Origin of the sequence: Lutimaribacter degradans (genome assembly GCF_023703375.1) — a bacterium.
Taxonomy (GTDB): Bacteria; Pseudomonadota; Alphaproteobacteria; order Rhodobacterales; family Rhodobacteraceae; genus Lutimaribacter; species Lutimaribacter degradans.
The window spans coordinates 1-110,149 of the sequence record NZ_JAMQGO010000010.1; the positions used below are offsets into that span (position 1 = coordinate 1).

A 110,149-nucleotide genomic window follows, 5' to 3' on the forward strand; every position below is an offset into this window, starting at 1 on the left:
CTGATCGCCCCGATCGCCATGGAAGACGGCCTGCGCTTCGCCATCCGCGAAGGCGGTCGCACCGTCGGCGCCGGCGTCGTCTCCAAGATCATCGAGTAAGAAAAACCTTCGGGTTCGACGAGGGCCGGCGGATGGTCTGCCGGTCCTCCTATCAACTCCAAAGCCGCGAAAGGCTAATCAAATGCAAAGCCAGAACATTCGCATTCGGCTAAAGGCGTTCGATTACCGCGTACTGGACTCCAGCACGCAGGAAATCGTGAACACCGCGAAACGGACCGGCGCACAAGTGCGCGGGCCGATTCCGCTGCCGAACAAGATCGAGAAATTCACGGTTCTCCGTGGCCCGCACGTGGACAAGAAATCCCGCGAACAGTTCGAGATCCGCACGCACAAGCGCCTTCTCGACATCGTTGATCCGACCCCGCAGACGGTGGACGCGCTGATGAAGCTCGACCTCGCCGCCGGCGTGGATGTCGAAATCAAGCTGCAGTCGTAAGGAGGGCAAGAAACATGTTGCGCTCTGGTATTATCGCAAAAAAGATCGGCATGACCCGTATCTTCCAGGAAGACGGCAAGCAGGTGCCGGTGACCGTTCTGCAGTTGGACAAGCTGCAGGTGGTGTCGCAGCGCACCGCGGACAAGGATGGCTACAGCGCCGTTCAGCTGGGTGCCGGCACGGCCAAGGCCAAGCGGACCAGCCAGCCGATGCGCGGCCATTTCGCGGCTGCCAAGGTGGAGCCCAAGCGGAAGCTGGCCGAGTTCCGCGTCGATCCGGCAAACCTGATCAACGTGGGCGAGGAAATCACCGCCGACCATTACTTCGAAGGTCAGTTCGTCGACGTGACGGGCACTTCCATCGGTAAGGGCTTTGCCGGTGCCATGAAACGCCACAATTTCGGTGGTTTGCGCGCCTCTCACGGCGTGTCGATCAGTCACCGTTCGCATGGTTCGACCGGCCAGTGCCAAGACCCCGGCAAGGTGTTCAAGGGCAAGAAGATGGCCGGCCACATGGGCGCAGCCCGCGTGACCACGCAGAATCTCCAGGTGGTGCGCACCGATGCCGACCGTGGCCTGATCATGGTCAAGGGCGCTGTGCCCGGCTCGAAAGGTGGTTGGGTGACGGTCAAGGACGCGGTGAAAAAACCGTTTCCTGAAAACGCCATCCTTCCCGCGGCGCTGAAATCGGCTGCCGAGGAAGCCGCGAAAGCGGCTGAAGAAGCCGCCGCACAGGCAGAAGCCGAAGCCAAGGCCGCCGAAGAGGCCGCACTGGCAGAGCAGGCAGCAGCCGAAGAGGCCGCCCTGAAGGATGCCGAGGCGGAAATCCAGGCCGAGAAGAAGGAAGGCGACGAATGAAACTCGACGTGATCAAACTGGACGGCGGCAAGGCCGGGTCCGTGGATCTGTCCGACGATCTGTTCGGGCTCGAGCCGCGCGCCGATATCTTGCACCGTGTCGTCCGCTGGCAGCGCAACAAGGCGCAGGCCGGCACTCACAAGGTGAAAACTCGGTCGGAAACCAGCTACTCGACCAAGAAGATCTACCGCCAGAAGGGTACCGGTGGCGCACGCCACGGCGACCGGAACGCGCCGATCTTCCGCAAGGGTGGTATCTACAAGGGCCCGACCCCGCGCAGCCATGGACATGAATTGCCCAAGAAGTTCCGCAAGCTTGGTTTGCGCCACGCGCTGTCGGCAAAAGCCAAGGCGGGCGAGCTGGTCGTGATCGACTCGGCCGAGGCGGACGGCAAGACCGCCGCGCTGGCCAAGCAGGTCAAGAACCTGGGCTGGAAGCGCGCCCTGATCATTGACGGTGCCGAGGTGAACGAAGGCTTCGCCAAGGCCGCGCGCAACATCGAGGGTCTCGATGTGCTTCCGTCGATGGGCGCAAACGTCTATGACATTCTCAAGCGTGACACGCTGGTGATCACGAAGGCGGGTGTCGAAGCACTGGAGGATCGTCTGAAATGAGCGCGAAGGCAGAACATTACGACGTGATCCGCAAGCCGATCATCACCGAGAAATCAACCATGGCGTCGGAGAACGGCGCGGTGGTGTTCGAAGTGTCGATCGACGCGGCCAAGCCGCAGATCAAGGAAGCGGTCGAGGCGTTGTTCGGGGTCAAGGTGAAGGCGGTCAACACCACCATCACCAAGGGCAAAGTAAAGCGTTTTCGCGGCCAGATGGGCAAGCGGAGAGACGTGAAAAAAGCCTATGTGACCCTGGAAGAGGGCAACACGATCGACGTGACCACTGGTCTTTGATCGGTTGGCGGGCTGAACCCCGCCTTACGAAACCTGCGAAGCCCCTGCCGACAGGCGGGGGCTTTTCCTTTGGGCGTAGGCCGGGAGGGACCGGGCGCCGATAGGCAGGCCTGGCGCCGCATCGCGTGACATTCGTGATTGCCAGGCACAGGGAATTGCCCGTGGGCCTTGACCCCGTGCCATCCTTCCCCTATCAGGCCCCATCGGCACAGCCCCGGATTCGTCCGGGGCTCTGTCTTTGTTCGAAAGAACACAACGAACCGGGCACCTACGGGGGCCTATATCAAAGGCCACCTACGGGGGGCTTACACCCTAGGCGGGGTTCGCCCTGCCGTTTGCTAACGGAAGACAGAAAGCATGGCACTCAAGTCGTACAAGCCGACGACGCCGGGCCAGCGCGGGCTGGTGCTGATCGACCGTTCGGAGCTGTGGAAAGGACGTCCTGTCAAATCCCTTACCGAGGGTTTGACAAAGTCGGGCGGCCGCAACAACACCGGGCGGATTACCTCGCGTCGTCGTGGGGGTGGGGCGAAACGCCTTTACCGGATCGTCGATTTCAAGCGCAACAAATACGATGTGGCGGCCACCGTCGAGCGGATCGAATATGACCCGAACCGGACCGCTTTCATTGCGCTTATCAAGTATGAAGATGGCGAGCAGGCCTATATCCTGGCACCTCAGCGTCTGGCTGTCGGTGACAAGGTTCTGGCCGGCAACAAGGTGGACATCAAGCCGGGCAACGCGATGCCTTTCAGCGGCATGCCCATCGGCACGATCGTTCACAATATCGAACTGAAGCCCGGCAAGGGTGGCCAGATCGCGCGCGCCGCGGGCACCTATGCCCAGTTCGTCGGCCGCGATGGCGGTTATGCCCAGATCCGCCTTTCCTCGGGCGAGCTGCGCATGGTGCGCCAGGAATGCATGGCCACCGTCGGTGCCGTGTCGAACCCCGACAACAGCAACCAGAACTACGGCAAGGCCGGCCGCATGCGCCACAAGGGCATTCGCCCCAGCGTTCGCGGTGTGGTCATGAACCCGATCGACCACCCCCACGGCGGTGGTGAGGGCCGGACCTCGGGTGGTCGTCACCCGGTTACGCCCTGGGGCAAGCCGACAAAGGGTGCTCGCACCCGCAACAAGAACAAAGCGTCGCAGAAGCTGATCATCCGCTCGCGTCACGCCAAGAAGAAAGGGCGCTAAGACATGTCTCGCTCTGTTTGGAAAGGCCCCTTTGTTGACGCTTACGTGCTTAAAAAAGCCGAAGCGGCACGGGAATCGGGCCGGAATGAAGTTATCAAGATCTGGTCGCGCCGCTCGACGATCCTGCCCCAGTTCGTGGGCTTGACGTTTGGCGTCTACAACGGCCGCAAGCACGTTCCAGTGAACGTAACCGAAGATATGATCGGCCAGAAGTTCGGTGAGTATTCGCCGACGCGTACCTACTACGGGCACGCGGCCGACAAGAAAGCGAAGCGGAAGTAAGTCATGGGCAAGGCAAAAAATCCCCGCCGCGTGGCAGACAACGAAGCTATGGCGAAAACACGCATGCTTCGCACCAGCCCGCAGAAACTTAACCTCGTTGCAGCGATGATCCGCGGCAAGAAGGTGGACAGGGCGTTGAACGACCTCACCTTCAGCAAGAAGCGGATTGCGGAGGACGTGAAGAAATGCCTTCAGTCCGCGATCGCCAACGCCGAGAACAACCACAACCTTGACGTCGACGAATTGGTCGTCGCCGAGGCCTATGTTGGCAAGAACCTGGTGATGAAGCGTGGCCGTCCGCGGGCACGTGGCCGTTTCGGCAAGATCGTCAAGCCGTTCTCGGAACTTACCATCACGGTGCGTCAAGTTGAGGAGCAAGCCTAATGGGTCAGAAAGTCAATCCGATCGGCATGCGCCTCCAGGTCAACCGCACCTGGGATAGCCGTTGGTATGCCGACACCAAGGATTTCGGCGATCTTCTTCTGGAAGACGTCAAGATTCGTGAGTTCATCAAGGAAGAGTGCAAGCAGGCCGGCGTGGCCCGCGTGATCATCGAACGCCCGCACAAGAAGTGCCGCGTTACGATCCACACGGCGCGTCCGGGCGTGATCATCGGTAAAAAGGGCGCCGATATCGAGGTTCTGCGCAAGAAACTGGCGGCTATGACCGACAGCGAACTGCACCTGAACATCGTCGAAGTACGCAAGCCCGAGCTGGACGCCGCGCTGGTGGCCGAAAACATCGCACAACAGCTGGAGCGCCGCGTTAGCTTCCGCCGTGCGATGAAACGGTCAGTGCAGAATGCCATGCGTATGGGTGCCGAAGGCATCCGGGTCAACGTTGCGGGCCGTCTTGGCGGCGCGGAAATCGCCCGGACCGAGTGGTACCGCGAAGGCCGTGTGCCCCTGCACACCCTGCGCGCCGACATCGACTATGCTCTGGCCGAGGCATCCACGCCCTATGGTATCATTGGTATCAAGGTCTGGATCTTCAAAGGCGAAATCATGGATCACGATCCCAGTGCCCGTGAACGTCGTCAGCAAGAGCTCCAGGATGGTCCCGCGCCCCGTGGCGCCGGCGGCCGTCGTTAAGGAGGTTTGAGAGATGCTTCAACCAAAGCGCACAAAATTCCGCAAGATGCACAAGGGCCGGATCAAGGGCGATGCCAAGGGCGGCTCTGATCTGAACTTTGGCACCTACGGCTTGAAGGCCGTCCAGCCCGAGCGCGTGACAGCGCGGCAGATCGAGGCGGCCCGCCGCGCGATGACCCGCCACATGAAACGCCAAGGCCGCGTCTGGATCCGTATCTTCCCCGATACGCCCGTGACGTCAAAACCCACCGAAGTTCGGATGGGTAAAGGTAAGGGTTCGGTCGATTTCTGGGCCTGCAAGGTCAAGCCTGGCCGCGTGATGTTCGAGATCGACGGCGTCAACGAAGACATCGCACGCGAGGCCCTGCGCCTGGCGGCGATGAAGCTGCCGATCAAGAGCCGTATCGTGGTTCGCGAAGACTGGTAAGCCGAGGGCAGATTTGCCTGGCTGACAAAACGAAGCCCCCGGCGCGAAAGCGGCGGGGGTTCTTCTATTTGCTTTGGGCACAAGGGGGGCGACAGCCTTGGGGGTGGCACCTACTTGCGTTTCGGTCGGTCCTGCCATCTCGGTCAATTCACCTGGTCTTGACGAGCCGATCCGACGCTTGCGCTAGTTAGAAATGTTTTAACCGGCGTTGGGCCAAATGCGCTGCATCTCTGTCTCGAAACGGGACCAGGTTAAAGTGGCGCGGTTGCCGGCATACCCGTGATAATAGCTTTTTCCGTTGGGCAAGGGCAGGCCGGCCCATATACGCGCCAGGTTTCTCATGAATTTATGCCGGTCGAGCGTGCCGGCCTTGAAGGCACGGAACCCTGCCTCTTCAAGCAGACTGACTGCCATGGCGTCCTGCACGGTCGGAGAGAAAACCGTGTCCGGGCCAAAACCGCGTTCGCGGGCCACACGCCTCAGGGTGGTGGGAATGAATTGGTATCGGCCGATTGCGTGGGGCTGCCCCGGCGTTGCCTGGATCCATTCATGGATCTGGCCCAATGTCATGCGCGTGGGAATCTGTGTGGGCTTGACCTGCGCACCGGCCTGTACCGCGTCATAACCGGCGCGCCCTGCCTCGGCCTTGGCGATCAGCGACAGCAGGTGGGCAACAGGCCCGGAGATGCCCACCCGGGGATGTGCCCGGGTGTTCGGCTCGGGCGAGGCAAACAGGCTGCCAGCGGCCCGACCGGCAAACAGGCTGGCGCTGGTGCCGTTGCTGGCTTGTGTGGAACCGCCCGCCACGAGTGCGGCCTGTTGAAACAACGATGGCACCTCTGCCCGGGCGACGCCCGCCCATAGCAACAGGATGAAGATGGCGTTTCTGCCCATTCGGCGCGATCCCGTTCCGGTTCACGCCGCCCCTTGTGGCAGACAGGGATGAATTCTTCGTTGCTGGCCCCGCTCAATCCCAGCGGTAATTGAAACTGACCGAGATCCGCTCATCCTCGGCCATGTTCATGGGCACCTCGTGGCGCAGCCAGCTTTCCCACAGCAGCACGTCGCCAACGGCTGGTTTGACATAGACAAAGGGTTGTAGCTCGCGCGGGGCATCCTTGCGGCGGGTGGGGGCGGCCATCATACGGGCTGAACGCGGATCTTCGAGTTTTAGCGCCGAGGCCCCATCGGGCATCTGCACATAGGTCGTGCCCGATATCACCGAATGAGGGTGGATATGGCTGGAATGGGTGCCGCCTTCAGGCAAGATGTTGATCCACAGGTCTTCAAGAATCAATTTTCCGTCGCCGAGGTCGAAAGCCAGATCTTCGGCAAAAACCGCGACATGGGCATCGAGCGCGGTGACGATGTCGGCGAAAATCGGAAATCGCCACGGCAGATCGGTCAGCGATGCGTAGGACGTGTAACCGGGATAGCCGTTTTCCTCGCACCAGCTCTGGCCGGCCTCGTCATCCTCGGCGATAGAATAGCAGGCGCCGACCAATTCGGCCGCATCGACCCCGGGGCCGTGATCATTGAGAGAGGCCTGGTAAAGGCGGGTGACGAAAAGCGAGTCGATCTGTGCCATGGGCGCTCCGACGGTGGTGAAATCTGGAAATCAGGCGCATCTTATGGCTATATGACGCAGGAAAGACCATAAAAAAAGCCGGATGCGCGGTGTTTATCCGCGCGCGGAATACCTACTTTGGGATTATTCCAAAACATGAGGTTGATATGCCCAATAATTCCGTACTCAAAGATCTGAACACCGCCCTGCAGATGGAACTTACGGCTGCACACCAGTACCAGTTGCATGCCCACGTTCTTGACGATTGGGGGCTCGATCGGCTGGCCGCGCAGATGCGCGAAGAGTTCGCTGAGGAAAACGAGCATTCCAACCGCTTCCTGGAGCGCATCTTTGACCTGGGTGGTGAGCCGGAGATGGGATTCGCCAACACGCCCAAGATTGCCAAATCCCTGTCTGACATGTTCGAGTCGGACCTGAAGGACGAGAAAGAGGCGGTCGCGTTCTATACCCGCGCCTCCAAGAACGCTTACGAAGCCGACGATCTGGCCAGCAAGGCACTGTTCGAGGAAATCGCCATTGATGAGGTCGGGCACGCCAATTGGCTGGATCAGCAGCTTGGCCTGATCGAAAGGCTGGGCGAAGAGCGTTACGCATCCAAGCAGATTTCGGGCGGCGCGGCTGACGAAGAAGGTTAACTGCCCGGCAGCGGATATCCCATCGCACATCAAAACAAGGCCGCGCCCGATGATCTTGGCGGCGCGACCTTGACGTTAGGCCCGGAAATCGACGGGCAAGGGGTTGCCAACGGCCGGATCGGCGTGTATTGCGCAGCCTTCACCAGAACTCCACCGGAATCGGGGTTACCAAAGGGCCCCCCGGTGATGTTGAGAAAGGACACGGGCGATGAACGCCACCGAATTGCGTGACAAAACGCCGGATCAGCTGCGTGACGAGCTGACCAACCTCAAGAAAGAATCGTTCAACCTGCGCTTTCAGCAGGCAACCGGCGCGATGGAGAACACCGCCCGGATGCGTCAGGTCCGCCGCGACATCGCGCGCGTCAAGACCATGTTGAACGAAAAAGCCCAAGCGGCAGCACAGTAAGGAGCCTGACAGATGCCCAAACGTATTCTCCAAGGCACCGTGACCTCGAACCAGAACAACCAGACAGTCACCGTCCTGGTCGAGCGCCGCTTTACTCACCCGGTTCTGAAAAAGACCATTCGCAAGTCGAAGAAGTATCGGGCCCACGACGAGAACAACCAGTTCAACGTCGGCGACAGCGTCCGCATTCAGGAATGTGCGCCGAAGTCGAAAACCAAACGCTGGGAGGTGGTGGCCCAATAAGGCCCCCGCAACCTGATTTAAGCGAAACCCTGGGGAAACGGCAATAACGCCCCCCAAAGGTCGGGAGTAACCCTATGATCCAGATGCAGACAAATCTGGATGTTGCTGACAACTCCGGCGCGCGCCGGGTGCAGTGCATCAAGGTTCTGGGCGGTTCGCACCGCCGCTATGCGTCGGTTGGTGACATCATCGTTGTTTCGGTGAAAGAAGCCATTCCGCGCGGCCGTGTGAAAAAGGGCGACGTGCGCAAGGCCGTCGTCGTTCGCACCGCCAAAGAGGTTCGTCGCGAAGACGGCACCTCGATCCGTTTTGACCGCAACGCCGCGGTGATCCTCAACAATAACGGCGAGCCGGTAGGCACCCGTATTTTTGGCCCGGTCGTTCGCGAACTGCGCGCCAAGAATTTCATGAAGATCATCTCGCTCGCCCCGGAGGTGCTGTAAGATGGCTGCGAAACTGAAATCCGGCGACAAGGTTGTCGTGCTGTCCGGCAAGGACAAGGGCAAGCAGGGCACCATCACCAGCGTCGACCCCAAGACCGGCAAGGCCGTGGTTGACGGCGTGAACATGGCCATTCGCCACACCCGCCAGAGCCAGGCAAGCCAAGGCGGCCGTCTGCCCAAGGCGATGCCGATCGACCTGTCAAACCTGGCGATCGTCGACAAGAACGGCAAACCCACACGGGTCGGCTTCAAACAGGAAGGCGACAAGAAGGTGCGTTACGCCAAGACCACGGGGGACGTGATCGATGCTTGATACGGCCAACTACACCCCGCGCCTGAAAGCGCAATATCGCGAAACCATCCGCCCGGCTCTGAAAGAAGAGTTCGGCTACAAGAACGACATGCAGATCCCGCGTCTGGACAAGATCGTTCTGAACATCGGCTGCGGTGCCGAAGCGGTGAAAGACAGCAAGAAAGCCAAGTCGGCACAGGAAGACCTGTCGTTGATCGCCGGCCAGAAGGCGCTTGTCACCACGGCCAAGAACTCGATCGCAGGTTTCCGTGTTCGCGAAGGCATGCCCATGGGCGCCAAGGTGACACTGCGCGGCGACCGCATGTACGAATTCCTGGATCGTCTGATCACCATCGCGATGCCGCGCATCCGTGACTTCCGCGGTGTTCCGGGCAAATCCTTTGATGGGCGTGGCAACTATGCCATGGGCCTCAAGGAACATATCGTTTTCCCCGAGATCAACTTCGACAAGGTCGACGAGGTTTGGGGCATGGACATCGTGATTGCCACCACTGCATCCACCGATGCCGAAGCCAAGGCGCTGTTGAAGCATTTCAACATGCCCTTCAACAGCTGATCGCGAGAGGATTGAGACATGGCTAAGAAAGCAATGATCGAACGCGAAAAGAAGCGCGAGCGCCTCGTCGCGAAATATGCCGCCAAGCGCGCGGCTCTGAAAGAAGTCATCCGGGACGAAAGCAAGCCGATGGAAGAACGTTTCCGCGCCTCGCTGAAGCTGGCCCAGCTGCCGCGTAACAGCTCGGCCACCCGTTTGCACAACCGCTGCCAGCTGACCGGGCGCCCCCACGCTTACTATCGTAAGCTGAAGGTCAGCCGGATCATGCTGCGGGATCTTGGCTCGAACGGCCAGATCCCCGGTATGGTGAAATCGAGCTGGTAAGGGAGAGAGTGATATGAACGATCCTATCGGCGATATGCTCACCCGTATCCGCAACTCGCAAATGCGGGGCAAGTCCACCGTGATCACGCCGGGCTCCAAGCTGCGTGCCTGGGTTCTGGACGTGCTTGCGGACGAAGGCTACATTCGCGGCTACGAGAAGGGCTCTGATGCCAACGGTCATCCGACCTTGGAAATCAGCCTGAAATACTTTGACGGCACCCCCGTCATTCGTGAGATCAAGCGTGTTTCCACGCCGGGTCGTCGCGTTTACATGGGTGTGAAGGACATTCCGCAGGTTCGTCAGGGCCTGGGCGTGTCGATTGTCAGCACGCCCAAGGGTGTGATGTCGGATGCAAATGCGCGCGCAGCCAATGTCGGCGGCGAAGTGCTTTGCACGGTGTTCTAAGGAGGAGCTAATGTCTCGTATTGGGAAACAACCGGTCGAGCTGCCCTCGGGTGTCACCGCTAACCTGTCCGGCCAGACCATCGAAGTGAAAGGCCCGAAGGCCACACACAGCTTCACGGCAACCGATGATGTCACCATTGCCATCGAGGAAAATCGCGTGACGGTTACGCCGCGCGGTAAATCCAAGCGTGCGCGCCAGCAGTGGGGCATGAGCCGCACGATGGTCGCCAACATGGTCAAGGGCGTCACCGACGGTTTCAAGAAAGAGCTTGAGATTAGCGGCGTCGGCTACCGTGCGCAGATGCAGGGCAACACCCTGAAACTGTCGCTGGGCCTTAGCCATGATGTCGATTTCGAAGTGCCACAGGGGGTCACCGTGACCTGCCCGAAGCAGACCGAGGTCGTGATCGAAGGCAATGATCCGCAGCTCGTCGGTCAGGTCGCGGCCAATATCCGCGAATGGCGTCGCCCCGAGCCCTACAAGGGCAAGGGCATCAAGTACAAGGACGAGTATATCTTCCGCAAGGAAGGCAAGAAGAAATAAGGACGCGACAGATGGCAAACAGCAAACGAATCCTGTTCCAGAAGCGCCGCCTGCGCGTCCGGAACAAATTGCGGAAGGCAAACGCGGGTCGCGTGCGCCTTTCCGTTCACCGCAGCAACAAGAACATCAGCGTGCAGCTGATCGACGACGTTCAGGGCCGTACCCTGGCCTCGGCCTCCTCTCTCGAGAAGGATCTAGGCCTCGCCGGCAAGAACAACGTCGAGGCAGCTGCCAAGGTGGGCACGGCTATTGCCGAGCGCGCCAAGAAGGCTGGTGTTAACGAGTGCTACTTCGATCGTGGCGGCTTTCTGTTTCATGGGAAGGTGAAGGCTCTGGCCGAAGCTGCCCGTGAAGGCGGCCTGAAGTTCTAAGGAGACGATAGACATGGCAAGACAAGACAACCGCCGCGACCGTCGCGACCGCGACGAAGCTCCGGAGTTCGCCGATCGTCTCGTAGCGATCAACCGCGTGTCCAAGACCGTCAAGGGTGGTAAGCGTTTCGGCTTTGCAGCCCTGGTGGTCGTGGGCGACCAGAAAGGCCGGGTCGGCTTTGGCAAGGGCAAGGCCAAGGAAGTGCCCGAAGCCATCCGCAAGGCAACCGAGCAGGCAAAGCGCAACATGATCCGCGTGGCCCTGCGTGAAGGGCGCACCCTGCATCACGACGTGAAAGGGCGCTGGGGGGCCGGCAAGGTCGTCATGCGCACCGCACCGCAGGGTACCGGTATCATCGCCGGCGGCCCGATGCGTGCCGTGTTCGAGATGTTGGGCGTGCAGGACGTGGTCGCAAAATCGATCGGGTCGCAGAACCCCTACAACATGATCCGCGCCACGCTGGACGGCCTTAAGGCCGAGCAGTCGCCGCGATCGGTCGCACAGCGCCGTGGCAAGAAGGTCGCCGACATTCTGCCCAAGCGCGAAGAAAGCCCGCAGGAAAGCGGCCAAGTGGCTGAGGAGGCGTAAACCATGGCCAAGACCATCGTTGTCAAGCAGATCGGGTCTCCGATCCGCCGCCCCGCCAAGCAGCGCCAGACGTTGATTGGCCTTGGGCTGAACAAGATGCACAAAACCCGTGAGCTTGAAGACACGCCCGCCGTGCGCGGCATGATCGCCAAGATCCCTCACATGGTCGAGATCATCGAAGAAAAGGGCTAAGCCCGCGCCGGGCTGAAGCCCGGCCTACCCAAATCGAGACGCCCCGGGCGGAAATGGCCGGGGCGTTTCTCGTTTTCGCCGAAATCTGTGCTCTTGAACGCAGGGCGCATCCCGTCTATACGCGCCCGGTGGCCGATTGCGCCACGACTCAGCAACCAAGAAATGCCGCGTCCGGCCCGTTCGCTTCGGGGTCGGTTCCGGCCTAGGAGAAGCGACATGAAACTTAATGAACTGCGCGACAACCAAGGCGCCACGAAAAAGCGGATGCGCGTCGGCCGCGGCCCCGGCTCGGGCAAGGGCAAGATGGGTGGCCGTGGTATCAAGGGCCAAAAAGCGCGTTCGGGCGTGGCCATCAAGGGCTACGAAGGCGGCCAGATGCCGCTTTACCAGCGTCTTCCCAAGCGTGGCTTCAACAAGCCGAACCGCAAGAAATTTGCCGTGGTGAACCTCGGGTTGATCCAGAAATTCGTCGACGAGAAGAAACTGGATGCCGCCAAGGTGACCGAAGACGCGCTGATCGAATGTGGCCTGGTGCGTCGCAAGCTTGATGGTGTTCGCGTTCTGGCGAAGGGCGATGTCAGCGCCAAATTGAACATCGAAGTGACCGGTGCATCGAAATCGGCCATCGCCGCCGTTGAAAAGGCGGGGGGCTCGCTGACGGTCACAACCGCGCAGGCGGCCGAATAACGGGTTGTGGGCGGCGCCCGCGCCGCTTACAAACGTCCCAGTTTTCCTGATAACGCCGCCTGACGCTGGAAAACGCGTCGGGCGGCGTTCGCGCTAGAGAGAGACCGCATGGTATCTGCAGCTGAACAAATGGCGGCGAACACGAGTTGGGCCGCTCTTGGCAAGGCAACCGACCTTCGCAACCGCATCCTTTTTACTCTCGGTCTGTTGATCGTCTATCGGCTGGGTACCTTCATCCCGGTGCCCGGGATCGACGGTGCAGCGCTGCGAGACTTCATGGAAGGTGCCGCGGCGGGTCTGGGGGGCATCTTGTCGATGTTCACCGGCGGCGCCCTGGGGCGCATGGGTATCTTTGCCTTGGGCATCATGCCCTACATCTCGGCCTCGATCATCGTGCAGCTTCTGGCATCCATGGTGCCGGCGCTGGAGCAGATGAAGAAAGAGGGCGAGCAGGGCCGCAAGAAGATGAACCAGTACACCCGCTACGGCACGGTGTTCCTGGCCACGCTTCAGGCTTACGGTCTGGCCGTCAGCCTGGAAACGGGCGACCTGGTGACAGATCCGGGACTGTTCTTCCGCGCATCCTGCGTGATCACGCTGGTTGGTGGCACCATGTTCCTAATGTGGTTGGGTGAACAGATCACCGCCCGCGGGATCGGCAACGGTATTTCGCTTATCATCTTTGTCGGAATCATCGCCGAGCTGCCGGCCGCGCTGGCGCAGTTCCTCAGCCAGGGCCGGTCGGGCGCGATCAGCCCCGCGGTCATCGTCGGCGTCATCGTTATGGTCATCGCCGTGATCGCCTTCGTGGTGTTCATGGAGCGGGCGCTTCGCAAGATCCATATCCAGTATCCGCGCCGGCAGGTGGGGATGAAGGTTTATGACGGCGGGTCCAGCCACTTGCCGGTCAAGGTCAATCCATCAGGCGTTATCCCGGCCATCTTCGCAAGCTCGCTGTTGCTGCTGCCCACCACGATCAGCACGTTCTCGGGCAATCAGACCAGCCCGATCATGTCCACGATCCTGGCGTATTTCGGGCCCGGCCAGCCGCTTTACCTGGCTTTCTTCACGCTCATGATCGTGTTCTTTGCCTATTTCTACACGTTCAACGTGGCCTTCAAACCCGATGACGTGGCCGACAACCTGAAGAACCAGAACGGGTTCGTACCAGGTGTGCGCCCGGGCAAGAAGACAGCCGATTACCTGGAATACGTGGTCAACCGTGTTCTCGTTCTGGGCTCGGGCTATCTTGCCGCCGTGTGCCTGCTGCCCGAGATCCTGCGTAGCCAGTTGTCGATCCCGTTCTATTTCGGGGGCACTTCGGTGCTTATTGTCGTGTCGGTGACGATGGACACGATTCAGCAGGTTCAAAGCCACTTGTTGGCACACCAGTATGAGGGCCTGATCGAGAAATCGCAGCTGCGCGGCAAGGGCGGCAAGAAGCGGAAGAAAGGACCAGCACGCCGATGAACATCATTCTTCTTGGCCCTCCGGGCGCGGGTAAAGGCACACAAGCGCGCATCCTGGTTGATGAGCATGACATGATCCAGCTAAGCACCGGCGACATGCTGCGCGAAGCCAAGGACAGTGGCACCGAGATGGGCAAGATCGTGGCCGACGTCATGGCCCGTGGCGACCTGGTGACCGATGACATCGTGATCGGGTTGATCCGTGAAAAGCTGCAGGGTGACAAGAAGGGCGGTTTCATCTTCGATGGCTTTCCGCGGACCTTGGCGCAAGCCGACGCCTTGACAGGATTGCTGGCCGAGACGGGCGAAAAGCTCGATGCCGTGATCGAGATGCAGGTGGATGACGAGGCGTTGGTAAGCCGTATCACCGCGCGGTCGACCTGCAGCAATTGCGGCGAGGTCTACAACGACCACACCAAGCCCATCCCGGCCGATGGCATTTGCACCAGCTGCGGCCAGAAGGCAGAGTTCAAGCGCCGTTCGGACGATAACGAGGAAAGCCTCAAGAATCGTTTGATGGAATATTACAAGAAGACTAGCCCATTGATCGGTTACTATTACGCCAAGGGCGCGTTGACGCGCGTCGACGGCCTGGGCGATATTGACGCGGTAAAGGCGGAAATCGCTGCTGCGCTGGATTGAACCCGGCCAACAGCACAGTAGGGGCTTGACGCCGGGGGCGTTAGCTCCTAGTCAGCGCTATCCCGGTCTTGCGGGTGATTCCCTGTGGAATCCTGAAATCTCGAACATCAGCTGTGGCCCGCAGGCAACGCCTCGGGCCTCCGTTGTGAAAAAAGGTTCTGGCGTTACGGAACCGCAACGAAAGGAAAGATAACGTGGCACGTATTGCCGGCGTAAACATCCCGACACATAAACGGGTGCCAATCGCACTCACCTACATCCACGGTATTGGCCCATCTGCGGCCAAGGCAATATGCGACGCCGTGAGCATCGACCATGCCCGTCGCGTCAACGAACTGAGCGATGCCGAAGTGCTTGCCGTTCGCGAGCATATCGATGGCAATTACACCGTCGAAGGCGATCTGCGCCGCGAAGTGCAGATGAACGTCAAGCGCCTGATGGACCTGGGGTCGTATCGTGGCCTGCGCCATCGTCGCAACCTCCCTGTGCGCGGTCAGCGCACCCACACCAACGCACGCACGCGCAAGGGCCCCGCAAAGCCCATCGCTGGCAAGAAGAAGTAAGGGAGGCACCGTTCAATGGCACGTGATACCCGTCGTGGGGGCAAGAAAAAGGTCTCCAAGAACATCGCAGCTGGCGTCGCACATGTGAATTCCAGCTTCAACAACACCAAGATCCTGATCTCGGACGTGCAGGGCAACGCCATTTCGTGGTCGTCTGCCGGCACAATGGGCTTCAAGGGCTCGCGCAAGTCGACGCCCTACGCCGCACAGCTGGCCGCGGAAGACGCCGGCCGCAAGGCGCAGGAGCACGGCATGAAGACACTGGAAGTCGAAGTGCAGGGTCCAGGTTCGGGTCGTGAATCGGCGCTGCGTGCGCTGGCAGCCGTCGGCTTCAACATCACGTCGATCCGTGACGTGACGCCGATTGCACATAATGGCTGCCGCCCGCCCAAACGTCGCCGGGTCTGATCCAGCTGATTTTTGCCGGGGCCGTGCAAAATGCGCGGCCCCCGCACGTCAATTTAACCTCGGGCGTTCCGACCTTAAGGACATGGGGACGGAACTGGAATGGAGGGCTACATGATCCACAAGAACTGGCAAGAGCTGATCAAGCCGACGCAGCTGGAAGTCAAGCCGGGCAACGATCCGACCCGTCAGGCCACCGTGATCGCCGAGCCGCTGGAGCGTGGCTTTGGTCTGACGCTGGGCAACGCGCTGCGCCGCGTGCTGTTGTCTTCGCTGCAAGGCGCCGCGATCACCAGCGTTCAAATTGACAATGTCCTGCACGAGTTTTCGTCGGTCGCCGGCGTGCGTGAGGATGTCACCGACATCGTTCTGAACCTCAAGGGCATCAGCCTGCGCATGGAAGTCGAAGGCCCCAAGCGCCTGTCGATCAATGCCAAGGGTCCAGGTGTCGTCACTGCCGGCGATATCTCGGACAGCGCCGGCATCGAGGTTCTGAACAAGGAGCACGTGATCTGCCACCTCGACGAGGGTGCCGATCTGTACGTGGAATTGACGGTCAACACCGGCAAGGGCTATGTCGCCGCCGACAAGAACAAGCCCGAGGATGCCCCCATCGGCCTGATCCCGATCGATGCGATCTATTCGCCGGTCAAGCGGGTCAGCTATGACGTGCAGCCCACCCGTGAAGGGCAGGTTCTGGATTACGACAAGCTGACTCTGAAGGTGGAAACCGACGGTTCGGTTACGCCCGAAGATGCCGTGGCCTATGCCGCGCGCATCGTGCAGGATCAGCTTTCGATCTTCGTGAACTTCGAAGAACCCGAAAGCGCCTCGCGCCAGGATGACGATGACGGGCTGGAATTCAACCCGCTGTTGCTCAAGAAGGTGGACGAGCTGGAGCTTTCTGTACGCTCGGCCAACTGCCTGAAGAACGACAACATCGTCTATATTGGCGACCTGATCCAGAAAACCGAAGCCGAGATGCTGCGCACCCCGAACTTCGGCCGCAAGTCGCTGAACGAGATCAAAGAGGTTCTGTCGGGCATGGGCCTGCACCTTGGCATGGATGTCGAGGACTGGCCGCCGGAAAACATCGAAGACCTGGCCAAGAAGTTCGAAGACCAGTTCTGAGACCAGCGTAGGGCGGGGCTGGCCCCGCCTTCCGCCAAGCCAGGGCCATGGGCCCCAAGGAGAGCCGGTGACACGCATCGCCGGCCGGACAAAGCAAAACCGCCCGTAGAGGGCAACGATTAGGAGAGACACATGCGTCACGCAAAGGGCTATCGCCGCCTCAACCGCACCCATGAACACCGCAAGGCGCTGTTCGCGAACATGGCCGGCTCGTTGATCGAGCACGAGCAGATCAAGACGACCCTGCCCAAGGCCAAGGAACTGCGCCCGATCATCGAAAAGATGATCACGTTGGCAAAGCGCGGCGATCTGCACGCACGCCGCCAGGCTGCCTCGCGCCTCAAGCAAGAGGCCCATGTTGCCAAGCTTTTCGAAGTTCTGGGCCCCCGCTATGCCGAGCGTCAGGGCGGCTATGTCCGCATCCTGAAGGCGGGTTTCCGTTACGGCGACATGGCGCCGATGGCGATCATCGAATTCGTTGACCGCGATGTTGACGCCAAGGGCGCGGCCGACAAGGCGCGCTCCGCAGCCGACGAAATGGCGGAAGACGCGGAATAAGATTTCCGTCATCCAGACGTTCTGGCCCTGCCGCTGCCGCGGCGGGGCCTTTTCTTTTTGGCGGCACCCCACCGGCGCCGGGTTGCAATGCGGCGCGCCTGCGGACATATCCTGTGGCATCAAGACATGGGGCCGATATGCTGCGCAGCCTGCTGATCCTTCTTATACTTGCCATGCCCGTTCGGGCCGAAACACCGCGCGTGCCGCAAAGCCAGGCGGAAATCACGCTCAGTTTTGCGCCGCTTGTGAAACGCGCCACGCCCGCGGTCGTCAACATCTATGCCAAGCGGGTGGTCGAGGCGCGCGTCAGCCCGTTCCAGAACGATCCGTTCTTTCGCGAATTCTTTCGTGATTTCGGGCAGGCCCGACCGCAGGTGCAAAACAGCCTTGGTTCGGGCGTGATCCTGTCCGAAGACGGGTTGGTGGTGTCGAATTTCCACGTGGTCGGGCAAGCTACCGACATTCGGGTGGTTTTGGCCGACCGGCGCGAATACAGCGCGCAGGTGATCTTGGGCGATGAAGAGGCTGATCTCGCCATCCTGAAGCTCGAAGATGCGACCGAGCTGCCAATCGTGCCCCTGCGCGACAGCGACACGGTTGAAGTGGGCGAACTGGTTCTGGCCATCGGCAACCCCTTTGGCGTGGGCCAGACCGTAAGCAGCGGTATCGTGTCGGGGCTGGCGCGTTCGGGCGGGGCGCGTGGCAATGCGCGCGGCTATTTCATCCAGACTGATGCCGCGATCAACCCGGGCAATTCGGGCGGGGCCTTGATCGACACGGCCGGGCGGCTGATCGGGGTGAACACCTCGATCCTGACACGCTCGGGCGGGTCGAACGGTATCGGCTTCGCGATCCCCGCCAACCTGGTGGCGGAATTCGTGCGCCAGGCGCGGGGCGGTGCGGATCGGTTCGAAAAGCCCTGGGCCGGCATCAGCGGCCAGCCGGTCGATGCCGATATCGCGGCCTCGCTGGGGCTCGATGTGCCTGAAGGGATCGTGATTTCCGCCCTGCATCCGGCCAGCCCGTTCCGCGATGCGGGCTTTCAGCCCGGCGATATCCTGACGGCCGTGGATGGCAAGCCGGTGAACTCGGCCGCCGAAGCGGTGTTTCGCATGGCCGTGGCGGGGTTGGGTGGCGAAGCACAGGTCACGCGCCTGCGCGATGGAGCCGAGACCACAGTTACCGTGGCGATGATTTCGGCGCCCGATCAACCGCCCCGCGATCAGCGCGAGATGGGCCAGCGCAGTGTTCTGCCCGGGCTGGTGATCAGCAACTTGAACCCGGCAGTGATAGCCAAACATGGCCTGCCCTTGATGGTCGAGGGTGTGCTTGTCGACGATCCGGGCCGTTACGGCGCGCGCATGGGCTTGCGCGCGGGCGATATCATCCGTGGTATCAACAGCACGGAAATCACCAGCACGGAACAAGCCGACCGTGCGCTTTCCGCCGATATGCGGTCTATCGCGATCGAGGTTCAGCGCGGGTTGCAGCGCCTCGTCATGCGTGCGCGGCTGTGACGTGACCGATCTGTTCGATACCGTGCCCGAAACGGGCGGCGGCGCCAAGGGCCCGCGCCCCCTTGCCGACCGGCTGCGCCCGCAAGCGCTGTCTGACGTGATCGGCCAGGACCAGGTGCTGGGCGCGGATGCGCCGCTTGGGGTGATGCTCGCCTCGGGGGCGTTGTCGTCGATCGTATTCTGGGGGCCACCCGGTGTCGGCAAGACCACCATCGCCCGGTTGCTGGCGCGCGAAACCGACCTGCATTTCGTGCAGATCAGCGCCATTTTCACCGGTGTGGCCGAGTTGAAAAAGGTGTTCGAGGCCGCGCGCCACCGCCATGCCAACGGGCAGGGGACCTTGTTGTTCGTCGATGAAATCCATCGGTTCAACAAGGCACAGCAGGACGGATTCCTGCCGCATATGGAGGATGGCACGATCTTGCTGGTGGGCGCGACAACGGAAAACCCCAGCTTCGAATTGAACGCCGCACTTCTCAGCCGGGCGCAGGTTCTCGTGCTCAAGCGGCTGGAGCTTGCCGACCTGGAATTGCTGGCCCAACGCGCCGAGCGCGAGTTGGAAAAGGCGCTGCCGCTGGATGGACACGCGCGCGAGGCACTGTTGGAAATGGCCGACGGCGACGGGCGCGCGCTGCTGAACCTGGTCGAGCAGGTGGCGGCATGGAAGGTAGATGGAAAGCTGTCAGTAGATCAACTGACCACCCGCCTGATGCGCCGCGCGGCGCAGTACGACAAGTCTGGGGATGCGCATTACAACCTTATTTCGGCCCTGCACAAATCGGTGCGCGGCTCTGACCCGGACGCTGCGCTTTATTGGTATTCGCGTATGTTGGAAGGGGGGGAAGACCCCCGCTACCTGGCGCGCCGCATCACCCGTATGGCGGTTGAAGATATCGGCCTGGCCGATCCGCAGGCACAGACGATCTGCCTTCACGCCTGGGAAACCTATGAACGGCTGGGCAGCCCCGAGGGCGAATTGGCGCTAGCGCAGGCGGTCACCTATCTTGCCCTGGCGCCCAAGTCGAACGCGGGCTACGCCGCCTACAAGGCCGCGCGCCGGGCGGCCAAATCCACGGGCAGCGCACCACCGCCCAAGCACATCTTGAACGCGCCTACGAAGTTGATGAAAAACGAAGGCTACGGCGCGGGCTATGCCTATGACCACGACGCCGAAGATGGCTTTTCAGGCCAGAATTACTTTCCCGATGACATGAAGCGCCCGGTTTTCTACCAGCCGGTCGAACGTGGGTTCGAACGAGAACTTAAAAAGCGGGTCGACTGGTTCGCCAATCTGCGCGCCAAGCGCGGCGGATAGGGCGCGCGGGCTTGACTCTCGGCGACCCTGGGCACACAGAACCGCCCATGATCCAGACACTTTTCCAGGTTGCCCTTGGGGGCGCGATTGGCGCCTCGGCCCGGTATTTGACCGGCGTGGTCACCATGCGCATGATGGGGCCTGGCTTTCCTTGGGGGACGCTGGCGGTCAATGTCGTGGGCTCGTTCCTGATGGGGGTTCTGGTCGTGGTGCTGGCGCATAAGGACTCAACGCGGCTGGCGCCGTTCCTGATGACCGGTGTTCTGGGCGGGTTCACCACTTTTTCCGCCTTTTCGCTTGATACCGTCGCGATGCTGGAACGGGGTCAAACGATGTGGGCGGCGTTCTACGTGGGCGCCTCGGTGATCCTTTCACTGGGGGCAATCGGGCTGGCGATGGTGCTGGCGCGCGGGGTATTTCAATGAGCGGCGTGCAAACCTTGACGATCGGTGTGGACGACGCCGACCAGCGGCTGGACCGTTGGTTGAAGCGCCATTTTCCGCAGGTGACCCAGGGCATGGTAGAAAAGATGTGTCGCAAGGGCGAACTGCGCGTGGATGGCGGGCGGGTCAAGGCCAGTACCCGCGTTCAGCCGGGCCAGCAGGTGCGTGTTCCGCCGCTGCCCCACCCCGGCAGCAAGCCCGCCTCGCAGCCCAGGTCTCGGGTGTCCGAGGCTGACGCCCGCATGATCCGCGATTGCGTGATCTACATGGATGACGACATCATCGCGATCAACAAGCCGGCGGGCCTGCCAACCCAGGGCGGCAGCAAGCAGACGCGCCATGTCGATGGCATGGCCGAGGCGCTGCGCTTTGACGCCGAGGACAAGCCACGCCTGGTGCATAGGCTCGACAAGGACACATCGGGTGTGCTGCTGTTGGCGCGCAATCGCACGACTGCGCAGGCGCTGACGGCGGCGATGCGGCACAAGGAAACCCGCAAGATCTACTGGGCACTGGTGGCGGGCGTGCCCACGCCCTACCTCGGCGAAATACGCTTTGGGCTGGTCAAGGCCAAGGGCCACGGCAAGGCGGGCGAGGGTGAAAAGATGCTCTGCGTGCATCCGCGCGACATGAACAAGACACCCGGCGCCAAGCGTGCGCACACGCTTTATGCAACGTTGTATCGCGTGGCCAGCCGCGCCTCCTGGGTTGCGCTGGAACCGATAACCGGCCGTACGCACCAGTTGCGCGCCCACATGGCCGAAATCGGGCACCCGATCATTGGTGACGGCAAATACGGCGGATCGGGCCAGGAGAACCTGGGCGATGGATGGGGCGCGCAGTTGGGCGGGATCATCTCGAAGAAACTGCACCTTCATGCCCGCATGATGCGCCTTGAACACCCGGTGACGCGGCGGGAACTTACCATCACCGCGCCCTTGCCGGATCACATGAAAGACAGCTGGGACACGTTGGGCTGGGCCGAGGATATTGCCGCCGAAGACCCGTTCGAGGCCATCCGATGAGCGCAGCCCTGCGCCTGGTATTGTTCGACGTGGACGGAACACTGGTCGACAGCCAGGGCGATATCGTCGCGTCGATGACCGCGGCCTTCGGCGCGCTGGGGCATCCGGTGCCGCCGCGCGACGCGGTTTTGGGCATTGTCGGCTTGTCGCTGCCCGAAGCGATGGCGCGGCTGGCGCCCGGCCTTGGCCCCGACATCCACGCGCAAATGGTCGCGGCCTACAAGGACAGCTACGTGGCTCTGCGCGCGACCAAGGGAGTGGCGTCATCCCCGCTTTACCCGGGGGCGCTGGCGGCCTTGCAGGCGCTGGCGGGGCGCGACGATGTGCTGCTTGGGGTGGCCACGGGCAAATCGCGGCGCGGGCTGGATGCGCTTTTTGACAGTCACGGGCTGCGCGGCACCTTCGTGACTGAACAGGTGGCCGACCACCATCCGTCGAAACCGCACCCCTCGATGGTGTTGACGGCGATGGCCGAAACCGGGGTTGAACCGCGCGATACCGTGGTGATCGGCGACACGGTATTCGACATGGAAATGGCCCAGGCCGCGGGGGTGCATGGCATTGGGGTTGGCTGGGGCTATCACCCGCGCACGCAATTGCAGGCCCGTGCGGCCAGCGTGATCGACGGTTTCGACGCGCTGCCCGCGGCGCTGGATCGGATATGGGGAGCAGGCGCATGAGCGTTTGGAAAGCCAAGCGATTCTGGAAAGAGGCCCAGGTGGTCGAAGAGGGCGACGGGTTCACGGTGCGCCTTGATGGGCGGCCCGTGCGTACCCCCGCGAAGGCGCCGCTTATCGTGCCAGGGCATGATCTGGCCGCCGAAATCGCTGCGGAATGGGATGCGCAAGAGGGCGAGATCGACCCAAACACCATGCCCTTTACCCGCTCGGCCAACGCGGCAATCGACAAGGTGCGCCTGCAACGGGCCGCCGTGGCCGACATGCTGGCTGATTACGGCGACAGCGATCTGCTGTGCTATCGCGCGGCTAGCCCCGATAGCCTGGTGGCCCGCCAGGCGGAAAACTGGGATCCGCTGCTGGATTGGGCCGAATCCGAATTCGGCGGCCGGCTGAGCGTGGTAGAGGGCGTCATGTATGCCGCGCAACCAAGCAAGGTTATGGCCCGCTTGCGCAGCGAAGTGCACAAATTCGAGGCTTTCAGCCTGACCGCCTTTCATGACCTGGTCAGCATCTCGGGGTCTTTGATTTTGGGGTTTGCCGTTGCGCGCGACCGGCTGGAGCCCGGCACGGCATTCGATATTTCGGTGATCGACGAGACATGGCAGGCCGAGCAATGGGGCATTGACGACGAGGCCGCCGCGCAAACCGCGCATAAGCGCGCCGCGTTTCTGCACGCCAAGCGGTTTTTCGACCTCGCCGGTGCCGAAAAAATTTGCAAAGCGTCCGGCAATGCCCTTGGGTAAGCCGGAAAGCCAAGGCAATTAATACTACAGTTGACTTGACCTCGGGCGCTGAATCCTTCCAAACTTGCAGCACTGACGGGGGGATCCCCTCCCTTACAGTTTCGACTGCGTCCTGATTGAATGATCGGGAGGCATCAACCGCCTTGTTAAACGGGCGGATAATCAGGAAGAGGTAAAGATGAAAAAATCCGTATTTTTTGGCGCGCTGACGGTGGCTGGCCTGACGGCTGGTGCAGCCGCCGCCGCGACGCTGGATGACGTGAAGGCGCGTGGCCAGCTCAACTGCGGCGTGACGACCGGCCTGGTGGGCTTTGCCGCCCCCGATGCGAACGGCAACTGGGAAGGTTTCGACGTGGGCGTGTGCCGCGCAGTGGCTGCGGCCGTTCTGGGCGATGCCTCGGCCGTCGAATTCGTGCCGACCACCGGCAAGACGCGCTTTACCGCCCTGGCATCGGGCGAGGTCGATATGCTGGCGCGTAACACCACCTGGACCTTCTCGCGCGATGTCGACCTGAAGTTCGAGTTTACCGGTATCAACTATTACGATGGTCAGGGCTTCATGGTGCCCAAGGCGCTGGGCGTGTCCTCGGCCAAGGAGCTTGATGGTGCGACCGTCTGTATCCAGACCGGCACCACGACCGAGCTGAACCTGGCGGATTACTTCCGCTCCAACAACATCAGCTACGAGCCGGTTCCGATCGAAACCAACTCCGAGGCGCAGCCGCTTTACCTTGAAGGCGCCTGTGACGTGTACACCACCGACGCTTCGGGCCTGGCCGCAACGCGTGCCGCGTTCGAGAACCCCGGTGATCACGTGATCCTGCCCGAAATCATCTCGAAAGAGCCGCTGGGCCCGTTGGTGCGCCACGGTGACAACAACTGGGGCGACGTTGTCCGCTGGACGCTGAACGCGCTGGTCGCCGCCGAAGAACTGGGCGTGACCTCGGCCAATATCGACGAGTTGGCCAACGGTACCAACAATCCCGAAGTCAACCGCTTGCTGGGGACCGAAGGTACCCTGGGCGAGATGCTGGGGCTGGATTCGGACTGGGCCATGCGCGCCATCAAGGCGGGCGGCAACTATGGTGAGCTGTTCGAAAAGAACATCGGTGAGAATACACCGATCGGTCTGGCACGCGGGCTGAACGCCCAGTGGACCGATGGCGGCCTGCTGTATAGCCCGCCGTTCCGTTGATCTGATTGTGAAAGGGCGCGGTTCTGCCGCGCCCTTTCGATTTCACGTTCAATAAGTATAAGTTCCGTCCCTGCCGTTTCGACAAGACGCAGAAAACTGTGCACGCAGGAGCAAGGCGGACAGTCCAGGGAAAAAAACATGGCGACGTATTCAGACCCGCCAGCCGAGTCATTCCGGCTGTCGCAGTTGATCAGTGATACGCGATACCGCTCCTATACTTTTCAATTCGTTGCACTGATCGCTTTGTTTGCGCTGGTGGGCTACCTGCTCAGCAATCTGGCGCAGAATCTGGCCGAGGCCGGCCTGAACATATCGTACGCGTTTCTCAGGGAACCCGCAGGATATGACATCAACCAATCTTTGATCGACTATAACAGCCAATCCACGCATTTGCGCGCAGCCGTCGTGGGCGTTCTCAACACGCTGTTGGTGGCCGTTTTGGGCTGTGCGATGGCCACGGTGATCGGTGTCGTCGTGGGCGTGCTGCGCCTGTCGCCAAATTGGCTGATCCGCAAGCTGATGGCGGTGTATGTCGAAATCTTCCGCAACGTGCCCGTGTTGATCTGGATCCTGATCATCATGGCGATCTTTACCGCCGTGCTGCCCCAGCCCCGCGATTTCCGCGGAGACAATGCCGAGGCCAGCATGCTGTGGGACATGTTCGCCTTTACCGGCCGGGGGTTCTATTCTCCAAAACCGCTGTTCGGGCCCGGCTCGGCGGTGGTTGTTGCGGTGTTCTTTGCCTCGATTGCGGGCATTTTTGCCTATCGCAGGTACGTCAAGAAAAAGCTGTTCGACGAGGGCAAGTTGCTGCCGATGTTCTGGCCTTCTGTTGGGCTGCTTTTCATTCCGGCGATCGTGGCGTTCTTCGTCATGGGGCGCCCGATCACGATGGAATACCCTGAACTGGGCGGTTTCAACTTTCGCGGCGGTATCTTCGCGCGAAATTCGCTGATCTCTCTTTGGTTCGCGCTTTCGATCTATACGGCGGCATTCATCGCCGAGAACGTGCGCGCGGGTATCCTGGCCATTTCCAGGGGGCAGACCGAGGCGGCGGCGAGCCTGGGGCTGCGCCCCAACCGCATCATGAGCCTGGTAATCCTGCCGCAAGCGCTGCGCGTGGTGATCCCGCCTGTGATCTCGCAATACCTGAACCTGACCAAGAACAGCTCGTTGGCGATTGCCGTGGGCTACATGGATCTGACGGGCACCTTGGGCGGTATCACGTTGAACCAGACAGGCCGCGCGATCGAATGCGTGCTGCTTTTGATGCTGTTCTACCTGACGATCAGCCTGGCGATCTCGACCATCATGAATGCCTACAACAACGCCATGAAGCTGAAGGAGCGCTGAGATGTCGGACACGCATGCACAATCCGTTGCCTTCGTGCGCGACACGATGCTGCCCGAGCAGGCGCCGCCCGTCTCGGAGGCGGGCGTGGTCAAATGGATGCGGGAGAACCTGTTTCCCGGCCCCGTGAACGCGCTTCTGACGATCTTGGCAATCTACTTTGTTTACAAGATCGTTGCAGGGGCTTTGCCCTGGTTCTGGAACGGGGTCTGGACCACATCCAGCCTGGCGGAATGTCGCGAGGTATTGAACGGTGCGACGGGGGGCTGCTTTTCGGTTCTGACCGAGCGATGGAACCAGCTCTTGTTCGGGTTCAAGTACCCGTCCGAACAGTATTGGCGACCGCTGAGCGCATTCATCCTGCTTGTTGTGGCGGTGGCGCCTGTTCTGTTCTTCAGTCTGCCGCGCAAGATGCTGATCTTTACAGGGCTTTACCCGTTCCTGGCCTATTGGCTGATCTGGGGGGGCACGATCCTGGCACCGCTTTTCGGGTTGATCGGCCTAGTCGTTGCTTTCATGGTGTTCCGCCGGGTCGAAGGCCGTGGCTTTGCCACCGCCGCCCTTGCCGGGCTGGTAACGGCCGTGGTGGTCTGGTGGCTGGGCGGGCTTTTGGCCGCGGCTTTGCCGGGCGCCCTTGCGCTTGACCCCGTGCCCAGCCGCGACATGGGTGGGTTCATGTTGAACATGATCCTTGGCACGGTCTGCGTTTCGCTGTCACTGCCCATCGGAATCCTGTTGGCGCTTGGCCGGCAAAGCCACATGCCGATCATCAAGTGGATCTGCGTTGTTTTCATCGAGTTCATCCGCGGCGTGCCGCTGATTACGCTCCTTTTCGTGGCCAACGTCGTTCTGTCCTACTTCTTTCCGCCGGAAACCAATCTTGACCTGATCATCCGCGTAATCATCATGATCACAGCCTTCGCCAGCGCCTATATCGCCGAGGTGATCCGAGGCGGGCTGGCGGCGTTGCCACGCGGCCAGTACGAGGCGGCGGACAGCCTGGGCCTGGACTACGCCCAGTCCATGCGGCTGATCATCCTGCCGCAGGCGCTGAAGATCTCGATCCCCGGTATCGTGAACGTGGCAGTGGGCCTGTTCAAGGATACCACGCTGGTTTCGGTGATCTCGATGTTCGACCTTGTCGGCATGATCCGTGGCCCCATCCTGGCGTCGACCGAATGGAATGGCGTCTATTGGGAACTGTGGGGCTTTGCTGTCGTCACCTTCTTTGTCGTTTGCTACGGCATCTCGCAATATTCGCAATGGCTGGAGCGTCAGCTGCAGCGCGACCATCATTGAGGAAAGGTCTGTCCCATGGCTGAACAGGCACAAATGCAAGTCTCGGACGAAGTGGCGATTGCCATCGAGAACATGAACAAGTGGTTCGGGTCGTTTCACGTGCTGCGCGACATCAACCTGACGGTGAACCAGGGTGAACGGATCGTCATTGCCGGGCCGTCAGGGTCGGGGAAATCGACGCTGATCCGGTGCATCAATGCGCTGGAAGAACACCAGAAAGGCAGGATCGTGGTGGATGGCACGCTTTTGTCGAGCGATCTCAAGAATATCGACAAGATCCGCTCCGAGGTCGGGATGGTGTTCCAGCACTTCAACCTGTTTCCGCATCTGACAATTCTAGAGAACTGCACGCTGGCGCCGATCTGGGTTCGCAAGATTCCCAAGAAGGAAGCCGAGGAAACGGCGATGCACTTCCTTGAAAAGGTCAAGATTCCCGAACAGGCTGACAAGTATCCCGGGCAGTTGTCGGGCGGACAGCAGCAGCGTGTGGCGATTGCCCGTTCGCTATGCATGCGCCCGCGTATCATGCTGTTCGATGAACCGACGTCCGCCCTTGACCCCGAGATGATCAAGGAGGTTCTGGACACGATGGTCAGCCTTGCCGAAGAAGGGATGACCATGCTGTGCGTGACGCATGAAATGGGCTTTGCCCGCCAGGTGGCAAACCGGGTCATTTTCATGGACCAGGGCCAGATCGTTGAACAGAATGAACCCGAAGAGTTCTTCAACAACCCGCAAAGCGACCGGACCAAGTTGTTTCTCAGCCAGATCCTGGGCCACTGAGCGGCTACACCCAGACGCGCCGCCGGTCTTCCAAGAATTGCACCCGGCGGCGCAAATCGTCTGGTATCGGGCCGGGGCGGGGCGCGTCGCGCATGGTGTTGAGCAGGTGATCTGGTCGTTCACCGCGTCGGCGCGTCCAGCCAAGCCCCTCCAGCACCGCGCGGGCCGCTCCGGGCAGACGGTCGGGCATATCGGCTCCGTTCAACGTGGCCCAGACACCGGCCCATAACCGCCCAACCGTCCAGGGGTTGTAGCCGCCCCCGCCCAGAACCAGCAGCCGCGGCGCCATGCCCTTCAGTGCCGCAACGCAGGCCCAATGCGCGTTGTTCGACATCGCAAGGCGCGACAGGGGGTCTTCGGTCACGGCATCTGCACCGCATTGCAACACGATCGCTTCGGGGCGCTGCGCCTGAACTGCGGGCAGGATCACCCGTTCCAGCGCCATGGCAAAACCGCTGTCATTGGTGGCGCGCGGCAGGGGCAGGTTGATCGCGTTGCCTCCCGCGTCATCATCCAATGTGCCGGTGAACGGCCAGCGTTTTTCTTCATGCGTGGAAATCATCATTACCCGCGGCTCACCATGAAACGCGGCCGCCACCCCATCGCAATGATGCGCGTCGATATCGACATAGGCGATGCGCGACAGCCCCTGGCCCAGCAGCGCCTTGATCGCCAGCACCGGATCGTTCAGGTAGCAAAACCCGCCTGCGCGGTCTGCCATGCCGTGATGCGTGCCCCCACCCGGATTATAGACGACACCGCCCGGCGCGATCAGCTCGGCCGCCAGAAGCGAACCGCCGGCCGCAGTTGCCGGCCGGCGAAAGATCTCGGGGAAAACCGGGTTCGACAGGGTGCCGATCTGATGCCTTTTCCGGGTTTCGGCATCGACCGCGCCAGTGGCCTCGGCCCTTTGAAGGGCCTCGATATAGGTTGGCGCATGAAAGGCGTGCAGCGCCGCCGGTTTCGCGCGCGGGCTGGTGCGATATTGTTCCCGCGGCAACCACCCCATCGCGCGGCACAGGTCGATCACCGTCGGCACGCGCGGAATGGCCAGCGGGTGCTGGGGACCATAGCTTGATCCGCGATAGATCTCGGAGCCGATGAAAAGGGGCGTACTCATGCCCTTAGGGTAGGGCCCGCGCGCGGGTGGGAAAGGGGCCTCAATCGACGAGGTCGCGCGGCACGATGAAATCCACCACGCGCGCCATACCCGGTTGGACACCGCGCCAATCCGCACCGTCGAAATCGGCAACCAGCGTGGCGCAGGTCGGGTAGGCGGCAAAGCGCGGGTGGTTCGGGGCGGCCTCTACGATCTCGCTTGCGAATTCACCGATGCCGGGGTTGTGCCCGATCATCAGCACCGTTGGCGCAGCAGCCCCCCGCAGCGCGTCCAGCATATCCCACGGCTCAGCGTGGTAAAGCGCGGGCAAGTAGTCAACTGGGGCATCCAGCCCCAGGTTGGCCAACGTGTCGCGCGTGCGGGTTGCTGTCGAACACAGCACCTGCCCGGGCGCATATCCATGCAAGCGTAGCCAGTCGCCCATTGCCCGGGCCGCGCGGGTGCCGCGCGGGTTTAGCGGCCGATCATGATCGCGCGTCGTGCCGCTGGACCAGTCGGATTTGGCGTGACGCATCAGGATCAGGCGCATCGGCTTACCCTTTCAGAAAAGCAGTCATGTGAAAGCCCGATTGTGCCGTATCGCGGCCAAAACTTTGTGACACGGGGCAGGCCCTGCGCACAAGGCAGCCATTTTCCCGGCAGTCGCTGCCAGCGGGGCTGGCGATATGCGCCTTGCAGGCGGCAACATCGTAAGGCGCGTCGGTGCGCAAGGCGCCCACCGGGCAGGCCGATACGCAGGGGCGCGCACAGCCCGTGCAGGGCGAAGGCGCCGGGTCGGGAGGATTGGCGAGCCCCGGCAGGATAAGCCCACACCGGAACGAGATCATCATGCCGGCCACGTCATGCACCAGCATCCCCACCGGGCTTTGATGGCAACGGCCACTATCCAGCGCCCATTTCAGAAAGGGTTCGTAAGGCGGGCCGCCAAAGGGAAAGACCACCTCGGCCCCCAGCGCGGCGGCCAGGTCGCCCAAAACCCGGCCCGACCAACGGTCCAGCGGGTCGGGGTAGTCATCAAGATATTCCGGGCTGGCGGTGAAAACCGGCCAGAACCCGGGCCCCGCCCCGACAAGAAACAGGGTGCGGGCAGGGGCTTGAAACGGCACATGACCCATCTCGATCAGACCAAGAGGCGCTAGTGCCGCGTCAAGCTGGTCAGGCGGCATCACCGGCGCGGCGGCAGGTTGCGCGGCTTGATGAGCGACCCCGAGCCATGCTCGGTGAACAGCTCCAGCAGGCAGGCATTGCGCACGCGCCCGTCGATGATGACCACACCGCGCACACCGGCGGCAATCGCGCTGAGCGCGGTTTGCGTCTTGGGGATCATGCCGCCGGCAATCACGCCCTCGTCGGTCATTCGGGTGACTTCCTCGGGGGTTAGCTCGGTGACCACCTCGCCCTCGGTGTTCTTGACGCCGGGCACATCCGTCAGCAGCAACAAGCGGTCGGCCTTGAGCGCTCCGGCAATGGCGCCTGCGGCGGTATCGCCGTTGACGTTGAAGGTTTCGTTCTCGCCGAATCCGGCCCCCAGCGGCGCCACCACGGGAATTATGTCCGACGCGAACAGATCGTGCAGCACCTGCGGGTTCATCTGCACCGGCCGGCCGACAAAGCCCAGCTCGGGGTCATCGGGTTCGCACATCATAAGGTTGGCGTCCTTGCCGCTCAGCCCGACACCGCGCCCGCCCTGCTGGTTGATGGCCTGGACGATGCGCTTGTTTACCAGCCCGCTCAGAACCATTTCCACGACCTCGACCGTGGCCTTGTCGGTCACGCGCTTGCCGCGCACGAAGTCCGATTCTATGCCCAGCCGGCCCAGCATTTCGTTGATCATCGGGCCGCCGCCATGCACCACGACCGGGTTCAGCCCCACCTGTCGCATCAGCACGATGTCGCGTGCGAACTCGGCCATGGCATCATCATCGCCCATGGCATTTCCGCCAAATTTCACGACGACAACAGCCCCAGTGTAGCGTTGCAGGTAAGGTAGCGCCTCGGACAGGGTGCGGGCGGTGGCGATCCAGTCGCGGTTCATGCTTTGCTTTCTCATCAAGGGTGTCCCTTTTGGCAACGGGTGTTAGCGGTTGACGCGGCCAATGCCAAGTGCGCGTTGCAAGCGCCCGGCGCAGTGCTAGGGTATTGTTCATCTGCGAGGGAGCGCCAGCCATGACAGAACGGCAAAAAACACTTCTCTTGACTGGCGCAAGCCGGGGTATCGGCCACGCCACCGTGCGACGCTTCAACCGCGAGGGGTGGCGCGTCATAACCTGTTCGCGCCAACCCTTTCCGGAGGAATGTCCATGGGGCGGGGGCGAGGAAAACCATGTGCAGATCGACCTGGCCAACCCCAGCGACGTGATTGAAAAGGTCGAACACATCCGGGAAAAGCTCAACGGGCGGCTGGACGCGCTGGTGAACAATGCGGGCATTTCACCCAAGGGCCCCGAGGGCGAGCGGCTGAACACCATCGGCACCGACCTGAAAACTTGGGGGCATGTCTTTCACGTTAACTTCTTTGCCCCGGTCGTGCTGGCGCGCGGCCTGAAGGAAGAACTGGCCGCAGCCCAGGGCGCGGTGGTCAATGTCACCTCGATTGCGGGCAACGAGGTGCATCCATTTGCCGGGGCGGCCTATGCCACGTCGAAAGCTGCGCTCAAGGCGTTGACGCGGGAAATGGCGCATGATTTCGGGCCGATGGGGGTGCGCGTGAACGCCATTGCCCCGGGCGAGATCGAAACCGCGATCTTGTCACCCGGCACCGATGCGTTGGTGCAACGGCTGCCCTTGCGCCGCCTTGGCCAACCGGAAGAGGTGGCCGCCACGATCTTTTTTCTGTGTTCGCCGGAAAGCGGGTACATTTCCGGAACCGAGATCGAGATCAATGGCGGCCAGCATGTGTGATGCGCGTCAGGCCACCTGGGCCTGTGCCGCGGCGTCGGCGACCGGGCGGAAAACGCCCCCTTCGTAGCGATCGACGATCAGGCCGGCATCGTTCATCCTGAGCAGCGCAAGCCAGCCGTTGTCGAACAACGCGCGCAGATCGGCATGTCGTTCAAGCACGGCCATTATCGCCTGGCGCGGCGCGGCCAATACCACGCTTAGCCGCTCGGGCGCGTGGCGTGGCCCGTCACCGTCATGCACCGATTGCAGGGGCAGGCCGGCGCGCAACATGCCGCCATTGCCCTCGACCACGCCGATGCCGCCGGTGACATTGTGGATCAGCTTGTTGCCCGCGCCAAAGGCGTCATGCGCCACCGACGATCCGTAATATTGCAGCGAGATCCAGCTTGCCACGACCACCGGCGCGGTCATGATCAGCTCAAGCGTGGCAAAGTCGCGGTCATCCTGCCAGTCGTAGTCATGCAGGAAAACGCGCCCGCCCAGATCGCTGCCCGCGGTGGCGCGGCGCGGCGCGGCGATAAAGGCGTTGCAGCCCGCCAGCCCCCATTCCGGGCGCAGCTCGGACCAATCGCCGCCACGGCGGGCCAGTGTATCGGCGGTGCCACGCGGCAAGGTCCTGGCGCGTTCGGCCCGGGCGGTCTGCCCGGCAAGCGTCAGCGCGCTACGCAGGCGTGCCAGGTCGGCGGCATGATCTCCAGCCTCGGGAAGGTCGAACAGCGTCAGCCTGTCGGACACGGTATCATGCAGGCCCGCCACGAACAACGTGTCGGCCGGCACCTCGATACCCTGTTCGATCAGCCCGGCGCGTAGCTCGGTATCGTTCAGCAGCGCGGCCAGCAGGCGGGCGTTCACGTCGCCCGCGTGCCCGCCACAGGCGCCGCATTGCAGGGCGCTGGCATGTGGTGTGTTCGTCACCGTGGCGCCATGGCCGGCGATCAGCACCAGCCGTGCGAAACCATTGGTCAGCGACATGGCTCGTAACACCTGCGCCGCGGCGGCGACACGGTCGTCAAGCGGCAGATCGAGCTGCGGAGCAGGATCGACAGGCGCCGTCCTGGCCCGTGCCAGCGCATCCTTGACCAGTTTGCCGATGTAAAGCGGACCCGCCGCCTCGACAAAGGCAAAGGCCGATACGGCGGCCATCTTGAACCGTCCCCAGGCGCGGGTGCCGCGCCGGGTGATCCGCGTGGCGGTCTCCAGGACGCTGTCGCTGGCGTCGCTTTGCAAAGCGGGGTTCAGCAGCACGGGGGCGCGGGCCTCGGCCACGTCCGAGGCGTGGGCGCGATGCGTGACCGCCAGTCCGAAAAAGCCGGCAAAACCCTTTGTGCGGATGCCGCTATCGGCCTGCTCCAGCGCGCGGCGAAACACCTCCGAGCGCACATCGATGCAGAACGTCGCCTGGATGGCGGGCCGCGAGTCATCGACCGGGGCAGGGGCGATGGTCCCGATCAGCGCCTGTTCGGCGGCCCGGTCTGCGGCATCCTGCAAGGCCGCGTCCAGAAGATCGTCCGCCGAAGGAGCCAGCGGTTCGGCATACCGCGCCAACGCCTCGGTCCAGGTATCCGCGATCTCGGGGCCGAAATGTTCAAGCAGGGCGGCATCCCAGGCCAGGCGGATCGTCAACATCTGCACCAGCGTGTCATCCTGCCCGCCGTCGCGCTCGGCCAGCCAACCGAGGTGGCGGGCGTATTGCCCCCAGCCCTGCAGCGTCATCAACAGGCGGTGGAAATAAAGCGGTGCTGCCTCGGGCGTCACCCCCAATTGCGCGCAGGTGCGCAGAAAGGCCAGGCGCGGCTCGTCCGGCAGGGCGGCGACACGACCGGCGAACCCTGTCAAACCCGCGATGCCCGGGGTCAGGTCACGGCTGGCAAAAGCCTTCCACGCGGTATAGGCGCGCTGGTCGGGTGCGGGCCAGAACGCCTGGCCCTTGTCGAAATGCACTGCCGCCCAGGCGCCGATACGGTCGGCGAGGAATTCGGGCCAGCCGATCCCGGTGGCCTGTGCGGCAAGGTCGGTCACCGTGGGCAGCGCGTCGGGCATGGGCGCAGGATGCCGGGCTGCGTCGCGCAGGGCAGATACTGTCATGCCATTGGATGTTGCGGCGCTTTCAAGCGCCTCGACCGGTATCTCGCCGCGGGCTATCCGGTTGGCGATTTCATCGCGTGCCGGAAAGATCCGCAAACCGGCCACTTTTGCCATACGTGCCGCGGTCAGCCCGCGCGGCTCGCCGGTTTGACCCAGGAAAGGGTTGACCGCCACGGTGGCCTCAAGCGGAAAGGCCGGGGGGATCTGGCCTACGGCCTGGTTTGCGGCGGCGAAAAGCTCCAGCGCGGGGCCGGTGAAATGCAGGTTCGGTGCAGACATTGATCTTATCCTTTCGTTGCGCGCCAATGGCCGGTCAGCCGATCGGTCAAAGCGTTGAAATAAAGGCCGTTCATCAGGTGTACGCGCAGTCCGGCCGCGGCGGGATGCCGGGCCCAAAGCGGAAATGTCGCTTGTGCCACGGCCGCCAGGGCAAAGCTGCTGACTGCCAGAACGATCGCCGCCCAGATCAGCCCGTCGGGCTGCGGCGGGGCGGGCAGGGTGCCAGACGAAAGCGCCACCGCCCCGGTTTGCAGCGTGAAGTAGGCCAGCGTCGCGGCCAGAGACATTGCCGCCGTGCGCCATGTCAGCGGCCAGGGAGCCATGTCGGCCAGGCCTTGCGCGATCAGGTATGCGACGCCCAGGATAAGGATCGCCCCAAGTGCCACCATCTGCGGCGGTTTCGACCAGAACCCAAATCCAAGCCCGACCAGCACATAGATGCCGATGGCGATGGCAAAGGCCCGGCCTACCGCGCGCAAGTTTGGCACGGCAACGGGGCCGGGGCGGCGGATGGCGGCCACTTGCTCTACCGCGCCGCCCGACGCCAGGAAGGCGTGTGCCTTGTAAAGCGAATGTGCCACGATATGCAGCAACGCCAGCGGGAAAAGTGCCAGCCCGCATTGCAGCACCATGAACCCCATCTGCGCACAGGTCGACCAGGCAAGCGCGGTTTTCACCGCCGGTTGCGTCAGCGCGACGGCGGCGCCCACCAGTGCGCTGAACCCACCGATAAGCGCCAGCAAGGCCAGCACGCCCGGTGTGGCCAGCAGAACATCGGCAAAGCGGATCAACAGGAAACCGCCCGCGTTCACAACGCCGGCATGCAACAGGGCGGAAACGGGGGTGGGGGCCTCCATCACCTCGGTCAGCCAGCCATGGGTGGGGATCAGCGCTGATTTGAAGACTGCGGCCACGGCCAGCAGCAGCGCGGCGACCCACAGCAAGCCGGGCACCTGTCCCGCGCGCGCGGCCTCGGAGATGGTGGCGATGTCGGCGGTGCCATAGCCCGCGATCAGAAGGCCGGCCGCCCCCAACAACGCGCTGCTGCCGATGATGCCGCTGACGGTTTTCTTGCGTGCGGCGCGCTGGGCGCGTGGCCGATCGGGATAGAACAGCAGCAGTCGGTGCAGCCCCACGCCGACGGCGACCCAGGCCAAGACCAGTTGCACCAGGTTGCCGGCGCTGACGAGCAGCAAAACACAGGCCAGCGTGGCCGACATGGCGGCCATGAACCGGCCCTGGCCGGTCTCGCCATCCAGCGCGGTGCGGGAGAACCGCAAAACGACCCATCCCACGAAGGACACGGTCAGCAGCATCGCGACCGAAACAATGTCGATCCGCACCGAAAGGCCCAGCCCGCCCAAACCCAGCACCGGGCTTGTCACGGGGCCAGAGATGGCCATCAGCGCCGCACTGGCCAACGCGGCGATCACGGCCAGCAACGCGGCGATTTCAGGCAGGCGAAACCGCGTGCTGGCACGGGGAACGGCGCGCAGGCCCAGATCCAGCGCGATCACGAACAGCGCCAGCGGCGCGAGCAGGGAAAATAAACTCATGACGTCCCTCCGGATTGACGATTTCCCAAGGGCGTAGCTGCGCTGCGGCATAAATAAAATTACATTGTTTCTCAGTAATCGTTCTGTTTTATGGATGCATGAGCCAGATCAACTATAACCACCTGCGTTATTTCCGCGAGGTCGCGCACGAGGGCAACCTGACCCGCGCAGCCCGCCACCTGAACCTGTCGCAATCTGCCTTGTCCACCCAGATCAAGCAGTTGGAGGCACGGCTGGGCCATGACCTGTTCACCCGCACGGGCCGGACGCTGGAATTGACCGAGGCCGGCCGCATCGCGCTGGATCACGCTGACCGCATCTTTCGCGCCGGTGACGAGCTTCTGGCGACGCTCGAGCAAACCGGGGACAGCCTGCCGCCGTTGCGCGTGGGCGCCTTGTCGACCCTGTCACGCAATTTCCAGCTACAATTCCTGCGCCCCGTTCTGGCCGATGGCAGCGTTGACCTGCTTCTCAGCTCGGGCAGCGGCGCGGTCTTGCTTGAGGCGTTGCGGTCGCTCGCGCTTGACGTGGTGCTGACAACCGAACCGCCCCATCGCGACAGTTTTTCGGAACTCGTGGCCCACCGGCTTGATGAGCAACCCGTTGGCCTTTACGGCACCGCCGCTCACCTGGGCCATGCCACGTTGGCCGAGACGCTGGCCAATGCGCCGGTGATCCTGCCCACCGAAAGCTCGATTCGCACCGGGTTTGACGGGTTGGTCGCACGGTTGGGCGTGGCCCCGCGCATCGCCGCCGAAGTCGACGACATGGCGATGGTGCGCCTGCTGGCCCGCGAGGGCGTGGGCCTTGCCATTGCGCCGGCGGTGGTTCTGGATGACGAACTGGCGGCGGGCTTGTTGCAACCCGCGCCTTTCGATCTGACGATCGTGGAAAGTTTTTATGCCGTCACCCTTCCGCGCCGGTTTCCGCATCCCGCGCTGACGCAGCTTTTGCCCGGCTGAGCGTCAGGTCAGGTTGGCGATGATAGCCCGCAAAGTGGCGATTCCATCGCCCTTTTCCGACGAGGTCAGCACCAGTTCGGGGTAGGCAGCGGGATGGGCCGACAGCTTTTCACGCACCTGCGCCAGAACTTTCTCGCGCTCTTTTTCGGGCAGCTTGTCGGCCTTGGTCATGACCACCTGGAACGTTACCGCGGCGCTGTCGAGCAGGCTCATGATTTCTTCGTCCACGGATTTCACGCCATGGCGCGTGTCGATCAGCACGAAGGCGCGGCGCAGGGTCTGGCGGCCCGACAGGTATTGCTTCAGCAGACGCTGCCACTTTTCCACGACAGGCAGCGGCGCGTTGGCATAGCCATAGCCCGGCAGATCGACCAGGTAATGCTCGAGGCCAATCGTGAAAAAGTTGATTTCCTGCGTGCGGCCCGGCGTGTTCGAGGCCCGCGCCAACCCCTTGCGGCCGGTCAGCGCATTGATCAGCGTCGATTTCCCGACATTCGAACGCCCGGCGAAACAGACCTCGATCCGGTCGGCGGGGGGCAGGCCCGACATGGCGACCACGCCCTTGACGAACTCGGACTGGCCGGCAAACAGCTTGCGGCCTTTCTCGGCGGTGGCCATGTCGGGCGTTTCGGCCAGCGGAAAGGGCAGGGTCATGTCAAACCACCTTTGCCATGTCTCCGGCGCGGATCTCGCCGGGTTGCGTGATGCGGGCGTAAACCCCGAAATCGTGATGGCCCCATTCTTGGTCCAGCATTTTCAGGGTGGCCGCGTCGCGCAGGCCGGTTTCGGGGCTCGTTTCGGTTGCGCGACAGCGGGTGATGCGTTTTTCGATCTTCAGGCGGGCAGAGCCAACCGTGATCTCGTGGCCCACAAGGTCGAACTCGCCCCACGGGGCCAGGCCCTCCAGCCAGATATTCCCGCGAAAGCGGCGCGGGTCCAGGTCCTGGCCCAGCTTTTGCGACAAGGTATGCAGGCTGGCCATGTTCAGGATGGATACCGACGGGAACGGCACGTCCGACATGCCAGCGGCGGGCGCCGGCACAACGCGGGCGGGTGCGGGCCGGTTTTCCGGCCACAGCGGCACGACCCAATCCAGCAGGCTTTGCGGCACCTTGGCGGGATCAATCGTCAGCGGCGCCATGTCGGGATGGCGCAGGGTGATTGTGCCATCATTCCGGGTCTCGGCCATCACCTGCATGAGGTGCGGGCCGCTTGCGCCCCGCAGGAACTCGCGGCAGGGGCGCCAACCGTGCGTGGCCTCGGGCGCGGCCGCATGGTGCACGGCCCAGGCCCGGTCGCCGGGCAGGGGGCGGTCGGGCTGCACGGTGACCGCCCGCAATGGCTCGGCCCCGATCCCCTTGATCGGATAGCGCCAGAGCGCGGTCACCTGCACCGTCATTTCGCCTTGTCCGACCCGCTGCGGTTAAAGCTGGCGCGGATATTGCCGAAGACGTCCGGCTTGTAGCCGTGGCGCCGCATGATCAGGTATTGCTGGATGAAGGTGATCGTGTTGTTCGCGATCCAGTAGATCACGAGACCGGAGGCAAACCCGCCAAGCATGAACATGAACACCCAGGGCATCCAGGCAAAGATCATCTTTTGCGTGGGGTCTGTGGGCGCCGGGTTCAGCTTTTGTTGCAGCCACATCGTGACGCCCAGCAGGATCGGCAGCACCCCGATAAAGATCAGCGCGACGAAGGATTGCGGATCGGGCGCGTCCCAGGGCAGCAAGCCAAACAGGTTGTAGAGCGAGGACGGGTCAGGTGCGCTGAGGTCGCGAATCCAGCCGATGAAGGGCGCGTGGCGCAGTTCCAGCGTGACAAAGATCACCTTGTAGAGCGAAAAGAAGATCGGGATCTGCAGAAGGATCGGCAGGCAGCCCGAGGCGGGATTCACCTTTTCCTTCTTGTAAAGCGCCATCATCTCTTGTTGCAGCTTCTGGCGGTCGTCGCCGGCGCGCTCCTTCAGCTCTTCCATCTTGGGCTGAAGCTCTTTCATCTTGGCCATGCTGGCGTAGGACTTGTAGGCCAGCGGAAAGACGACTGCCTTGATGATCAGTGTCAGCGCGATGATCGCCCAGCCCATGTTGCCGATGACGATGTTCAACTCGTGCAGCAGGAAGAAAATCGGCTTGGTCAGGAAAAAGAACCAGCCCCAGTCGATCGAGTCGATGAACCCGTCGATGCCGCCGGGCAGTGCCGATTTCAGGCCCAGGCCATACATCAGCGAGTCACCAAAGTTGTCCAGTTCCTCGCCCGCTTCGTAGTTGCGGATGGTGTCCCATTCCTTGGGGCCCGCGAACATCTGCGAGGTGACCGCTACGCTGGCACCGGGAGCCAAGGTTTGCGTGGGCTGGCGCATCGTGGTCTGGTAGATATCGCGCTCGGTGTCGTGGAACGCGTTCAAGCGGACGGCCGTGCCCTCGGACGGGATCATGGTGGACATCCAGTAGTGATCGGTGAACCCGATCCACCCTGATTGCTCGACCGTGATATCCTTGTAGTTCGTGGCCGGGTCGAGATCGTCATAATCGGTCTCGGTCAACTCGCCATCGGCCATGGCGATCATGCCTTCGTGCAGGATGAAGAAATTCTTCAGATCCTGCGGCTCACCATGCCGGGCCAGGATGCCGTAGGGGGCCAGCGCCGCGGTGTCGCTGCCGGTGTTCTGCACCGTTTGCGTGACCGTGAACATGTAGTTGTTGTCCAGCGCGATCTGGCGGGTAAAGACCAGCCCCCGGCCGTTATCCCATGTCATGCTGACAGGGCTGCCGGGTGCAAGCGTCTGTCCCGGTTCGGCCTGCCACATCGTGTTGGGGCCGGGCACCATCTCGGGGCTCAGCCCGCTGCCCGGGGCCCAGCCGTAAAGCGCGTAATAGGCATTCGCACTGCCAACTGGCGCCAGCATCGTCACGATGTCGGAGTCTTGCGCCAGCTCTTCGCGGTAGTTTTTCAGCGAGAGTTGGTCGATCCGACCGCCCAGCAGCGAAATGGCGCCGGTGACCGTATCACTTTCGATCGACAGGCGCGGTGCGTCGGCGTTTTCCGGCGCCGGTGCGGGGGCGGCGTCGGCCGGATCGCCCGTGGCGGCCTGCGGCGTGCTGGCAATCGGTGCGCCGCTCGGGTCCGTCGTGGTCTCGGTGGGCGTCACGGCATTCGGATCTTCGACCGGTTCAGGCGGCGGAAACAGGAGAAACCAGACCAAAATAACCGCAAAGCTGAGTGCGGTGGCCAAAATGAGGTTCTTGTTCTGATCGTCCATGTGGGGCGCTACCTGTCCTGATCGTGTCACGGGGGTTCAACAGAGTAGCGCCCCAAAGGTCAAGGGGGATATGGGAAAACGGGCGTTTTCGGCGCGGCACGCGGGCGTCAGGCGGTGCCGCGCCCGATTCGGGGCGGTTCGGCCAGCTTGGCGTGGTGTGCGTGCAACCATTCGGCAGTCCGCTGTAGCGGCATCGGGCGGGCGATACCAAAGCCTTGCACATGGTTGCAGCCAAGCTGCGCCAGCATGGCGTGCTCGCCCGCGTTTTCCACCCCTTCGGCCAGGACATCCATGTTCAGCCGGTCCGCCATTGTCAGGATAGCGGCAACCATGCGTTGCTGTTCGGGGTCACGGTCAACCTTGCGCACGAATGAGCGGTCGATTTTCAGACGGCTGACGGCAAACCGGCGGATGGAGCTGATCGAGGCATGGCCGGTGCCGAAATCATCGAGGTCGATCGAGCAGCCCATTGCGGCCAACCCGTTGATGTTGCGTGCGACGATATCGTCGGGCGAGGCCGCCACCACGGTTTCCAAAACCTCGATACACAGTCGGCCCGGCGCCAGGTCGAAGCGGTCGAGCTCCCAGCGGATCTTGTCGACCAGTTTCGGGTTGCGCAGTTCGGCCCCGGAAAAATTGACCGCAACGCATGGCACGTCAAACCCTTGGTCATCCCAGTTCCGCAAGGCCCCGAGCGCGTGGTAAAGGATGATCTCGCTCAACCGTTCCAACTGGTCCGAGCGTTCCATGGCCGGCAGGAAATCCGCAGGCGCGACAAGGCCGCGTTCAGGATGCTGCCAGCGGGCCAATGCCTCGAACCCCGATACCTGGCCGGTATCGGTGGAAACCTGCGGTTGGAACCATGGGGTGATCTCGCCATTTTCCAATGCTTGCGCCACTTCGTCGGCCAGCGCATCGGGTGTGGCAGGCGTGCACGCCATATCGGGCCCATAGGCGCGGATGGCCGATGGCGCATGGGCGCGGGCCACCTCAAGCGCGGCAGCGGCTGCCTGCAGCATCCTGGGGGCGGTCGCGTCGCGCAACTGGGTGTCCAGCGCGAAGCCGACCGAGCAAGAGGCATAGATGGCCTGGGCATCGATCGAAACGGGCTCCTCCAGCCGTGTTTGCAAACGGCCCGCCAGTTGAATCGCGATTTCGAGATCCAGTTGCCGCTTTGGCGCAAGCACCACGGCGAAACGGCCGGGCTGCAGTTGCGCCACGTGGTCGCTGTCGCGCGTTGCGCCGTGCAGGCGATCGAGGCTGCGCGCGGCGATCAGGGCCGCGCCAGCGCTGCCCAATTGCGCGCGCAACCGGTCGAAATCGTCGATTTGCACGATAATGCAGGCCGTGTGCTGCCCGGTTGCGGCTGCCCGTTGCAAGGCGCGATCCATCGCGGTGGAGGTGTTGGGGCGCGCAAGATTGGGGGTTGCATCCGCCCGCTCGAACAGGCCAAGCGTGGCGAAAAGCACCGGCAGGCCAAGCGCCAGCGCCACCAACCAGCCTTCGCCGCCCAGCCAGAACGCCGCAAGGATGGCCGCCGGCATGAAGGCCAGCGCCGGTGGGCCGGCCACCACATGGCGCGCCCGGTTGCGCAGGCTGTGAAGATGCTGGGCGATGGGGGGCATGTCTGCGTCCTTCTGCAAGTCGTGTTGCAGGCTACGAACGCAGGTTGAACGGATCTTTAACGCAGCGCGGGAATCCCGTCGGAATCCGCATCATTTTTGGCAAGATCGATATTCAGCCCCGCGAAATCGAACAATGCCGGGTCCAGCATGTGCGAGGGCCGGATGTTCATGAGCGCGCGGAACATCTTTTGCCGCCGGCCCGGGTGGTTCTTTTCCCACTGGTCGATCAGCGCCTTGACCTGCTGGCGTTGCAACCCGTCCTGGCTGCCGCACAGGTCGCAGGGGATGATGGGGTATTTCATCGCGCGGGCGAATTTCTCGCAATCCTCTTCGGCCACGTGGGCGAGGGGGCGATAGACGAACAGGTCACCCTCTTCATTGACCAGCTTGGGTGGCATCGTCGCCAGGCGCGATCCATGAAAGAGGTTCATGAAAAACGTTTCAAGGATGTCATCGCGGTGATGGCCCAGCACCACGGCCGAACAGCCCTCTTCGCGGGCGATCCGGTACAGGTTGCCACGCCGCAACCGCGAACACAGCGCACAGAATGTCCGGCCCTGTGGCACCTTGTCGACGACGATGGAGTAGGTGTCCTGGTACTCGATGCGATGTGGCACGCCCATCCGCTCCAGGAATTCGGGCAGAACCGTCGCGGGAAAACCCGGTTGGCCCTGGTCAAGATTGCAAGCCAGCAGTTCGACCGGCAACAGCCCGCGCCATTTCAGCTCGTGCAGCACGGCAAGTAGCGTGTAGCTGTCCTTGCCGCCGGACAGGCAGACCAGCCACTTGGCGCCGGGTTGCACCATGCCGTATTGTTCGACCGCCTCGCGCGTGTTCTGCACGATGCGTTTGCGCAATTTCTTGAACTCGGTGCTTTTGGGGGCACCGTGAAACAGCGGGTGAATGTCGTCGTTGTCATCAAGCATGGCTGGCCTCGCGCGGTTCGGGGGGTTCTATCGCGGCTGGGGCGCAACGGAAAGGGCCGGTTGCACATCACGGCCCACCCGCGTGGCAGCCATGCGCTTCAGCGAAACCACCTGTCCCAACCATCAAGGTAATATCCAAGCAGTGCGTGCGACTGGATGTCATTTACCGCCACGTCGCGCCGGGCGGTCTCGGGGTCGAATACCTGCGCGGCGTGCCACGTGTCCTGCGTCAAAAACCGCAGGCCCGCGGGCAGGGTCAGGGGGCGGTCCATGCGCAGGCCCTGCGTGGCCATGGCAAAGCCCCAGTCACCGAAACTGGGCACATAGGCGTGATAGGGGGTCACGCGCAGGCCGTCGCCGGGCGCGGAGGGGTTGCGCGTCGATTCAAGCGTCTGCACAACCGACCAGAAGGCCTCGGGCGCGAACAGCGGCGAGCCGGCCTGCGTCACCAGAATGCCGCCCGTGCCCAACCGTTCCAGCAGCAGGGCATAGAACTGGCGGGAATAGAGCTTGGACAAGGCGATGGTCTTGGGGTCGGGCAAATCCAGCACGATGACGTCAAACGCTTGGTTGGCGGATTCGACAAAGCGCCAGGCATCTTCGTTGATCACCCGAACCCGCGCGTCGCGCAGCGCGAAATCGTTCAACGGGGCCAGTTGCGGGTGATCGCGAAACAGGCCTGTCACGCGCGGATCAAGGTCGACCAGCGTGATCTGTCGCACGTCTGGCCAGCGCAGCGCCTCGCGCGCGGCCATGCCATCGCCCCCGCCGAGTATCAGAACCTGCGCCCGGCGCGGGGCCAGCGCCATCGCCGGGTGAACCAGCGCCTCGTGATAGCGGTGCTCGTCCAGCGTGTCGAACTGTATCGAGTGATCGAGGAACAGCCGCGTGCGCTCGCGGAACCGGGTGACGGTGATCTTTTGATAGGGCGTGGCCTCGGACAGGATCACGTCGTCCTCGAACAGCTGCGCCTCGGTGACCGAGACCAGCCGCTCGGCCATCGCCAGCGCGGCCAGCGAGGCCGCCAGCGTCAGCGCCCAGGCGCCCCATTGCATGCGGCTGGCAAAATCGCGAAACAGCCATAGCGACAGGCCCGCCACCAGAAGGTTCAGACAACCGAACACCAGGCTGGCCGACATCAACCCGAGATGGGGAATGACCAGCAAAGGAAAGGCGACCGAGGCCGCCAAGGCGCCCACGTAATCGACCGTCAGCACGTTTTCAAAGCGAAACTCGGGGGCGCCGATCTGCTTCAGCACCCGTGCGATCAGGGGAATTTCCATTCCCGACAGCACGCCCACGGCCATCAGCAGCGCATATAACGGCACCGCTACCGCGCCCGTCCAGCCATAGGCGAAAAACAGCGCCGGCGCCATGAAGCCGCCCACCACGCCAAGCGCGATCTGTGCCCAGATAAAGCCGCGCATTGCCTGCCCCACGAAGCGCGACAGATACGCGCCCAGCCCCATCGACGACAGGAACACGCCGATCACCAGGCTGAACTGCCGCACGCTGTCGCCCAGAAGGTAACTTGAGACGGTGGCCGCGATCAGCTCGTAAATCAGCCCTGCAACGGCGATCAGGAAGGTCGCCGTCAGCAGCCAGACCTCGCGCGCCCGTGTGGCGGCGGGGGCTGTCACGACAGAATGACAGCGGCGATGATGATCGCAAGGGCGATGAAGACAGACCCGATCAGCACGGCAAGCGCGATGTTCTGGTCTTCTTCGATCTCGCGCACCACCGAGAAATGTGTGGCCCGGTTGATCACCCACCAGCACAGCGCCATCAAGGCGACGCCCAGAAAGGTGTAAAAGACAGTGCTGACAACCTCGGCTACCTGGATTGATATCAAGCTTTCCATGTCATTCCCCTTTGTTCATTTCACGCGTCCCCCGGACATGACTTTGTTCATTTCACGCGTCCCCCGGACATGACGTTGCCGCCGCTGCCCACCCGGACCGAGCGTTGGGTGTCGGTGCTTTCACGCCCCATGCCATAAAACGAGACATAGGTTGTGCCTGCAATGGCCGCGACGGCCAACACGACAAAGGCAACGCGCAGTATCATTCTTCACTCCAGTCGCCATGCGCCCATCGGCGTTTCTTGTGCACAAAGGCCCGCCCGTAATGCCACAGCGCGACAAGCCCGAAACCCAGTGCCAAACCCCACATCCAGAACCCCGAGGACAGGCCGCTGCGCGCCCAGAGCGTCACCTGCGACGGCAGCCGCGATTGCGTTCCCCAGGCGCCGGTTTCCGGTGGGTGAAGCGTGACCTGGTAGTCGCCTGCCACGGTTGGCCGGAAGAACAGGCTGTCGCGGCGATTCCCCTCGCGCCAGCTTTCGTTGTCTTCGCGGCCGAAATAATATTCCAGCGTGCGCCCGGTTTCGAACAGGTTGGTGCCATCCGGGGCCGTCACTTCCAGAGGGACATAGGCCCAGCTGTTGGACACATCGCTTTCCATGTACAGCCCCGCAAGACGCGCGGTATCGTCGATGGGTATGCTCACGCTTTGCGGCAATTCCGCGAATTGAAATTGCGTGGGTTCCAGCGCCGCTCGGCCCGGCATCAGGTGAAAGATCGCGCCGATCAGAAGGCAGACCATCGCCGCCAGAATCGCCGTTTTGCGCAGGAAGACACTGTGCGGTCCGGGAATATAGGGTTCAAGCGGGTGCACGCCGACCGGGCGCAGTGCGTCGTGTGGCAGGCCGAAGGCGGCCAGCGCGTCGGCGGCAAACACGTAGCTGCTGCGATAGATCTCGCGCTCGGTCCCGGTTTGCGAGAAATCCAGCATGTGAGCGCGCGACATGGCCGAGATGGTGGTGCTGGACTGTCCGATCTCGGGTGACCAGGTAAACTCGCCCTCGGCAAAGGTGATCTGGCTTTTGCTGGTTTGCAGATAGACATACCGCTCGCCCCGGCACATCACGGTGGGCGGATGCTCGGCGGTTTCGACCCAAGTTTCTCCCATCCAGGCAGGGCGCACCAACCCCCGGAACCGGCGCGAGAACGTGACATGCCCGTCTTCGACCGTCAGCCAGGCATAGCCATGCGTGGGCGAATAAAGCTGGTGATCGACCCATCGCCAGATCTTGCCGGCCCAGCGTTCTTCGTGGCCCAAGGTGCCGATCACCGTCCAGTCTACGCCGTAAAGCTGGCCGGTCATGCCGATGCGAAACGGGCTATCGGGTCGCTCGGCATTGGCGAATGTCTTGAGCACGGCGTAGTCGTGCTGCGCGTCCAGCTCGGACCCGCAATAGGGGCAGATATGTGTGGTCACGCGCCCGCCGCCCAGCACATCCAGCCCGGCACCGCAATTGGTGCAGTTGATCGCGGTCAGCCCGTCGGCACGCGTCATGACGGGTGCCCCGCGATATCGAACGGATCGAACCAGCTGCCAAGGAACCAGCTTTCGCCACCCGCCCAGAACTCGCCCGACAGCAGATCGCCGTCATCGGTTTGCACGTTGACGAAGCTGTATGTATCTCCAACGCTCAGGCGTTCGCCGAACGACCCGCGCAAGCCGATGCACTCGGCCCGGTCGGTCTCGATCACACGCGCGTCGTAGCCGCGATACTTGAACCGCAGGCCCACGGGCGGGTCGCGCTCGACCCGGGGCCAGTCATCGGCGGGAAGCGGGTATTGCAGCACCAAGTCGCCCTCGTCGATCGACAGCCAACAGCCGCGATCGCGGGCGTCGATACACCAGAACTCATCCCACCAGCCCCGGCCATAGGAAAACCGCGCATGTCCCAGCGCGGTGATCCGGGCGTGGCCCAGCGTCACGGTTTCGCCCAGGTGGATCAGGGCGGGGGCGTCGTGCATCTCGCCGCTTTGGCCCGCGGTCAGCAGCCGGTCATCTTGCAGATACAGCGTGGTGTCGCAAGATCCACAGGTCACCATGGTGATCTGTGCAATCTGGGGCGGCACCGAGGCACCGCAATTGGGGCAGGTCATCGCGGGCATGTGCCAAGATGTGCAAAGAGCCGGGGATGTTTGCAAGCATCAAGAAAACCGGCGCCACGATTTAGCTGTCGGCCGTGTCATCCTTGCCCGGTGGCACCGGGTCATAACCGTCGCTGCCCCAGGGGTGGCAGCGCCCGATCCGTCGGGCCGCCAGCCAGCTGCCTTTCAGCGCGCCGTGCTTTTCCAGCGCCTCAAGCGCATAGGCGCTACAGGTCGGTTGGTAACGGCAGTTATGGCCCACCCAGGGCGACCCGAGCAGGCGATAGGCCCGGACGGGCAGGGCGACGATGTGGGCAAGCGGGCTCATGTATCACCGTGCAGTTTGGACAGCCCGAAGACAAGGTCACGTTTGAGCAGCTCAAAGGGGCGCTGGGCGGTTTCCTGTGCACGCCCGATCAACACGTAATCCCACCCGGGCCGCCCGTGCAGGGGCAGCACGGCGCGGGCGGCGGCGCGCATGCGGCGCTTGGCGCGGTTGCGAGCCACGGCGTTGCCGACCTTTTTCGAACAGGTGAATCCCACGCGGATGGCCTGCGTGCCATCGCGCCGATCGCGGGCCTGCACCATCATCGACCCGACACCGCGCTTGCGCGCCTGCGCCGCGCGCAGGAAATCGGCACGCTTTTTCAACGTGACGAGCCCCGATTTGTCGACGGGTCCGTGGTCTGGGCAAACGGACGCCGCCGGAGGCGTGTTCCCTTGGGGCGGTTTCGCGTCCCTTGGGGCCTCCGGCGGTGTCATCGTTGCAGTCTGATCGCGGTTGATCAGGCGCTCAGGCTCTTGCGGCCCCGGGCACGGCGCGCGTTCAGGATCTTGCGGCCGGCCTTGGTGGCCATGCGCGCACGGAAACCGTGGCGGCGCTTGCGAACCAGGTTCGAGGGTTGAAAGGTGCGTTTCATCGCTGCCATCTCCGAATGATTTGGCCCCGCGACGCGGATTCGCACGAAGCCCTTGATCTGAAGCCCGGTCTATAGGCGCGGCGTTGCCGCATGTCAAACCCGTGTCGCGCGGATTGAAACAAAATATGCCGAAAGGTTCACCGCGATTGTTACAACCGCGCGATCCTGGGCGCAAATCGCACGGTTTCGCGTCACCTGTGATCAAGCGGGCGTGAGGGGGGTGTCAAATACCGCCCGGCCCCCGCATGTTGGGTCGCAGATATTGGATCGGACAAAAAACATGAGCGAACAGAGCAGCCACGACTCTTTGGAGAAATCCACCTTGCGGCGGAATGTGCCACTGATTGCAATCCTGACGGTCGCCGCCATCGGTGCCTTTACCCTCCGCGACGTGCTGAGTTTCGATACCCTGCGCGACAACCGCGAGGCGCTTTTGGCCTTTCGCGATGCCAATTATGTCATCACCGCGCTGGGTTTCATGGTCATCTACGTCCTGATCGTGGCCTTTTCTTTGCCCGGCGCCACGCTTGCCACGCTGACCGGCGGTTTCCTGTTCGGCACCTGGATCGGTGCGGCGCTCAACGTGACGTCGGCCACCATTGGCGCCATCGCCATTTTCCTGGCCGCGCGCATGGGGTTGGGGGAACGCCTGGCCGCGCGGATGGAAACCGGGACCGGAACGATCAAGCGCATCAAGGACGGGATCGACGAGAACCAATGGTCGATGCTTTTCCTGATCCGGCTGGTGCCGGCAGTGCCCTTCTTCGTGGCCAACATCCTGCCCGCGCTGGTGGGTGTCAGCCTGTTCCGGTTTGCCGTGACCACGTTTATCGGCATCATTCCAGGCGGGGTGGTATATACCTCGGTCGGTGCCGGGCTGAGTGACGTGTTCGCGCGCGGCGACTCGCCCGACCTGGGTATTCTGTTCGAACCCTATGTTCTGGGCCCGATCCTTGGGTTGTGCGCCCTGGCGGTGTTGCCCATCGTCATAAAGGCCGTGCGCGGCAAGAAAGGCATCTGAGACATGGAAAGTATCAAGACCGATCTGCTGGTCATCGGGGCCGGTTCGGGCGGGCTGAGCGTGGCGGCCGGCGCCGTTCAGATGGGCGCCAGCGTGGTGCTGCTGGAAGGGCACAAGATGGGGGGCGACTGCCTGAACTATGGCTGCGTGCCGTCCAAGGCCTTGCTGGCGGCCGGACAGGCGGCCCACGCGATGCAGGCGGGCGCCGCGATGGGGGTAACGCCCGTGGCCCCCGACGTGGATTTCGCCGCGGCCAAGGATCACGTGCAAGCCGTGATCGACACGATCAAGCCCGTCGACAGCCAGGAGCGGTTCGAGGAGCTGGGCGTGCGCGTGATCCGCGAATACGGTGCTTTCACCGGGCCGCAGACCGTGCAGGCGGGCGCTCACGAGATCACCGCGCGGCGCATCGTGATTGCCACCGGGTCGTCACCCTTCGTGCCGCCCGTTCCGGGGCTTGAAGATGTGCCCAGTTTCACCAACGAAACCATATTCGATCTGCGCGAGCGTCCCGAGCACCTGTTGATCATCGGTGGCGGACCTATTGGCATGGAAATGGCGCAGGCTCACCGGCGGCTTGGCTGCAAGGTGACGGTGATCGAGGGGCAAAAGGCGCTGGGCCGCGATGACCCGGAAATGGCGGCCATCGTTCTGGATCGACTGCGTGCCGGGGGGATCGTGATCGAAGAAAGCGCCACCGCGGAAAAGGTCAGCGGCAGCAACGGAAATATCGAGGTCGTCGCCACCGACGGTCGGGTGTTCAAGGGCTCGCACCTGCTGGTGGCGGTGGGGCGCAAGGCCAATACAGATCGCCTGAACCTGGACGCGGCCGGGATCGAGTCCTCGAAAGCCGGCATAAAGGTCGATGCCCGCCTGCGCAGCACCAACCCCAAGGTTTATGCCATCGGTGACGCGGCGGGGGGGATGCAATTCACCCATGTCGCGGGTTACCACGCCGGGCTGATCATCCGCGAGGTGTTGTTCGGGCTGCCGGCCAAGGCGAAAACCGTCCACATCCCGCGCGCCACCTATACCAGCCCGGAGCTGGCTCAGGTCGGCTTGACCGAGGTCGAGGCGCACAGGAAATACGGGGTAAAGCTGGAGGTCGCGCGGTTCGACTATCACCATAACGACCGAGCCATCGCCACCGGCCATGTGACGGGGGCGATCAAGGTCATGGTCGTGGGCGGCAAGCCCGTGGGCGCCACGATCGTTGGCCACCAGGCAGGCGAGTTGATCGCGCTGTGGTCACTTGCCATTGCCAACGGTCTGAAAATGTCGGCCGTCGCGAACATGGTTGCGCCCTATCCCACCTTTGCGGAAATCAACAAGCGCGCGGCGGGGGCCTATTTCTCGCCCCGGCTATTTGATAATGCTTGGGTGAAACGCGTGGTTCGGGCAGTACAACGCTGGCTGCCGTAACGCGAGTTCTAAAAGGTTACCGTATGCTGCGCACGCTGTCCGGGCGATTCCTGATCCTGACCATCATCTTCGTGATGCTGGCCGAGGTGTTGATCTTCGTGCCGTCCATCGCGCGCTTCCGCGAGGATTACATGCTCAGCCGGCTGGAGCGGGCGCAGATCGCGTCGCTTGCGCTGCTTGCCGATGACATGATCGACCCTGACTTGGAAGAAGAGCTGTTGCGCAACGCCGAGGTGTATAACGTGGTTCTGCGCCGCGACGAAGCCCGGCAACTTATCCTGCAATCGCCGGTGCCGCAGCCGATCAACGCCACTTACGACCTGCGAGACGCACCGGCATTGACCCTGATCCGCGACGCGATGGCGCGGTTGGCCGAGCCTGAGCCGCGCGTGATCCGCGTGATCGGCAACCCGGTGCGCGAGGCGGGTTTGTTGATCGAGGTGACAATGGATACCGCGGGCCTGCGCGCCGCGATGATCGACTATGGTTTACGTATCCTGGTTCTGTCGGCGGTGATCTCGATCTTTACCGCGACGCTGTTGTTCGTGTCGGTGCGGGCGTTGCTGGTCAAACCCATCAAGGGGGTCGTGTCCGCGATGCAGACCTATGCCGCCAACCCCGAAGACGCGCGGCGAATCCTGACGCCCACGGCCCGGGTGACCGAGCTGCGCGAGGCCGAAGAGGCGCTGGCGAAGATGGAAACAGAACTGACCAGCGCGCTGAAACAGAAAGAGCGACTGGCCCAGCTTGGCAGCGCCGTGGCCAAGATCAGCCATGATCTGCGCAACATACTGACCTCGGCTCAACTGTTTACCGACCGTATCGAGGCAAGCGAAGACCCCGGCGTGCGACGTATGGCACCCAAGCTGGTCAACTCGATCACACGCGCCATCAACCTGACCGAAGCCACCCTTGCTTTCGGCAAGGCCGAAGAGCCGCCGCCCCAGCTGGCGCGCGTCCCGCTGGGCGATATCGTCGAGGATGTGCTGGACAGCGAACGCCTGGCCATCGGCGACGATGTCGATATCTCGATGTCGCTGGACGTGCCGACCGACATGGTCGTGCGCGCTGATCCCGAACAGCTTCACCGGGTGGTATCGAACCTTGTGCGTAACGCGCGCCAGGCGCTGATGCATCTGGGCAAGGGCGGTGAAATCAGCGTTCACGCCTTCGAAGAAGAAGACGCCTGGGTCATCGAAGTCTCGGATACGGGTCCGGGGCTTCCGGAAAAGGCGCAGGCCAATCTGTTTACACCGTTCCAGGGTGGCGCTCGAAAGGGCGGGTCGGGGTTGGGGCTGGCCATAGCGGCCGAGCTGATCCGCGGTCATGGCGGTCGCCTGACATTGCAGCGCACCGGGCCCGACGGCACGGTGTTCCGCATCCTGCTGCCGATGGGGCATGCGGCCTAGGCGGGCAAGCCCTGCCCGGCGGCGGACCAACCGGGGCAGAGCGCAAAAGCCCCATACGCGCCATATTCGTGCCCTGCATCGGCCCCTGTTGCCTGGCATCAAGACAATGACATGTCGAAAAGGGAGGTCGCTGCCATGGTCCTGTTGAATGCCATCACCCGGGGTGCCGTCGCATTCGTGGTGATAATGTCCCTTGGCGCTGGTGGGCTGATGCTGCGTGACGGGGTCGACATGGGCAGCGTCAGCAGCCTTATGGACGACCTGCCCGAAAGCGGCGGCCTGGAACAAACGATCGACGGGTTCAAGGCCTCGTTGCAGCGTAGCGTGGACAACCTGATGTAACCTCCGTTGCGGCAGCCGCATCGCGGGCACCGTCACGAGGCGGCAAAAAATCGTCATTTTGCCCTTGCAATGCCCCGGCATGGCGTCTAAATCCCGCCCTCACGGACTGGTAGCTCAGTTGGATAGAGTACTTGACTACGAATCAAGGGGTCGGGGGTTCGAATCCTCCCCAGTCCGCCACTTCACCCCTGCAACATTTTGTTTCTAAGAAGAATTTTGGATTGTTGAGGGATCCGGTCCCGGTGTTGTCTTTTCGCAGGGCTTCGCTTGAACCGGAATACCCCGGACGCGTCTTGGCCTTGCCTTGCGGCATCGGACGATGTGTGCAGCCTCCCCGATCTTTCGTCTCCGCCTCTATCCGGGCCACGTCTCTGGCAGGGGGCCCTTGGTTGGTGCGAACAAAGTTACTTGGTCGACCGTGAAATCTTCCGCGTTCTGGCGATACTTGGCGGCAAGGCCATTGATATGGCCCTTTCAGAATACCACTTGGCGCTTGTGGGCAGGTATGGCCGGTACATGCTTGTTCCACGTCCAATCGGGTTTCCGTGCCTATACAAACCCTCCTTCAACAGATATTGCGTGATAATTCCGCTTGAACGACATGACGTTCGGCCCAAACTCTTTCCCCAACAAGAGAACCAGAACCTTGAAGAAAACGATTGCAGACGCGTTGGCCCGCAAGGGTTATGATGTTTTGACGCCTGTTCAGAAGGCCGTCACCCAATCGGAACTGGTTGGGCGGGACCTCCTGGTCTCGGCGCAAACCGGTTCCGGCAAAACCATCGGCTTTGGGCTGGCGATTTCACCGACTCTGCTGGACGAGAATGACAGTTTTGGACAGTCAGGCGCGCCCTTGGCATTGATTATCGCACCGACCCGTGAATTGGCGATGCAGGTCAAACGAGAACTCGGTTGGCTCTACGCCGAAGCGGGGGCGGTTCTGGCCTCTTGCGTTGGAGGCATGGACATGCGCGATGAACGTCGCGCATTGGCGCGCGGGGCCCACATTGTTGTCGCCACGCCGGGGCGGTTGCGCGATCACATCATGCGCGGCTCTATCGACCTTGCCAGTGTTCGTGCCGTTGTGCTGGACGAAGCAGACGAAATGCTGGACCTCGGTTTTCGGGAGGATCTCGAGTTCATCCTTGAGGAAACACCAAAGACGCGCCAAACGCTCTTGTTTTCCGCCACGGTTCCAAACGCCATTGCCAAGCTCGCACAGAACTACCAGCGCAATGCCGAGCGGATTTCGACCGTTGGCGAACAGACGCAACATGCCGATATCGAATACCGGGCCATGATGGTGGCCGCGCGCGACAGCGACAACGCCGTCATCAACGTGCTGCGCTATTACGAGGCGCCGAATGCCATCGTGTTCTGCAATACCCGGGCCATGGTCGCGCGCCTTACAACGCGCCTGTCAAACCGCGGTTTTTCGGTCGTGGCCTTGTCGGGCGAGCTGACACAAAGCGAACGCTCCAACGCGTTGCAGGCCATGCGGGACGGTCGCGCACGTGTCTGTGTCGCAACGGATGTTGCCGCCCGCGGTATCGACCTGCCCAACCTGGACCTGGTGGTTCACGCCGAATTGCCCAGCAGCCATGAAACCCTTTTGCACCGGTCGGGCCGCACGGGGCGGGCTGGGCGAAAAGGGGTCAGCGCCTTGGTTGTTCCGCCCTCTTCCCGCAAGAAGGCGGAACGCATTTTGAAATTTGCCAAGCTGACGGCAGATTGGGGCTCTGCGCCGTCAGCGGCGGATGTTGAAGAGCGCGACCAGGTGCGCATGTTGGCCGCCGATGATTGGCAGGCCGAGATTACCGAGGGTGAGCGCGCGTCGGTGGATCAACTTGTTGCGACATTCACGCCAGAGCAAATCGCTGCCGCCTATTTGCGCCAGTACAAGATGCGCCATTCCGCTCCCGAAGAGCTGAGCCCGATCAATACAGAAAAGCCCGCGCCGCGCGCCGCCTTTGGCCCCAGCGTGTGGTTTTCGCTGCCGGAAGGCCGCAATCAGGGCGCCTCCCCGCGTCACTTGCTGCCGATGATCTGCAAGGCGGGCGACCTGACCAAGGATGACATCGGGGCGATCCGTATAACCGATGACCTGTCTTATATCGAGATTAGTGAAGCCAGTGTTCCCGGGTTTCTGGCCGCAATTGGCCCGGACATGAAGATCGAGGGGAACAAGCAGCTCCTTCGCCTCGACAAGGCACCGGAGTTGCCGGCCTTCAAACATACCAGGCCCGAGCGGGCGCCCAGCGTGAAATCAGGACAGGGCAAAGGCGACACCAAGCCGGTCGATTGGAACGATGCGCCCGAACCCCGTCGTCGCAAACCCAAGCCCGAGAATCGAAAAGACGCAAAGCCGGCGGCGCGAAAGCCCAAGGCAGACGCAGCGGACACCGCGGCGCATGCCCCCCTGGGTATCCAGAAGCGTCGGGTGCGAGGCGACAAGCTCACGTTGAAGGATCACCCCAGGGCTGGGCAGGAAAAGGCTTCGGGCAGTTCCGCTGGCAAGAATGATTTCGACAAGACGCGTCGCGCTTCCGGCAAAGGGCCAACGCCGCCGAAAGGCAAGCCCAGCAGCAAGAAAAACCGCGCCCGCGCGGCTGCCAACAAAGCTGGCAAGGGTGGAAGCTCGGTGCCGAAACGGCGATAACGACCCGGCGGGCGTGCCTGTCAAGGGATGGACCGGACCTTTCGGGGTGTCAGAAGACCCGCACCGAGCAACAATGGTAACAACTTGGTTGGTTCGCGGTCGAAGGGGTGGCGGTTTTCCTTTCCTCGGTCAATACTTCGAACAAGATACTGTTGTCGCGACGCGATGAGGAGGACACCACCATGCTGACCCGGCGCCATTTCATAGTGACCAGCGCGGCGCTCTTTTCGGCGCCGCTTGCGACGCCGGCTGCCGCGCGGCCTAGCAAGGCCCAGATGGAGGCGTGGGATGCTCAAGTGACGCCCGTGGGGTTCGACCCGGCAACCACCAATCCCTGGGGGCTGCACCCGCGTTTCCTGCCACAACAGGTTGAAGCCAGGGACGGGCTGGAAGCAGGCAGTATCCATGTGGATGCCGTCGCGCGGTACCTGTACCACGTTCAGGGGGATGGCACGGCCATGCGATACGGTGTGGCGATTGCGCGGGGCGAGCTCTACACTCCGGGGCGCTACACGATACGGTACAAGAAGAAATGGCCAAGCTGGACACCGACGCAGGCCATGATCGCCCGTGACCCCGAGCTATATGCCCAGCACGCAGACGGGATGTCGCCGGGCCCGAATAACCCGTTGGGGTCGCGTGCATTTTATCTGTTTCGCGGGCAGCGCGATACCTATTTGCGGATTCACGGCTCTCCAGAGCCGCGTTCCATAGGTGGGCGGGCCAGTTCGGGTTGCGTGCGGATGGTTATGGCGCATATCAACCAGCTATACCCCAATGTCGAGCACGGCTCGACCGCGGTGCTTTACCCGCCCGAACGGATCACCGCGCAAAGCTGACCCTGGGTCAGGTTGCCGCAGCGCGCGTGCAGATCGGGTTGCCACCCGTGGTGCGCAGCGGCAGCAGCGTTGTTTCCACCGGGCCTTCGTGCACATACCAGTAACACCCGTCCTCGGGCCGCAGCCGTGCCGATGACAGGTCCTGGTTGGGGGCGGCCAGTTCCAGCACGGCATCGGGCAGGGCTGGGGCGTCACTCGACCCTGATGGTGGTGCGCCACAGGCGGAAAGGGCCAGTATGCTTCCCGCTACCATCATGCTGCATTTTTTCATGGTCAGTCTTCCCCGCGCCAGTTCACCGTCTCAAGGGGCAGTTTGGCCGGTTGACGGCCCAAGGGCAATCATCGGAAACGATTTCTTGATTTACCCTGCTTTTGCGATCCGTACTGTGGCGCCGCAGCACTATGCAGCCAACCACCGCGCGGAGGAAAGCGATGTCAGAGCCAAAAAACATTCTGTTCATCATGTTCGATCAACTGCGTTGGGATTACCTGAGCTGCTACGGGCATGAACGGCTGCACACCCCAAATATCGATTGGCTTGCCAGCCAGGGCGTCCGGTTCGACCGTGCCTATATCCAGTCGCCGATCTGTGGCAGTTCGCGCATGTCCACCTATACCGGCCGCTACGTGCACAGTCACGGCGCAAGCTGGAACGCCATCCCCCTGAAGGTGGGCGAGATGACGATGGGTGACCACCTGCGCGCTGCGGGCCTGGATTGCTTTCTCGTGGGCAAGACGCATATGCGCGCCGATGCCGAAGGCATGGCGCGGCTGGGGCTGGAGCCCGACAGCCTGATCGGTGCGCGGGTCAGCGAATGTGGCTTTGACGTGATCGAGCGTGACGACGGGATGTTGCCCGAAGGCCCGGATGGCTATTACGACCCGGACGGTGCCAAGGAATACAACAAGTGGCTGCGCGAAAAGGGCTATGAAAGCGATAACCCGTGGCACGACTTTGCCAATTCCGGGCTCGATGCGGATGGCAACGTGCTGTCGGGCTGGTTCCTGAAGAATGCGCCCGAGCCGGCCAATATCGCCGAGGAAGACAGCGAAACCCCTTATCTGACCGGCCGGGGGATCGAATTCATGCAGAACCACGCGGCGCCCTGGTGCTGCCACCTGTCCTATATCAAGCCGCATTGGCCGTATATCGTGCCCGAGCCTTACGCCAGCATGTACGGCCCAGAGGACGTGAAGCCGGTGATCCGGTCGGACAGCGAGCGCCAGAACGCGCATCCGATTTTCAAGATGTTCATGGACACCAAGATCGGAGAAACCTTTTCGCGCCAGGATGTGCGCGAAGCGGTAATTCCCGCTTACATGGGGCTGATCAAGCAGGTGGACGACCAGATGGGCCGCTTGTTCGACTGGATGCGCGAAAGTGGCCGGATGGAGGACACGATGATCGTGCTGACATCGGATCACGGCGATTTCCTGGGCGATCACTGGATGGGGGAGAAGACGTTTTTCCACGACACAAGCACCAAGGTGCCGCTGATCATCTATGACCCCTCGCCTCTGGCTGACGCGACGCGCGGCACTGTCAGCGATGCGTTGGTCGAAGCGATCGACCTGGCGCCAACATTCGTGGATGTGGCTGGGCAACGGCCTGCCTATCACATCCTTGAGGGCGAAAGCCTGCGGCCCATCCTGCATGGCGAACGCACGGAAACGCGGCGCGATTATGTTATCTGCGAATATGATTTCTCGGCCACGCCCGTGGCGCATATCAACAATATCGGCGTGCGCGATGCGGTGATGTTCATGGTGGCCGACAAGCGGTGGAAGATGATCCATTTCGAAGGCGGGTATCGGCCCATGCTGTTCGACCTGGAAAACGACCCAGACGAATTGGTCGACCTCGGCGGTAGCGCGGACCATGCCGATGTGATTGCCGCGATGTATGACAAGTTGTTTGCCTGGACGCGGCGCCAAAGCCAGCGGACCACTCGCAGCGAAGAACAGTTGATCGAAATGCGGACCAAAAGCCGGGGCCGGGGAGTCGTACTGGGCGTTTACGATGAAAACGACACGCCGCTTGAATTGACCGTGAAATATCGTGGTCGCAAGGCCCCCGACATGAAGGGCGGGCCGCGCTGACCAGTCAGATTCGTCTGCGCCCGATGTGCAGGTCGCCCGTTGTCAGCACCGGGGCGGCGTCGATCTCTTCGGCGTCCAACATGCTGGCAACGCGTTCGAGCGCGGCCACCAGCATCGCCTGTTCCCATTCCTGCAGACCTTCGAACTCGCGTACGAATTTCTGCTGCAACGCATCGGGGGCGTTTACCAGTGTTTCATGCCCGCTTTCGGTGATGGTAACATTGGTTTGCCTGCGGTCGGTTTCCGAGGGTACGCGCCGAACCTGGTCGCGGCTGACCAGCTTGTCGACCAGCGTGGTGATGGTGGCCTGACTCACCCCCATTTGCTTGGCCAGCGCCTTTGGTGTCGCGCTGCCCTTTTCATCGACGATCTGCAGAACGCGCAATTGCGCCGGCGTCAGCCCGGCTGAATGTGCCAACTCGCGCGCGTAAAGTTCGGTCGCGCGCATGATGCGCCTCAGGGCGATCAGGCTGTCGTCTGTTCTGTCCATCACGTCCTCAATCCTGAGCGGTATCATGTCAATCTTTGCCATATACTTCAATCACCTAAGCACTTGGTCCTTTAGACCTCAATTCATACGCATATCAAAACTATAATATTAGCTTCAACAAAGCAAATCAGGGCATTTTGCGGCAGAATTGCCCAGATCTACCTAATTTTACTTTATACCTTGAAATATCTGGGGGCGCTGTTATTTTAACGGTCGAAGCAAACAAGCGAGGATTACGATCCAATGCCGAAAGATGTGACACCGCCCCGACCGCCTATGCCCCTGCTGCGCAAACCTGAAGCGACGGACGGGGCTGCAATCTGGGAACTGGTGCGCAGTTGCAAGCCACTCGATGAAAACTCGATGTACTGCAACATCGTCCAGGCCGAGCACTTTCGCGACACGTGTGTCGTGGCCGAGCTCGACGGAGAGGTCGTCGGCTGGATCTCGGGCCACATGATCCCCAATCAGGATGCGTTTTTCGTATGGCAGGTTGCTGTTAGCGAAAAGGCCCGTGGTCTTGGTCTTGGCAAGAAGATGCTGCACCATCTGATCGAGCGTGAAGAATGTGACGAGGCGGCTTGCCTCAAGACCACGATCACGCGTGACAATGCGGCAAGCTGGGGCCTGTTTCGCAGTTTTGCCCGGATGATCGGCGGCGATCTGAGCGATGAGCCCCACTACATCCGCGATGAACATTTCGATGGCAAGCACGCCACCGAACACATGGTTACGATCGAATTTCCCGAAGAGCTGGCAAAAGCCGCCTGATCGCGACCTTTATACAAACATACGAGGAATTTTCCCATGCCGACTGATACGTCAGCCGACAAGACAGCTATTTTCACCCGCCGCGAAAGTGAGGCACGCTCCTACTGCCGCGGCATGCCGGCCATCTTCACCCGCGCCCAGGGCTCGGAAATGTTCGATGCCGACGGCAACCGCTACATCGACTTTCTGGCGGGCTGCTCGTCGCTGAACTATGGCCACAACGACCCGGACATGAAGGCCGCGCTGGTCGAGCATATCCAGAACGATGGCATTGGCCACGCGCTGGACATGCACACCGAGCCCAAGGCCGCCTTTCTCGAGGCGTTCGAGCGTATCATCCTGAAGCCGCGCAATATGGATTACAAGGTAATGATGACCGGCCCGACCGGCACCAATGCCGTGGAATCCGCGATGAAGCTGGCGCGCAAGATCACCGGCCGCAAGAACATAATTGCCTTTACCAACGGCTTTCATGGCATGACCATGGGCGCATTGGCCGCGACCGGCAATCTTGGCAAGCGCGGTGGGTCCGGCATGAGCGCGCTGGACGGTGTGACCCACATGCCGTTCGAAGGTGCCTTTGGCGAGAGCGTCGACAGCCTGTCGCTGATCGAACAGATGCTCGACAACCCGTCGAGCGGCGTTGACGCGCCTGCGGCCTTCCTGATCGAGCCCGTTCAGGGTGAGGGCGGTTTGAACGCCGCCAGCCCCGAGTTCATGCAAGGCATTGCCCGGATCGCCAAGAAACATGGCGCGCTGTTCATCGTCGATGATATCCAGGCTGGCTGCGGCCGCACCGGCACGTTCTTCAGCTTTGAAGAAATGGGCATCGAGCCCGACCTGGTGCCGATGGCGAAATCCTTTGGCGGGATGGGCCTGCCCTTTGCCGCGCTGCTGATCAAGCCTGAGCATGACATCTGGAAGCCGGCCGAACATAACGGCACCTTCCGTGGCAATACCCACGCCTTCATCACCGCGCGTATCGCGCTGGAAAAGTTCTGGGCCGATGACGCGTTCCAGAAAGAGCTGGCGGAAAAATCGGTCATGCTGACCACGGCGCTTCAACAGATCGCCGAGATGGTGCCCGGCGCCACCCTGAAAGGCCGCGGCCTGATGCAGGGTGTCGACGTTGGCAGCGGTACGCTCGCCGGAGATATTTGCGCCCGCGCCTTTGAAAAGGGGCTGGTGATCGAAACATCGGGCGCACATGACGAGGTGGTTAAAATCCTCGCGCCGCTCACAACGACGCCTGCGCTTTTCCGTGAAGGGTTCGACATCCTGATGGAAGCGACGCGTGAGGCAATGACAAACACCAAGATGGCTGCGGAGTGACACCATGATTGTTCGCGATTTCGACGAAATTTCCAAAAATGAACCCAAACGCGTTGTGACAGACGCCCAGTGGACATCGGTTCGGATGTTGCTGGCCGAGGATGGGATGAACTTTTCGTTCCACATCACCGTTCTCGAGGCAGGGTCGGAGCACACGTTCCACTACAAGAACCACTTTGAAAGCGTCTATTGCATGCAGGGCAAGGGGTCGATCACCGACCTGGCCACTGGCGAGACGCACCAGATCAAGCCGGGCACGATGTATGCGCTGAACGAGCATGACAAGCATACCCTGCGTGCCGAGGAAGAGCTTTGGATGGCTTGTTGCTTCAATCCGCCCGTGACGGGCAAAGAGGTGCACCGCGAAGACGGCTCTTACGCGGCGCCCGAGGAATTGGTGGACTGACCCATGACCCATACCGTTGAGAAAATCGGCGGCACTTCCATGTCGCGTGTCAACGCGCTGCGGGACACGTTGTTCATAGGTGACCGCGAGGGCGACGACCTTTATGGCCGCGTCTTCGTGGTGTCAGCCTTCGGCGGCATTACCAACCTGCTGCTTGAGCACAAGAAATCGGGCAAGCCCGGCGTCTACGCGCAATTTGCCAGCGCCGACACCGATCATGGCTGGCACGAGGCGCTTGACCGCGTGGCCGATGCGATGATCGAAGCGCATGGCGCCGTGCTGGACAATTCCGCCGACAAGGAGCGCGCGGACGACTTCGTGCGCGACCGGATCGAAGGCGCGCGCAACTGCCTGATCGACCTGCAGCGCCTGTGTTCGTACGGCCACTTCCGCCTTGGTGAGCACATGTTGCAGATCCGAGAGCTTCTGTCGGGCCTAGGCGAGGCGCATTCGGCCTTTGCCACCGTGCTGCTGTTGCAGCGCGCGGGCGTCAATGCGCGCCTGGTTGACCTTTCGGGGTGGCGCGACGAAGGCAACGTAACGCTAGAAGAGCGTATCGAAGCCGCCATGGCGGGTGTCGATCCGGCGACGGAAATGCCCATTGTCACGGGCTACGCGCAATGCGCCGAAGGGCTGATGCGCGAGTTTGACCGCGGCTATTCCGAAGTTACCTTTTCGAAGCTGGCAGCCCTGACCGGCGCGCATGAAGCGATCATCCACAAGGAATTTCACCTGTCCTCGGCCGATCCGAAACTGGTGGGCCAGGATGCCGTGCGCAAACTGGGGCGCACCAACTACGATGTGGCTGATCAGCTGTCGAACATGGGGATGGAGGCCATTCACCCCAAGGCGGCCAAAACGTTGCGCCAGGCCGATGTGCCGCTGCGTGTCACCAACGCGTTCGAACCGCACGACCCCGGCACGCTGATCGATGATCAGCCTGCGGATGAAGCGGCTGTCGAGATCGTGACCGGCCTCGACATCATCGCGCTTGAAGTGTTCGAACAGGACATGGTGGGCGTAAAGGGCTATGACGCCGAAATTCTGGATACGCTCACGCGCCATGACGTGCGCATCGTATCGAAGGTTTCGAACGCCAACACGATCACGCATTACGTCGACAGTTCGCTGAAAGCGATGCGTCGCGTCGAAAAGGATCTGGCGGCAAAATACCCGTCGGCTGAAGTTCGGTCGCGCACATTGTCGCTGGCCTCGGTCATCGGGCGAGACCTGCGCGGGCTGTCCGTGCTGACGCGGGGCCTGCAGGCCATTGCCGATGCTGGTTTTGAATCGATCGGGGCCACCCAGGGGCCGCGTAACGTGGATGTGCAATTCATCCTCGATCGCGATGACCTGAAACCGGCAATCAAGGCGCTTCACAGTGCTTTTATCGAGGATGAGGCCCGGAAATTGCCGCGCGTCGCCTGATACGGACGACAACTGAGCATTTTAGCACCCCGGCCCCTTTTGGCCGGGGTGTTTTTGTTCCGGCAGGTCGCGCGGATGCGATTGACCGCGCCGGATTGCTGTTGTTTGGTTGCAGCGACCATAGGGAGGATGACCAATGTTGAACGCTTTGAAATGGGCCGCAGGGGCAATGGCCGCGAGCGCCATGCTGGCCGCACCGGCCTGGGCGGAAACCCGCGTGACCTATAAATCCGCCAAGGCGGGCACGTCCTATTACCAAATGGGTGTGCAGATTTCCGAGGCGATGAAGGCCGGATCGGGCGGTGATATCGTCGTGACGGTGGAAGAGGGGCAAGGTTCGGTCCAGAACGTGATGGAGGTGCGCGCGCGCGGCGCCGATTATGTCTTTACCACACCGCCCAGCCTTGTCGGGCTGGCGCAGGGCGGAAAGGCCATGTTCGAGGGCAAGAGCGACCCTGCCTTTGACGAGATCCGGGCCCTCTTTCCCATCCCGTCGTTGACCATGCATTTCGTGATGTCCGCCGATAGCGGCGTCGAAACCTTTGCCGACATGGAGGGCAAGACCATCCTGTTGGGCAAAGGCAGTTTCGGTGCGCGCGAAGGCGAGAAATACCTTGGCCTGTTCGGGCTTGAGGGCAAGGTGACCATCGCCGATGCCGAATTGTCGAACGCGGTTGCCGCGCTCAAGAACGGGCAGATCGACGGATTTGTAACGGCCGGCAGCTGGCCCGCACCAAACGTGGTCGAAGCCGCGGCATCGACGGGGGTCACCGTGCTGTCGCTAAGCGACGAACAGGTGGCAGAAACCAAGCGCACGCGTCTTGTCATCCCGGCGGGCACCTATGCCGGGCAGGGTGGCGACATCGTTACCACCTCGTTGCCCGTGGTCGCCTACACCACCACCAAGATGGATGACGACACGGCCTATGAGCTGACCAAGACATTCTGGGAAAGCAAGGGCCGGATGGCCGAAAGCGCCGCATGGTGGGCAGGCGTTGACGCCGCGCTGATGAGCACCATCACCGGCAAGCTGCACCCGGGCGCGATCCGCTATTACCAGGAAGCGGGCATGCCCGTGACCGAAGACCAGATGTAAGCCAGGCGGATTGGCAATTGGAAACGGGGCCGGGCCGGTTTGGCCCGGCCTTTCACGTCACGGGGGGCGTAGATGACGGCGCGACAGGATTTGCCGGAAAACCGGCTGGCACAGGGGCTTTGGTTGGGGTTGGCCGCCGTTCTGGTTGCCTTTCACATCGGCCTGATCTTTTCCGGGCTGGTGCCCAACCTTGTCAGCCGCCCGCTGCACATGGCGCTGATCCTGCCGTGGGTTTTCCTTTACGGCGCGACGGGCCGGCGGCTGGGCACGGGCGCGGCGCTATGTGCCGTTGGCGTGGCGGGCAGCGTCTGGATCGCCTGGAATGCCGACAGTCTGAGCGACCAGTACGGCTTTCTTGAAAGCCGGTTCCAGGTCTGGCTGGCGTTTGCCCTGCTGGGCGTGGTGATCGAGGCCGCGCGCCGCGCCATCGGCTGGCCGCTGCCGATGGTGGCGCTGGCCGCGTTGCTCTACGCGTTCTTCGGCCAGCACATTCCGGGCGAATTCGGCCATTCCGGCACGCCGCTGCGGTCGTTCCTGGGCACGATGGTGGTGGCCGAGGGCGGCATTTGGGGCAGCCTGACGGCCGTGTCGGTCGGCGTGGTTTCAATCTTTGTCATCTTCGGCGCAGTGCTGAACGCGGGCGAGGCGGGGCAGGGCTTCATGAACGTGGCCGCCGCGGCAGCCGGGCGGCTGAAAGGCGGGGCTGCCAAGGTGTCGGTGCTGTCCTCGGCGTTGTTCGGGTCGATCTCGGGCTCGGCCAGTGCCAATGTCGCCTCGACCGGCGCGATCACGCTGCCCGCGATGGCCAAGCTGGGCTACCCGCGCCGCCTGGCCGCGGGCGTCGAGGCTGTGGCCAGTTCCGGTGGGCAGATCATGCCGCCGCTGATGGGCGCGGGGGCCTTTGTCATGGTCGAGTTGACGGGCACACCCTACACCCAGATCATCGCGGCCGCCTTCCTGCCAGCTATCTTGTATTTCTGGGCGGTGTGGGTTGGCATCAACGCCTATGCCACCCGCTTTGACCTGCGCGGCATCGACGCGGCAGACCGCCCCGTGCCGCGCGACGTGATGGTGACGGCGCTGTTTTTCCTGATCCCTTTCGCAGTGCTTTTGCTGGGCATGTTCGTTTTGGGGTACACCCCGCAATATGCGGCCTGCCTTGCCATCATCGCGGGCGCGGTTTTGTTGCTCACGGGGGCCGACCTGCGCCTTGACGCCAGGCGCACCGGAACCCGCGTGGTCGAGGCATTGCTGACCGCATCGAAACAGGTTGCGATGATCGCGTCGATCATCTTGTGCGCATCGATCATCATCGGCGTTCTGGGGGTGACGGGGCTGGGCGTGAAAATCACCTCGGTCATCCTTGAAGGGTCGGGGGGGCTGCTTTGGGCCTCTCTCTTGCTGACGGCGCTGGCCTGCCTCGTGCTGGGAATGGAGGTGCCGACAACCGCAGCCTACGTCATTTGCGTATCGGTTGCGGGGCCTGCGTTGATCGAGCTGGGGTTGGAGCCCTTGCAGGCGCATTTGTTCGTGTTCTGGTTCGCGCTCTTGTCCACGATCACGCCGCCGGTTTGCGGCGCGGTGTTCATCGCGGCGGGCATGATCGGGGAAAACTGGTTGCGCGTGGCGGTAACGGCCATGGCGCTGGGCGTGGGCCTGTATCTGATCCCGCTGGGCATGATCGCGCAGCCGGCCATCATCGGGTTGGCCCAGGCGCCGGGTGCGGCTCTGATGGCATTTGGCTTGATCGGCGCGGGGCTGGCGGCGATTTCATTCGCGTTGATCGCGCGGGCACCCGTGCTGTTGCGGGCGCTGTTCGCCGGCCTCGGTGTCTTGTTGATTTTCGGGCCGGCTGTGCTGTGATCTGCAAGATATCGCGTTCTGCATATCGCGTCGCCTTGTCGCAACGCGTGGTCCCGCACGAGATGTTATTTATATTCCAAGTTTATGATGTAACTTTAAGGAGACTTGGATGAAACGTATTCTCACCGCTGCAATCGTTGCCGCTGCCGCCCTTGCGGCCCCAATGGCCAAGGCTGAAGCCCCTTCGAAACTGGTGACCGTGCTGACCGCGCCGGAACCGCAGACCCAGTTGATGGCGATGGTTCTGACCATGCAGGCCGTGGCGCAGGGCAAAGAAGCACATATCATGCTTTGTGGACCCGCTGGGGACCTGGCGTTGAAGGATGCGCCCGACAGCGCAACCGAAGGTCAGCCGCCCCGCGACATGAGCCCGCAGGGCCTGATGCAGCAGATCATGACCAAACCGGGAACCAAGGTCGAGGTTTGCGCGATCTACCTGCCGGGCAAGGGCGCGCAGGCGGATGTGCTGCTGGACGGTGTCACCGTGGCCAAGCCGGACGAGATGGCCGGATCGATCATGGACGAGAATGCGCGCGTCATGAGCTACTGATCTGCGCCGGTTGAAACCGGAACGAGATCATGGGCGCGGCGGGCTATCCTGCCGCGCCCTTTCATTTGCACGGGACGCGCCTTTCGGTTGCCGTTGTTCAAGGGCCTCGGGCAGGGGTGTTTTCGGAGATCCGAAGCAGGCGCCACCGCATTGCCCCGGGCGCGCACCCCATGTATCAGGGGAAAAATTTCGGCTTTCCCATAAGGAGCAGCGCATATGGCGTCGTATCAGTATGTCTATCACATGCAGGGGGTGTCCAAGACCTACCCGGGTGGCAAGAAGTGTTTCGAAGATATCCACCTGAATTTCCTGCCCGGCGTGAAGATCGGTGTCGTCGGTGTGAACGGCGCGGGCAAGTCGACGCTTTTGCGGATCATGGCAGGCATCGACACCGAATTCCAGGGCGAGGCATGGGCCGCGCAAGGTGCGAAGGTGGGGTATCTGCCCCAAGAGCCCGAACTTGACCCGAACCTGGATGTACGCGGAAATGTCATGCTGGGCGTGGCCGACAAAAAGGCCAAGCTTGACCGGTTCAACGAACTGGCGATGAATTACAGCGACGAGACCGCCGACGAGATGGCGCAGCTGCAAGACGAGATCGACAGCGAGAACCTGTGGGACCTGGATAGCCAGATCGACGTGGCGCTCGAGGCGCTGCGCTGCCCGCCCGACGACGCGGATGTGACATCGCTTTCGGGAGGTGAAAAACGGCGCGTGGCGCTGTGCAAACTTCTTTTGGAAGCGCCTGACATGCTTCTTCTCGACGAACCGACCAACCACCTTGATGCCGAGACGATTGCCTGGTTGCAGCAGCACTTGATCGACTACAAGGGAACCATCCTGATCGTCACACACGACCGTTATTTCCTGGATGACATCACGGGCTGGATTCTCGAACTCGACCGAGGGCGGGGTATTCCTTACGAAGGGAATTATTCAAGCTGGCTGGAGCAGAAGGCCAAGCGACTGGAGCAGGAAGCCCGCGAGGACAAGTCGAAGCAGAAGACACTGGAGCGCGAGTTGGAATGGATGCGTGCCAGCCCGCGTGCGCGGCAAGCCAAGTCGAAGGCGCGGATCAACGCCTATAACGATCTGGCCAACCAATCCGAACGCGAAAAGATCACCCGCGCGCAGATCGTCATCCCGGCGGGCAAACGCCTGGGTGGCAAGGTGATCGAGGTGAACGGCCTGAAAAAGGCGATGGGCGACAAGCTGCTGATCGAGGATCTCTCGTTCTCGTTGCCGCCCGGCGGCATCGTGGGGGTGATCGGGCCGAACGGCGCGGGCAAGACCACGCTGTTTCGCATGTTGACCGGGCAAGAACAGCCCGACGAGGGCAGCGTGGAATACGGCGATACGGTTGAATTGTCCTACGTTGACCAGACGCGCGACGCGTTGCCCGCGGACAAGACCGTGTGGGAGGTGATCTCGGGCGGGAATGACATCATCCAACTGGGCGATGCCGAGGTGAACAGCCGGGCCTATTGCTCGGCATTCAATTTCCGCGGCGGTGACCAGCAAAAGAAGGTGGGCGTGCTGTCGGGCGGCGAGCGAAACCGGGTGCACATGGCCCGGCTGCTGAAATCGGGCGGCAACGTGCTGCTGCTTGACGAACCGACAAACGACCTGGACGTGGAAACGCTGCGTGCTTTGGAGGATGCGCTGGTTGATTTTGCAGGCTGCGCCGTGGTGATCAGCCACGACCGATTCTTCCTCGACCGTATATGCACGCATATCCTTGCCTTCGAGGGCGAGGCGCATGTGGAGTGGTTCGAGGGCAATTTCGAAGATTACGAGGAAGACAAGAAACGGCGCCTGGGTCCTGACGCGATGGAGCCCAAGCGCATCAAGTACAAGAAATTCGCCCGCTAACCGCGGCAATGCCCGCTTCCACGGCCCGTGCCGCATTTCGCGGCGCGGGCCGTTTTTCGTTTTCTCGCTTGTCTGCGGCGTTGTTCGTTCCCATCTCGGGTACACGTTCAAAACAAGGAGACTGCCATGCAATGCCCGATCGACGGAAACACGCTGCAAATCGCCGAGCGCAATGGGGTGGAGATTGATTTTTGCCCACAATGCAGGGGTGTCTGGCTGGATCGTGGCGAACTGGACAAGATCATTGATCGCAGCATGACTGAGGCAGTTCCCCCCGCGCACGGCAGCCATGACGAGAGGCCGCGCAAGAAAAAGCGTGAAAGCTTTTTGTCCGAACTTTTCGATTTCTAGGCAAGCCCGATGACGGGCTGGTGCAGCAAACTGCACCGGCTCTCGGTGCAGAGACGAATCGGCAAACCGGGCCCGACGTGATTGTTATCACTCCCGGGACCGCAAGATGCTGTTGAAACTTTCGCCCGCCTGCGGGGGCGATTTCTGGACTTTGTCGCAGGCAAAGCCAACTTCATTCGAAGGATCTATTTCACCGTGGAGCTGAGAATGACCGAGCAAGAACGCCAGAAGCAGGTTTACGAACAAGCGATGGCAAAGATTCGCGAAAAAGAGCGGGTAGAGCAGGGATTCGCAGGCGGCTTGGTGGCCGTGGCCCTTGGCATGCAAGAGATCGACAAGCTGGAAAGCTGGGGTGAATGGGCGCGCACCTTCTGTTTCCTCTTCGCGATGGCGCTGCCACCCTTTTTCGTGTGGGCGGTTTTGCTGGAGTGAGGGTTTTGCTTGCTATCGGCAGCGAAACCTGTCATACGCAATTTGCTAAGACCATCTCTACGATCCTTCTGTTTTCCGACCACCGGCACGCAGTCTTCGATCCAGACGTGACTTTGCCGGGCCGCTGCATGTTGCGAGCGGAATGAAAACTGAAAGGAATCTCACATGGCTAATGGCACTGTGAAATGGTTTAACACCACCAAAGGCTACGGCTTCATCGCACCGGAAACGGGCGGCAAGGACGTGTTCGTGCACATCTCGGCTGTCGAACGTTCGGGCCTGACCGGCCTGGCCGATGACCAGAAAGTCACCTTCGACATCGAAGCTGGCCGTGACGGTCGCGAAAGCGCGATGAACATCGCGCTGGCATAAGCCACGCCGATATCGAATTTCAAGGCGCGGTCCCGGAAACGGGGCCGCGTCTTTTTTGTTCATCGCGCTTTGACTGGTACCGCGCATTGGGGCTAGGCTGATCGCGACCTTGAGGAGGGGCCCGGCATGAAATTCTTGTGCGCCTTGGCGGCACTTTGCGTTCTGGGCGCCTGCGGCGTGCCCTTCGTCCCCTTCATCTGACTTCGACCCAGCTCGAAAAACAAAAAGGGAGCAATGAAATGCGTATAATGGCAATCGCTTTGGTAATGGCCGCGGGAATCGCCCAGGCCGACGAGGTGGCGATCACGAAGGGGCAGATGTCTGTGACGGTTGAAACGCCGCAGGGACAGCAAGTGATCGAACGTATCCAGGACACCGAGAACACGATTACCGGTGAATGGGCCAAGACATCGCGCCCATGCCCTAATTTCTGCATCCAGCCAATCGTTCCGGCGCCCGGCGTGACGCCAATCGGCGAGCTGGAGTTGATGGAATTTCTCAACGACCCTGAGGTGGTGGTCATTGATGGCCGCGTACGGCGCGATTACCAAACCGGGTCAATCCCCGGCGCAATCAACGTGCCCTATACCGAGGCCGCCGACCGACTGGGAGAGTTGGGATGCGAGATTGATTTCGACGGTTTCATCTGCGACGGCGACAATGTGAAAAGCGCGGCGCTTTATTGTAACGGGCCTTGGTGCGGCCAGTCGCCCACCGCGGCGCGCCGTATGATCGAGGCCGGATTTCCCGCCGAAAAGATCTATTACTACCGTGCGGGTATGCAGGGCTGGCGGATGCTTGGGCTGACCGTCACGGGTGAGTGAATGAGCGACCTGCCCGTCATCGGGGCGCAATTGTCGGTGCTGGATCTTGACCGGCACCGCGACTGGATTTTCGAGAAAGACCGCGACATCGAGCTGCCCGAGTTCTGCATGGCCGATATTCTGGCCAAGCCCGAGCCGTTCATCGCCATGGCGCTGGACAAGCTCCGGGGTTGGAACGGTCGGCTCGGCATCCACGGGCCGTTTTCGGGCTTTGAACTGGATGTGAAGGACCGCGATATTCGCAGCATTGTCCAGGCGCGCCTGGATCGTGCGCTAGAGGTCTGTGCCCGGTTGGGGGCCCGGCAGATGGTGATCCATTCGCCCTATGATCCGTGGGATGCGCAGAACCTGGATAATGCCCCGAGAGGCCGCGCGAAATCGGTAAGCCAGATACTCGACACGCTGGCGCCGGCCCTGAAACGCGCGCAGGCCGAGGGCGTTGAAATGGTACTGGAGAATATCAAGGACACCGATCCGGGCCTGCGTCGCGCGGTGGTCGAGGCCGCCGACACCCCGGCCCTGCGCCTGTCGGTCGATACTGGCCATGCGCTTTGGGCGCATGTCTCGGCCGGTGCGCCGCCCGTCGATCGCTTCGTGCAGGATGCGGGCGCGTTGCTGGGCCACGTTCACCTGCAAGATGCGGATGGCTATGCCGATCGCCACTGGGTGCTGGGCGAGGGTGACACGAATTTCCACCCCATTTTTGACGCGCTGCGCGGGCTGGAGGCAAGACCCCACCTGATCGTCGAAATCAACGACTTCTCACGCGTGCCGGAAAGCGTGGCGTATTTGGAGCGGTTGGGGCTGGGAGCATGAGCGTTGTGCGCGGCGGCTCATTTCTTTCGCCGCTTCACATTCCCACCCCTTTGCCCGGGCCTGCCCGCGGTTGATCGACCGCGCGATTTCGTGGCCTGTTCGCTCGCCCTTTCGACTGCCTGCTGGCGGGCCAACGGGTCGTCGTGCACAGCCAGGTCCACGGCTTCCAGCCGTTTGACCTCGTCGCGCAAGCGGGCGGCTTCTTCGAATTCAAGGTTCTCAGCGGCCTTGCGCATATCCAGGCGCAGGCCATCAAGCACTGCCTGCATGTTCGAGCCTTGCAGCTTTTCGTCGACCGTCGCGGTCACGCGGTTCAGGTCTACATCGCCCTTGTAGAGGCCCTGCAGGATGTCATCGACGTTTTTCCTGATAGTCTCGGGCGTGATCCCGTGTTCCTCGTTATAGGCGACCTGCTTGGCGCGGCGGCGGTCGGTTTCGGCCAGCGCACGTTCCATCGAGCCGGTGATACGGTCGGCATACATGATGACGCGGCCCTCGGCGTTGCGCGCGGCGCGGCCGATGGTTTGGATCAGCGAGGTTTCCGAGCGCAGGAACCCCTCCTTGTCGGCATCGAGGATCGCCACGAGCCCACATTCGGGAATATCCAGCCCCTCGCGCAGCAGGTTGATCCCGATCAGCACGTCGAACGCGCCCAGCCGCAGGTCACGGAGAATCTCGATCCGTTCGATCGTGTCGATATCGGAATGCATGTAGCGCACGCGCACGCCCTGCTCGTGAAGATACTCGGTAAGGTCTTCGGCCATGCGTTTCGTCAGCGTTGTGCACAGCGTGCGATACCCGTCGGCCGACACGCGCCGCACCTCGTCAAGCAGGTCGTCGACCTGCATTTCTACGGGGCGGATTTCAACCTGCGGGTCCAGCAGGCCCGTGGGGCGGATGACTTGTTCGGTGAACACGCCGCCTGTCTGCTCCATCTCCCACGATCCGGGGGTGGCCGAGACGAAGATGGATTGCGGGCGCATCGCATCCCATTCCTCGAATTTCAGGGGGCGGTTGTCCATGCAGGATGGCAGTCGGAAACCGTGTTCAGCCAAGGTGAATTTCCGCCGATAGTCGCCCCGATACATGCCCCCGATCTGCGGCACGCTGACGTGCGATTCATCGGCGAAAACGATGGCGTTGTCGGGGATGAATTCAAACAGGGTGGGGGGCGGTTCGCCCGGTGCGCGCCCGGTCAAGTAGCGGCTGTAATTCTCGATCCCGTTGCAGACGCCCGTGGCCTCAAGCATTTCCAGGTCGAAATTGGTGCGCTGTTCCAAGCGTTGTGCCTCTAGCAGCTTGCCTTCGCCCACCAACTGGTCAAGCCGCTGGCGCAGCTCTTTCTTGATGTTGATGATGGCCTGCTGAATGGTCGGCTTGGGCGTTACGTAATGCGAATTGGCGTAAACGCGCACACGCTCCATGCTTGCCGCTTTTTCGCCGGTCAGGGGGTCGAACTCGGTGATCGCCTCCAACTCTTCACCGAAAAATGACAGCTTCCAGGCCCGATCTTCAAGGTGCGCGGGCCAGATTTCCAGGCTGTCGCCGCGCACGCGGAACGATCCGCGCTGGAACGCCTGGTCATTGCGGCGGTATTGCTGGGCTACCAGATCGGCCATGATGGCGCGTTGGTTATACTCTTTCCCGACCTCCAGGTCCTGGGTCATCGCGCCGTATGTTTCGACGCTGCCGATACCATAGATACAACTGACCGAAGCCACGATGATCACGTCATCGCGTTCCAGAAGCGCGCGCGTGGCCGAGTGGCGCATCCGGTCGATCTGTTCGTTGATCTGCGATTCCTTCTCGATATAGGTGTCGCTGCGCGCCACATAGGCCTCGGGCTGGTAATAGTCGTAGTAGCTGACGAAATATTCGACCGCGTTTTCGGGAAAGAAGCCTTTGAATTCGCCGTAAAGCTGCGCTGCCAGCGTCTTGTTCGGGGCAAGTATGATCGCCGGTCGCTGCGTTTCCTCGATCACCTTGGCCATGGTGAAGGTCTTGCCGGTGCCGGTGGCGCCCAGCAACACCTGGTCCCGCTCGCCCGCGTCGATGCCGCCCGAAAGCTCGGCGATCGCCGTGGGCTGATCGCCCGACGGGGTGAACTCGGTATGCATGATAAATCGTTTGCCCCCTTCCAGCTTTTCGCGCGCCTTCACGTCGGGGGCGGGCGAATGAAGGAGCGGCTCCGACTTGTCGGAATGGGCGTATGGCATGAGAATCTCCGGCAGCGTTGTTTCAGATTTGATCTGTTTTTGTTCCAGTTCAACCCCGTAACCCTGACAGAGGGGGCCACCCTGCGTGAAATGCCGAGCACCGGCTTTGTCGTTCCGGCGCAATCTCTTACCCAGCCTGCTTAAATTGAGCATTCGCAGAAATACATTTCAAACTCATCTATTTGTTGCGTGGTTTCGGGCTGTGTTGCTACGCTGATAGGGCAAGCAGTGTGCTTTGTCGCGCCTTTGGCTGCACACCCACCCCTCGCTCCCCGTAGTCTGGGCGCAATCAAGGCAACTGTTTGCACCCTTCCAATATCACCCTCAACCCCTTGCCCATCGGGCTGATTTCAAGGATAACACCCGCAAGGACTGAAGCGAGAGACATTCATGCGCGCACGTATCTACAGACCCGCCCGAAACGCAATGCAATCCGGCACCGCCAAGAGCAAGCATTGGGTTCTGGAATATGCGCCGGCGTCTCGGCGCGAGGTTGACCCGTTGATGGGCTGGACTTCGTCAAGCGATACGCAGGCGCAGGTGAAGCTGCAGTTCGCTTCGAAAGAGGCTGCGCTGGAATACGCCGAGGCGCATGGTATCGACGCCATCGTGATGGAGCCCAAGACGCGCAAGCCGAACGTGCGCCCTGGCGGCTATGGCGAGAATTTTGCCACCAACCGGCGTGGTTCCTGGACGCACTGACAGTAATTTTTGACGGAAGGATGTGTTCGCGACGACGCGGTGTTGGCCGCATCGTACCGTTTGGCGTTTACACTGCGTAGTGCTGATCCATCGCCGCTTTTACACCAAGCCAGAGGCTGGTTCGGCTGACGGGTTTTTTCAGGACAACATCGCCAGGCGCTCCGGGTAGCGGCGTGAACCTGTTGATTGATGCGTCGCTGCTTAGCAGGATGACCGGCCTGAGAGGGAAGGAGCGTTTGACTGCTTCATTGAATTTGCCAAGCAATACTTGATCAGACTCGAAACTGTCGGCATCGACGATGAACAGGTCCGAGGTCTTGCCGCATTTCAATAGCCACTCGTGGTAGCCGACTCTGTCATGAACATTGACCACCGTCAGGCCGTAAAGCTCTTCCAACCATGTCCTGGTGTCACTGGTTGCGAAAGAACTGTCCGCAAATAGCATTGCCTGGCCAAGCGGAAGTTGGCCGCGGGCGGATAATTCCCGGCGATCATTCGCCGGTGTGGGCGCAGGGGTAGAAATGCGTCTTTTCGGCACATCCTTAACGTGCGATACTTCGGGTAACAGGCGCTGAACGTACCGTTTGCTCTGGCCTTTCAGCCAGTCCGGTAATAAAGGGTTAGCCTGCTTTTGAGTTAGCGTGGAAGTAGTAAAAAATTGCCGCATTGTGATGTATCCACTGTTTTTTTCACGATAACTGTGATAAAAAACAGATGTCAATAGAACAATCTGAGGGCGTCGCTGTCGTATCGGCAGGTTTGGAGGAGAGGAAATGCTGGCGAACGGGCTGGTATCAAGGGTGAGTTTGTCGCCGAAGGTTACGCCTTCGACGTCTCATGCTTGGCACCTTGAACTTGGGCCATAGCCGGAAGCGCTTGATTGCGGCGTATAGCCGACTGACGTGAATTTATGGGAGGGGGCGCCGCACTGGCTTCGGCGCTACTTTGAAAGCCACCAGACGAACCGAGGCGATTGATGAGAGACATGGCGGGAATCAAAGTGGTTGACTTTGGCAACGAAGAAGGTAACCACGCCGCGTTGGAAGAACTGGTAAAAGAGCTTCCTTCGGATCAGGCGCGGCTTTTTCTGGCCTTGATCAGATGCGTCGGTTTGACAGAGATCTTAGAAAATCCAGGAGTTTATCTTGATCTTCTTGAGAAAGCGCCCCGAGATAGTTCAAAAGGGAACCCTTGATGTTCGTCTCGGGCGAGATCCCCAGAAGGGTGCCTGGCAAGACGTCCAGCGCATTTTCCAGGGAAATCACCGTGGAAACGCGTGGGTTCTTCACGCGGCGCTCTTCTATGTCCTTCACCGCCCGGGGGTTAAGCCCCGCTTTCACGGACAAGGAATGAGGGCTTAGGCCCTTTTCTTTCATGATACGCAGAAGTTGACTGCGAAATTCTTCAAAATCGAAACCCGTTGAAACATCAAAACTCACAGCATCACACTCCGCACTCGGTTGCTTGGGTAACGCACCCATACACAGGTACCCTCTTTTAGTGGTTTATACTTCCCGACGCTTACTTAAAGCGATTGAAGGAACGCATCAAGATATTGCATGTGGTTATTGAAGATAGTCAAGCTATTCCTTAAGGCTTGCAAGGTTAAAAAGGGTATTGCATAGGTCATGTGCGCGTGCGCACTGCGGTCCCATAGCTCAACAGGATAGAGCAGCTGACTTCTAATCAGCAGGTTCGGGGTTCGAGTCCTCGTGGGATCGCCACTCGCGGCCCAGCAAGGTGCGGGCCGCAAATGGCAGGTGCCATAATGTCAGTGACGTGGCAAAAGGCGGTCCACCAGCCCCAGCCAATACCCCACGCCAACCGGAATAGCGGCATCGTTGAAATCGTACGTGGGGTAGTGGACCATTGCGTTGTTCCTGCCGGGCTGATCGGTGCCCATCCAGATGTAGTTGCCCGGACGTTCGTTCAGCATGAACGAGAAATCCTCGCCCGCCATACATGGCTCGTGTTCGCGCAGAACACCGCTCTCGCCAACCAGCGCCGCGGCGGCCGCGGCGGCTTCGTCGGTTTCGGCGGAATGGTTTACCGTAGGCGGGTAGTTCTTGCGATAATCAATGATCGCCTCGGCGCCAAAACCGGATGCGACCCCTTCGGCGAGGCTGCGAATCCGCGCCTCGGCCATGTCGCGCGTGGCGGCATCGAAGTACCGGACGGACCCGCCGATAACGGCCTCGTCGGGCATTACAACGTAGGCATCCGACCCCTTGAACATCGACACGCCGATCGTGGCGGTGTCGTGGGGCGAGACATTGCGCCCCGGTACGCTTTGAATGGCAGTCACGAGATGGGCGGCTGCCAGAACGGTATCAACGCCCAGATGCGGCAACCCCGCATGGGTACCTTGGCCCCGGATGGTGATGTCGAAGTAATCGATGCCCGCCATGATCGGCCCGGACAGTGCGCAGAACTGGCCCAGCGGTAGTCCGGGCCAATTGTGCAAGCCCCAGACCGATTGGCAATTCGCGCGTTCGAACAACCCTTCGCGCACCATGATGCCACCGCCACCGCCGCCTTCTTCGGCGGGCTGGAAAATGAGGGCGACAGACCCCGCGAAATCACGCGTTTCGGCCAGGATCTTTGCCGTGCCCAACAGCATCGCTGTGTGCCCGTCATGGCCACAGGCATGCATCGCGCCGGGGTTGACGGACTTCCACGGCACATCTGTATGTTCCTGCATTGGCAGCGCGTCCATGTCAGCGCGCAGTCCGATCATGGGGCCGTCCTGTTCGCCGTGGATAATGCCGACGACGCCGGTGGTGGCCATCCCGGTGATGACCTCGTCAACACCGAACTCGCGCAGTTTCTCGGCGACGATCCCGGCGGTGCGGGTCTCCTCGAACCCGATTTCGGGATGCGTGTGCAGATCCCGACGCCAGGCGGTGATCTCTTCGTGCAGGTCGGTGATGCGATTGTGGTGACGGGATTTGAGTGAGGTTTCTGCCAAGACGGAACTCCTTTTTTGCGCCGCTCAAGAGATAACGAATAAGTCAACAAAGTGCGAGGCACTTGATGGAAAGGCCTCGCCGCGAACGAAAAAAGGGGCGCCAAACGGCGCCCCTTTTCGTCTCTCCCGGTGGTGGCTACTGGCGAGCCAGAAGCTTCCACTTGCCATCTTCTACGACCGAAATGGTGATTTCGTTTGCACCCTGGTGGTCGCCAGGCCCGTAGCTGATCTGCGTATCCAGAAGCTCGGAATAGTAGTCGACCGACTCCATGGCCGTCTTGAAGGACTCATGCGTCAGGTCGGGCCCTGCGGCCTCAAGCGCCATGATCAGCGTTTCGGCGGCATTATAGCCAAGCATGGCAAATCCGCCGGCGGGCTGACCGTATTCCTCTTCATAGGCCTCGATGAAGGCAGCAGGCACCGGGTCTTCGGCGCGCGCGGCCAGGTCAACCCAGCCCGCGGCGGCGTAAAGACCATCGGTCACGCCGTTCGGCACGGCGGCCACGGGCTCCAGGAAACCGGCCGAGGTGTTGAGGAACTTGGCCTCGGTCCAGCCCAGTTGCTTGGCCGTGCCGACAACCGTGATGCCGGCGCGCACACCCAGCGCCATCACGATGGTTTCGCAGTTCTCACTGCGCAGCTTTTGAACGGCGCCGACGAAATCCTGCTCATCCGGCTTGTGCGTGGTTTCCGCGACAAAGGTCGTGCCCAGGTCTTCGGTGCTTTCCTTCGCGGCGCTTGAGATCTCGATGCCGAAATCGGTGGGCAGATACATCGCGCAGACATTCGTGTACCCGAACTCGTCTTTCAGATACTCGATACCCGCGATTGCCTGGTCGTAGTAGCTTGCAAATCCAGTGTACTTGTTGTCGATCGGTTCTGCCAGCATCTCGCGCGCTGCCGAAAGCGGGTTGAGGTTCGGGATGCCCTTGGGGTCCATGATCTTGAAGCCCGCCAAGTTGTGCGGCGTGCCCAGGCTGAGCATCATCGCGAACACGCCGTCCCGGTTGACCAACTTGTTGTAGGCCTGTGCGGCCTTGGGCAATTGATATGTGTGGTCCTCGACCACGAACCGGATCTTGCGGCCATGCACGCCGCCGGCCTCGTTGACCTCGTCGATCTTGAGGTTGGCGCCGTTGATCGCAGGCACGCCGATTGCGGCAAAGATGCCGGACAGATCGTTGACCGATCCGATAACGATTTCATCGTCGCTCACGCCTTGTGTCTGGGCCCAGGCGGCCTGCGTCATGCCCAGTGCCAGCGCACTGCCCAGGACGGATTTCATCAGGGTATTCATCGTGGTCTTTCCTCCCTTGGTCTCGCCCCGTTCTTGCAGGGCTTGGTCAATACATATCATCAATCAACGCCTTGTGGCGCTTTTCCACAAAGCCGCGCTTCAACTTCATGGTTGGTGTCAGTTCCTCGTCCTCGGCGGTCAGCAGCACGTCGATCAGGCGGAAATCCTTGATCTGCTCGACGCGGGCGAATTCGGTATTCACCTGCTTGATCTCGGCGCCGATCAGGTCTTGTACCTCTTGCGCACGGCAAAGCGAGGCGAAATCGGAAAACGGCACCTTGTTCTCTTGCGCATATTTCTCGACGTTTTCCTGGTCGATCATCACCAGGGCGGTCAGATATTTGCGCTTGTCGCCGATGATCACCGCGTCGTTGATGTAATGGCTGAACTTCAGCCGGCTTTCGATTTCGGCCGGCGTGATGTTCTTGCCGCCTGCCGTGATGATGATGTCCTTTAGTCGCCCGGTGATGGTGACATACCCATCATCGTCGATCCGCCCCACATCGCCCGTGCGCAGCCAGCCGTCATCGGTATAGGTTTCGGCCGTCTTTTCGTTGTTGCGCCAATAGCCCTGGAAATTGTTCAGACCCCTAGTCTGAATTTCGCCATCCGCGGCGATGCGCACATGCACGCCGGGGACGGGTTTTCCGATGGTGCCCACCTTGTTCTCGGTCGGGGTGTTGATCGTGGCGATGCCGGCTGTTTCGGTCATGCCGTACCCTTCGACCAGAGGCACGCCGATGGACCAATACCATTTCAACAGTTCTGGCGATATGGGCGCAGCGCCGGTGCCGCCCCGGCGCATCCGGTCAAACCCCAGCATGCGGCGCAGGTTCTTCAACACCAGGTGATCCCAAAGCCAGAAATTCAACGCCGTGGCGGTGGGCACATTGCCGGTTTCCATCAGCGCCTTTGTGCGTTTCTGCCCCGCCTGTAGCGCCATCTTGAACGACATGCGGCCAATCCACGTGGCCTCTTGCGCCAGGATCAGCACGCGGGAGTATATTTTCTCCCAAACGCGCGGCACGGCGGTAAAGGTCATCGGGCTGACCTCTTGCAGGTTGTCGAACACCGTTTCGGGGCTTTCGGCAAAGTTGACCGTGCATTTCGCCGCCAGCGGGAAATAGATCGACACGTCACGTTCCAGGATGTGGCACAGCGGCAGGAAACACAGCTGTTCGTCATCCGGTTCGGCGGGCAGCCCGTGGGCACCGGCGGTGATGGCGGACATGATGTTTTCGTTCGACAGCATCGCGCCCTTGGGCATTCCGGTGGTGCCCGAGGTATAGATCAGCAGCGCGGTATCCTCGGGGCGAGATTGGTTGATCTCGGCTTCGAATTGCCCGGGCTCGGCCGCGTCGACCTCTTGCCCGACCCGGTAGAACTCCTCGATGAAGATGCACCGATCATGTTCGAGATCGTGCAGCCCCTCGTCTTCGAGGATGATGACCTTGAGAAGATCAGGCACGTCGCTCTCGATCTCGAGGAACTTGTCCAGTTGTTCCTCGTTCTCGACGACCAGGAACCGCGAGCCGCTGTCGCGCAGCAGGTACGAAAGCTGATTGGCGCTATCTGTCGTGTACACGCCAGAGGCGATGCCGCCGACGCACTGGATGCCTAGGTCGAAATACGCCCATTCCTTTCGGTCCTCCGAAAGGATCGACACGCATTCACCGCGTTCGAGCCCCAGCTTGCGCAGGGCCATGCCGATCCACTTGGCATGGGTCCAGTAATCGGACCACGTGTAGGCCTGCCAGATGCCCATGTCCTTTTCGCGGTGGGCGGTGCGACTGCCCAGCTCCTTGCAGCGGGCGGCAAACAGTTTGGCGATTGTATCCTGCCCGTCGACCGTGACGGGCCGCGCGTCGGGCAGGGCGTTGAACACGACGCCGTTGATGGTGATCTTGTCCGATGCGGCATTGGCGTTCATCGCATCACCTCCATGTCTTCTTGCGCTTCCAGCGTTTTTCGCCGCGCGCGCCTTCGTCTGTGTGGCCAAGGTAGAAGCTCTTGATGTCTTCGCTTTCCTTCAGCCGGTCGGACGTGTCGTTCATCACGATCCGCCCCAGTTCCATGACGTAACCCTGGTCGGCCAGGTTCAGCGCGGCATTTGCGTTTTGCTCGACCAGCATCATGGTCACGCCCACGTCCTTGTTCAGCCGCTTGAGGATGCCGAAAATCTCCTGCACCAGCAGCGGCGACAGCCCCAGGCTGGGTTCATCAAGCAGCATGATTTCCGGGCTCAGCATCAAGCCGCGACCAATGGCCAGCATCTGCTGCTGACCGCCCGACAGCGTGCCGGCCTCCTGGTTGCGACGCTCTTTCAAAATCGGGAAATATTCGAACACCAGGTCGCGGTCACGCGCTATGGCCGCCTTGTCATTGCGGGTATAGGCGCCGAGGTTCAGGTTTTCCTCGACCGTCAGCAGGGGGAAAACTTCGCGTCCTTCGGGGACGTGCACGATGCCCGCCCGCACGACCTTATGCGGCTCCCATCCCTGGATCGGCTGCCCCTTGAAAAGGATTTCGCCCTTTTCCGGGTCCATGATGCCCGAGATTGTTTTCAAAAGGGTGGTCTTTCCCGCGCCATTCGCGCCCAGAACCGTGACGACCGAGCCCTTGTGCACCTCGAGGCTGACGCCGCGAATGGCCATGATCGGGCCGTAAAAGGTTTCGAGGTTGCGCACCTCCAGCAGGGGTTTGTCGCTCATGCCGCGTCCCCCGTGCCAAGGTAGGCCGATATCACGGCCGGGTGGTTCTGCACCTCTTCGGGCGTGCCTTCGGCCAGTTTCGCACCGTCGGCCAGCGCCAGCACGCGGTCGCAGACCTTGCTGACCAACCCCATGTCATGTTCGACCATCAAAACCGTTATCCCCATGTGGCGGCGGATGTCGTCGATCCACCAGCGCATGTTCTGCGTTTCCTCGACCGACAGGCCCGAGGCCGGTTCATCAAGCAACAACAAGCGTGGCTTCGAGGCCAGCGCGCGGCCCACCTCGACCACCTTGCGCACACCGTAGGGCAGGCCCGCGATGCGCTTGTTGCGGTAAGGCTGAAGATCAAGGAAGTCGATCACCTCTTCGACCGCCGCGCGGTGTTCGCGCTCTTCGCGGCGCACCGATGGCAGGTGAAGCATCTGCTCCACCAGATTGGTCTTGCGCAGACGGTGACGACCCACCAGCAGGTTGTCCAGAACGGTTGCCTGATCGAACAGTTCGATGTTCTGAAACGTGCGTGCGATGCCAAGGCTGGGCACCTCGTCGGGCGGCAGTTTCAGGAGATCCTGCCCGTCGAACGTGATCTTGCCTTCGAAGGGCGTGTAAAACCGAGAGATCAGGTTGAAAACCGTCGATTTGCCGGCACCGTTCGGCCCCACAAGGGCGAAGACCTCGCCCTCTTTCACGTCCATGCTCAGCTTGTTCACGGCTGTCAGGCCGCCGAATTTCAGGGTCACGTTCTCAAGCGTCAGAAGACTCATCTCAGCCGCTCCGTTTTCAGATAGGATTTCTGACGGCGGAACATGTCTTTCCGCGCGAAGGGGAAAAGCTCCAGGAAGGTGCGGATCTTGAGCCATCGGCCATAAAGACCCATCGGCTCGAACAGGATGAACAGGATCATGATCACCCCGAACACCGCCGTTTCCAGGCCGGGGATCGCCACGTTGCTGCCCATGCTGTCGCTCACGATCGACAGGAACTGCGGCAGGAAGGCGATGACGATTGCCCCCAGAAAGGCGCCGTGAATAAAGCCAAGCCCGCCCACGACGATCATCATCAGCAGTTGGATCGAGATGATGAAGGTGAAGGTCTCGTTATTGAAGATCTCGGAGAAAAGCCCCATCAGCGCGCCGCCCAGCCCCGTGATGCCGGCCGAAAGGCCGAAGGCCAGCGTCTTGGTGCGCGATATGTTCACGCCCATCGCCTGTGCCGAGATTTCGCTGTCGCGCACGGCCGCAAAGGCACGGCCCATCGGCGCGCGCAGCAGGTTGCGGTAGAACAGCGTCACGATCAGCACCACGACCAGCGCCATGTAGTACCACGCGACCGGGCTGGACCAACGGTTGATCTCCAGCCCGAAAACAATGATCGGCGGCGCGTTTTTCCCCCCGACGCCGCCTGTCCAGGGCTCAAGCATCACGATCAGGTCGTCTGTCAGGATCGCCAGCGCCAGCGTGGCAATCGCCAGGTAGACCCCGTGCAGTTTCAGCGCTGGAATGGCGATCAGCGCGCCGATGACGCCGGTGATGACCCCGCCCAGCGGAAACGCCAGGATGAAGGGCACGCCGGCCTCCATCAACAGCACACACGTGTAACAGCCCAGGGCCATGAAGGCCGAATGGCCCAGGCTGGCCTGGCCGGTCTGCCCGGTCAGCAGCATCAGGCCCAGCCCGCAGGTGGCCCAGATCAGCACGTTCGTCGCCTCGCCCAGGAAGAAGTCGTCGATCAGAAAGGGCAGGGCCACCATCAGCGCCAGCAGCGCGGTGTAAAGAAAGGCCTGCCAACCATCCTGGAACAGGCGAATGTCGTGATCGTAGCTGGTTTTGAAATGGATGCGCATGACCTCAGACCTTCTTGACGCGAACCTGCGCGAACAGGCCGTGGGGACGGAACAGAAGCACGCCGATCAGCAGCGCATAGGGAGCGATCTGGCTGTAGCCGGGCGGCAAGTACCGCGCTGCGAAGGGTTCGATGATCCCCACGATCAGCCCGCCCATCAGGGCGCCGGGCAGGCTGCCGAAACCGCCGATCACGGCTGCGGCGAAGGCCTTGATCCCGATGAAACCTGCGTTGGGGTCAATCGCGCCCTTTGATGCATACAGAATGCCCGCGACCGCCGCGACGATGCCCGCCAGCGCCCAGACAAGACCATGGATGCGCTTGACCGGGATGCCCATGTAATAGGCCGCCATCTGGTTCTGGCTGGCTGCCTGCATGGCCAGGCCAATCTTGGTGCGCTGAAAGAACTGCCACAGCAGCAGTGTCAGCACGAACGTGGTGATGATGATCGCCACATCGGCCATGCCCAGCACCAACTCTCCCATGCGCAGATCACCGAGCGCCAGCGGCGAATGCAGCGACAGCGGCTCGTGCCCCCAGATCAAGCCCGCGACGAACCGCAGGACGAACCCCAGTGAGATTGTCAGAATGATGACGGCCACCTGGTTCTGGCCGAACACGGCACGTAGCACGATCACGTCCAGCAGGTAGCCGAAGGTTCCCATGACAAGGAACACAAGTGGCAGCGCCAGCCAGAACGGGATGCCCATGAATTCAGGGTTGACGAAACCAAGCGTCACGAAGGCGCCCAGCATCATGAAATCGCCCTGCGCGAAATTGACGGCCTCGGTCGCCTTGTAGATGAGTACGAAACCCAGCGCGACAAGGCCATAGACACAGCCATTGGCCATGCCGCTGATGAGAAGCTGAAGAACTTCCACCACGATCCTCCCTATATGGTGCAGGCCGCGATCTCTTGACGCCCCGGTCCTGCCTGCGCCGACCCTCCCGCCGACGCGCGCCAGCCCTTGCAGGCTGGTGTGCTGATCCGGACATAATTTGCCACACGGGTCAACTATAAGTGTAAAGGTGACGTTGCGGAAGGTGCGACCGCTATGCGGAAATTCATGGGAATCGACTTGCGACGCAACGATAGTCTGGACGCGGCCGTCCCGGCTTTTGCATGGTGGCGCCAAGCTGCATCACGGGAGAGAAAGAATGACGCTTTTCACGCCAACGGCAAGCTGGGTCATGGACGAACACAGGATGTTCGCCGACGCGGCCAGCCGTGTCTATGCCGATGAACTGGTACCGAATATCGAGAAATGGAACGAACAGGGCCGGGTTGACCGCGCATTCTGGAAAGTCGCTGGCGACCAGGGGTTGATGGGCGGTTCCGTGCCCGAGGAATATGGCGGTGCAGGTGGCGGCATGGGGTTTGACGCCATCACGATATACGAGCAGGGCGCAGTGGGTGATAGCGGCTGGGGCTATTCGATCCAGTCGATCGTTCTGCATTACCTTCTGGCCTATGCCAGCGAAGAGCAAAAGCAACGCTGGGTTCCGGGGCTTGTGTCGGGCGAGCGCGTGGCGGCCATCGCGATGACCGAGCCGGGCACCGGATCCGACCTTCAGTCGGTCAAGACCACGGCCGAAAAGGATGGCAACCATTACCGTATCAACGGCTCGAAGACCTTCATCACGAACGGGCAGACCGCCGATCTGATCGTGGTGGTTGCCAAGACCGACAAGAACGCGGGCGCCAAGGGCGTTTCGCTTATCGTGATGGAATCCGAAGGCACCGAGGGCTTCCGCCGTGGGCGCAATCTGAAAAAACTGGGAATGAAGGCCAACGACACGTCCGAGTTGTTTTTTGAGGATGTAAAAGTGCCGCAGACCAACCTGCTGGGGGATGAAGAGGGGCAGGGGTTCTACCAGTTGATGCGGCAATTGCCGTGGGAGCGGCTGGCCATCGCGCTGACCGCTCAGGGCTGCATCGATTTCGCGTTGAAGGAAACCATCGCCTATGTGCAAGAGCGCAAGGCCTTCGGTCAGCGGGTAATGGATTTCCAGAACACGCGCTTCAAGCTGGCCGAGATGAAAACCAAGGCCGAGGTTCTGCGCGCTTTTGTCAACGATTGCATCGCCCGCGCCGAGGACGGCACGCTGGATGCCGCGACCGCGAGCATGGCCAAGTACTGGGGCAGCCAGACCCAGAACGAGGTGATGCATGAATGCCTGCAGCTATTCGGTGGCTATGGCTTCATGATGGAATACCCTATCGCTCGTCTTTACGCGGATGCGCGGGTGCAGATGATCTATGGCGGCACCAACGAGATCATGAAGGAACTGATCGCCCGCTCGATCGACGTTTGAACAGCGGCGCGGGCGCACTGCCCGCGCCGATCGTTTTGCGCTCACGCCAAAGCGGTGCATGCCAATCTGCGGCGGAATATTGCAGTCGCAAGATCCCGTTGTAGGGCTGAAATCGACCGCATACTTCAACCTTAAAATATTTGTCCTTGAAATAATTCTTGCCTGCGTTACCGTGTTACCAAGCATGGATTCGAGGAGGCGAGAGCATGAAGATCGCATGTCTTGGTGGTGGGCCCGCAGGCCTTTATTTCGCGATTTCTATGAAGCTGCGGCAGCCCGATGCCGAAATCACGGTGTTCGAACGCAACAAGGCGGATGATACGTTCGGTTGGGGTGTCGTGCTGTCTGACGACGCGCTGGACAACCTGCACCGGAACGATCCGAAAAGCGCCGAGGCGATCCGCGAGAATTTCGCCTACTGGGATGACATCGCCGTGGTGCATGACGGGCACCGCACGGTGTCGGGTGGGCATGGTTTCGCCGGTATCGGACGCATGAAGTTGCTTTTGCTGTTGCAAGAGCGCGCGCGTGAACTGGGCGTGGACCTGCAATTCGAAACCGATGTTGGCCCGGTCGAGGATTACTCGGAAAAATACGACATGGTCGTGGCCGCCGATGGTCTGAATTCGCGTGTGCGCGAAGCCTGGGCCGAGCATTTCAAGCCAGATATCGATACCCGTCTTTGCAAGTTCATCTGGCTGGGCACGCACCAGAAATTCGACGATGCCTTCACCTTCATCTTCGAAAAGACCGCTCATGGCTGGGTCTGGGCGCATGCCTACCAATTCGATGACAACACGGCGACGTTCATCGTCGAATGCACGCAGGAAACCTGGGACAAGTGGGGTTTCGAAGGCATGTCGAAAGAAGAGATCGTCGAGACCTGCCGCCAGATCTTTGCCGATCACCTTGACGGTCACGAGTTGATGTCGAACGCCAAGCATCTGCGTGGTTCGGCCGTCTGGATCAACTTCCCCCGCGTGAATTGCGAAAAGTGGCATCACAAGAATGTCGTGCTGATGGGCGATGCAGCGGCGACTGCGCATTTCTCCATTGGGTCGGGCTCGCGCCTGGCATTCGACAGCGCGATTGCCCTGGCCGAATTCGTGGATACCGAAGCGTCACTGAAGGACGCCTTTGCCAAGTACCAGGACGAGCGGCGGCTGGACGTGCTGCGCCTGCAATCGGCCGCACGCAACAGCCTTGAATGGTTCGAAGAGGTGGAGCGTTATCTCGATCTCGACCCGGTGCAGTTCAATTACTCGCTGCTGACGCGGTCGCAGCGGATTTCCCATGAAAACCTGCGCCTGCGCGACCCGGAATGGCTGGAATCGGCGGAAAAGTGGTTCCAGGTTCAGTCCGGTGTATCGGAAAACGCGCCCGTTCGGCCGCCGATGTTCGCTCCGTTCAAGTTGCGCGACATGGAGCTGAAGAACCGCGTCGTGGTAAGCCCCATGGCACAATACAAGGCTGTCGATGGCTGCCCGACGGATTGGCACCTTATCCATTACGGCGAACGGGCCAAGGGGGGTGCCGGCCTGGTTTACACCGAAATGACATGCGTCAGCCCCGAGGGCCGCATCACGCCGGGCTGTCCCGGGCTTTACACGCCCGAACATGAGGAAGCGTGGAAGCGCCTGACCGATTTCGTGCATGCCGAAACCGAGGCCAAGATTTGTTGCCAGATCGGACATTCGGGCCGCAAGGGCTCGACCCAGGTGGGGTGGGAAAAAATGGACGCGCCGTTGCCCGATGGAAATTGGGAACTGGTTTCGGCCTCACCTATCCCCTGGTCGCCGGAAAACGCTGTCCCGCGTGAGATCACCCGGGCCGAGATGGACATGGTGCGCGATCAATTCGTGGCATCCGCGGAAATGGCCAAGCGCGCTGGCTTCGACATGATCGAACTGCACGCGGCGCATGGTTACCTGCTGTCGTCCTTCATCAGCCCAAAGTCGAACATCCGGCAGGACGAGTACGGCGGCAGCCTGGAAAACCGGATGCGCTATCCACTTGAGGTGTTCCAGGCCATGCGCGCGGTCTGGCCCGAGGCCAAGCCTCTGGCGGTTCGCATCTCTGCCAATGACTGGGTTGGCGACGATGGCGTGACGCCCGACGAGGCGGTTGAAATCTCGCGCATGTTCTGGGAGGCGGGTGCCGATATTATCGACGTGTCGGCCGGCCAGACCAGCGTGGATGCCAAGCCCGTTTACGGACGCATGTTCCAGACGCCGTTCTCGGATCGCATCCGCAACGAGGCCGGCATTGCCACAATGGCGGTCGGCAACATCTACGAGGCCGACCACGCCAATTCCATCCTGATGGCGGGGCGGGCCGATCTCGTGGCGGTCGCGCGTCCGCACCTGGCCGACCCGTATTGGACGCTGCACGAAGGCGCCAAGATCGGTGATCGTCTGGCGGAATGGCCGCTGCCTTACCTGCCGGGCCGCGACCAGATGTGGCGTCTTGCAGACCGCGAGGCCGAGATGATGCAGGTGCGGGTCTGATGGAGTACCGGCACGTCATCATCACGGGTGGCGGCACCGGCGTTGGCGCCGAGATGGCCCAGACCTTTGCCCATGCGGGGGCCAAGGTCACCATCCTGGGGCGCCGCGAAGGGCCGTTGCGCGACGTGGCCAAGCAGCACAAGTTCATTGGCTGGGTCACCTGCGACGTGACCGATGGCGCGGCCGTGCGCGATGCCTTTCGCCAGGCGCGTGGGCTGAACGGTCCCGTCAACGTGATCGTGGCCAATGCCGGCGCCGCCGACAGCAAACCGTTCGAGGCGATGAACGCCGATGACCTTGATGCGATGTTGCAGGTGAACCTGAAGGGCGTGTTCCACAGTTTCCAGGCCGCGCTGCCCGACATGAAGGCCCAAGGCTGGGGGCGTATGATCGCGGTCGCGTCGACCGCCTCGCTCAAGGGGTACCCGTATGTTGCAGGCTATGTTGCGGCCAAGCACGGCGTTCTGGGGTTGGTGCGCGCTCTGGCTGTTGAACTGGGGCGCACCGGCGTGACTGTAAACGCGCTGTGCCCGGGCTTCATCGAGACGCCTTTGCTGGATCGATCGATTGCCAACATCGTCGAGAAAACCGGTATGAGCCAGGAAAAGGCGGCCAAGTCGCTGCGCGCGGGCAATCCGCAAGGCCGGTTCATCCAGACCGACGAAGTGGCCGGCGCGGCGCTTTGGTTGTGTTCGGAGGCAGCGCGTTCGGTCAACGGGCATGCGCTGGGCCTAACGGGGGGCGAGATATGAACGCCCCCGCCGAATCCACACGCAGCACGCCGCAATCCAAGGCGCGTCTCAGGCTTTGGTTGCGGCTGTTGGGCGTCACTCGGAAAATCGAGAACGAGCTGCGTGACAAGCTTCGGCGCGAGCATGACACCACGCTACCGCGGTTTGACGTCATGTCGGCGCTGCACCGTCATCCCGACGGGCTACGCATGTCCGAGCTGTCGGGCGTGTTGAAAGTATCGAACGGCAATGTCACCGGCATCGTCGACCGGCTGACCGAAGAGGGCCTGGTGGAACGCGTGGCCGTGCCAGGGGATCGGCGTGCGATGATGGCACGATTGACCGAACGTGGGCAGACCGTCTTTATCGGGCAGGCGGCCGAACACGAGGCATGGATCGACGGGCTATTTGCCGAAATGGATGCCGACGAAGCCCGGATATTTGCCAACCGGTTGGGTGAACTGGCCGAGCTTTTGGAGACTAGGGGAGAAACGCAATGAACGCGATGCGCACCGACGTGAAACATTTTCTGCTGACGATCGAGGACGGCATCGCCACGGTGCGGCTGGACCGGCCCGAACGAAAGAACCCGCTGACATTCGACAGCTATGCCGAGCTGCGCGACTGGTTCCGCGATCTGCACTATGCCGATGATGTGAAGGCCGTGGTGTTCGCATCGAATGGCGGAAATTTCAGCTCGGGCGGGGACGTGCATGACATCATCGGGCCCCTGACGCGCATGAACATGAAGGAACTGCTGGCATTCACCCGGATGACCGGGGACCTGGTCAAGGCCATCGTGAATTGCGGCAAGCCCGTGATCGCCGCGATAGACGGGATTTGCGTAGGGGCCGGTGCGATCATTGCCATGGCCAGTGATCTGCGTATGGGCACGGCCGACGCCAAGACGGCCTTTCTGTTCACCCGTGTCGGTCTTGCCGGTTGTGACATGGGGGCCTGCGCCATCCTGCCGCGGATCATCGGGCAGGGCCGCGCGGCCGAGCTTCTTTACACGGGCCGCGTCATGACCGCCGACGAGGGCGAGCGCTGGGGCTTTTTCAACCGGTTGGTCGATGCCGAGACCCTGGAAGCCGAGGCGCTTGCCCTGGCCGGGAAAATTGCCGACGGTCCAAATTTCGGCCACATGATGACCAAGACGATGCTGGCGCAAGAATGGTCGATGTCGATCGAACAGGCCATCGAGGCCGAGGCCCAGGCGCAGGCGATCTGCATGCAGACGGGCGATTTCGAGCGCGCCTATAACGCCTTCGTCAAAAAGGAAAAGCCGGTTTTCGAAGGAGACTGACAGCGGCGCGGACCGAAAAACCGGAGGCGGTTTTTCACAAAATTCGTGAACGAATTTTTATCTCTGGCGAAGATATTTTTGGAGAGAGGAAACAGGGGGCACAATGGCGGACAAGACTTTCCTGACATGGCCGTTTTTCGATGAGCGGCATCGGGCTTTGTCAGATGACCTTGAGGCGTGGTGTGCCGGGCATCTGGGGCAGATCGACCATTCCGATACCGACGCGGCCTGCCGGGCGCTGGTGGCCGGGCTGGGCGAGGCCGGGTTTCTTCGTCATTCTGCCGTCGATCCGACGGGCAGCACCGGGTTGGATGTGCGTTCGCTTTGCCTGATCAGGGAAACGCTGGCCCGCCATGACGGGTTGGCGGATTTCGCCTTTGCCATGCAGGGCCTGGGCACCGGTGCGATTTCGCTTTTCGGAACCGAGGAGCAGAAAAGCCGCTGGCTGACCCAGACGCGTGCCGGCGCCGCGATTTCGGCCTTTGCCCTGACCGAGCCGCAATCCGGGTCGGACGTTGCCGCCTCGACCCTCACGGCCGAGGAAGACGGCGATGATTTCATACTCAACGGCGAGAAGACCTGGATTTCAAACGGTGGCATCGCGGATGTTTACACGCTATTCGCGCGCACCGGCGAAGGGCCGGGGGCCAAGGGGCTGTCGGCGTTCATCGTGCCCGCCGGGTTGCCCGGTTTCGAAGTGGTCGAGCGGCTAGAGGTGATCGCGCCTCACCCGCTGGGCCGGTTGCGTTTCACCGATTGCCGTATCCCCAAGGACGCCTTGCTGGGCGCGCGCGGGCAGGGTTTCAAGATCGCGATGTCGGTGCTGGACGTGTTCCGTTCAACCGTGGCGGCGGCGGCGCTGGGCTTTGCTCGCCGGGCGTTGGACGAGGCGCTGACGCGGGTGACCGAACGCGAGGTTCAGGGCGCGCCGCTGTTCGACTTGCAGATGGTGCAAGGGCATATCGCCGACATGGCGCTGGATGTGGATGCCGCGGCCCTGCTGGTATACCGCGCCGCCTGGACCAAGGATTCCGGCGCCCCGCGCGTGACGCGCGAGGCGGCAATGGCCAAGCTTTTTGCAACCGACCAGGCGCAGCAGGTAATCGACCGGGCGGTGCAATTGCATGGCGGCGACGGCGTGCGCAAGGGCCAGAAGGTGGAAGAGCTGTACCGCGATATCCGGGCTCTGCGCATTTACGAAGGTGCATCTGACGTGCAGCGAGTCGTCATCGCGCGGCAGGCGTTGGGAATGCATAAGGGAGGCTGACATGCTGGGACCGAGCGCACATACAGATACGTTCACGCGGGATAACCTGCCGCCCGAGGACCAGTGGCCGGACCTTTTGCTGGAGGGCTTTGATTATCCCGAGCAGTTGAACATCGGGGTCGAACTGACCGATGCGATGGTGGAAAGGGGTTTTGGTGACAGCACCGCGCTGATCGGCAATGGCCGGCGGCGCACCTACAAGGAACTCGCCGACTGGACCAACCGCCTGGCCCATGCGCTGGTGGATGACCTTAAGGTAAAGCCGGGCAACCGAGTGTTGATCCGCTCGGCCAACAACCCGGCGATGGTGGCGGCCTGGCTTGCCGTGACCAAGGCGGGTGGCGTGGCGGTAAACACCATGCCCATGCTGCGTGCGGGTGAACTTGCCAAGATCGTCGACAAGGCCGAGATCACCCATGCGCTGTGCGACACGCGGCTGATGGACGAGATGACGGCCTGCGCCAAGACCTCGGATTTCCTGAAAACGGTGGTGGGTTTCGATGGCACATCGAACCACGATGCCGAATTGGACCGCCTGGCGCTGGAAAAGCCCGTGCAGTTTGACGCCGTGCGCACGGGCCGCGATGACGTGGCGCTTCTGGGTTTTACCAGCGGCACGACCGGGGCGCCCAAGGCCACGATGCATTTCCATCGTGACATTCTGATCATCGCCGATGGCTATGCGCGCGAGGTGCTGAACGTGCAGCCCGATGATGTTTTCGTGGGCTCGCCGCCGCTGGCCTTCACCTTCGGGCTGGGCGGGCTTGCCGTGTTTCCGTTGCGTTTCGGCGCGGCGGCGGCCTTGCTTGAAAATGCCTCGCCGCCCAACCTGATCGAGATTATCCAGAAATACCGTGCCACGGTCTGTTTCACGGCGCCCACCGCGTATCGTGCGATGATGGCGGCGATGGACGATGGGGCGGATCTGACGTCTTTGCGCGCGGCCGTGAGCGCAGGTGAGACATTGCCCGCCCCGGTGTACGAGGAATGGATTGAAAAGACCGGCAAGCCGATACTTGACGGGATCGGCGCGACCGAGATGTTGCACATATTCGTCACCAACCGTTTCGACGATCACCGGCCAGCCTGCACCGGAAAGCCGGTCACGGGATACCAGGCAAGGGTGATCGGCGAGGACGGGCAAGAAGTGCCGCGCGGGCAGGTGGGCCGTTTGGCTGTTCGGGGTCCGACCGGATGCCGTTACCTGGCGGATTCCCGACAGGCCGATTACGTGCAGGATGGCTGGAACGTCACGGGTGATGCGTTTTCGATGGACGATGACGGCCATCTGCATTTTGCCGCGCGCAACGACGACATGATTGTCACTTCGGGCTACAACATCGCCGGCCCCGAGGTCGAGGCCGCCTTGCTGGCCCATTCGGACGTGGCGGAATGCGCGGTGGTGGGGGTGCCCGATGCGGCGCGCGGGCAGATCGTGCAGGCGCATGTTGTTTTGCGCGATACGGCGCAGGCATGCGATGCGATGGCAAAACTGCTGCAGGATCACGTCAAGGCGACGATTGCCCCTTACAAATATCCTCGTTCGGTGGTCTTTACCGATGCGCTGCCAAAAACCGAGAGCGGCAAGATCCAGAGGTTCCGCCTGAAAGAGGAGTGACATCATGCGCGCCACATTCGTACAACTGCGTTGCAAGCCCGGCCAGACCTACAAGGTGGCCGAGCAGATCATGCTCAAGGAACTGCATTCCGAGCTTTATTCGACCAGCGGTGATTGGGACCTGTTGATCAAGCTGTATATCCCCGAGGATCAGGATATCGGCAAGTTCATCAACGAAATGCTGGTAGATGTGGCCGGGGTTGAGCGCAGCCTGACCACGCTGACCTTCAAGGCGTTCTGAGCAGTCGAATGGCGTTTACATACAGACAAGAGGTGATGTTTCGGCATTGCGACCCGGCCCGGATCGTTTTCTATCCGCGCTATTTCGAGATGCTGAACGACGTGGTCGAGTCCTTGTTTGCCACGATCCCCGGGCACACGTTCGCCGATATGCATGCCGACCGGGCCGTGCCTACCGCTCGGATCGAGACCGAGTTCCTGGCCCCGAGCCGTCTTGGTGACGTGCTGGAGTTCACCTTGTCATTTCCGCGTGTTGGACGCAGCAGCCTTCACACGCGTTTCGTGGCCCGTTGCGGCGAAGAAATTCGGCTGCGTGCCTCGTCTGTCATCGTGCATGTCGGCACGGGGTTGCGCCCTGCGCCCTGGCCCGACGATGCCCGCGCTGCCCTGGTGGCCCATCTTGAGGAGACATGAAAATGACCAATCGCATCATACACCCCGAAGGCTGGGCACCCGCCAAGGGCTATGCCAACGGTGTTCTGACCGAGGATGGCACGCTTTACGTTGGCGGGCAGATCGGCTGGACGGCCGAACAGAAATTCGAGGCGCATGACTTCATCGGCCAGATGGAGCAGGCGCTCAAAAACATCGTCGCCGTGATCGAAGCGGCGGGCGGTGGCCCCGAGCACCTTGTACGGCTGACATGGTACGTGACCGACAAGCAAGATTACCTGGCCCATCAGTCCGAGATCGGCAAGGTTTACCGCAACGTGCTGGGGCGGAACTTTCCGGCGATGACGATGGTTGTCGTTCAGGCGCTGGTGGAGGATGAGGCGCTGCTGGAGATCGAGGCGACGGCCAAGATCCCGCAGGGCTAAGTATTTCGCAGGAATCGCGTGCCCGTGGCACAGGCACGGCGCGCGGGCGGCACCGTTGACCGGGCGCAAACGCCCCGCGCTGCTGTTGGGTGTTCCAGACAGGTGTTTGCGGGCAAGGTGAAGGGGCAGGGTGGTTCCGCTTGACGCTGTGGGCCGCTTGTCAGACTGTCCGCGCCATGACCGAAACTTCCCGCGCGTTGCGCCCCGTTACCGAAATACCCGACATGCGTATAACCTTGTCCGATGGCTGCCAGCTGTCGGCGCGTGTCTGGATGCCCGAGGATGCCGCCAGCGACCCGGTTCCGGCGATCCTCGAATACTTGCCCTACCGCAAGCGTGACGGCACAACCGCGCGCGACGCGTTAACCCATCCCTGGTTCGCGGCGCGTGGGTATGCCTGTATTCGCGTCGACATTCGCGGCAATGGCGACAGTGATGGCCTGATGTCGGACGAGTATAGCGAGCAAGAGCTATCCGACGCCGTCGAGGTGATTGAGTGGCTGGCCGCCCAACCCTGGTGCGCGGGCACGGTCGGCATGATGGGCATCAGTTGGGGCGGGTTCAACGGCCTGCAGGTGGCCTATCGCCAGCCCGAGCCGCTGAAGGCGGTGATTACCCTGTGCTCGACGGTCGATCGTTTCGCTGATGACATCCATTACAAGGGCGGCTGCCTGCTGAACGAGAATTTCGCTTGGTCCTCGGTCATGTGGTCCTACTCGTCGCGCCCATCCGATCCGGCGCTGCGCCCTGACTGGCGCGAGATATGGCTGAAGCGGATTGAGAACGAGCCGTTCCTGATCTCGACCTGGCTGCGCCATCAACGGCGCGATGCCTATTGGCGGCATGGCTCGATCTGCGAGGATTACAGCCGTATCAAGGCCAAGGTGCTGGCGATCAGCGGTTGGGGCGACGGATATCTGAACACGGTCGCGCACATTGTAAACAACATACCCGGCGCCAAGGGGATCAATGGCCCATGGGTACACAAATATCCGCATTTCGCCGTGCCCGGCCCCCGCATCGGGTTTCTGCAAGAGGCGTTGCGCTGGTGGGACAGGTGGCTCAAGGATATTGATACCGGCGTCGAGGGCGACCCGGCCTATCGGCATTACCTGATGGATTCCGTGCCGCCCCGTCGCCGCTATGATCACCGGCCGGGGCTGTGGCTTGCGGATGACACGCTTGATTGGGCCACGGAAACCTGGCCATTGGCGCCAGGTCGCTTGGGTGGCAAGGCCGAGCCATTGCAGGCGCGTGTTGCCTCGCCCCAGCATTGCGGGCTTGAAGGCGGCGAATATTACGGCGGTTCGGACGGGCCGGAATGGCCTGGCGACCAGCGCGTGGATGACGCCTTGTCGGCCTGTTTTGACAGCACGCCCTTGCAGGACGCCGCAGATATCGTTGGCGCGCCGCTGGTGCGCTTGCGCGTTTCCGCTGATCGCCCCTGGGCACAACTGGCGGTGCGGCTGTGTGACGTGGCGCCCGATGGCAGCAGCCAGCGGATCACCTGGGGCATGTTGAACCTGACCCATCGCAATGGTCATGACGCGCCGGAACCGTTGGTGCCGGGCCAGTCGGTCGATGTGGCAGTGCGGCTTGACCACATCGCCTACCGGGTGCCCGCAGGGCACCGGCTGCGCCTTGCAATCAGCACCGCCTATTGGCCGATGGTCTGGCCCATGCCTGCCGCCGCCGAGGTGACAGTGCACGAAGGCGCGCTGGACGTGGCGGTGCGCCCCACCGCCCAGGGTGACGAGTGGCGGTTTCCGCCGCCCGATGCTGCGCCGCCGCAAGAGGTTGAAGAGCTTCGCCCAGCCGTCGAGCGCAAGGAGGTAACCACCGACATGGTCAGTGGCACGATCACCCAGTATGTCGAGCGTGACGAAGGCAAGCAGCGCGACGTGGCGCACGGGCTGATATCTGGCAGTGTGGCGCGCGAATGGTGGACGATTCACCCCGATGACCCGCTAACTGCGCGTGCCCGCACCCATTGGACCGAGGAGGTCGAACGCGACGATATTCGCACCCGCACCGAAACCTTTGCCGAAATGTGGTCGGACGCGACGCATTTCCATATGTCAGGTCGGCTTGAGGCCTATGAAAACGACAAGTTGGTGTATGCACGGAATGTGACTGACAAGGTTTCGCGTGACCACATGTAACCGATAGATGTCGCGCATAGACGCTTCATGTCGCAAAAAGAAAATTTTTGCTTGAAGCGATGGGCGCAATCGGCATTCTTGACTCGAGAGTCAACAAACGGTGCGGCATCCTTTCCGACACCGGAAACAGGGGGAATTTCGAATGAAAGACCAGATCGACTATCTCAAGGTGCGTGCTGCGCTGGGCAAGATCACGCGCCGCGAGTTCATGGGTCGCATGGGGGCGCTTGGCGTCTCGGCAGCGCTGGCCAACACGATGCTGGCAGACGCGGTGCACGCGGCCGGACCTCAGAAGGGCGGAACCATGCGGGTCGGCATCCAGGGCGGCGCATCTTCCGACAGCCTTGACCCGGCGCTTGCGGCCAATTCGGTTTCGACCCAGGTCAACCGTCTGTGGGGCGAGCCGCTTGTCGAGCTTGCGCCGGAAAGTGGCGTCGAGGGCAAGGTTGCCGAAAGCTTCAGCTCGTCGCCCGATGCGCGGATTTGGACTTTCAAGATCCGTCAGGGAATCACTTTTTCGAACGGCAAGACCGTCACCGCCGACGACGTGGTTGCCACGATCGAGCGCCACTCCGGCGAAGAAACCAAGTCGGGCGCGCTGGGCCTTCTGCGCAACATCCAGAATGTGAGCGCCGATGGCGACAGCGTCGTGATCGAGTTGGACGGCCCGAATGCCGACTTGCCGTATTACATGGCTGACTACCACCTGATGATCCAGCCGAACGGCGGCAAGGACGATCCGACCGCGGCCATCGGCACCGGCCCCTATATCCTGAAAGAAGTGGATATGGGCGTGCGCTTTATCGCCGAGAAGAACCCCAATTACTGGGGTGATCTGGGCCACGCCGACACCATCGAGGTGCTGGTAATCAACGACAACACCGCGCGTGTCGCGGCGTTGCAGTCTGGCCAGGTGGATATGATCGACCGCGTGCCGCCGCGCACCGCCGGGCTGATCGAGCGCGCGCCGAATATCACCGTGCGCACGACATCGGGACCGGGGCATTACGTGTTCATCATGCACTGCGACACCGCCCCGTTCGACAATAACGATCTGCGCCTTGCGCTGAAATACGGCATGAACCGGCAGGAAATGGTCGACAAGATCCTGTTCGGCTACGGCTCGGTCGGGAACGACACGCCGATCAATGCGTCCTACCCGCTGTATTCGGAAATCGAGCAGCGCGAATATGACCCCGACAAGGCCAAGTTCCACCTGGACAAATCGGGCTTTGACGGCACGGTTTTGTTGCGCACTTCCGACAACTCGTTCCCCGGGGCACCGGACGCGTCTGCGTTGTTCCAGCAAAGCTGCGCGGCGGCTGGCATCAATGTCGAGATCAAGCGCGAGCCGAACGATGGGTACTGGTCCGAGGTCTGGAACAAGCAGCCCTTCTGCACCAGCTACTGGAGCGGTCGTCCGACGCAGGACCAGATGTATGCCACCGCCTACCTGTCGACCGCCGACTGGAACGACACGCGTTTCAACAACGAGAAGTTCGACCAGCTTCTGGTCGCCGCCCGTGCAGAACTGGACGAAGCAAAGCGCACGCAGATGTATGCCGACATGGGCACGATCGTGCATAACGAAGGCGGGCTGATCTGCCCGATGTTCAACGACTTCGTCGAAGCCACCAGCGACCGTATCGCTGGCTGGGTGCCGGGGCAAAAAGGGTTCGGCTTGATGAACTTCTATGCCGCCATGAAGATGTGGGTCGCGGCCTGATATGCCCCTGCTGGCAAAATTGCTGGTCCAGCGCATCGCGCTGGGCCTGCTTCTTCTTTTCCTTGTCTCGATCCTGATCTTCGTTGGCACGATTGTCCTGCCCGGCGACGTGGCGCAATCCATCCTTGGTCAGTCGGCCACGCCCGAGGCTTTGGCAAACCTGCGCGCCGAACTGGGGGTGAACGATCCGCCCGTGGCGCGCTATTTCGCGTGGCTGGGCGGCGTACTGACGGGCGACCTGGGCACCGCGCTGACCAGCGGGCTGGATATCGCGGAAAGCCTGGCCTCGCGTCTGCGCAACACGTTGTTCCTGGCGTTCTGGGCGGCGGTAATCGCCGTGCCGCTGGCGATTTTCCTTGGCCTGCTGGCCGTGCGCTATCGCGAACGCTGGCCTGACAAGCTGATTTCGGCGGTCACGTTGGCGTCCATCTCGGTGCCGGAGTTCCTGATCGGATATGTCCTGATGTTCTTTGTCGGGGTAAAGCTGGGGCTGTTCCCATCTACGGCGGTTTCGTTTCGCGCCGATGCCAGCCTGGACGACAAGCTCGAGTCGATTGCCCTGCCCATTGCCGTTCTGACCCTGGTGGTGCTGGCACACATGATGCGGATGACGCGCGCCGCCATCCTGAACGTGATGCAATCGGCCTATATCGAGACGGCCGAGTTGAAGGGCCTGAGGATGTTCACGATCATCAGGAAACACGCGCTTCCAAACTCGATCGCGCCCATCGTCAACGTGGTGATGCTGAACCTGGCCTACCTGGTGGTAGGCGTGGTCGTGGTCGAGGTGGTGTTCGTTTACCCCGGAATGGGCCAGTACCTGGTCGACCACGTTTCAAAGCGTGACGTGCCCGTGGTGCAGGCCTGTGGCATGGTTTTTGCCACCGTCTATATCGGGCTGAACATGGTGGCCGATATCGTGTCGATACTGGCGAACCCGCGGTTGAGGCACCCAAAATGAAGAATATCACCTTTGCCGCGGGCATCGGCCTGTTTTTCACCAGTCTCTATTTCCTGATGGCCATCCTGGCGCCGCTGATCGCACCTTACGGCATGGCCGAGGTTGTCGGCGGCGTATGGGAGCCGCCCAGCCCCGAGCACCTGATGGGTACCGACAATATCGGCCGCGATCTGCTGACGCGGATGATCTATGGCGGGCGCACCACGATCTTCATCGCCACGGCGGCCACCATCCTCAGCTTCACCACCGGCACGGTGTTCGGCCTGCTGGCCGCCGTGATGGGGGGGTGGGTCGACCAATTGATGAGCCGCTTTGTCGACCTGCTTATGTCGATCCCGTCGCTGATATTCGCCTTGGTGGTTCTGTCGGTGATGCCGGTGACCATCCCTGTGCTGATCGTGGTGATGGGCTTGCTCGATTCCACGCGGGTCTATCGCCTTGCGCGTGCCGTGGCCGTTGATATCAACGTCATGGATTTCGTCGAAGCCGCCAGGCTGCGCGGCGAGGGGCGGGTCTGGATCATATTTCGTGAAATCCTGCCCAATGCGCTGTCGCCTCTGGTGGCCGAAATGGGCCTGCGGTTCATCTTTGCCGTGCTATTCGTATCCACCCTTTCCTTCCTTGGCCTGGGTGTGCAGCCACCCGCCGCCGACTGGGGCGGGATCGTCAAGGAGAACTCGGATGGTATCGTTTATGGTATCGGGGCCGCGCTGTGGCCCGCCGTGGCCATCGCTACCCTGGCGATCAGCGTGAACCTTGTGGCCGATTGGGTGCTGAACCGTACCACCAGCCTGAAAGGAGGTCGGGGATGAGCGATGACACGCTGCTGAAGGTGCGCGGGCTCAAGATCGGGGCCACCGTCTATCCGCCGGGTGAGCGACCCCATGACATCGAGATCGTGCATGGTGTCGATTTCGACCTGGAGCGTGGCAAGGTTCTGGGGCTGATCGGCGAATCCGGTGCCGGCAAGTCGACCATTGGCCTGGCAAGCATGGGCTATGGCCGGGGCGGCGTGAATATCACCGGAGGCGAAGTCTGGGTGAACGGGCGCGACATCCTGAAATCGAGCCTGTCCGACCTGCGCGCCTTGCGCGGGGGCGAGGTGACCTATGTCAGCCAGTCGGCGGCGGCCAGTTTCAACCCCGCACGGCCGATCATGGAACAGGTGACCGAGGCCGCGATCCTTCATGGCAAGTTCTCGACGAACGAGGCCGAAGCCCGCGCCGTGGCCCTGTTTCGCAAGCTTGGGCTGCCCGACCCCGAGTCCATCGGCAACCGGTATCCGCACCAGGTGTCTGGCGGACAGTTGCAGCGCTGCATGACGGCGCTTGCGTTGTGCCCCGAACCTGACCTGGTCGTGTTTGATGAACCCACCACCGCGTTGGACGTGACCACGCAGATCGACGTGCTCATGGCCATAAAGGAGGCGATCCGCGATACCGGCGTTGCTGCCATCTACATCACCCATGACCTGGCCGTGGTGGCGCAGGTCAGCGATGATATCATGGTGCTGAAACTGGGCGACATGATCGAATACGGCAGCGCCGACCAGATCATCAACGAACCGCGGGAAGACTATACCAAGGCGCTGGTTTCGGTCAGGTCGATCCGGCACGAGGAAAAATCGCCCACCGGCACGCCCCTTATGTCGGTCGAAAACGTGACGGCGCGTTACAAGGGCACGAAGTTCGATGTGCTCAAGGATGTCAGCGTTGACCTCTACCCCGGTCAGACTCTGGCGGTTGTGGGTGAAAGCGGATCGGGGAAGTCGACGCTGGCGCGGGTAATCACCGGCCTTTTGCCCCCGCGCGAGGGGAAGGTCAGTTTTGACGGGCGCGACTTGACGCCCGACCTGCCATCTCGCCCGCGTGACGATCTGCGCGAGTTGCAGATGATCTACCAGATGGCCGATGTCGCGATGAACCCGCGCCAGACCGTGGGCACCATCATTGGCCGACCGCTGGAATTCTATTTCGGCCTGAAAGGCCAAGAGAAGCGGCGCCGTATCCAGGAATTGCTGGACGAGATCGAGATGGGCGAGGGTTTCATCGACCGCTACCCGGCCGAACTGTCGGGTGGGCAGAAACAGCGTGTCTGCATCGCGCGGGCGCTGGCGGCCAAGCCAAGGCTGATCATCTGCGACGAGGTGACAAGCGCGCTTGACCCGTTGGTTGCCGACGGGATCCTGAAGCTGTTGTTGAACCTGCAAAAGGTCGAGGACGTGGCATACCTGTTCATAACCCACGACCTGGCCACGGTGCGCGCCATCGCCGACAGCATCGCCGTGATGTACCAGGGCAAGGTCGTCCGTTACGGCACGAAGTCGGAGGTTCTCAATCCGCCTTTCGACGATTATACCGACCTGCTGCTCAACTCGGTGCCCGAGATGCGCCTGGGCTGGTTGGAAGACGTAATTGCCAATCGCAAGATGGAAAGCGCCGGCAACTAGAAACCATCGGTTTCGGACCGCGCATGGCGCGGCCCGACCGGCTGGGGGGCGCTGCCCCCCAGACCCCCCGGGGTACTTGAGGCAAGAGGAAAGGGGCCGGTGCGCGGCATCGGTGGAATGGGGCGGACATGAATCGTAAACTGCTTTTGATCATCCTGGACGGTGTTCCGCTGCGCAATTGGACGCGGCTTTTCGGAAACCTCGAAGGTTGGGTGCAATCGGGTGCGGCGCGGCGTTGGACCATGCGGGCTGTTCTTCCGTCGATCTCGGCGTCGTGCTATGCCTCGATCCACACCGGCGTCACGCCGCAGGTGCATGGCTGCACGGGAAATGGCAACGTGTTTCGACTGGACCAGCCCGATATATTCAGCCAGGTGCGCCGGTCGGGTGGCGTGACGGGTGCCGTGGCCCATTCATACTGGTCGGAGTTCTTCAATCGCGCGCCGTTCGATTTCGTGCGCGATATCGAGTATGACGAGCCCGAAAGCGACACGATCAATCATGGCCGTTTTCACACGATGACGGGCTACGGGTTGATCAACCAGATGACGCCGTCGGATGTTGACCTGTTCGCGACGCTGACAAATCTGTGCGGCCGTTTCGGGTTGGATTACGGGGTGTTGCATACCTGCACGCTGGATAGCATGGGGCACCGATTTTTCCACGATTGCCAGGAAATGGACCACGCCTGTGCCGTGATGGATGAAATGCTGGCGCCGTTCATCCCCAAGTGGCGTGCCATGGGCTACGAGGTGATCGTTACCGCCGATCATGGCCAGGACGCGCGCGGACACCATGGGGGACATGATCCGCTGCAACAGGATGTGGCCTTGTATTATTTCGGTGATGCCGAAGGGCCGGAAACCGACAGGTTGCTGGGCCAGCTTCAACTGGCCCCGACGATCTTGCGCCGTTTGGGCGCGGAGGTGCCCCCGAGCATGCAGGCCGAGCCATTTTTGACCTGAGCGTTGGGCGCAACCTGCCGGGCTTGCCGATCAACGCGGCTGTAGCCTAATGCTCGATCCAGATTGTCACCGGCCCGTCATTGAGCAAATCGACCTTCATGTCGGCGCCGAAGCGCCCTTTTTCTACCGGCACGCCCTCGGCTGCCAGCCGGTCGGTGAAATAGTCGTATAGCCGTTCACCGTCGGTCGAGTTGGCCGCGGCGGAAAAGCCGGGGCGATTTCCACCCGCGGTGTCGGCGGCCAAGGTGAACTGGCTGACCACCAGCGCGCTGCCCCCGATGTCGCGGACCGAGAGATTCATCTTGCCCGCGTCATCCTTGAAGATGCGCAGCTTGGCGATCTTTGCGGCCAGCGTGTCGGCCTGCGACTCGCTGTCGCCTGTCATTGCGCAGATCAAGACCAAAAGGCCTGGCCCGGTCTGACCAATCGTTTCACCATCCACGGTCACGCTGGCATGGGCCACCCGCTGCAGCAGCGCGCGCATCAGGAGGCCCCCGGTTTCAAGCGGTTGACATGGCCCATCTTTCGGCCCGGTTTGCAGGCGGCCTTTCCGTAAAGATGCAGGGCGGCATGGGGTTCGGACGCGATTTGCCGCACCCGGTCGACATCGCTTCCGATCAGGTTTTCCATCACCACGTCCGAATGGCGTCTGCCATCTCCCAGCGGCCAGCTGGCCACGGCGCGGATATGCTGTTCGAACTGGTCCACGGCGCAGCCGTTCTGCGTCCAGTGCCCGGAATTGTGCACGCGCGGGGCAATCTCGTTCACGATCAGCTCGCCGGGCGTCACGAACAGTTCGACCCCGAGAACCCCAACGTAGTCCAGCGCGTTCAGGATATTGGCCGCGAGCAACACGGCGTCACTGCGCTGTGTGGGGTTGAGACGCGCGGGCACGGTGGTGGTGCGCAGGATGCCGCCCTGGTGCACGTTTTCGCCGGGGTCGAAACAGGATATCGACCCATCCGGCGCACGTGCGGCGATGACCGAAACCTCGTGGCTGAAGGCGACGAACCCTTCCAGCAGTGCCGGGGTGCCGGCCATTTCGGCCAAGGCCTGTTCGGCGTCACCGGAAGTCATGATCCGGGCCTGCCCCTTGCCGTCATAACCGAAACGGCGGGTTTTCAGGATCGCGGGGGTGCCGATCTGGTCAAGCGCGGTGGCCAGGTCATCGCCGTTGTCGACGGCGGCAAAGGGCGCGGTTTTCAGGCCTAGCTTGGTCAGGAATTCCTTTTCGGTCAGCCTGTCCTGGCTAATGCGCAAGGCTTCGCGGCCGGGGCGGATGGGGCGCAGCGTCTCGATAATATCGAGCGCAGATGTCGGGATGTTCTCGAACTCGTAGGTTACCACGTCTACGGCTTGCGCGAAGGAGCGCAGCGCGTCCGGGTCATCGTAATCGGCCTTGACGTGATAATTGGATACGTGGCTGGCGGGGCAATCCCCATCGGGTTCGAACACGCAGGTCTTGAACCCGAGGCGGCTTGCGGCAACCGACAGCATCCGGCCCAGCTGCCCGCCGCCGAGTATGCCGATGGTTGCGCCGGTGGTCAGGGGCTCAGTCATCCTTGGGTTCCTCCGGGATCGAGGCCGACAACGCCGCCCGCCATGCATCCAGCCGTTGGGCCAGCGCGGGGTCGTTCATGGCCAACATCTGTGCTGCCATCAGGCCAGCGTTCCGGGCGCCCGCGCCGCCGATGGCCATTGTTGCCACGGGAAAGCCGCGCGGCATCTGCAGGATGGAATACAGGCTGTCGACGCCTGACAAGGCCTTGGTCTGCACCGGAACGCCGACAACGGGCACGCGGGTTTTAGACGCCATCATGCCCGGCAGATGCGCCGCCCCGCCTGCACCGGCAATGATCACGTGCAGGCCCCGTTCAACGGCTGTCTTGCCATAGTTCCACAGACGATCAGGCGTGCGGTGCGCCGAGACGATCCGTGCCTCGTAAGGCACCTCTAATTCATCCAGAACCTCGGCCGCTTCTTTCATGGTGGGCCAGTCCGACTGGCTGCCCATTATGATTCCGACTTTCACCTGTGCCATTGCGCCTGCACCTTTGCCCGCCATCTGAAAGGCGCACTATACGACCCGCGCGGGGTTACGCAATGATGTCGGGTGTCAGACGGTCCTCGATCATCGCGATACGGTCTTTGAGTTGCAGTTTCTTCTTCTTCAGGCGCTGCAACGTAAGCTGATCGGCGGTGCCACGGTCCTGCAAGGCCCGGATCGAGTCGTCGAGGTCGCGATGTTCCCGGCGAAATACCTCCAGCTCGACGCGCAGCACGTCGTCGGTTTTCATCGCGATCTCGCTGGAGAAGTCGGACTGGGCATTCATGACAAGTGATTCCGTCGTTGCATCCGGGTCTTCAACATACTGATAAACAGCATTTTCGCAAAGCCCTTGCACGGGTGCGCCTGTATTACCATATTTGTTTCAATGGCATTGCCGCGAACGGGATGCCTTGGACTGTCGCTTGAACAAGGACGTGTCGATGACAAAACTTACCTTGGGGTCACACCCCTATCTGCTGGGTTTTGAGCAGCTTGAGCGGCTGTTGGAGCGCAATGCGAAATCCGGCAACGAAGGCTACCCGCCGTTCAATATCGAACAGACATCCGACCATTCATATCGCATCACGCTTGCGGTGGCCGGATTTGCCGAATCCGATCTGAGCATTACCATCGAAGACAGGCAGTTGGTTATCCGGGGCCGGCAGGCCGATGACAGCGCCGAACGCGTGTTTCTGCATCGTGGTATCGCCGCGCGGCAATTCCAGCGCAGTTTCGTGCTGGCCGATGGGGTCGAGGTAGGCGAGGCCGTTATGGAAAACGGGCTTTTGCATATCGACCTGACACGCGCACAGCCCGATACTGTTGTGCAGACGATCAAGATAAACAGGGGGTAAGCGAAATGGATGTGAAATACGACTTTGGCGCAATCGGCGATCAACGCATTGTCTACGTGCGGTCCGTCGAGGTGGCGGACCTGCCCAAAGAGGTGCAGGACCAGGTGGGCGACACAAAGACGCTTTATGCCGTGCATGATGAGAACGGCCAGCAATTGGCGCTTGTTGCGGATCGCAACATGGCCTTCGTTCTGGCGCGCCAGAATGATTTATCGCCGGTCACCGTACACTGATACGCGCTGCGGTATGCGATTTGAAAAACGAAACAGCCCCGGAATTGACGGGGCTGTTTGCGTTATGGGGACAGGCTTTTTGCCTTAGACTCCGGCGATCAGGCCCATCGACTCGAGCGTCAGGATGACCTGATGCGCACAGTTGTCGACATCGAGGTTCTCGGTCTCGACGCGCAGCTCGGGATCCTTGGGTTCTTCATAGGGGTCCGAGATGCCGGTGAACTCCTTGATCTTGCCCTCGCGTGCCAGCTTGTAGAGCCCCTTGCGGTCGCGGCGTTCGCATTCTTCCAGGCTGGTGGCAACGTGGACTTCGACGAAGGCGCCGTATTGCTCGACCATCTCGCGCACAGTGCGCCGGGTCGCGGTATAGGGCGCGATCGGGGCACAGATGGCGATACCGCCGTTCTTGGTGATCTCGCTGGCGACATAGCCGATACGCTTGATGTTGAGGTCGCGGTGCTCTTTCGAGAAACCCAGCTCGCTTGACAGGTGCTTGCGCACCACGTCGCCATCCAGCAGCGTCACGGGGCGGCCGCCCATTTCCATCAGCTTGACCATAAGGGCATTGGCAATCGTCGATTTTCCGCTGCCCGACAGGCCGGTGAAGAATACCGTAAAGCCCTGTTTCGACCGCGGCGGCGAGGTGCGGCGCAGTTCCTTGACGACCTCGGGGAACGAGAACCATTCGGGAATTTCCAGCCCCTCGCGCAGGCGGCGGCGCAGTTCGGTGCCCGAGATGTTCAGGATCGTGACATTGTCGCGATCCTCGATCTCGTCATTGGGTTCATACTGCGCGCGTTCCTGAACGTAGACCATGTGTTTGAAATCGACCATTGTGATGCCGATCTCTTCCTGGTGCTCGCGGAACATTTCTTGCGCGTCATAAGGGCCATAGAAATCTTCGCCCTGGCTGTTCTTGCCCGGGCCGGCATGGTCGCGACCGACGATGAAGTGCGTGCAGCCATGGTTGCGACGGATCAGGCCGTGCCACACGGCCTCGCGCGGGCCGGCCATGCGCATGGCCAGGTTCAACAGGCTCATCGTGGTTGTGGCCTGCGGATACTTGTCCAGCACCGCTTCGTAGCAGCGCACGCGGGTGAAGTGGTCAACATCGCCCGGCTTGGTAAGGCCCACGACCGGGTGGATCAGCAGGTTGGCCTGTGCCTCTTTCGCGGCCCGGAAGGTTAGCTCCTGGTGCGCGCGGTGCAGTGGGTTGCGTGTCTGGAACGCTACGACCTTGCGCCAGCCCAATTTGCGGAAATAGGCGCGCAATTCGTTGGGTGTGTCGCGACGACCGCGGAAATCGTAATGCACGGGCTGCTGGATGCCGGTGATCGGGCCACCAAGGTAAACGGTGCCGGCGTGGTTGTGCAGGTAGTTCACCGCCGGGTGGGCAAGGTCATCGGCACCGAAGACCTTCTCGGCCTCGCGCGATTTGTTCGGGGTCCAGCGGTCGGTGACCGTCATGGTGGCAAGGATCACGCCTTCCTGGTCGCGCAGCGCGATGTCTTGGCCCAATTCAATGCTGTCGGCAAAATCTTCGGTCACATCCAGCGTGATCGGCATCGGCCACAGGTGACCGTCGGCGGTGCGCATGTTCTCGACGACGCCGTTGTAATCGTCTTCGCTCAGGAAGCCCTTCAGCGGGTAGAACCCACCGTTCATCAACAGTTCGAGGTCGCAGATCTGGCGCGGCGTCAGATCGTGCGAGGTAAGCTCGGCAGCCTCGACCTTGAGTTTCTGGGCGCTCTCGTAAGACACGTAAAGCTCGGGGATGGGAGCAAGGTTATTCTGCATGAGTTCCGTCCTATGCTTGATGGGAACAAGGCCACTGGTCGTGCCGGTCAATTCGGCGTGGAGTGCGTCATACTCGGCAAATTTGCGCGCAAGAAAGCTGTCGGTCAGCCGGTTTTTCTCGGCGGCGCCGCGCGAAGTCAGCGCATAGGCAAAGCGTTGGCGCCGGTCTGGCCCCTTGCGCTGCGTGACCTTGACCAACCCGGTCTCGGTCGCGTTGCGCAAATAGGCGTTGAGCCGGCCCAGCGAAATGCCGATCGCTTTTGCCATCTCCCGTTGGGATGCCTCCGGTGCCCGGTCAAGCTGCCGCAGAAGACGAAACATGTCGTCCTCGTCAGGCAGGTTGGGCTTGTTGTCGGGAATAGGCATCGCGGGGACTCGAAAAGTATGTTCAGCGATGAACGAATCACATATTTCGCGCTTGCGGAAAACCCTGCAAATCCGGCTTGCGTGATTTGTTGCCGAAAAGTCGCTAATGGGCGGGGCAATGCCGTGCCGCGTGGCTGGCGGCTCGGTCGGGCAGGGCGTTGGTTCCGGCTGCGCAACGAAAAAGCCCGGCGCGCCACGCCGGGCTTTTCCACCTTGCATGACACGTCGCGTCAGGCGCTTTCAGGCTCGTTGGCGGCCTGTGGGTCGGGTTCTGCCGCATCGCCATGCTCGGCCAGCCAACGTTCGGCCTCGAGCGCAGCCATGCAGCCCATTCCGGCGCTGGTGACGGCCTGGCGATACTTGTGATCGGTCAGGTCGCCTGCGGCAAACACACCGGGTATCGAGGTTTCGGTGCTGTCGGGCTTTGTTTTCACATAGCCGCCCATGTGGGTTTCCAGCACGTCCTTGACCAGTTCGTTGGCGGGCGCGTGGCCGATGGCGATGAAAACGCCCTTGCAGGGAATTTCGGAGATTTCGCCCGAATTCACGTTCTTGACCTTCACGGCGGTAACGCCCTTTGGATTGTCCTCGCCCACCACTTCTTCCAGTTGGTGATGCCACAGCGTTTCAATCTTGGGGTTCTTGAACAGTCGGTCCTGCAGGATCTTTTCGGCGCGCAACTCGTCCCGGCGATGGATCAGCGTGACCTTGCTTGCGAAATTCGTCAGGAAAAGAGCCTCTTCCACGGCGGTGTTGCCGCCACCGATGACAACGATTTCCTGCCCGCGATAGAAAAAGCCATCGCATGTGGCGCAGGCCGAGACGCCAAAACCCTTGTAGGCCTCTTCGCTGTCCAGCCCCAGCCACTTGGCCCGCGCGCCCGTGGCCAGTATCACCGCGTCTGCCACGTAAGTGGTGCCGCTGTCGCCCTTGGCCACGAAAGGCCGCTGCGACAGGTCAAGCGAGGCGATGATATCGCCGATGATCTCGCAGCCCATTGCCTTGGCATGGGCCTCCATCCGCACCATCAGGTCGGAGCCCTGAACCTCGGTGTCGCCGGGCCAGTTCTCGACATCGGTTGTGGTGGTGAGCTGGCCCCCCGGTTCGATCCCCTGTACCAGGATCGGCTCCAGCATGGCGCGGCTTGCGTAAACCCCGGCGGTATAGCCCGCGGGCCCCGAGCCGATGATCAGAACCTTCGTGTGGCGCGTGTCGGCCATGGTTGTGCCCCCTTTGTTGCGCATCATATCCATTTACGGCGATATAAGCGGGACGCGCCTGCGGGGAAAGGGCCGAGAGGCCTACGGGGCCTTTGCCTGCGAATTCAGCAGCAAAAGCGAAACGATATTGCGTGTTTGCGAAACTTTATTGCGTGCAGCACAGGCGCTGTTATAAGAAACTGCCGCTTCAGGAGGACACAGATGGCAGGTTCGCGACTCGATCCGATCGATAGGAAAATCCTGGCCGAATTGCAGGCCGATGGGCGCATGACGAATGTGGAACTGGCCAAGCGCGTCGGCATTTCCGCCCCGCCTTGCCTGCGTCGCGTGCGCACCCTGGAAGAGGCCGGTTACATCCGCGGATATCACGCCAAGGTCGATGCGCGCGAACTGGGATTCGAGGTGCAGGTCTTCGCGATGGTCGGTCTGCAAAGCCAGGCCGAGGCCGATCTGTCGGCGTTCGAGCAACGCTGCCGCGACTGGCCGCTTGTGCGTGAATGTCACATGCTGAACGGCGAGGTCGATTTCATCCTGAAATGCGTGGCCCCCGACCTGAGCACTTTCCAAAGTTTCCTGACAGAGCAACTGACAGCGGCCGAGAATGTTGCAAGCGTCAAGACATCGCTTGTCATTCGTGGTGCCAAGGATGAACCTGGCGTGCCCTTTGACGTGCTTGAACAGCGGCTGGCCCGCAGCGCCTGACGCGGGCGTTCAGGCCACTGGCGCGTCTTGCAGGGCCTTGCCCGGCAAGCGCGGATAGGACAGCGGGCCGAAATCGCCCGGTTGGTCGATATACGGGAACAGCGCCAGGAATTGCGCCAACGCGCGGCTATCGGGCAGCGTGCTGCGCAGGCTGATGCCGGGGTGACAGCTTTCCATATCCAACCCGCCGGCGCGCAGCACGGCATGCACAGGCAGGCAAAGGTGGTAAAGTTGCGCCGGCCCGGGCGGCGAAACGGCAATCACGGAAGCGCCATCCTGCAAGGACGAGACGGACACCAGCGCCTGCGCGCACCCGGCGCCCGCCAGCCCCCGTGGGGCCTGCCGTAGAATACGGCCGCCAGGGCCGATCAAAAGATCGCGCGCCGGCCGCCCGATACCGAAGCCGTCGGCGGTGACGCGGGTCAGACTGCGGCAGCGGTCTTGGTTGCTGGGCACGCATGTCAGGCTGCCCCGCCACAAGACGGGCTGGGTGCCGTGGTCAAGCGTCAACACCTGGTCGCCCGGCAGGATATCCTCAATCGCGACTGGCCCAAGTTGTGTCTGGATCAGCGTGCCATGCGCAAAGGCGGCAAAGCAATCTTCGAAGATGGGCACCGCCGGTATCGCCTGCGTGGCCAGGGCGATATCGCCGTTGCGGCGCAGCCACGCGATATCGACCCGGCGGCGCGGGGCCTCCTGTCTGACCTGGTGAAAATCCGCCATCTGTGACATGGTGGGTTTCGGGCGGGCGCGTTCCATCGTCACTTGTTACCTTGACCAAGGGCGCGTCGCAGGCCCCCACCTGACACGACGCGGAAAAAATTGATGACGCTTGGTGCACCGGCGCGGTGCAGCCTGTCAGAAAGTCCGGAAAACTGTCGGGCAAGGCCGATCAACCGTGCGGCTGTCCATGGCAACCCGCGCATCAAGCGTGGCGCCGCTGCTGCGCGGTGTCACGGGCATTGCGGCGTGCGATCATCTCGGCGCGGCGGGCACCGCGCTGCCACGGCATCGCGGGCAGATCAGATGCTTTCGCCGTTTCTGTCACGCTTTTGATCCAGCGGGTTGTCTTTGTCATGCTCGGTCTCCTGGCCGGCCCTTGATGGGCCTATTGCGGTGTCGAGAAACAATATGACCGGCATTTGGGGCATTGTTTTGGCCACAAGCGGAAAATCCCGAGACAAGTTTGGCCTCATGGATTTCAATCATGGCGGATGGGATGTGCTAAGCCATATCCCTGAAACAAGGGGAAAAATTACCGTTTTACCCTGCCCATCTGCGGGGAATTCGCCAGCCCTTTCCACGAAACCGGGCGGTTTCGTGGCAGGGTGTGCCCTGTTTGCGTGCGGATTACAGCCGGATCACCGAGATCAGGCGGCCATAATCGGCCGCGCCGGTATGCGTGGCGCGACGATAGGAAAAGAACCTGCCGGGGTCGGAATAAGTGCAGTGACGGGTCCATTCTGCGTGGCCGACCCCGGCCTCTCGCAGGCGGTGCAACCCGAACGCGGGCAGGTTGAACAGGTATCGGTCACCATCGCCATTGGCGAAAAAGCGGTGGTTGTCCGGATCATCGGTCATGAACTCATCCAAAAGTTCGGGGCCAACCTCGTAGGCGCGTTGGCTGATCGTCGGGCCGATCACCGCCGTGATGGTATCACGCGCCGCGCCCAGGCTTTCCATTGCGTCGATCGTCGCCTCAAGCACGCCATCCAGCGCGCCGCGCCAGCCGGCATGTGCCGCGCCGATCACGCCGTTGTCGGGGTCGGCGAACAACACCGGCTGGCAATCGGCCGTCAGCACCCCCAGGGCCAGGCCCGGCGTGGCGGTGGCCATGCCATCGGCCGCGGGGCGCGGGTCAGGCGGGCTGTCGAGTGCAAGGGCACGGGCCGAATGCACCTGGTTCACGGTCACCAGCCGTTCGGAGGGTACATTTACCGCGGCCGCCACGCGGGCGCGGTTGATTGCAACGATTTCCGCCTGGTCCGAACTGCCTTGCCCGCAGTTCAACCCAGCGAACACGCCCGAGGACGCGCCGCCGCCACGGGCGAAAAACCCGTGCTGCGTGCCACGCAATGCGTCCGAGGTGATGATGTCCAGCGTCATGGCTCTAATCCCGTTGGTGGCGGGGCGGTTCCTGGATAGACCCCAAGCACCTTGAACAGCGAACCCATTTCATCCGGGTGCGTCAAGCGCCGATGTGCCGCGACATGCGCATCAAGAGCCGGTCCGGTCAGCGTGCGGGCCAGCGCCTGAGCGCGCTGCGTGATGCCCAGCCGCTCTAGGAATACGCCCTGGGTGGTCAGCCGCGTATGCGCGGCGGGCCCGGCGGCGCGGGCCAGCGCCTCGAAATCGACATGCGCGGTCAGGTCGGCCTGCCCCGGGCAGGCCAGCGGGTCGACCGGATCGTGCCCTTGCAACGCCTGGAATGTATCACCCAGGCTGCGCCAATCGCCGTAGTCCAAGATCA

The 110,149-nt window shown here is 61.8% G+C and carries 124 protein-coding genes and 2 tRNA genes (1 of these 126 cut by a window edge); 83 read left to right on the top strand and 43 right to left on the bottom strand.

All coding sequences use genetic code 11. From position 1 onward, the window contains the following. From M8744_RS13580 to rplP, 10 genes are all read left to right on the top strand, one after another. Nucleotides 1-99, top strand: a 99-nt coding sequence (locus M8744_RS13580; RefSeq protein ID WP_017929992.1) for an EF-Tu C-terminal domain-related protein, incomplete at its 5' end; no start/stop codon positions are given. A gap of 82 nt (nt 100-181) precedes the next feature. After that, on the top strand, nt 182-496 hold the full coding sequence (rpsJ, locus tag M8744_RS13585) for a 30S ribosomal protein S10 (protein WP_251418685.1): 315 nt from the start codon (nt 182-184) through the stop codon (nt 494-496). A 14-nt stretch (nt 497-510) separates the two neighbouring features. Beyond that, the gene (rplC, locus tag M8744_RS13590) at nt 511-1,353 is read left to right on the top strand and encodes a 50S ribosomal protein L3 (protein ID WP_251418687.1); all 843 of its coding nucleotides are present in this window, start codon (nt 511-513) and stop codon (nt 1,351-1,353) included. Next, nucleotides 1,350-1,967 carry a 50S ribosomal protein L4 gene (gene rplD / locus M8744_RS13595; protein ID WP_251418689.1) on the top strand — a complete coding sequence of 206 codons (618 nt, stop codon included), beginning with the start codon at nt 1,350-1,352 and terminating at the stop codon, nt 1,965-1,967. The genes rplC and rplD overlap by 4 nt, the downstream gene beginning before the upstream one ends. Then, nucleotides 1,964-2,260 carry a 50S ribosomal protein L23 gene (locus tag M8744_RS13600; RefSeq protein WP_251418691.1) on the top strand — a complete coding sequence of 99 codons (297 nt, stop codon included), beginning with the start codon at nt 1,964-1,966 and terminating at the stop codon, nt 2,258-2,260. The genes rplD and M8744_RS13600 overlap by 4 nt, the downstream gene beginning before the upstream one ends. Nucleotides 2,261-2,617: 357 nt before the next feature. Beyond that, complete coding sequence (gene rplB / locus M8744_RS13605; protein ID WP_251418693.1) at nt 2,618-3,460, top strand: 50S ribosomal protein L2; 843 nt, start codon at nt 2,618-2,620, stop codon at nt 3,458-3,460. Nucleotides 3,461-3,463: 3 nt separating this feature from the next. Next, nucleotides 3,464-3,742 (top strand): 30S ribosomal protein S19, encoded by a 279-nt coding sequence (rpsS, locus tag M8744_RS13610; RefSeq protein WP_251418695.1) that lies wholly within the window; start codon nt 3,464-3,466, stop codon nt 3,740-3,742. Between the two features lie 3 nt (nt 3,743-3,745). Further along, nucleotides 3,746-4,126, top strand: a complete 381-nt coding sequence (gene rplV, locus M8744_RS13615; RefSeq protein ID WP_251418697.1) for a 50S ribosomal protein L22 — start codon at nt 3,746-3,748, stop codon at nt 4,124-4,126. Beyond that, complete coding sequence (rpsC, locus tag M8744_RS13620) at nt 4,126-4,833, top strand: 30S ribosomal protein S3 (protein WP_251418698.1); 708 nt, start codon at nt 4,126-4,128, stop codon at nt 4,831-4,833. Before rplV ends, rpsC begins: the two co-directional genes overlap by 1 nt. A 13-nt stretch (nt 4,834-4,846) precedes the next feature. After that, nucleotides 4,847-5,260, top strand: a complete 414-nt coding sequence (gene rplP / locus M8744_RS13625) for a 50S ribosomal protein L16 (protein WP_251418700.1) — start codon at nt 4,847-4,849, stop codon at nt 5,258-5,260. Nucleotides 5,261-5,458: 198 nt separating this feature from the next. Here rplP and M8744_RS13630 read toward each other — a convergent pair whose 3' ends face one another. Further along, nucleotides 5,459-6,154: a lysozyme family protein gene (locus M8744_RS13630; protein WP_251418702.1), complete on the bottom strand. Its 696-nt coding sequence runs from the start codon at nt 6,152-6,154 to the stop codon at nt 5,459-5,461. 73 nt (nt 6,155-6,227) lie between these two features. Beyond that, entirely contained in the window at nt 6,228-6,848 is a 621-nt protein-coding gene (locus M8744_RS13635) for a 2OG-Fe(II) oxygenase family protein (RefSeq protein WP_251418704.1), read from the bottom strand. 146 nt (nt 6,849-6,994) lie between these two features. On the opposite strand from M8744_RS13635, the gene M8744_RS13640 reads away from it, so the two are divergent. The 29 genes from M8744_RS13640 to M8744_RS13780 all read left to right on the top strand — a co-directional run bounded on the left by M8744_RS13640 (nt 6,995) and on the right by M8744_RS13780 (nt 27,679). Further along, nucleotides 6,995-7,483 carry a bacterioferritin gene (locus M8744_RS13640; RefSeq protein ID WP_252409408.1) on the top strand — a complete coding sequence of 163 codons (489 nt, stop codon included), beginning with the start codon at nt 6,995-6,997 and terminating at the stop codon, nt 7,481-7,483. A 208-nt stretch (nt 7,484-7,691) separates the two neighbouring features. Next, nucleotides 7,692-7,892, top strand: a complete 201-nt coding sequence (rpmC, locus tag M8744_RS13645; protein ID WP_251418708.1) for a 50S ribosomal protein L29 — start codon at nt 7,692-7,694, stop codon at nt 7,890-7,892. A 12-nt stretch (nt 7,893-7,904) separates the two neighbouring features. Continuing rightward, the gene (gene rpsQ, locus M8744_RS13650; RefSeq protein ID WP_251418710.1) at nt 7,905-8,135 is read left to right on the top strand and encodes a 30S ribosomal protein S17; all 231 of its coding nucleotides are present in this window, start codon (nt 7,905-7,907) and stop codon (nt 8,133-8,135) included. A gap of 74 nt (nt 8,136-8,209) precedes the next feature. Beyond that, nucleotides 8,210-8,578 carry a 50S ribosomal protein L14 gene (rplN, locus tag M8744_RS13655; protein WP_251418712.1) on the top strand — a complete coding sequence of 123 codons (369 nt, stop codon included), beginning with the start codon at nt 8,210-8,212 and terminating at the stop codon, nt 8,576-8,578. A gap of 1 nt (nt 8,579) precedes the next feature. After that, entirely contained in the window at nt 8,580-8,891 is a 312-nt protein-coding gene (gene rplX / locus M8744_RS13660) for a 50S ribosomal protein L24 (RefSeq protein WP_251418714.1), read from the top strand. After that, nucleotides 8,884-9,447, top strand: coding sequence for a 50S ribosomal protein L5 (gene rplE, locus M8744_RS13665; RefSeq protein WP_251418716.1), 564 nt, complete (start codon nt 8,884-8,886; stop codon nt 9,445-9,447). Before rplX ends, rplE begins: the two co-directional genes overlap by 8 nt. Before the next feature lie 18 nt (nt 9,448-9,465). Then, nucleotides 9,466-9,771 (top strand): 30S ribosomal protein S14, encoded by a 306-nt coding sequence (gene rpsN / locus M8744_RS13670; RefSeq protein WP_251418718.1) that lies wholly within the window; start codon nt 9,466-9,468, stop codon nt 9,769-9,771. Nucleotides 9,772-9,784: 13 nt separating this feature from the next. Beyond that, a complete protein-coding gene (gene rpsH / locus M8744_RS13675; RefSeq protein ID WP_251418720.1) occupies nt 9,785-10,177 on the top strand; it encodes a 30S ribosomal protein S8 in 393 nt (130 codons plus the stop codon). Between the two features lie 10 nt (nt 10,178-10,187). Continuing rightward, nucleotides 10,188-10,721 (top strand): 50S ribosomal protein L6, encoded by a 534-nt coding sequence (gene rplF / locus M8744_RS13680; RefSeq protein ID WP_251418721.1) that lies wholly within the window; start codon nt 10,188-10,190, stop codon nt 10,719-10,721. An 11-nt stretch (nt 10,722-10,732) separates the two neighbouring features. Further along, complete coding sequence (gene rplR, locus M8744_RS13685; RefSeq protein ID WP_251418723.1) at nt 10,733-11,092, top strand: 50S ribosomal protein L18; 360 nt, start codon at nt 10,733-10,735, stop codon at nt 11,090-11,092. A gap of 13 nt (nt 11,093-11,105) precedes the next feature. Continuing rightward, nucleotides 11,106-11,681 carry a 30S ribosomal protein S5 gene (gene rpsE, locus M8744_RS13690; RefSeq protein WP_251418725.1) on the top strand — a complete coding sequence of 192 codons (576 nt, stop codon included), beginning with the start codon at nt 11,106-11,108 and terminating at the stop codon, nt 11,679-11,681. A 3-nt stretch (nt 11,682-11,684) separates the two neighbouring features. Then, nucleotides 11,685-11,873, top strand: a complete 189-nt coding sequence (rpmD, locus tag M8744_RS13695) for a 50S ribosomal protein L30 (protein WP_251418727.1) — start codon at nt 11,685-11,687, stop codon at nt 11,871-11,873. 216 nt (nt 11,874-12,089) lie between these two features. After that, nucleotides 12,090-12,560: a 50S ribosomal protein L15 gene (rplO, locus tag M8744_RS13700; protein ID WP_251418729.1), complete on the top strand. Its 471-nt coding sequence runs from the start codon at nt 12,090-12,092 to the stop codon at nt 12,558-12,560. Nucleotides 12,561-12,668: 108 nt separating this feature from the next. Continuing rightward, on the top strand, nt 12,669-14,030 hold the full coding sequence (gene secY, locus M8744_RS13705) for a preprotein translocase subunit SecY (protein ID WP_251418731.1): 1,362 nt from the start codon (nt 12,669-12,671) through the stop codon (nt 14,028-14,030). Next, nucleotides 14,027-14,671 carry an adenylate kinase gene (locus tag M8744_RS13710; protein ID WP_251418734.1) on the top strand — a complete coding sequence of 215 codons (645 nt, stop codon included), beginning with the start codon at nt 14,027-14,029 and terminating at the stop codon, nt 14,669-14,671. The genes secY and M8744_RS13710 overlap by 4 nt, the downstream gene beginning before the upstream one ends. Nucleotides 14,672-14,865: 194 nt before the next feature. Next, nucleotides 14,866-15,234, top strand: coding sequence for a 30S ribosomal protein S13 (rpsM, locus tag M8744_RS13715; RefSeq protein WP_251418736.1), 369 nt, complete (start codon nt 14,866-14,868; stop codon nt 15,232-15,234). Nucleotides 15,235-15,249: 15 nt separating this feature from the next. Further along, on the top strand, nt 15,250-15,642 hold the full coding sequence (rpsK, locus tag M8744_RS13720; protein ID WP_251418738.1) for a 30S ribosomal protein S11: 393 nt from the start codon (nt 15,250-15,252) through the stop codon (nt 15,640-15,642). Between the two features lie 111 nt (nt 15,643-15,753). After that, entirely contained in the window at nt 15,754-16,770 is a 1,017-nt protein-coding gene (locus M8744_RS13725; protein ID WP_251418740.1) for a DNA-directed RNA polymerase subunit alpha, read from the top strand. 132 nt (nt 16,771-16,902) lie between these two features. Then, complete coding sequence (rplQ, locus tag M8744_RS13730) at nt 16,903-17,328, top strand: 50S ribosomal protein L17 (RefSeq protein WP_251418742.1); 426 nt, start codon at nt 16,903-16,905, stop codon at nt 17,326-17,328. Nucleotides 17,329-17,465: 137 nt separating this feature from the next. Next, nucleotides 17,466-18,845: a trypsin-like peptidase domain-containing protein gene (locus M8744_RS13735; protein ID WP_251418744.1), complete on the top strand. Its 1,380-nt coding sequence runs from the start codon at nt 17,466-17,468 to the stop codon at nt 18,843-18,845. Nucleotide 18,846: 1 nt separating this feature from the next. After that, a complete protein-coding gene (locus M8744_RS13740) occupies nt 18,847-20,160 on the top strand; it encodes a replication-associated recombination protein A (RefSeq protein ID WP_251418746.1) in 1,314 nt (437 codons plus the stop codon). 47 nt (nt 20,161-20,207) lie between these two features. After that, nucleotides 20,208-20,585, top strand: a complete 378-nt coding sequence (gene crcB / locus M8744_RS13745; protein WP_251418748.1) for a fluoride efflux transporter CrcB — start codon at nt 20,208-20,210, stop codon at nt 20,583-20,585. Beyond that, nucleotides 20,582-21,628, top strand: a complete 1,047-nt coding sequence (locus M8744_RS13750) for an RluA family pseudouridine synthase (protein ID WP_251418750.1) — start codon at nt 20,582-20,584, stop codon at nt 21,626-21,628. Before crcB ends, M8744_RS13750 begins: the two co-directional genes overlap by 4 nt. Further along, the gene (locus M8744_RS13755) at nt 21,625-22,308 is read left to right on the top strand and encodes an HAD-IA family hydrolase (RefSeq protein WP_251418752.1); all 684 of its coding nucleotides are present in this window, start codon (nt 21,625-21,627) and stop codon (nt 22,306-22,308) included. Before M8744_RS13750 ends, M8744_RS13755 begins: the two co-directional genes overlap by 4 nt. Continuing rightward, the gene (locus M8744_RS13760) at nt 22,305-23,051 is read left to right on the top strand and encodes an ATP12 family chaperone protein (protein WP_251418754.1); all 747 of its coding nucleotides are present in this window, start codon (nt 22,305-22,307) and stop codon (nt 23,049-23,051) included. Before M8744_RS13755 ends, M8744_RS13760 begins: the two co-directional genes overlap by 4 nt. A 178-nt stretch (nt 23,052-23,229) precedes the next feature. Continuing rightward, nucleotides 23,230-24,246: an amino acid ABC transporter substrate-binding protein gene (locus tag M8744_RS13765; protein ID WP_251418756.1), complete on the top strand. Its 1,017-nt coding sequence runs from the start codon at nt 23,230-23,232 to the stop codon at nt 24,244-24,246. A gap of 138 nt (nt 24,247-24,384) precedes the next feature. Further along, nucleotides 24,385-25,599 carry an amino acid ABC transporter permease gene (locus tag M8744_RS13770; RefSeq protein WP_251418758.1) on the top strand — a complete coding sequence of 405 codons (1,215 nt, stop codon included), beginning with the start codon at nt 24,385-24,387 and terminating at the stop codon, nt 25,597-25,599. Between the two features lies 1 nt (nt 25,600). After that, nucleotides 25,601-26,896, top strand: a complete 1,296-nt coding sequence (locus tag M8744_RS13775) for an amino acid ABC transporter permease (protein WP_251418760.1) — start codon at nt 25,601-25,603, stop codon at nt 26,894-26,896. A 15-nt stretch (nt 26,897-26,911) separates the two neighbouring features. Further along, nucleotides 26,912-27,679, top strand: a complete 768-nt coding sequence (locus tag M8744_RS13780) for an amino acid ABC transporter ATP-binding protein (RefSeq protein WP_251418761.1) — start codon at nt 26,912-26,914, stop codon at nt 27,677-27,679. A gap of 4 nt (nt 27,680-27,683) precedes the next feature. On the opposite strand, the gene M8744_RS13785 is transcribed toward M8744_RS13780, so the two are convergent. From M8744_RS13785 to argB, 4 genes are read right to left on the bottom strand one after another with little or no spacing between them, the layout of a single operon-like run. Then, nucleotides 27,684-28,799, bottom strand: a complete 1,116-nt coding sequence (locus tag M8744_RS13785) for an acetoin utilization protein AcuC (RefSeq protein ID WP_251418763.1) — start codon at nt 28,797-28,799, stop codon at nt 27,684-27,686. Between the two features lie 40 nt (nt 28,800-28,839). Continuing rightward, the gene (locus M8744_RS13790) at nt 28,840-29,328 is read right to left on the bottom strand and encodes a SixA phosphatase family protein (protein ID WP_251418765.1); all 489 of its coding nucleotides are present in this window, start codon (nt 29,326-29,328) and stop codon (nt 28,840-28,842) included. Nucleotides 29,329-29,332: 4 nt separating this feature from the next. Further along, the gene (locus M8744_RS13795; protein ID WP_251418935.1) at nt 29,333-29,965 is read right to left on the bottom strand and encodes a ferredoxin; all 633 of its coding nucleotides are present in this window, start codon (nt 29,963-29,965) and stop codon (nt 29,333-29,335) included. Then, complete coding sequence (gene argB / locus M8744_RS13800) at nt 29,965-30,849, bottom strand: acetylglutamate kinase (RefSeq protein ID WP_251418767.1); 885 nt, start codon at nt 30,847-30,849, stop codon at nt 29,965-29,967. Before argB ends, M8744_RS13795 begins: the two co-directional genes overlap by 1 nt. 116 nt (nt 30,850-30,965) lie before the next feature. Here argB and M8744_RS13805 point away from each other — a divergent pair, with 116 nt between their 5' ends. Next, the gene (locus M8744_RS13805) at nt 30,966-31,700 is read left to right on the top strand and encodes an SDR family NAD(P)-dependent oxidoreductase (protein WP_251418769.1); all 735 of its coding nucleotides are present in this window, start codon (nt 30,966-30,968) and stop codon (nt 31,698-31,700) included. A gap of 6 nt (nt 31,701-31,706) precedes the next feature. On the opposite strand, the gene M8744_RS13810 is transcribed toward M8744_RS13805, so the two are convergent. Next, on the bottom strand, nt 31,707-34,064 hold the full coding sequence (locus M8744_RS13810; RefSeq protein WP_251418771.1) for a YbcC family protein: 2,358 nt from the start codon (nt 34,062-34,064) through the stop codon (nt 31,707-31,709). 5 nt (nt 34,065-34,069) lie between these two features. Next, complete coding sequence (locus M8744_RS13815) at nt 34,070-35,620, bottom strand: proton-conducting transporter transmembrane domain-containing protein (RefSeq protein WP_251418773.1); 1,551 nt, start codon at nt 35,618-35,620, stop codon at nt 34,070-34,072. A 98-nt stretch (nt 35,621-35,718) separates the two neighbouring features. Between M8744_RS13815 and M8744_RS13820 the strand changes: the two genes are divergently transcribed. Continuing rightward, nucleotides 35,719-36,582, top strand: coding sequence for a LysR family transcriptional regulator (locus tag M8744_RS13820; RefSeq protein ID WP_251418775.1), 864 nt, complete (start codon nt 35,719-35,721; stop codon nt 36,580-36,582). Nucleotides 36,583-36,585: 3 nt separating this feature from the next. Here the strand turns inward: M8744_RS13820 and yihA are convergent, their stop codons facing one another. From yihA to rpmH, 13 genes are all read right to left on the bottom strand, one after another. Then, nucleotides 36,586-37,236, bottom strand: a complete 651-nt coding sequence (yihA, locus tag M8744_RS13825; protein ID WP_251418777.1) for a ribosome biogenesis GTP-binding protein YihA/YsxC — start codon at nt 37,234-37,236, stop codon at nt 36,586-36,588. A 1-nt stretch (nt 37,237) separates the two neighbouring features. Beyond that, entirely contained in the window at nt 37,238-37,981 is a 744-nt protein-coding gene (locus M8744_RS13830; RefSeq protein ID WP_251418779.1) for an MOSC domain-containing protein, read from the bottom strand. Further along, the gene (gene yidC, locus M8744_RS13835) at nt 37,978-39,843 is read right to left on the bottom strand and encodes a membrane protein insertase YidC (protein WP_251418781.1); all 1,866 of its coding nucleotides are present in this window, start codon (nt 39,841-39,843) and stop codon (nt 37,978-37,980) included. The genes M8744_RS13830 and yidC overlap by 4 nt, the downstream gene beginning before the upstream one ends. A 107-nt stretch (nt 39,844-39,950) precedes the next feature. Further along, entirely contained in the window at nt 39,951-41,468 is a 1,518-nt protein-coding gene (locus tag M8744_RS13840) for a putative bifunctional diguanylate cyclase/phosphodiesterase (RefSeq protein WP_251418783.1), read from the bottom strand. 56 nt (nt 41,469-41,524) lie between these two features. Next, a complete protein-coding gene (ttcA, locus tag M8744_RS13845; protein ID WP_251418785.1) occupies nt 41,525-42,394 on the bottom strand; it encodes a tRNA 2-thiocytidine(32) synthetase TtcA in 870 nt (289 codons plus the stop codon). A 98-nt stretch (nt 42,395-42,492) separates the two neighbouring features. Then, nucleotides 42,493-44,034: a polyamine aminopropyltransferase gene (locus tag M8744_RS13850; protein ID WP_251418787.1), complete on the bottom strand. Its 1,542-nt coding sequence runs from the start codon at nt 44,032-44,034 to the stop codon at nt 42,493-42,495. Continuing rightward, on the bottom strand, nt 44,031-44,255 hold the full coding sequence (locus M8744_RS13855; RefSeq protein WP_251418789.1) for a DUF350 domain-containing protein: 225 nt from the start codon (nt 44,253-44,255) through the stop codon (nt 44,031-44,033). The genes M8744_RS13850 and M8744_RS13855 overlap by 4 nt, the downstream gene beginning before the upstream one ends. 47 nt (nt 44,256-44,302) lie before the next feature. Continuing rightward, nucleotides 44,303-44,461, bottom strand: coding sequence for a hypothetical protein (locus M8744_RS13860; RefSeq protein ID WP_251418791.1), 159 nt, complete (start codon nt 44,459-44,461; stop codon nt 44,303-44,305). Next, nucleotides 44,458-45,750: a DUF4178 domain-containing protein gene (locus M8744_RS13865; RefSeq protein ID WP_251418793.1), complete on the bottom strand. Its 1,293-nt coding sequence runs from the start codon at nt 45,748-45,750 to the stop codon at nt 44,458-44,460. The genes M8744_RS13860 and M8744_RS13865 overlap by 4 nt, the downstream gene beginning before the upstream one ends. After that, nucleotides 45,747-46,358, bottom strand: a complete 612-nt coding sequence (locus tag M8744_RS13870) for a DUF4178 domain-containing protein (RefSeq protein ID WP_251418795.1) — start codon at nt 46,356-46,358, stop codon at nt 45,747-45,749. Before M8744_RS13870 ends, M8744_RS13865 begins: the two co-directional genes overlap by 4 nt. A 61-nt stretch (nt 46,359-46,419) precedes the next feature. Then, a complete protein-coding gene (gene yidD / locus M8744_RS13875) occupies nt 46,420-46,665 on the bottom strand; it encodes a membrane protein insertion efficiency factor YidD (RefSeq protein WP_251418797.1) in 246 nt (81 codons plus the stop codon). Next, nucleotides 46,662-47,099 (bottom strand): ribonuclease P protein component, encoded by a 438-nt coding sequence (gene rnpA, locus M8744_RS13880; RefSeq protein ID WP_251418799.1) that lies wholly within the window; start codon nt 47,097-47,099, stop codon nt 46,662-46,664. Before rnpA ends, yidD begins: the two co-directional genes overlap by 4 nt. Before the next feature lie 23 nt (nt 47,100-47,122). After that, nucleotides 47,123-47,257: a 50S ribosomal protein L34 gene (rpmH, locus tag M8744_RS13885; RefSeq protein WP_012177012.1), complete on the bottom strand. Its 135-nt coding sequence runs from the start codon at nt 47,255-47,257 to the stop codon at nt 47,123-47,125. 280 nt (nt 47,258-47,537) lie between these two features. Between rpmH and M8744_RS13890 the strand changes: the two genes are divergently transcribed. From M8744_RS13890 to M8744_RS13920, 7 genes are all read left to right on the top strand, one after another. Beyond that, the gene (locus tag M8744_RS13890; protein ID WP_251418801.1) at nt 47,538-48,278 is read left to right on the top strand and encodes a TVP38/TMEM64 family protein; all 741 of its coding nucleotides are present in this window, start codon (nt 47,538-47,540) and stop codon (nt 48,276-48,278) included. A 3-nt stretch (nt 48,279-48,281) separates the two neighbouring features. Next, nucleotides 48,282-49,700, top strand: coding sequence for a dihydrolipoyl dehydrogenase family protein (locus tag M8744_RS13895; RefSeq protein WP_251418803.1), 1,419 nt, complete (start codon nt 48,282-48,284; stop codon nt 49,698-49,700). Between the two features lie 23 nt (nt 49,701-49,723). Continuing rightward, entirely contained in the window at nt 49,724-51,109 is a 1,386-nt protein-coding gene (locus tag M8744_RS13900; RefSeq protein WP_251418804.1) for a sensor histidine kinase, read from the top strand. 135 nt (nt 51,110-51,244) lie between these two features. Next, on the top strand, nt 51,245-51,451 hold the full coding sequence (locus M8744_RS13905) for a hypothetical protein (protein WP_251418806.1): 207 nt from the start codon (nt 51,245-51,247) through the stop codon (nt 51,449-51,451). Between the two features lie 103 nt (nt 51,452-51,554). Beyond that, nucleotides 51,555-51,631 (top strand) — tRNA-Arg (locus tag M8744_RS13910). A gap of 421 nt (nt 51,632-52,052) precedes the next feature. Next, on the top strand, nt 52,053-54,110 hold the full coding sequence (locus tag M8744_RS13915) for a DEAD/DEAH box helicase (protein ID WP_251418808.1): 2,058 nt from the start codon (nt 52,053-52,055) through the stop codon (nt 54,108-54,110). A 182-nt stretch (nt 54,111-54,292) separates the two neighbouring features. After that, nucleotides 54,293-54,949 carry a L,D-transpeptidase gene (locus tag M8744_RS13920; protein WP_251418810.1) on the top strand — a complete coding sequence of 219 codons (657 nt, stop codon included), beginning with the start codon at nt 54,293-54,295 and terminating at the stop codon, nt 54,947-54,949. Between the two features lie 7 nt (nt 54,950-54,956). Here the strand turns inward: M8744_RS13920 and M8744_RS13925 are convergent, their stop codons facing one another. Beyond that, on the bottom strand, nt 54,957-55,205 hold the full coding sequence (locus tag M8744_RS13925) for a hypothetical protein (protein WP_251418812.1): 249 nt from the start codon (nt 55,203-55,205) through the stop codon (nt 54,957-54,959). A gap of 176 nt (nt 55,206-55,381) precedes the next feature. Here M8744_RS13925 and M8744_RS13930 point away from each other — a divergent pair, with 176 nt between their 5' ends. Then, nucleotides 55,382-57,049, top strand: a complete 1,668-nt coding sequence (locus tag M8744_RS13930; protein WP_251418814.1) for a sulfatase-like hydrolase/transferase — start codon at nt 55,382-55,384, stop codon at nt 57,047-57,049. Nucleotides 57,050-57,053: 4 nt separating this feature from the next. Here the strand turns inward: M8744_RS13930 and M8744_RS13935 are convergent, their stop codons facing one another. Beyond that, the gene (locus M8744_RS13935; protein WP_251418937.1) at nt 57,054-57,539 is read right to left on the bottom strand and encodes a MarR family winged helix-turn-helix transcriptional regulator; all 486 of its coding nucleotides are present in this window, start codon (nt 57,537-57,539) and stop codon (nt 57,054-57,056) included. A gap of 243 nt (nt 57,540-57,782) precedes the next feature. Here M8744_RS13935 and ectA point away from each other — a divergent pair, with 243 nt between their 5' ends. From ectA to M8744_RS14000, 13 genes are all read left to right on the top strand, one after another. Continuing rightward, a complete protein-coding gene (gene ectA / locus M8744_RS13940) occupies nt 57,783-58,310 on the top strand; it encodes a diaminobutyrate acetyltransferase (protein ID WP_251418816.1) in 528 nt (175 codons plus the stop codon). 36 nt (nt 58,311-58,346) lie between these two features. After that, nucleotides 58,347-59,642, top strand: coding sequence for a diaminobutyrate--2-oxoglutarate transaminase (gene ectB / locus M8744_RS13945; protein ID WP_251418818.1), 1,296 nt, complete (start codon nt 58,347-58,349; stop codon nt 59,640-59,642). Between the two features lie 4 nt (nt 59,643-59,646). Further along, the gene (locus M8744_RS13950; protein WP_251418820.1) at nt 59,647-60,048 is read left to right on the top strand and encodes an ectoine synthase; all 402 of its coding nucleotides are present in this window, start codon (nt 59,647-59,649) and stop codon (nt 60,046-60,048) included. Between the two features lie 3 nt (nt 60,049-60,051). Next, nucleotides 60,052-61,476, top strand: coding sequence for an aspartate kinase (locus tag M8744_RS13955; protein ID WP_251418822.1), 1,425 nt, complete (start codon nt 60,052-60,054; stop codon nt 61,474-61,476). Nucleotides 61,477-61,612: 136 nt separating this feature from the next. After that, complete coding sequence (locus M8744_RS13960; RefSeq protein ID WP_256474169.1) at nt 61,613-62,572, top strand: TAXI family TRAP transporter solute-binding subunit; 960 nt, start codon at nt 61,613-61,615, stop codon at nt 62,570-62,572. Between the two features lie 72 nt (nt 62,573-62,644). Further along, entirely contained in the window at nt 62,645-64,435 is a 1,791-nt protein-coding gene (locus tag M8744_RS13965) for a TRAP transporter permease (RefSeq protein WP_251418824.1), read from the top strand. A gap of 109 nt (nt 64,436-64,544) precedes the next feature. Further along, the gene (locus tag M8744_RS13970; protein WP_251418826.1) at nt 64,545-64,985 is read left to right on the top strand and encodes a DsrE family protein; all 441 of its coding nucleotides are present in this window, start codon (nt 64,545-64,547) and stop codon (nt 64,983-64,985) included. A 216-nt stretch (nt 64,986-65,201) separates the two neighbouring features. Further along, nucleotides 65,202-66,857: an energy-dependent translational throttle protein EttA gene (gene ettA, locus M8744_RS13975; protein WP_251418828.1), complete on the top strand. Its 1,656-nt coding sequence runs from the start codon at nt 65,202-65,204 to the stop codon at nt 66,855-66,857. A gap of 126 nt (nt 66,858-66,983) precedes the next feature. Continuing rightward, nucleotides 66,984-67,208 (top strand): TFIIB-type zinc ribbon-containing protein, encoded by a 225-nt coding sequence (locus tag M8744_RS13980; protein ID WP_251418830.1) that lies wholly within the window; start codon nt 66,984-66,986, stop codon nt 67,206-67,208. Nucleotides 67,209-67,415: 207 nt separating this feature from the next. Further along, nucleotides 67,416-67,640 carry a hypothetical protein gene (locus tag M8744_RS13985; protein WP_251418832.1) on the top strand — a complete coding sequence of 75 codons (225 nt, stop codon included), beginning with the start codon at nt 67,416-67,418 and terminating at the stop codon, nt 67,638-67,640. Between the two features lie 165 nt (nt 67,641-67,805). After that, nucleotides 67,806-68,012: a cold-shock protein gene (locus M8744_RS13990; RefSeq protein WP_251418834.1), complete on the top strand. Its 207-nt coding sequence runs from the start codon at nt 67,806-67,808 to the stop codon at nt 68,010-68,012. 248 nt (nt 68,013-68,260) lie between these two features. Further along, nucleotides 68,261-68,836, top strand: a complete 576-nt coding sequence (locus M8744_RS13995) for a rhodanese-like domain-containing protein (protein ID WP_434481372.1) — start codon at nt 68,261-68,263, stop codon at nt 68,834-68,836. Then, nucleotides 68,837-69,652, top strand: coding sequence for a sugar phosphate isomerase/epimerase family protein (locus tag M8744_RS14000; RefSeq protein WP_251418838.1), 816 nt, complete (start codon nt 68,837-68,839; stop codon nt 69,650-69,652). A 17-nt stretch (nt 69,653-69,669) separates the two neighbouring features. Here the strand turns inward: M8744_RS14000 and uvrB are convergent, their stop codons facing one another. Next, entirely contained in the window at nt 69,670-71,868 is a 2,199-nt protein-coding gene (uvrB, locus tag M8744_RS14005; RefSeq protein WP_251418840.1) for an excinuclease ABC subunit UvrB, read from the bottom strand. 390 nt (nt 71,869-72,258) lie between these two features. Here uvrB and M8744_RS14010 point away from each other — a divergent pair, with 390 nt between their 5' ends. Next, nucleotides 72,259-72,570 (top strand): ETC complex I subunit, encoded by a 312-nt coding sequence (locus tag M8744_RS14010; protein WP_251418842.1) that lies wholly within the window; start codon nt 72,259-72,261, stop codon nt 72,568-72,570. 67 nt (nt 72,571-72,637) lie between these two features. On the opposite strand, the gene M8744_RS14015 is transcribed toward M8744_RS14010, so the two are convergent. Then, entirely contained in the window at nt 72,638-73,291 is a 654-nt protein-coding gene (locus M8744_RS14015; protein ID WP_251418844.1) for a hypothetical protein, read from the bottom strand. Nucleotides 73,292-73,667: 376 nt separating this feature from the next. Beyond that, complete coding sequence (locus M8744_RS14020) at nt 73,668-74,009, bottom strand: helix-turn-helix domain-containing protein (protein ID WP_251418846.1); 342 nt, start codon at nt 74,007-74,009, stop codon at nt 73,668-73,670. Nucleotides 74,010-74,217: 208 nt separating this feature from the next. On the opposite strand from M8744_RS14020, the gene M8744_RS14025 reads away from it, so the two are divergent. Then, nucleotides 74,218-74,294, top strand: a tRNA-Arg gene (locus M8744_RS14025). A gap of 47 nt (nt 74,295-74,341) precedes the next feature. On the opposite strand, the gene M8744_RS14030 is transcribed toward M8744_RS14025, so the two are convergent. The 7 genes from M8744_RS14030 to M8744_RS14060 form a co-directional block, all read right to left on the bottom strand. Next, nucleotides 74,342-75,538, bottom strand: coding sequence for a M20 aminoacylase family protein (locus M8744_RS14030; protein ID WP_251418848.1), 1,197 nt, complete (start codon nt 75,536-75,538; stop codon nt 74,342-74,344). Nucleotides 75,539-75,674: 136 nt separating this feature from the next. Continuing rightward, the gene (locus M8744_RS14035) at nt 75,675-76,835 is read right to left on the bottom strand and encodes an ABC transporter substrate-binding protein (RefSeq protein WP_434481373.1); all 1,161 of its coding nucleotides are present in this window, start codon (nt 76,833-76,835) and stop codon (nt 75,675-75,677) included. Nucleotides 76,836-76,881: 46 nt separating this feature from the next. Further along, nucleotides 76,882-78,765: an AMP-dependent synthetase/ligase gene (locus M8744_RS14040; RefSeq protein WP_251418850.1), complete on the bottom strand. Its 1,884-nt coding sequence runs from the start codon at nt 78,763-78,765 to the stop codon at nt 76,882-76,884. Nucleotides 78,766-78,769: 4 nt separating this feature from the next. Continuing rightward, a complete protein-coding gene (locus M8744_RS14045) occupies nt 78,770-79,546 on the bottom strand; it encodes an ABC transporter ATP-binding protein (protein WP_251418852.1) in 777 nt (258 codons plus the stop codon). Then, on the bottom strand, nt 79,543-80,313 hold the full coding sequence (locus M8744_RS14050) for an ABC transporter ATP-binding protein (protein ID WP_251418853.1): 771 nt from the start codon (nt 80,311-80,313) through the stop codon (nt 79,543-79,545). Before M8744_RS14050 ends, M8744_RS14045 begins: the two co-directional genes overlap by 4 nt. Then, nucleotides 80,310-81,392 carry a branched-chain amino acid ABC transporter permease gene (locus M8744_RS14055; protein ID WP_251418855.1) on the bottom strand — a complete coding sequence of 361 codons (1,083 nt, stop codon included), beginning with the start codon at nt 81,390-81,392 and terminating at the stop codon, nt 80,310-80,312. The genes M8744_RS14050 and M8744_RS14055 overlap by 4 nt, the downstream gene beginning before the upstream one ends. A gap of 4 nt (nt 81,393-81,396) precedes the next feature. Continuing rightward, the gene (locus M8744_RS14060) at nt 81,397-82,272 is read right to left on the bottom strand and encodes a branched-chain amino acid ABC transporter permease (RefSeq protein WP_251418857.1); all 876 of its coding nucleotides are present in this window, start codon (nt 82,270-82,272) and stop codon (nt 81,397-81,399) included. 277 nt (nt 82,273-82,549) lie between these two features. Here M8744_RS14060 and M8744_RS14065 point away from each other — a divergent pair, with 277 nt between their 5' ends. From M8744_RS14065 to M8744_RS14140, 16 genes are all read left to right on the top strand, one after another. Next, on the top strand, nt 82,550-83,707 hold the full coding sequence (locus M8744_RS14065; RefSeq protein ID WP_251418859.1) for an acyl-CoA dehydrogenase family protein: 1,158 nt from the start codon (nt 82,550-82,552) through the stop codon (nt 83,705-83,707). Between the two features lie 206 nt (nt 83,708-83,913). After that, on the top strand, nt 83,914-86,214 hold the full coding sequence (locus M8744_RS14070; protein ID WP_251418861.1) for a bifunctional salicylyl-CoA 5-hydroxylase/oxidoreductase: 2,301 nt from the start codon (nt 83,914-83,916) through the stop codon (nt 86,212-86,214). Next, nucleotides 86,214-86,966: an SDR family NAD(P)-dependent oxidoreductase gene (locus tag M8744_RS14075; RefSeq protein WP_251418863.1), complete on the top strand. Its 753-nt coding sequence runs from the start codon at nt 86,214-86,216 to the stop codon at nt 86,964-86,966. Before M8744_RS14070 ends, M8744_RS14075 begins: the two co-directional genes overlap by 1 nt. Continuing rightward, nucleotides 86,963-87,445 (top strand): MarR family winged helix-turn-helix transcriptional regulator, encoded by a 483-nt coding sequence (locus M8744_RS14080; RefSeq protein ID WP_251418865.1) that lies wholly within the window; start codon nt 86,963-86,965, stop codon nt 87,443-87,445. Before M8744_RS14075 ends, M8744_RS14080 begins: the two co-directional genes overlap by 4 nt. A gap of 5 nt (nt 87,446-87,450) precedes the next feature. Further along, nucleotides 87,451-88,251: an enoyl-CoA hydratase family protein gene (locus M8744_RS14085; RefSeq protein ID WP_251418943.1), complete on the top strand. Its 801-nt coding sequence runs from the start codon at nt 87,451-87,453 to the stop codon at nt 88,249-88,251. 103 nt (nt 88,252-88,354) lie between these two features. After that, a complete protein-coding gene (locus M8744_RS14090) occupies nt 88,355-89,518 on the top strand; it encodes an acyl-CoA dehydrogenase family protein (protein ID WP_251418867.1) in 1,164 nt (387 codons plus the stop codon). A 1-nt stretch (nt 89,519) separates the two neighbouring features. Continuing rightward, nucleotides 89,520-91,136 carry an AMP-binding protein gene (locus M8744_RS14095; RefSeq protein ID WP_251418869.1) on the top strand — a complete coding sequence of 539 codons (1,617 nt, stop codon included), beginning with the start codon at nt 89,520-89,522 and terminating at the stop codon, nt 91,134-91,136. Between the two features lie 4 nt (nt 91,137-91,140). Continuing rightward, nucleotides 91,141-91,377, top strand: a complete 237-nt coding sequence (locus M8744_RS14100; RefSeq protein ID WP_090029421.1) for an Lrp/AsnC ligand binding domain-containing protein — start codon at nt 91,141-91,143, stop codon at nt 91,375-91,377. Between the two features lie 8 nt (nt 91,378-91,385). Next, entirely contained in the window at nt 91,386-91,790 is a 405-nt protein-coding gene (locus M8744_RS14105) for an acyl-CoA thioesterase (RefSeq protein ID WP_251418871.1), read from the top strand. A 2-nt stretch (nt 91,791-91,792) separates the two neighbouring features. Beyond that, nucleotides 91,793-92,194 carry a RidA family protein gene (locus M8744_RS14110; RefSeq protein ID WP_251418873.1) on the top strand — a complete coding sequence of 134 codons (402 nt, stop codon included), beginning with the start codon at nt 91,793-91,795 and terminating at the stop codon, nt 92,192-92,194. Nucleotides 92,195-92,370: 176 nt separating this feature from the next. Then, nucleotides 92,371-94,356: a CocE/NonD family hydrolase gene (locus M8744_RS14115; RefSeq protein ID WP_251418875.1), complete on the top strand. Its 1,986-nt coding sequence runs from the start codon at nt 92,371-92,373 to the stop codon at nt 94,354-94,356. 142 nt (nt 94,357-94,498) lie between these two features. After that, nucleotides 94,499-96,082: an ABC transporter substrate-binding protein gene (locus tag M8744_RS14120; protein ID WP_251418877.1), complete on the top strand. Its 1,584-nt coding sequence runs from the start codon at nt 94,499-94,501 to the stop codon at nt 96,080-96,082. Between the two features lies 1 nt (nt 96,083). After that, nucleotides 96,084-97,043 (top strand): ABC transporter permease, encoded by a 960-nt coding sequence (locus M8744_RS14125; RefSeq protein WP_251418879.1) that lies wholly within the window; start codon nt 96,084-96,086, stop codon nt 97,041-97,043. Beyond that, nucleotides 97,040-97,855 carry an ABC transporter permease gene (locus tag M8744_RS14130; RefSeq protein WP_251418882.1) on the top strand — a complete coding sequence of 272 codons (816 nt, stop codon included), beginning with the start codon at nt 97,040-97,042 and terminating at the stop codon, nt 97,853-97,855. Before M8744_RS14125 ends, M8744_RS14130 begins: the two co-directional genes overlap by 4 nt. Next, nucleotides 97,852-99,492: an ABC transporter ATP-binding protein gene (locus M8744_RS14135; protein ID WP_251418883.1), complete on the top strand. Its 1,641-nt coding sequence runs from the start codon at nt 97,852-97,854 to the stop codon at nt 99,490-99,492. The genes M8744_RS14130 and M8744_RS14135 overlap by 4 nt, the downstream gene beginning before the upstream one ends. A gap of 128 nt (nt 99,493-99,620) precedes the next feature. Next, on the top strand, nt 99,621-100,457 hold the full coding sequence (locus M8744_RS14140) for an alkaline phosphatase family protein (RefSeq protein WP_251418886.1): 837 nt from the start codon (nt 99,621-99,623) through the stop codon (nt 100,455-100,457). A 46-nt stretch (nt 100,458-100,503) separates the two neighbouring features. Here the strand turns inward: M8744_RS14140 and dtd are convergent, their stop codons facing one another. From dtd to M8744_RS14160, 4 genes are read right to left on the bottom strand one after another with little or no spacing between them, the layout of a single operon-like run. Beyond that, the gene (dtd, locus tag M8744_RS14145; RefSeq protein WP_251418888.1) at nt 100,504-100,941 is read right to left on the bottom strand and encodes a D-aminoacyl-tRNA deacylase; all 438 of its coding nucleotides are present in this window, start codon (nt 100,939-100,941) and stop codon (nt 100,504-100,506) included. Continuing rightward, nucleotides 100,941-102,017: a 5-(carboxyamino)imidazole ribonucleotide synthase gene (locus M8744_RS14150; protein ID WP_251418890.1), complete on the bottom strand. Its 1,077-nt coding sequence runs from the start codon at nt 102,015-102,017 to the stop codon at nt 100,941-100,943. The genes dtd and M8744_RS14150 overlap by 1 nt, the downstream gene beginning before the upstream one ends. Then, nucleotides 102,010-102,498, bottom strand: coding sequence for a 5-(carboxyamino)imidazole ribonucleotide mutase (purE, locus tag M8744_RS14155; RefSeq protein ID WP_251418892.1), 489 nt, complete (start codon nt 102,496-102,498; stop codon nt 102,010-102,012). The genes M8744_RS14150 and purE overlap by 8 nt, the downstream gene beginning before the upstream one ends. A gap of 55 nt (nt 102,499-102,553) precedes the next feature. Further along, entirely contained in the window at nt 102,554-102,790 is a 237-nt protein-coding gene (locus M8744_RS14160; protein ID WP_251418894.1) for a YdcH family protein, read from the bottom strand. Nucleotides 102,791-102,947: 157 nt separating this feature from the next. Here M8744_RS14160 and M8744_RS14165 point away from each other — a divergent pair, with 157 nt between their 5' ends. Next, a complete protein-coding gene (locus M8744_RS14165; protein ID WP_251418896.1) occupies nt 102,948-103,361 on the top strand; it encodes an Hsp20 family protein in 414 nt (137 codons plus the stop codon). 5 nt (nt 103,362-103,366) lie between these two features. After that, complete coding sequence (locus M8744_RS14170; protein WP_251418898.1) at nt 103,367-103,594, top strand: DUF1150 family protein; 228 nt, start codon at nt 103,367-103,369, stop codon at nt 103,592-103,594. An 84-nt stretch (nt 103,595-103,678) separates the two neighbouring features. Here M8744_RS14170 and M8744_RS14175 read toward each other — a convergent pair whose 3' ends face one another. Together M8744_RS14175 and trxB are read right to left on the bottom strand one after the other, a co-directional pair. Next, a complete protein-coding gene (locus tag M8744_RS14175) occupies nt 103,679-105,757 on the bottom strand; it encodes a bifunctional sulfate adenylyltransferase/adenylylsulfate kinase (protein WP_251418900.1) in 2,079 nt (692 codons plus the stop codon). Nucleotides 105,758-105,987: 230 nt separating this feature from the next. Beyond that, nucleotides 105,988-106,977, bottom strand: coding sequence for a thioredoxin-disulfide reductase (gene trxB, locus M8744_RS14180; protein WP_251418902.1), 990 nt, complete (start codon nt 106,975-106,977; stop codon nt 105,988-105,990). 201 nt (nt 106,978-107,178) lie between these two features. Between trxB and M8744_RS14185 the strand changes: the two genes are divergently transcribed. Next, nucleotides 107,179-107,679: an Lrp/AsnC family transcriptional regulator gene (locus tag M8744_RS14185; RefSeq protein WP_251418904.1), complete on the top strand. Its 501-nt coding sequence runs from the start codon at nt 107,179-107,181 to the stop codon at nt 107,677-107,679. Between the two features lie 9 nt (nt 107,680-107,688). On the opposite strand, the gene M8744_RS14190 is transcribed toward M8744_RS14185, so the two are convergent. From M8744_RS14190 to M8744_RS14205, 4 genes are all read right to left on the bottom strand, one after another. After that, nucleotides 107,689-108,438, bottom strand: coding sequence for a Hint domain-containing protein (locus M8744_RS14190; protein ID WP_251418905.1), 750 nt, complete (start codon nt 108,436-108,438; stop codon nt 107,689-107,691). Nucleotides 108,439-108,604: 166 nt separating this feature from the next. Next, on the bottom strand, nt 108,605-108,757 hold the full coding sequence (locus M8744_RS14195) for a hypothetical protein (RefSeq protein ID WP_251418907.1): 153 nt from the start codon (nt 108,755-108,757) through the stop codon (nt 108,605-108,607). Between the two features lie 272 nt (nt 108,758-109,029). Beyond that, nucleotides 109,030-109,785 carry a peptidoglycan editing factor PgeF gene (gene pgeF, locus M8744_RS14200; protein ID WP_251418909.1) on the bottom strand — a complete coding sequence of 252 codons (756 nt, stop codon included), beginning with the start codon at nt 109,783-109,785 and terminating at the stop codon, nt 109,030-109,032. Continuing rightward, nucleotides 109,782-110,149 carry the final stretch of a class I SAM-dependent methyltransferase gene (locus tag M8744_RS14205; protein WP_251418911.1) on the bottom strand. It continues 694 nt past the right edge of the window, so only the last 368 of its 1,062 coding nucleotides appear in the window; its start codon lies off the right edge, out of view; it ends in the stop codon at nt 109,782-109,784. The genes pgeF and M8744_RS14205 overlap by 4 nt, the downstream gene beginning before the upstream one ends.

Bases quoted from the DNA above. Each gene is read 5' to 3' on its own strand.
- rpsJ (WP_251418685.1), top strand. From the start codon at position 182: ATGCAAAGCCAGAACATTCGCATTCGGCTAAAGGCGTTCGATTACCGC.
- rplC (WP_251418687.1), top strand. From the start codon at position 511: ATGTTGCGCTCTGGTATTATCGCAAAAAAGATCGGCATGACCCGTATC.
- rplD (WP_251418689.1), top strand. From the start codon at position 1,350: ATGAAACTCGACGTGATCAAACTGGACGGCGGCAAGGCCGGGTCCGTG.
- M8744_RS13600 (WP_251418691.1), top strand. From the start codon at position 1,964: ATGAGCGCGAAGGCAGAACATTACGACGTGATCCGCAAGCCGATCATC.
- rplB (WP_251418693.1), top strand. From the start codon at position 2,618: ATGGCACTCAAGTCGTACAAGCCGACGACGCCGGGCCAGCGCGGGCTG.
- rpsS (WP_251418695.1), top strand. From the start codon at position 3,464: ATGTCTCGCTCTGTTTGGAAAGGCCCCTTTGTTGACGCTTACGTGCTT.
- rplV (WP_251418697.1), top strand. From the start codon at position 3,746: ATGGGCAAGGCAAAAAATCCCCGCCGCGTGGCAGACAACGAAGCTATG.
- rpsC (WP_251418698.1), top strand. From the start codon at position 4,126: ATGGGTCAGAAAGTCAATCCGATCGGCATGCGCCTCCAGGTCAACCGC.
- rplP (WP_251418700.1), top strand. From the start codon at position 4,847: ATGCTTCAACCAAAGCGCACAAAATTCCGCAAGATGCACAAGGGCCGG.
- M8744_RS13630 (WP_251418702.1), bottom strand. From the start codon at position 6,154: ATGGGCAGAAACGCCATCTTCATCCTGTTGCTATGGGCGGGCGTCGCC.
- M8744_RS13635 (WP_251418704.1), bottom strand. From the start codon at position 6,848: ATGGCACAGATCGACTCGCTTTTCGTCACCCGCCTTTACCAGGCCTCT.
- M8744_RS13640 (WP_252409408.1), top strand. From the start codon at position 6,995: ATGCCCAATAATTCCGTACTCAAAGATCTGAACACCGCCCTGCAGATG.
- rpmC (WP_251418708.1), top strand. From the start codon at position 7,692: ATGAACGCCACCGAATTGCGTGACAAAACGCCGGATCAGCTGCGTGAC.
- rpsQ (WP_251418710.1), top strand. From the start codon at position 7,905: ATGCCCAAACGTATTCTCCAAGGCACCGTGACCTCGAACCAGAACAAC.
- rplN (WP_251418712.1), top strand. From the start codon at position 8,210: ATGATCCAGATGCAGACAAATCTGGATGTTGCTGACAACTCCGGCGCG.
- rplX (WP_251418714.1), top strand. From the start codon at position 8,580: ATGGCTGCGAAACTGAAATCCGGCGACAAGGTTGTCGTGCTGTCCGGC.
- rplE (WP_251418716.1), top strand. From the start codon at position 8,884: ATGCTTGATACGGCCAACTACACCCCGCGCCTGAAAGCGCAATATCGC.
- rpsN (WP_251418718.1), top strand. From the start codon at position 9,466: ATGGCTAAGAAAGCAATGATCGAACGCGAAAAGAAGCGCGAGCGCCTC.
- rpsH (WP_251418720.1), top strand. From the start codon at position 9,785: ATGAACGATCCTATCGGCGATATGCTCACCCGTATCCGCAACTCGCAA.
- rplF (WP_251418721.1), top strand. From the start codon at position 10,188: ATGTCTCGTATTGGGAAACAACCGGTCGAGCTGCCCTCGGGTGTCACC.
- rplR (WP_251418723.1), top strand. From the start codon at position 10,733: ATGGCAAACAGCAAACGAATCCTGTTCCAGAAGCGCCGCCTGCGCGTC.
- rpsE (WP_251418725.1), top strand. From the start codon at position 11,106: ATGGCAAGACAAGACAACCGCCGCGACCGTCGCGACCGCGACGAAGCT.
- rpmD (WP_251418727.1), top strand. From the start codon at position 11,685: ATGGCCAAGACCATCGTTGTCAAGCAGATCGGGTCTCCGATCCGCCGC.
- rplO (WP_251418729.1), top strand. From the start codon at position 12,090: ATGAAACTTAATGAACTGCGCGACAACCAAGGCGCCACGAAAAAGCGG.
- secY (WP_251418731.1), top strand. From the start codon at position 12,669: ATGGTATCTGCAGCTGAACAAATGGCGGCGAACACGAGTTGGGCCGCT.
- M8744_RS13710 (WP_251418734.1), top strand. From the start codon at position 14,027: ATGAACATCATTCTTCTTGGCCCTCCGGGCGCGGGTAAAGGCACACAA.
- rpsK (WP_251418738.1), top strand. From the start codon at position 15,250: ATGGCACGTGATACCCGTCGTGGGGGCAAGAAAAAGGTCTCCAAGAAC.
- M8744_RS13725 (WP_251418740.1), top strand. From the start codon at position 15,754: ATGATCCACAAGAACTGGCAAGAGCTGATCAAGCCGACGCAGCTGGAA.
- rplQ (WP_251418742.1), top strand. From the start codon at position 16,903: ATGCGTCACGCAAAGGGCTATCGCCGCCTCAACCGCACCCATGAACAC.
- M8744_RS13735 (WP_251418744.1), top strand. From the start codon at position 17,466: ATGCTGCGCAGCCTGCTGATCCTTCTTATACTTGCCATGCCCGTTCGG.
- crcB (WP_251418748.1), top strand. From the start codon at position 20,208: ATGATCCAGACACTTTTCCAGGTTGCCCTTGGGGGCGCGATTGGCGCC.
- M8744_RS13750 (WP_251418750.1), top strand. From the start codon at position 20,582: ATGAGCGGCGTGCAAACCTTGACGATCGGTGTGGACGACGCCGACCAG.
- M8744_RS13755 (WP_251418752.1), top strand. From the start codon at position 21,625: ATGAGCGCAGCCCTGCGCCTGGTATTGTTCGACGTGGACGGAACACTG.
- M8744_RS13760 (WP_251418754.1), top strand. From the start codon at position 22,305: ATGAGCGTTTGGAAAGCCAAGCGATTCTGGAAAGAGGCCCAGGTGGTC.
- M8744_RS13765 (WP_251418756.1), top strand. From the start codon at position 23,230: ATGAAAAAATCCGTATTTTTTGGCGCGCTGACGGTGGCTGGCCTGACG.
- M8744_RS13770 (WP_251418758.1), top strand. From the start codon at position 24,385: ATGGCGACGTATTCAGACCCGCCAGCCGAGTCATTCCGGCTGTCGCAG.
- M8744_RS13775 (WP_251418760.1), top strand. From the start codon at position 25,601: ATGTCGGACACGCATGCACAATCCGTTGCCTTCGTGCGCGACACGATG.
- M8744_RS13780 (WP_251418761.1), top strand. From the start codon at position 26,912: ATGGCTGAACAGGCACAAATGCAAGTCTCGGACGAAGTGGCGATTGCC.
- M8744_RS13785 (WP_251418763.1), bottom strand. From the start codon at position 28,799: ATGAGTACGCCCCTTTTCATCGGCTCCGAGATCTATCGCGGATCAAGC.
- M8744_RS13790 (WP_251418765.1), bottom strand. From the start codon at position 29,328: ATGCGCCTGATCCTGATGCGTCACGCCAAATCCGACTGGTCCAGCGGC.
- M8744_RS13795 (WP_251418935.1), bottom strand. From the start codon at position 29,965: ATGCCGCCTGACCAGCTTGACGCGGCACTAGCGCCTCTTGGTCTGATC.
- argB (WP_251418767.1), bottom strand. From the start codon at position 30,849: ATGAGAAAGCAAAGCATGAACCGCGACTGGATCGCCACCGCCCGCACC.
- M8744_RS13805 (WP_251418769.1), top strand. From the start codon at position 30,966: ATGACAGAACGGCAAAAAACACTTCTCTTGACTGGCGCAAGCCGGGGT.
- M8744_RS13810 (WP_251418771.1), bottom strand. From the start codon at position 34,064: ATGTCTGCACCGAACCTGCATTTCACCGGCCCCGCGCTGGAGCTTTTC.
- M8744_RS13815 (WP_251418773.1), bottom strand. From the start codon at position 35,620: ATGAGTTTATTTTCCCTGCTCGCGCCGCTGGCGCTGTTCGTGATCGCG.
- M8744_RS13820 (WP_251418775.1), top strand. From the start codon at position 35,719: ATGAGCCAGATCAACTATAACCACCTGCGTTATTTCCGCGAGGTCGCG.
- yihA (WP_251418777.1), bottom strand. From the start codon at position 37,236: ATGACCCTGCCCTTTCCGCTGGCCGAAACGCCCGACATGGCCACCGCC.
- M8744_RS13830 (WP_251418779.1), bottom strand. From the start codon at position 37,981: ATGACGGTGCAGGTGACCGCGCTCTGGCGCTATCCGATCAAGGGGATC.
- yidC (WP_251418781.1), bottom strand. From the start codon at position 39,843: ATGGACGATCAGAACAAGAACCTCATTTTGGCCACCGCACTCAGCTTT.
- M8744_RS13840 (WP_251418783.1), bottom strand. From the start codon at position 41,468: ATGCCCCCCATCGCCCAGCATCTTCACAGCCTGCGCAACCGGGCGCGC.
- ttcA (WP_251418785.1), bottom strand. From the start codon at position 42,394: ATGCTTGATGACAACGACGACATTCACCCGCTGTTTCACGGTGCCCCC.
- M8744_RS13855 (WP_251418789.1), bottom strand. From the start codon at position 44,255: ATGGAAAGCTTGATATCAATCCAGGTAGCCGAGGTTGTCAGCACTGTC.
- M8744_RS13860 (WP_251418791.1), bottom strand. From the start codon at position 44,461: ATGATACTGCGCGTTGCCTTTGTCGTGTTGGCCGTCGCGGCCATTGCA.
- M8744_RS13865 (WP_251418793.1), bottom strand. From the start codon at position 45,750: ATGACGCGTGCCGACGGGCTGACCGCGATCAACTGCACCAATTGCGGT.
- M8744_RS13870 (WP_251418795.1), bottom strand. From the start codon at position 46,358: ATGCCCGCGATGACCTGCCCCAATTGCGGTGCCTCGGTGCCGCCCCAG.
- yidD (WP_251418797.1), bottom strand. From the start codon at position 46,665: ATGAGCCCGCTTGCCCACATCGTCGCCCTGCCCGTCCGGGCCTATCGC.
- rnpA (WP_251418799.1), bottom strand. From the start codon at position 47,099: ATGACACCGCCGGAGGCCCCAAGGGACGCGAAACCGCCCCAAGGGAAC.
- rpmH (WP_012177012.1), bottom strand. From the start codon at position 47,257: ATGAAACGCACCTTTCAACCCTCGAACCTGGTTCGCAAGCGCCGCCAC.
- M8744_RS13890 (WP_251418801.1), top strand. From the start codon at position 47,538: ATGAGCGAACAGAGCAGCCACGACTCTTTGGAGAAATCCACCTTGCGG.
- M8744_RS13895 (WP_251418803.1), top strand. From the start codon at position 48,282: ATGGAAAGTATCAAGACCGATCTGCTGGTCATCGGGGCCGGTTCGGGC.
- M8744_RS13900 (WP_251418804.1), top strand. From the start codon at position 49,724: ATGCTGCGCACGCTGTCCGGGCGATTCCTGATCCTGACCATCATCTTC.
- M8744_RS13905 (WP_251418806.1), top strand. From the start codon at position 51,245: ATGGTCCTGTTGAATGCCATCACCCGGGGTGCCGTCGCATTCGTGGTG.
- M8744_RS13915 (WP_251418808.1), top strand. From the start codon at position 52,053: ATGACGTTCGGCCCAAACTCTTTCCCCAACAAGAGAACCAGAACCTTG.
- M8744_RS13920 (WP_251418810.1), top strand. From the start codon at position 54,293: ATGCTGACCCGGCGCCATTTCATAGTGACCAGCGCGGCGCTCTTTTCG.
- M8744_RS13925 (WP_251418812.1), bottom strand. From the start codon at position 55,205: ATGATGGTAGCGGGAAGCATACTGGCCCTTTCCGCCTGTGGCGCACCA.
- M8744_RS13930 (WP_251418814.1), top strand. From the start codon at position 55,382: ATGTCAGAGCCAAAAAACATTCTGTTCATCATGTTCGATCAACTGCGT.
- M8744_RS13935 (WP_251418937.1), bottom strand. From the start codon at position 57,539: ATGGACAGAACAGACGACAGCCTGATCGCCCTGAGGCGCATCATGCGC.
- ectA (WP_251418816.1), top strand. From the start codon at position 57,783: ATGCCGAAAGATGTGACACCGCCCCGACCGCCTATGCCCCTGCTGCGC.
- ectB (WP_251418818.1), top strand. From the start codon at position 58,347: ATGCCGACTGATACGTCAGCCGACAAGACAGCTATTTTCACCCGCCGC.
- M8744_RS13950 (WP_251418820.1), top strand. From the start codon at position 59,647: ATGATTGTTCGCGATTTCGACGAAATTTCCAAAAATGAACCCAAACGC.
- M8744_RS13955 (WP_251418822.1), top strand. From the start codon at position 60,052: ATGACCCATACCGTTGAGAAAATCGGCGGCACTTCCATGTCGCGTGTC.
- M8744_RS13960 (WP_256474169.1), top strand. From the start codon at position 61,613: ATGTTGAACGCTTTGAAATGGGCCGCAGGGGCAATGGCCGCGAGCGCC.
- M8744_RS13965 (WP_251418824.1), top strand. From the start codon at position 62,645: ATGACGGCGCGACAGGATTTGCCGGAAAACCGGCTGGCACAGGGGCTT.
- M8744_RS13970 (WP_251418826.1), top strand. From the start codon at position 64,545: ATGAAACGTATTCTCACCGCTGCAATCGTTGCCGCTGCCGCCCTTGCG.
- ettA (WP_251418828.1), top strand. From the start codon at position 65,202: ATGGCGTCGTATCAGTATGTCTATCACATGCAGGGGGTGTCCAAGACC.
- M8744_RS13980 (WP_251418830.1), top strand. From the start codon at position 66,984: ATGCAATGCCCGATCGACGGAAACACGCTGCAAATCGCCGAGCGCAAT.
- M8744_RS13985 (WP_251418832.1), top strand. From the start codon at position 67,416: ATGACCGAGCAAGAACGCCAGAAGCAGGTTTACGAACAAGCGATGGCA.
- M8744_RS13990 (WP_251418834.1), top strand. From the start codon at position 67,806: ATGGCTAATGGCACTGTGAAATGGTTTAACACCACCAAAGGCTACGGC.
- M8744_RS13995 (WP_434481372.1), top strand. From the start codon at position 68,261: ATGGCAATCGCTTTGGTAATGGCCGCGGGAATCGCCCAGGCCGACGAG.
- M8744_RS14000 (WP_251418838.1), top strand. From the start codon at position 68,837: ATGAGCGACCTGCCCGTCATCGGGGCGCAATTGTCGGTGCTGGATCTT.
- uvrB (WP_251418840.1), bottom strand. From the start codon at position 71,868: ATGCCATACGCCCATTCCGACAAGTCGGAGCCGCTCCTTCATTCGCCC.
- M8744_RS14010 (WP_251418842.1), top strand. From the start codon at position 72,259: ATGCGCGCACGTATCTACAGACCCGCCCGAAACGCAATGCAATCCGGC.
- M8744_RS14035 (WP_434481373.1), bottom strand. From the start codon at position 76,835: ATGAATACCCTGATGAAATCCGTCCTGGGCAGTGCGCTGGCACTGGGC.
- M8744_RS14040 (WP_251418850.1), bottom strand. From the start codon at position 78,765: ATGAACGCCAATGCCGCATCGGACAAGATCACCATCAACGGCGTCGTG.
- M8744_RS14045 (WP_251418852.1), bottom strand. From the start codon at position 79,546: ATGAGCGACAAACCCCTGCTGGAGGTGCGCAACCTCGAAACCTTTTAC.
- M8744_RS14050 (WP_251418853.1), bottom strand. From the start codon at position 80,313: ATGAGTCTTCTGACGCTTGAGAACGTGACCCTGAAATTCGGCGGCCTG.
- M8744_RS14055 (WP_251418855.1), bottom strand. From the start codon at position 81,392: ATGCGCATCCATTTCAAAACCAGCTACGATCACGACATTCGCCTGTTC.
- M8744_RS14065 (WP_251418859.1), top strand. From the start codon at position 82,550: ATGACGCTTTTCACGCCAACGGCAAGCTGGGTCATGGACGAACACAGG.
- M8744_RS14070 (WP_251418861.1), top strand. From the start codon at position 83,914: ATGAAGATCGCATGTCTTGGTGGTGGGCCCGCAGGCCTTTATTTCGCG.
- M8744_RS14075 (WP_251418863.1), top strand. From the start codon at position 86,214: ATGGAGTACCGGCACGTCATCATCACGGGTGGCGGCACCGGCGTTGGC.
- M8744_RS14080 (WP_251418865.1), top strand. From the start codon at position 86,963: ATGAACGCCCCCGCCGAATCCACACGCAGCACGCCGCAATCCAAGGCG.
- M8744_RS14085 (WP_251418943.1), top strand. From the start codon at position 87,451: ATGCGCACCGACGTGAAACATTTTCTGCTGACGATCGAGGACGGCATC.
- M8744_RS14090 (WP_251418867.1), top strand. From the start codon at position 88,355: ATGGCGGACAAGACTTTCCTGACATGGCCGTTTTTCGATGAGCGGCAT.
- M8744_RS14095 (WP_251418869.1), top strand. From the start codon at position 89,520: ATGCTGGGACCGAGCGCACATACAGATACGTTCACGCGGGATAACCTG.
- M8744_RS14100 (WP_090029421.1), top strand. From the start codon at position 91,141: ATGCGCGCCACATTCGTACAACTGCGTTGCAAGCCCGGCCAGACCTAC.
- M8744_RS14105 (WP_251418871.1), top strand. From the start codon at position 91,386: ATGGCGTTTACATACAGACAAGAGGTGATGTTTCGGCATTGCGACCCG.
- M8744_RS14110 (WP_251418873.1), top strand. From the start codon at position 91,793: ATGACCAATCGCATCATACACCCCGAAGGCTGGGCACCCGCCAAGGGC.
- M8744_RS14115 (WP_251418875.1), top strand. From the start codon at position 92,371: ATGACCGAAACTTCCCGCGCGTTGCGCCCCGTTACCGAAATACCCGAC.
- M8744_RS14120 (WP_251418877.1), top strand. From the start codon at position 94,499: ATGAAAGACCAGATCGACTATCTCAAGGTGCGTGCTGCGCTGGGCAAG.
- M8744_RS14125 (WP_251418879.1), top strand. From the start codon at position 96,084: ATGCCCCTGCTGGCAAAATTGCTGGTCCAGCGCATCGCGCTGGGCCTG.
- M8744_RS14130 (WP_251418882.1), top strand. From the start codon at position 97,040: ATGAAGAATATCACCTTTGCCGCGGGCATCGGCCTGTTTTTCACCAGT.
- M8744_RS14135 (WP_251418883.1), top strand. From the start codon at position 97,852: ATGAGCGATGACACGCTGCTGAAGGTGCGCGGGCTCAAGATCGGGGCC.
- M8744_RS14140 (WP_251418886.1), top strand. From the start codon at position 99,621: ATGAATCGTAAACTGCTTTTGATCATCCTGGACGGTGTTCCGCTGCGC.
- dtd (WP_251418888.1), bottom strand. From the start codon at position 100,941: ATGCGCGCGCTGCTGCAGCGGGTGGCCCATGCCAGCGTGACCGTGGAT.
- M8744_RS14150 (WP_251418890.1), bottom strand. From the start codon at position 102,017: ATGACTGAGCCCCTGACCACCGGCGCAACCATCGGCATACTCGGCGGC.
- purE (WP_251418892.1), bottom strand. From the start codon at position 102,498: ATGGCACAGGTGAAAGTCGGAATCATAATGGGCAGCCAGTCGGACTGG.
- M8744_RS14160 (WP_251418894.1), bottom strand. From the start codon at position 102,790: ATGAATGCCCAGTCCGACTTCTCCAGCGAGATCGCGATGAAAACCGAC.
- M8744_RS14165 (WP_251418896.1), top strand. From the start codon at position 102,948: ATGACAAAACTTACCTTGGGGTCACACCCCTATCTGCTGGGTTTTGAG.
- M8744_RS14170 (WP_251418898.1), top strand. From the start codon at position 103,367: ATGGATGTGAAATACGACTTTGGCGCAATCGGCGATCAACGCATTGTC.
- M8744_RS14175 (WP_251418900.1), bottom strand. From the start codon at position 105,757: ATGCCTATTCCCGACAACAAGCCCAACCTGCCTGACGAGGACGACATG.
- trxB (WP_251418902.1), bottom strand. From the start codon at position 106,977: ATGGCCGACACGCGCCACACGAAGGTTCTGATCATCGGCTCGGGGCCC.
- M8744_RS14185 (WP_251418904.1), top strand. From the start codon at position 107,179: ATGGCAGGTTCGCGACTCGATCCGATCGATAGGAAAATCCTGGCCGAA.
- M8744_RS14190 (WP_251418905.1), bottom strand. From the start codon at position 108,438: ATGGAACGCGCCCGCCCGAAACCCACCATGTCACAGATGGCGGATTTT.
- M8744_RS14195 (WP_251418907.1), bottom strand. From the start codon at position 108,757: ATGACAAAGACAACCCGCTGGATCAAAAGCGTGACAGAAACGGCGAAA.
- pgeF (WP_251418909.1), bottom strand. From the start codon at position 109,785: ATGACGCTGGACATCATCACCTCGGACGCATTGCGTGGCACGCAGCAC.